This is a genomic window from Cupriavidus sp. 05N39, from assembly GCF_056397325.1.
Map to the genome: position 1 here is coordinate 1 of NZ_JBFTNE010000019.1, position 83,330 is coordinate 83,330.

An 83,330-nucleotide genomic window follows, 5' to 3' on the forward strand; every position below is an offset into this window, starting at 1 on the left:
GTATCGATACCAGTATCGATACCAGGCACAGCTTCTTGCCCGACAGCACCGGCGACTGCATGGGCGCGATCGGGGTCTTGATGGMGATSGTYTCCATCGCCAGGTCGCGSGTSGCYTCRTAGGTCAGCARCTGGCTGATCTCGCGCACCAGCCGGCGGAAGTTATCTGTGGTGGTTTCCTCGCTGCGCTCGAGCGTGACCTTGTGCTGCACGAGCGGATGGTCCACCACCAGCACGGACGGAGTGACGGGCGGTACGGCGGAGAGGTCGGTCATGATGCGCTCCTGGAGGGCGGTCGCGAAGAGGTCTTGCTGCGGCTCGGCGCGTGGCTGCGATATCGGTCAGAACACCGTGCCATCGCTATTGATGACGAACGGCGGCGGACCGCCGGGCCTGCGCTTGGCGGCAATGCGCCGTCCCGCGGCCCAGGTGCCGCCTTCCAGCACGCGGGCAAGCGGGAACGCCGCGGCCGACAGGCCAAGCGCCTCGCGCACCGACGCGGCCACAAGGTCCAGCCCCGTCACCGTAAGGGCACGCCACTCCACGATAACCGGCTCGTCGACGGTATGCGCCAAGGCTGCAAATCCGGGATCGCGCGGCACCATCAGTTCGAAATCGAACAGCAGGCCACCATTGCGGTATTCCGGCAAGCCCGTCAGCGCCTCCAGCCCGGTCACGGCCAGGCCGGCATCTTCGAGCGGCTCCAGCAGCGAGTACGTCAGCCACTGCGTCAGCTTGTGGAAAGGCACCAGCCCGTCGGTGCAGGCCGGATGTGGCCAGCAGTCCCCCAACGATATGCCACCGAGGCTGACGCGCCCCGGCCACACGGGCCCGAGCGCTACCAGCAGCGTGGTCAGCACGAAGCCGGCCTCGATCTGGCCGTCGACGGCATGTGCCTTGAGGTAGTCATACAGGTTGCCCAGACGCGCAGGCGTGCCGAACACGGCCGGCGTGGCCTGCGCCACTTCGCCCAACCGGCGCAGCAGGCCGGCACGGCCGTCCAGGCCAACCAGCCGATTGTGCTGTGCCACCTGGAAGGCGGTCGCGATGGAAGGCGCGTCGATCCGCATCAGCCGCTCGGCATCGGAGCGCAGCGGCTGGCCCGGCTGGGCGGAAAAACCACCGCGCGCGAACAAGTCGAAGCTGGCTACGCCAAGCCCCTCGGAACGGGTCAGCAGCAGGTCGCTGGCCGGATCGCGGTAGCGCCAGTCGGGGCCTGCGCCGGCGTCCAGCAATACGCTGGGAATCACCAGATCGATGCCGATGCGGGCGCGCTCCTCGCGGTCAGCCTCGCCGGAAAGCCCGCCGCGTTCGCACAGGATCTGCCAGCGGTCCAGCCTCTCGCCGGGACCGCCGCTTTCAAAGTGGCGCCAGCGGCTGTGGTACGGCACGTTCAGGTCCGGATAACGTTCCCGGATGGTGGTCGCCACATAATCGGCCACCGCCGGAATCCGTTCCGGGTGCCACGTGAACAGCTCTGACGCGCCTGCCGCCACATGGTCCGTCACGGCGGCGCATCGGGTGCGTACCGCCAGGCCGGTCAGCAGCGCCGCGGCCGGATGGCCCGCCGGCACGGGACTGGCCCATCCGCCGCGGCCATCCGCGTCAYTCGTGAACGCACTGGGGGAGCCCTGCGGGCCGCCCGCTTCGGGTATCTCGTTCATTCGTCCAGTCCTCTACCCTTGGCCAGCGCGAGTTCCTCGGCACCGGGCGGGGTATAGCTCGTGAAATAGCCAGCCGCCACCTTGGCGTCGATTTCCACTCGGGCATCGRCCGGGATCAGTGCATCGGGAATCGCTACCTGTTCGACCACCTCGATACCCTGAGCGGTCAGCGCCCCGTGCTTCATATTACTCATCGAAGCCCAGCGATCGATACGCTTGATGCCAAGCCAGTGAAATACATCGGGCATGAGTTCCTGGAAGCGCATGTCCTGCACGCCGGCCACGCACTCCGTACGCGCGAAATACGTCTCGGCCCGGTCGCCGCCGACCTGGCGCTTGCGGGCGTTGTAGACCAGGAACTTCGTCACTTCGCCCAGTGCCCGGCCCTCCTTGCGGTTGTAGACCACCAGGCCCACCCCGCCCTGCTGCGCCATCTCGATGCAAACCTCGATGCCATGCGCCAGGTAGGGCCGGCAGGTACAGATATCGGAGCCGAACACGTCCGAGCCGTTGCACTCGTCGTGCACGCGGCAGGCCACCTTGGTCTCGGGCTTGCCCAGCTTGGCCACATCGCCGAAAAAGTACAGGGTCATGCCACCGATCGGCGGCAGGAACACCTTCAGGTCGGGCCGCGTCACCAGTTCGGGGAACATGCCGCCGGTCTGCTCGAACAGGCTGCGGCGCAGCATGCTCTCCTTGATCTCGAAGCGGCGCGCGAGCGCCGGCAGGTACCAGACCGGGTCGATCGCTGCCTTGGTGACACGTACGTCGCCATTGGCGTGCAGGATCTGGCCGTCAGGCGTGAGGCGGCCGGCTGCAATGGCTCCCGTCAGTTCCGGCATATTGATGTGTGCCCGCGTAATGGCGATCGTCGGCCGGATATCGATACCCGCCGCGATGCGGTCTGCAAAGGCAGTCGAGACCAGATGGCCCCAAGGATCCAGGGAGACGATCTTGTCCGGGTCGCTCCATTGCGGATGGGGCCCGACGATTTCCGCCGGAGAGGTATCGGTGAGATCGGCGCGATGATCCCGCTGCAACTTGCCGGAGGCCACCGCCAGCGCCCGATACACCGCATAGGCGCCGGAGTGGGTGCCAATGACATTGCGTTGGGCCGGATTGGTCACGCTGGCGATCACGGGTCCGCGCTCCGCCGCCGTGGCGGCCCCCCAGTGGATGGGTTCGGCCGGCTTGTCGCGGCGCGCGTGCGAAGTCAGGACAATATGGTCGGACATGGCAGCCTCGGAACAGGAATCCTGACCAAACGGTCAGGTTTGCAATTCCATAGTAGGCAACCTTCGTGCCATATCCCAATGCTAGTTTCTACCCTGTGTTGCATGCCGCACGATGGCGTGCCGCACCATCCGCGTGCGCGCGCCGCCCCGCTGGCCAGTTCATGGTGCACAGGCACCATGCAAAAGAAAAGCGGCACCCAGCCGCTGGGGCGGGGTGCCGCTAGGCTGTGATCGCGAGGGGTCAGGTCGACCGATGCTGCCCGCCCTGCTGCCGCTGGGCCGGTTCCGCGCGCGCCGGCCACAAGGCCATGCGCAATGCGCGTAGCGGGTCGGTACTCTCCACGTAACGGTGGAACACGGTGCCGGCAACGTTGCTCAACAGCCATGCCAGTATCATGCCCAGCGCATTGAGCAGCGGCCGATTCGGTGCAACGTGGAATACCACCGCGTTCACGACCAGGCACACCGGGAAATGCACCAGGAAGACCGAGTAGGAAATGCGCCCGAAAAATGCCAGGCTCGGGGCCTGCGGCCAGCGATCCAGCCACCCTCCGCGCCGCGCAACGGCCAGCAGCAGGGCGATGGATAGCGCCACGGCAATGCGCAGGCGGAAGTCCACGATCAGTGCCGCCAGCACCACTGCGCCCAGCACCAGCAACGCAACCGGCGAACGCTCCGGTGCGGAGGCCCAGAACGCCAGCGTGCCCATGCCATAGGCGCCGAAGAAGTAAATCGCCCAGATATCCCAGGCCGCATCCCGGTTAAACCAGAACAGCGAAGCCACGACCAGCCCCGCCACCACCAGCGGCCCGAGCGGGCTGCCGCCGACATCGAACCATTGCGCGCAGCGGCGCGCCGCCCACAGCGCAACAATCAGCAAGACGAACAGTTGCAGATCGATGGCCACGTACCAGACGCCGGCCGACAACGCGTCGAAGTCGAGCACGTTGTGCAACAGCAGCACATGCGCCAGGAACTGATGCAGGCCGGGGGCCGACGGAATGGAATCGTGATGCATCCAGGTGCGCGCAATGGCGGCACCGGCAATCGCAATCAGGATGGCCACGCTATAGGGCACCACCAGCTTCTGGTAGCGGCGCCAGATCGCCTGCAAGGGATGCGGCACCACCAGATGCCCGCCCGGCGCCAGGCTACGCGCCGCCAGGAAGCCGCTGATGACGAGAAAAGCCTGAACGGCGATACGCGCGTACTGCGAAAACCAGTCAAGGAGGTCGGGAGCCAGCACGTGCGCCGCATCGGACATGGGGCCGTAGAAGGCAAGATGGTGCAGCACGATCAGTTGGGAACTGATCGCCTTGAGAGCGTCAATGCACGCCATGCGCGAAGGACGGGGGCTCATTTGTTATAAGAATGCTACAAAGTACACAAGGGCCGGATTTTACTCCCAAGAAACACGATCGGTACCGAAACGGGCCAGGATGGAGCGTGACGATTTGTTTCAATGAGGCACAATCACCACATCTTTTCAACAAATAGATATCTTAACGTCACATTAATATGGTTTCGGCTTAGAAACCGTGGCCGATGCCTGCCGTCGCTCGCTCCTGCCAGCCTGTCCCGGCCAGGGCGTTCGGTGGACACGCCGCCTTGGCGGAATTTACGCTGCAACGCGGAAGCGGCTTCGGCCTGATTCAATTCGCGCTGCGCCGGCTAGCGGCGCGCCACCCGGCACGACAGCCAGAAAAGCACCGCCGCCGCCGCTAGCGAAACCCAGTAATCCGTCGGCGCGCCGGCCCACCAGTGAATATGCCAGGGCACGAAATCCGGTGAGAAGCGCGCCAGCCCGAACGCCGGGTTCAGCACGAACCACAGGAAGTCCTCGGCGATCCAGAACAGCATGATGCAGGCGATCACGCGCGCTTCGGCTCGCCAGTTCCAGCGTCCACCGTAGACCAGCGGGAAATGGAAGAACAGTGCCACGCAAGGGAACACCCACGCGTGATAACCGGTCATCGGGCGGCCGCCCCAGAAGATCTCCAGCAGCCAGTGATGTTCGACGCGCCAGGTGGGCAGGTTTGCCGCCCAGCCCGCGGCGCCTTCGATCTGGATCTCCACATTGGCGAAGAAATACGCCAATAGCAGCGTCCAGGCAACGGTAAGCATCAGCACCAGTGGATGCCGCGACGGACAGGACTGCGCGCGCTGGTGCGAAGCCGAGAGATTTAGGGCGCGCATCTCAGCGTCCCGCCTGCGCCACACCCGCAGCCTGCCCGGTCAGTTGGCCGCACCGTTCCAGGTGCCCCAGCACGGTTCCCAGCACGCGGCGCGCCGCCGCCGGTTGCCCCAGCGCGCGGGCGCGCACGCGCATCTGATCGAGCCGCGCCGGCTCCGCCAGCAATAGCCGGACACGATATTCGAGCGACACGAGATCGACTGCCTTGAGCGCAGCGCCCTGCTCCAGCAGGTAATCGGCGTTGCGCTCCTCCTGGCCGGGGATGGGCGCATTGACCACCATCGGCACACCCATCGTCAGGCATTCGGATGTGGTCAGGCCACCGGGCTTGGTGATGACCAGGTCGGAGCACGCCATCAGGCGCTCCACTTCGTTGGTGAAGCCAAAGGGGAAGAGCCGGGAGGTATGCGCGCAAGCCAGTGTCTTGAGCCGCGCCAGCGCCGTCTCATTGCGCCCGGCGAGCACGATCAGCTGGAAATCGTGATCGAGCCGTATCAGTGCATCGGCCACTTCGTCAAGGCCTCCCAGCCCTGCCCCGCCCCCCATCAGCATGATCGTGCGCCGGGCCGCATCGAGCCCGAAGTGCCGCGCGCAAGCCTGGCGATCCTGCGGGTGGGAAAAAGCCGGCACCACCGGGATGCCGGTGGTATGGATGCGGCCGGCCTCGATGCGATTGGCCCGCATGCGAAAGGCGATTTCCTCGCTGGCGGCGAAATAGCCCGTCATATTGGGAATCACCCACATGCCGTGCAGATCGAAATCGGTCACCTGCACCCACACCGGCACCGCCAGCCGCAGCCGGCGTACCTCATGCATCAGGATCTCCGCGGGCAGGAAATGCGTGCAGACGATGGCATCCGGCGCAAATTCATCGATCGCGCGGCGAAGCGCGCGCGTGCTCAGTCGCTCGGCGGCGCGCCGCAGCTTCTGCATCGGCGCGGCCGGGTCGGCCTCGGAGGTTCTCTGGTACAGCATGCCCCACAAGGCCGGATAGCTATTGACCAGCTTGATGTAGAAATCGGTGTAGAGCTTGCGGAAGGTCGCCGGGACGTACTCCATGACATCGAGGTGCAACGTCTGCACGCCCGGAAATTCGGCTTCGGCGGTGAGGCGAAGCGCTTCGGCGGCGCGCATGTGGCCGGCGCCGGCGGAAACGCTGAGGAACAGGATCTTCTGCTGCGACATGGCGATTGGGGTTTCCAGGAAATATCCGGGCTGGCCGGGAATGCCAGGCTTGCGCCCGCAGTGGGATCACTTCATGACAAAGGACTTGATCAGGGTCAGTTCGCCGGCCTTGCGCATTGGCACGAGGAACACCTGCTGCTTTTCGTTGGGGGTGTTCTCATCGGTGATCAACGCGACTTGCGCCACGGTGATGGCCTCCGGGCCGGCGCCGCTGCCGTAGTAGTTGACGTAGACCAGATAGGTGCCGGGCGGCGGCGCGGCGATGGAATAGATCTCGGGCCCGTAACCTGTGGTGACATCGACGTCGAGCGCGCCGCCATTGGTGGCCACGCGATTTGCATAGAACGTGTGCTGGCCATCAGGCGCCACCACGTGCAGGTCCAGGTCGGTCTGATCGCTATCCCAGGACAGCACCACGCGCAGACGCGGGCGTGTCTTGCCCTGGTAGCCGTCGTAGAACTGCACGCGCTTGCTGGCGCCCTGCGCGCTGCGGATTTCCACGCTGTTGCTGCCACCGGAGAAGGCATACGGCCGCGAAAAGCGGCCATCTTCCTCGACCCGTTGCGGCATGGCCACGCCGTTGACCACCAGGGTAGCAACCGGCGCGCCGGTGCGGCGCTCGCGCCCGCCCGGCGACGGGCTCGTGGCCTCGCCCTCAGGCTTCGGCGCTGAACGGATACGCCCGGCGATCATCGCGCTGGCGGCCTGTCCCGCCCGCGTGGAAACCGCCACCGCGGGGTAGTGGACTTCCTGCGTATAGGCCGAGGCCGCGGTGTCTCCGGCGGAGTTGCGCCAGCCGTTGCGCGGCGTGGTGAACTCGATGGCATCGTCCGCGCGCGCGGCCCCCGCCAGCAGCAGCGCCGGCAGGGTCAGGCTGAAAATGGCTAACTTCGGCAAACGCTGCATATCCATGCTTCCTTACTGACGTTCTTTGCGGCTGTTTTTCCGCATTTACTGACCGCGTGCCCGCTACTGCTCAGAACCGCACCGATTTCATCAGCGCCAGCTCGCCCAGCTTGCGCAGCGGCACCACGAGCGTCTCACGCTTTTCGTTGAGCGTGTTCTCGTTGTAGATCAGCGTGAGCTTGGCGGTGATCAGGTCGCGCTCGTTCGCGCCTTTCTCGAAGTTGTAGCCGGCGGCGTTGAAATTGCCCCAGTAGTTCACATAGAACAACCACACGCCAGGACGCGGCGCCGCGCTCGAAAATATCTCCGGTCCCGCGCCGTCCACACTGTCCACGTCCAGCCCGCCCCCCTCCGGCAACAGCGGGCTGGCAAAGAATGCATGGCCGCCATCCGGCGAAATCACATGCAGGTCGACCTCGGCCTTGGGATCGTCCCAGGTCAGCACGGCGCGCAGCTTGGCCTGGGTCTTGGTGGCATCGGCCTCGTAGAACTGCAAGCGCTGGCGCGAAGCGCCGTCGGCGGACACGATTTCCACGCTGTTGGAGCCGCGGCCGAAGGCCCAGGGCCGCGCGAAGCGCCCCTGCTCGTCGGTATATAGCGGCATGGCGGTCCCGTTGACGACCAGGGTGGGCGGCTTGCGGTCGGCCTTGCCGACTTTGCGCAGGCGCCCCTCGATCAGGGTGCGGTACTTTTGCGCGCCCCGGTCCACCGGCGGCTTGGGATAGGCGGCGGTGTAGCGTTCGAGTTCGCTGGACAGGCCACCGTGGCGCCAGCCGCCGACCGGACCTTCGAGATCGGCGACCGGCTCGGCCGCCACGGCCAGCGGTGCTGCGGCACAGGCCAGGGCCAGCGCGCCACAGCGCCAGTTGCGGATGCGTTTGCGGGTGGGTTTCATCATGGATTCTGCGTACGTACCAACTTGCGCGCCAGGGCTTCGACAAAGCCTTCGTCCTGCCCGCGAGGGTGGCGGGCGAACGCAAGGTGGAGATATTCGTGGGCCAGCGCAACACGATCGTCCTCACTGGCAAGCCGGTGGACATAGAGACGGTTACGGCGGGCATCGGCATAAGGGCGCCCTTCGCGGACTTCGCACACGGCAGGCAGCGGCGGGGTTTCGTAGCCCGGCTCCGCCGCGAGCCGGCGCTCCCACTGGGGCGCGCGCTGGGCCAACCATTGCCGCGCATTGGCCACCGCCAGGCAATCTCCGGCCACCGGGCTCTGGAACGAGGTCAGCGTGGCCTGTGGCCACCAGCGTGCCAGGATGGCGTCGAATGCCTGGCCCTGCCCGGCAGCGCGCCGGGCCTCCAGCCAGGCCATGCGCCCCGGGCCGCCCGCATCATGGTGGTAGCGCACCGCGACGCCGGACAGCACCAGCGCATCGGTCAGGTCGGCGGCGGCGCGCGCCGCCGCGGTGGGCGCGCGCGGCAGCACGCGCTGGGTGCGGCTGCTGTCGGCGATATGGAAGCAGCCTTGCTCGCGCGTGGCCTGCTGGATCAGGTAGCTGCGCGCGGCCACCGCCAGCGCGCGGGCGGCCTCGGGCTCGGTGGTGTCGCCCTCGCGCTCGACCACCCGCGCCACATAGTCGTTGAGCCCGAAGCGGCCCAGCACGCGCGGTGCGGCACCAGGCGTGCGCATCAGCGTCAGCTCGCCCCGGCTTTCGACGCGCAGGCTGTTGCCGTTGGTGAATTCGGCGCGGAAGGTGCCGTTGAGCGGGCCATCCGGCGGGGCCTGCCGCTTTGCCCCGGCGCCAACGGCTTGCAGATCGCGCAGCGGATAACGCTCGAACATGTCGACCAGCACGCAAGCGCCGTCATCGGGCACCGGCACGGATGCCAGCAGCGGCTGCAGGCGAGGCGCGGCACGGCGCAGCACGTTGGCGCTGGCGCCGGAGCCGCCCAGCCAGACCGGGCTGCCATCGGCCAGCCAGCCAGCGGCACCGCCGATGGACGCGCCCGGCCGCGCGGGATCGGGCATGGTCCAGGTCTTGGCGCGCAGCAGGCTGCCATAGGTGGCCAGCGTGCCTTCCCCGCGTCCCACGGTCAGCACGGAGACCAGGGTGGCGGCGGCGGCCTGCTGCGCGGCCGGCGGGACCGCATGCAGCCCGGCCAGCAGATCGGCCACGGTCACCTTGCGCTCGGGCTGCATCGCCTGCATGTCCTGCAGCCATGCCGGCGCACCGGCCTCCTTCCAGAAACGGCGCCAGTCAGTACCGGACAAACCCAGCCGGCGTGGTTCGAAATAGCGTCCGCAGGACTGGATCAGCGCGCGTTCGCGATCGATGCTCTGCCCGGGCGTGCAGCAGTAAGCCTCCTCCGGATCGCCGCCGCGGCAGATGTAATCGTCCGAAGGCTTGTCGCGGCCCACCAGGTAGCTGTAAACGAACAGCTTCCACACGCTRCCCAGCGGCGCCTGCAAGCTCGCGGACAGCGGCGCGGGCGCTGCTGCGGCGTTGCCGTCGAGATGGAACAACTGGGCCTCGGCGCCGGCGAGGCGCGCGAAACGCAGGGGCTCGCCCGCGCCGGGGCGGGCGGATGCCAGCGCTGCGGCCAGCGCTGTCCCGGCGCACGCCGCGCCCAGCGCGACGAGTGCCGCCACGCGCCACCCCCGGCGGCACGCCGCATAAGCAGCCCGGGCCATCGCCTTGCGCACCGCCCCGCTCATGCCGGCCTCACTCCACCGTCAGGGGGAAGCCGGCCGTCTTGCCGTCGCCTTGCAGGGCCTTGGCATCCGGCTGGTACATGCGGAAATAGCGCACCGGCGGCAGGTTGAACTTGCCCGGCAGCGAGAAGCGCACCAACTGGCGCAGCACCACCGGGCGCTCGAGCGAGACCACCGGCTGGTGATAGGACAGCATGCCCATCTCGTAGGTGACCGCGCGCTGGAACGGCTGCAGGCCCGTGGCCTTGTTGTCCGGATCCGGCAGCCCCTCGATGCGCAGGCCCCAGGTCGTGCCTTCGACCTCGCCGCCCGGCGGCAGCGGCGCCTCTACCAGGCCGTAGCGGAACGTGCCCTGGCGCGGGCTCAGCACGATCTCATCGACATAGAGCGTATTGCTGTCGAGTTTGTAGCCCGGCTTGACCGGCTTGGCCGAGAACGCCAGGCCAGCCGTACCCGCGGCGGCTGCCTCGGCTTGCTTGCCCTCTTTCGCGGCGCCATCGCTGGTGGGTACCAGGCGATAGAGCTTGCGTTCGATGCCGACAGGCAAGCGCGAGGCCTCCTGGGCACGGCTGCGGTAGGACAGCACCGCATTCGTATTGAACGATTGCGACGCCGCTTCCATGTTCTGCGGCACGGTGAGGGCCAGCGTCTCGGGCAGTTGCGGCCCGTTCCAGCGCCATTCCGGCAGGCCTAGCTGGCTACGCGCGGCCTTCCAGTTGCCCTGCGGCACGCGCAGCGCGGGATCGCCTTCGCCGGCCAGGCCACGGCCCAGGCCGCCGCCAAGGGCCTTGTTGAGCCAGACCAGCGTCACCGCCCGGTCGATGGTGGGCGAGGCGGCGCCCGCGCGCGCCAGCAGCGCCTGCACGTCGGAGGTGGCTGCGCCCTTGCCGGCCATCAGAAGCAGGCTCTGCACCAGCGGCGACGGGTCGTTAGCCAGTGCCTGGCGCGCGGCGTCCGCGGCGCCGGCGAGGCCTTCCGGCATCGGCTGGCCGATCTGCCTGTAAAGCTGCGCCGCCAGCACCGCCGCCACACGGCGGCCTTGCAGCGAATCCGGCGCGGCGAACACCAGGCTTTCGCCCGCCGCGGCACCGGGCACATCGGCACCGGGACGCGCCAGCTCACCGGCCAAACCGCCGAGCTGCGTGGCGACCGGCAGGCCCATCTCGTTGATGAACCAGAGGGCTAGCGTGCGATGCAGCAGCGGCTCCTTCATGGCCTGCTTGTAGGCTTCCAGCGTGCGCTTCCAGTGATCGGGCGGCAGGCTGATGCCCACGGCACGCGTTGCCAGCCAGTCGGCGTAGTAGGCATAGGCCGTCAGCAGCCCGCTATTGCCCACCGTATCGCCCCACCAGCCAAACTGGCCATTGACGCCGGCCAGCAGCGCCAGGCGCTGGCGCTGGGTGCGCAGCAGCGCGTCGATGCCCTGCGTGCCGCCGCCGGTGTCGGCACCAGTGGCCGCAAGGCTGCGCTGCGCCAAAGCCAGCGGGATCAGCCGGCTGGCCGTCTGCTCGGTGCAGCCGTAGGGATAGGCCAGCAGATCGTCGGCCACGCGGGCGAACTGGCTGGCGGCGCCATCCACGAAGCGCAGGCGCACATCCTGCGCATCCGCCGGCAGCTTGAACGCGGCGTTGGCGCCGGCCAGCGGCAACGTCAGCTCTCGCTGCGAGAGCCAGCCAGTGGGCTCGACCGTGAGCGTCGTCTGCAAGCGATCCACCGTCTTGCCCTGCACCTTGATCTCGGCATTGACCACGCCGCTCTGCAAGGCGCTTTGCGAGACCGGCAGGCGCACGTAGTTGGCGCCACGCTTGAGCGCCACGCTCTGGTTGACGTTCAGGCCGGCGCCGATCACCACGAGATCCGCCGCCACTTCCTGCTCGCCCTGGTTGAAGGCCACCATGTCGATGCGCGGGGCGTCCTCGGCACGGTAGCGCTGCGGCCCGGTCCACTTCAGATACAGGCCCTTGTCGGAACGGATGCTGGCGGTGCGCTGCCCGACCATGCCATCGCCCGACATGGCACGCACCGTGACGCGCCAGCGGGTCAGCGAATCGGGCATGGTGAAGCTCATGCGCGTCCGCCCGTCGGCGCCGGTACGCAGGTTGGCCTCCCACGCAGCAGTGTCCTTCTCATCGCGGCGCGGGCGTTCCAGCACCTTCACGCCGCGCTCGTTGTAGCGGCCCCGCTCCGGCCCGCCAGCACCCGGCTGGGCCGAGACGGCAAGGTCGTAGCCGATGAAATTCAGGCTGGACGTGGTGCGCACGCTGTTGCGGCGTGGATGGTAGAAAAAGTCGACAATGCTCGGCGCGATCTCCGGCTGCAGCACATAGACCATCTCGTCGACCACGCTGACGGTGAGATTGGCCGGCACGGGCTTGCCGTTAAAGGCGCTCGTCAGGTCCAGCGTGACTGTGTCGCCAGGGGCATAGACAGGCTTTTCGCTCCTGACCGTCAGTTCGATGGTCGGCTGCACCACGGCAATGCCGGCGTTCTGGAACACATAATCGCCGTCCTTCACGTACAGCACCGAGAACGTCATGTTGGGGCTGAAATCGTTGCCCACCTTGATGCGTGCGCGCCACTGCCTGTCGGTGACCTTCTCCAGCGAGAGCCAGTCGCCGCCCATGGAAAGCAGGCCGCGCCGCTCCACCCGGTCGCGCTCCAGCGTCAGCAAGGCGTCATCCACGGCGAGCGGGAACGTCACCAGCGCCTCGGCGGTGTCGCCGATGCGGTAGCGGTCGCGATCGAACACGATCTCGATATTGCCCGGCACGGTCTGCAGGCCCTCGCCCGCCACCCAGTGGCTGGCGGCGGCCAGCAGATTGCCGGCGCCATCCTTGACGGAGAGCGTGTACGACCCCGGCTGCTCGAACTTGACCGGGAACGCCAGTGCACCGTTTGCGGCGGCGCCGAGCGCGCCTTCGCTGCGGGTGCGCGACTCGAGCCGCACCAGCTCCCATTTGGCGGGGGCCTGCGCCGGTGCCTGACCGGTAGCCGCGAGCGCCTGCAACTGGAAGGTCACGCTCTGGCCGGGGTTGGTGAAATTGGCGGGCGCGGTCAGCTTGTACGGCGTGGCGCCGCGCGCGATCAGCAGTTCGCGCGTGACCTTGACCCGATAGGCCGCACCGTCGTTGGCAAACACCGTGACCACATAACGGCTCGGATCCTTGGCCGCGGGCAGGGTCAGCGCGGCATTGCCGCTGCCGTCGGTGGTCAGTTCCTGTTGCTCCAGCTTGACCGGGAACAGGCCGGCATACTGCAGCTCGCCCTCCACCATCGTCACCTGCTGCGCGCGCAGGCTGACAGACAGCCTGGCATCCTTGACGGGCTTGCCGTCCGGATAGCGCAACTGGATCTTGCCCTTGACCGCCTCGCCAGTTGCGTAGTCGGCCTTGTCCAGTGCGAGATTGACGTCGAAATGCGGCTTGATGTATTCCGCCACGCGGAAAGCGCCGCCGTAGGTATTGCCGCCGTAGTCGAAGCGCAGCGTATAGCCGCCGGCTAGTGCATTGGCCGGCAGCGTGAAGCGCGCATCGGCGCCATTGTCGGCCGCCAGCGCGGTACCGACCGAAGCCAGTGGCGCGCCATTGGGGTCCAGGACCTCCAGCTTGATATCACCCGCCGCGGCCGGCCCCGATTCGGTGGCGTTGCGGAAATTGCGGCCGATGAACTTGACCCGGACCTCGTCGCCGGGGCGGTATAGCGGCCGGTCGGTGAAGGCGTACAGCTTGGTGTTGAAGATCTCGCTGTCGTAGTAGAAGTTTTCCGAGATAAAGGCACCGCCGGCCGGGTCCACGCCCAGCAGGTAGCTGCGTTCCGGGCTGGTATGGGCCAGTTCCGCCGCACCGTCGGCGCCGGTGGTCGCGCTCTGCAGCACGCCCAGGCCATCGGTCCAGGACAGGCTGGCGCCGGCAACGGGACGCCCGCTCTTGCGGTGCGCGGCCCAGACCAGCATGCCGTTGCCCGTGCTCTTGGTAATGGCCACGGTGTCGGAGACGAACAGCAGCGTATGGGCACGGTAAGTGCCGATAATGGCTTCGACGATATACAGGCCCGGTTTGAGTTTGCCCAGCGGCACCATGACATTGCCGACGTCGCGCGGCAGGAATTCGCTGCTGCTGCCTTCGAGCTTGACGTCCTTCGGCGGCTGGATCTCCCTGGCATCCCAGATCGGGTAGCGGAAACGCTCGACCACGTCATAGCCCTTGAGCGGCTCATACTGCGGATTGTTCTCGAAGCGGGTGGGCTGGGAGATCTGGTCGCCCATGCTGAACTGCGGGGATTCCTCCACCGCCTTGCTGCGGGTGGCGAACGACAGCACGCGCTGCCATGCGCGGCGCGCCTGCTTGTACCAGCTATCCCAGAGGTAGGACAGGGTATTGGCCAGCCCTTCTCCACGGTAATTCGCCTTGACGTCGATGCGGTGGAGGTTCTTTTGCGCCTTCAGGAAGGCAATCGGGTCCGCGACCCGGTACACCAGGACATCGGCGCCACCGTAGCGTTGCAGCTCACTCTTGTATTCGCGCCCCGGCGCTTCCAGCCGTACCTGCGCGGTCTGGTCACTGCCGAAACTGGCGTCCGACAGCAGGAAGAACGGCTGCCCCTGGAAGGCACTGTAGCCGCTGGACGGCACCGTATCGAGCGTGACGCCGGGCTGCCCGGCGGCGGCGGCCGCGTGGGCGCAGGCCAGCAGGGCAAGCGCCAGCAGCATGCGGGCAATCACGGAATTCAGGAACGCGCTCGCGCGCATCATGACGACAGGCATCGTCTTTACCTCGACAAAAAGGCGAAACGGAATACGCCGATGAAATTGGGATTGCCGTCCTGCGGCTGCCAGCGCGAATCGTTCCATTGCATCAGACGGGAAAGGGTGACGGCACGCAGGCCGTTATCGGTACTGGTCACGGTGCCGGTGTGGTAGGCCAGGTACTGGCCCATCCAGATCATCAGGTGCTGTTCGTCGCCCTGGTCGTAGAAAAGCAGGTCGCCGGGCTGGGCCAGGTTGACGTTCCGGGCAACGAAGCGGCTATTGCCCTGCACCAGCGCAAGGGCCGAGGCATAAGCCCCTGTACTGCCGTCGGCGCGGGTCCAGCGCTGGCCAAGCGTTCGCTGGCCCGGGCTCAGGCTCAGCTCAGGCGGCAGCTGGCGTGCCGAAGCACCGCCTTGCATGCCGTTGGCACGCAGCCAGCGTGCGTCATGCACCTTGAGCGCCTCGCCCACGGCAAAGCGCACCAGACCCGCGCAATCGCGCTGGTACCAGCGCGGGGTCGGGCCCTGGCGCAATTGCTCGCCGACGATGCGTACGAACCATGCGCGAAACGCCGCCGACTGCGTGACATCGAGCGAGTCCGCCCCGGGCGTGCCGGCATCCAGACCCGACAAGGCCCAGGCGCGGCCGCTGCCAGCCAGCGGCAAGCCAGCCACCAGCGCCGCCAGCATTGCGCGGCGGCCTCGGCTTACAGCCATCACTGCGCGGCCTCTTGCGCCGACGGGGTCGCCAACGGTGCCGCAGCCAGCACGCCGCGCGGCGGCAAGCCTGCCTGTTGCCAGTTCACCTGCACCCACCCACGTCCGGACGGCAGGCTGTCGGCCAGCACCAATGACACCGCCGGGTAGGTCGCCAGCGCCTTCAGCTTGGGGAACAGGTGCGCGCGCGCCGCGTTCAGGAACAAGGCCTCCTGGTCCGCGGGCAATGCCTTCGTGGCCTCGCGCCGCACCAGGGGCGCCAGCGCCGAAGGGGTGAAGCTCAGCACGGTGCGAGCCTGCTGGCCACGCTGCATGGTGTCGGCCGCCGCCGGAAAGCGCTTGCCCTGCACCGCCAGCGCATCGTCGACCAGCGCGCCATCAGGCGAGAACAGCACGATATTGCCAGCCAGCGCCAGCGTCACGGGGAAATAGGCGCCCGCCGACAACTGGGCCGCGAACGGCGCACCCTTGGCCTCGCGCGTGCCGTAGGGCGAGCTGACCGCGCGCGACCAGAGCACGGCCCCGCCAGCGCCCTCGCGGTTCTGCACCGGCAGCCGCGCGTACGCGCCCTTCTCGCCACCGGCATTGGGCTCGTAGGCGCCGATCACCTGCCCGAACAGACTCGCCAGTACCGGGCGCAACGTGGCGGCGGCGTCAGCCGACTTGATCCGCGCGACGAACAGAGGCGCCACCAGCGCCGACTTGCTGTACCAGCACACCGCGGCCGGGCCGTCGAAGGCCTGCCCCACCTGCGTTGCCAGTTCCTCCTTGCCGTCACTGACCTTTTGCAACATCTTGCCGGCGGCCTGCCAGTCGACCGGCAGCGTGGCGCAAGCGGCGGGGTCGGCCGGCAAGGCCTTCCAGAGTTCGGCCGTGTTCCACTGGCCGGGCAGGCGCGCGCCATCTACCAGCACCGCGCTGCGCCAGACGACATCGTCGGCTCCAGCCTTGGGGTCGGCGCCGGCAAGATCGAAGCGCAGCGCTTCGATGCCTGGAAAGAAGGCCTGGTAGCCAAACGAGAGGTAGTTCGCCCCCACCACCACACGGTGGCCCTTGGACGGACCCTTGGCGGCATCCAGTGCGAACGATTGCAGCGGGGCCTCGCGGGCGCCGGCGTCGTCGGACAGCCAGGCGGCCACTGCCTTGGCGCGGGCCGCAATCGGTTTGCTCTCGGCGTCGAGCAACATGCCTGCTTCGGACAGGATCACCAGCCGGTCGCCCTTGCCCGCCAGCAGCAGGCTGCGCGCCGGCCCGACCCGCAGCGCGTACAGCGGCGTGCCGTCGATTTCGCCGGCGCGGCTCAGTTGCGTGTCGGCCGGGGCGATGGTGCCCAGAGTCTGCAGCACCTTGGCCAGCCCGTTGCGCTCCATCGACAGCGCCCAATAGCGCAAGGTGCCATCGGCGCCGCGCCACGCCATGAGCCGGCCCGGTTCGTCGAACACGCGCTTGAGCAATGCGTCGCTCCAGTCCAGCTCGTGTTCGAAGGCTATGCGGCGCAAGGCGCCGGCAGCGGACAGACGGCCTTCATTGTCTTCGTAGTAATTGACGAAATCTTCGGTGAGCACGTCCCGCAACAGCGGCACGCGCAGCATGTCGCGCGGCAGGCTGGACAGGCTTTCGCTGTCGGCCAGCGCGTCCGGGCGGTTGAAATCAAGCTCAAGCTGGCGCGGCTGCCCCTTCCAGGCGCGGCCGAACGGGTGCCAGACCAGTTGCACCGCGACACCCGCGGCTACTGCCAGCGCAACAGCACCCAGCGCGATCTTCTTGCGCGAAATAGTCATGATTCCCTTCGCTATCGTGATCACTGCACGTCACAGACGCAGCGAACCCGGTAGCGTACCGCGCRCATCCAGTCCGCCGCAACCCGACGAACGTGAAATTTTGTGAAACCGCGCCGGGCGCTGCGCGCGCCGGGAAACCGCTCATCCGCGGCATCGCATTGCCTCTGGCTAATCCCCGGCGGATATTTGCTAATGACGAAGATGTACTTTGCCTAGCAAGGCCTCGGGCGTAGCCTTGCGGTTTTTGAAATATTCGACATATGTTTCCGTTTTCCACTTTGACCAGCGCCGGCGCATCGCGCGCCTCGCACCTGCTGGTCAAGCTAGTCTTCGCCGCGGCGGCCGCGCTGTCGTTCTCCGCCCCTCAGGCAGCCCAGGCGCAAAGCCCGGTACTGGACAAGATTCGCAATACCGGCACGATCGTGCTTGGCTACCGGGAATCGGCCCTGCCGTTCTCCTTCGCCGACGACAAGGGCGAGCCTGCGGGCTACGCGGTGGACTTGTGCCTGCGCGCCGCCGAAGCCGCGCGCGTGAAGCTTGGGCTGAAGACGATCAAGGTGCGATGGATGCCGCTCACGCCGCAGAACYGCATCCCGGCCGTGGTCAACGGGCTGGTGGATCTGGATTGCGCGCCCAATACAAATTCGCTGGAGCGCCAGAAGCAGGTAGCTTTCAGCGTCTCCCATTACATCTCCACGGTACGCATGCTGGTGCGCGCGGACTCCGGCATCCAGTCATTCGATGACCTGCGCGGCAAGAACGTGGTAACGAGCGCCGGCTCCACCGGCGACCGCCACGTGCGCCGCCTGAAGAGCCAGTATGGTTACCACGACATCTACGCCAAGGATCATGGCGAGTCCTTCCTGCTGCTGGAATCCGGCCGCGCCCAGGCGTTTGTGATGGACGACGTGTTGCTGTCGGGGCTGCGCGCCCGCGCCAAGGACCCGTCGCAGTTCGTAATCGTGGGTCCCGCCCTGTCGGTCGAGCAGAATGCGTTGATGATGTCCAGGGCGGACCCGGAATGGAAGCAACTCGTCGACCAGACCCTCGCGTCGGTATTCGCGGGCCCGCAGGTCGTCGCCTTGCAGAAGCAATGGTTCCAGCAGCCGATCGGCGCGCGCAATATCAATCTTGCACTGGCGCCGAGCACGCAGGTGCGGGATGCATGGAAACACCCTTCGGACGTCGCCACGGAATAAATCCTGACGACGCATCGGAAGCCTCCGCGGCCGCCAGGCTCCCGGGGGCTTTTTTTTCGCAAGCGTCAGCGTGCGCCGGGCGCCCAACGGAGCCGAACTCGCAGCACTGCGCGCCGACAGCCGCCAAAGTGCTCAACAATTCATATTCAGCATTAACCGTCAAGCAAGTCTTGCCGACAAAGGCAATAGCGGCTTTCCATAAGTCAGCACAAAGCTGTGCATTTCACAATACAGCACGTGTTGACAGCCGGGCGAAATGTTGGCGACACTGGGACCAGGCGGACAAACCCGGCATGGTGCCTGGCCCTTGGCAAGGCCACCTTCCCCCGTCAGTTTCCGCGTATTCGAACCGCCGGAAGGCGGCATTTTCCAGGAGAAAACATGAATAAGTTCGTCGCGACAGCCATCGCGCTGTGCATTGGCGCCGTCTCCGTGGCTGCCCAGGCGCAATCCACCGGCAAGAAACAATTCGACCCGTATAGCCAGGGCGCCAAGTCGGGCGAGAAGTTCGACCCGTACAGCCAGGGTGCCAAGTCCGGTGACAAGTTCGACCCGTATTCCCAGGGCGCGAACAAGAGCACCCGCACGGACCTGACCGACGCCTCGGCGCCGGAGGCCAAGAAGCCGGCCAAGAAGACCAAGAGCAATAGCAAGAGCAAGAAGCCCGCTGCATCGGCCGCAGCCGCCAGCTGACCGGCAAGGCGCGCCGGAACCCGGCGCTCGCCAGCAAAAAGCCCGCCGATCCTGGCGGGCTTTTTGTCTTGCGCGTCCGTGCGCTATCGCGTGGGGGGAACGTCAGGTGCTGTCGTGTCCAACTCCATCGCCGTGACGTCGATACGCTGTACCTTATCCTGCTGGCGGATCTCCGTACGCAGCACGAATGCCTCGGCAGGGCAATACCAGTCCGTTACGTGCATGACGGTGGGCTCGACCTGCACCACCTCCTCTCCCACCATCAGCGGCCCCRGCGAGGTCCGCTTTTCGTAGGTGATGGGCATGCACTCCTTGCGCCCCAGCACGGTATCGATCATCTGGCGCTTGCCCACATGGCGGGAGCTGACACTGATCGAGGCGTACAGCGCGCGCATGCTTCCCACGACCTCATCCGCGCCCAGCGGAAATATCTGCAGCGATACGCTGGACTCGAACGCCTCGCCCTCGATGGTGCTGCCCTCGTGGATATCCATGCCCGCATAGCTGAACACACCCTGGCCCCTGAAGGCGGCCTCGCCATACATGCGCGCATAGCGCCCCTGCGCGTTGATGACGGCATGCTCGCTCTCAATGCTGCTCCTGGCGGTAGCGGAACGGCGGTCGATATTGACCATGTGGACCTGGTTCATGATGACCGGCGGCCCCATCAGCGCGGACAATGCCGACTTGGAACGCACCTCGAGTTGCGCCCGGCATCCTGTCGGGCTCTTGGTGGTGCGCCGCAATGTCATGGTGACCGACATGGGCATGGCGCCATCGCCCTCCATCTGCACCCGTGAACCGGAACGGAACCAGGGCGCATCGCAAAGCACGGCAAGGGGTCGCAACGGCGCACTATCGGCCGGGGCCGCGGCGGCCACTGAGGTGGTCTGCGCCTGCGCAGGATTACCCGCTGCCAGCCACACAACTCCGGCAACCGCCGCAGCCTTTGCCCTTTGCGCCTTTGTCCTCACATGATTCCTGTCTAGAATGATTTCACGCCCCCGTCCGTTCCGCCGAAGGATCGCTGGCTAGAAATTAGCGCTTTTTTGCACGCCTGTCTTGCCGATCTTCGACGGTCTTCATCACTGCTGGCCCGGTGCCGGCAGCTTGCAAGGGAGTTCCTATGCTTCAGTATTACGCCAAGCTTTGGTGGGTCGTGGCACTACGCGGCATTTTCGCCATTGTTTTCGGGTTTTGTGCCTTTTTCGCCCCCATTGCCACGCTGGCCGCGCTCGTGCTGCTGTTCGGCGCCTTTGCCGCCGCCGACGGCATCACCGCGCTGCTGATGGCAATCTCAGGCAGCCAGCGGGAAGCCAGTGATCGCGGCATCCTCGCACTTCAGGGCCTGCTTGGGCTTGGCGTGGGCCTGCTGACCTGGTTCAGCCCCGTTGTGACCGCGTTTTCCCTGCTGTTATATATCGCCGCCTGGACGCTCGCCACGGGCGTCTTGCAGATCGTCGCCGCCATACGCCTGCGTAAGGACATTCCTAATGAATGGTGGCTGGTGCTGGCCGGACTGGTCAGCATCGTGTTCGCCTTTTTGCTGCTTTGGCAACCGCTTGCCGGCGCGCTGGCGCTCCTATGGCTGATCGGTGCCTGGGCGGTGGTGTGCGGCATCCTGCTTATCGGCGTCTCGCTGCGTTTACGGGGCGCCAGAAACACGCCCAATACATCACTTTTAACCTGAGAGGCGCAACCTGCCTGGATCGGCCTGGGAGCGCTGGCCCAGCGAGCGGCGGCGGGTCCCGGCGGTCGTGCTAACATTGCGCGCCTTTGTCACATAGTAACTACGGTTAGTCATGCGGCAAGGGCATGGAAGGCCAAGCGCTTGGAAGGCATAAAAGCAAAGGCGGCCGGCAGGATCGATTGCCCTTACTTTGTGTCTACCGAAGCTACGGTTGCCGCGTTGTGATGTTTTCTCCGGGCTCCCCGTACCGTCTAGGGTGTGGCGCCAGCCGGAGTGATTTCCGGGACCTCAGGGCGGCAGCGGCATGCTAAGCGTGCTGGGGGCGGTCGCGCCATGGCGAACCGGTGCGCTTGCCTGCAATGGCCGCAGGCGGGGCAAACCAACGGGCCTGAAGCCGCAGGTTGTGGCGACTGGCCTACCCGGCGGCGGCAGGCGCCACGACCGTTACATTCCGTCAGGCCCGAGAATCGGCCGTTCCGGGCGCAAGCCCAACGGCCACCCGATCAGTTTCCAGGAGACGTATGCGTAGTTCCGTGACCTCGCGAGATACCTCGCGAAGCACCGCACAAGGTGTTTCGCAATCCGCCGGCCTGCCGATTGGCGCGATTGCACTGGTTTGCCTGTTTATTCTCCTGGTCTGGTTCGGCACGCTCGACGCACGCCACCTGCTGCGCTCCGATGAAGGGCGCTATGCCGAGATCGCCCGCGAGATGTTTGCCAGCGGTGACTGGGTCACGATTCGCTACAACGCGCTCAAATACTTCGAAAAGCCGCCCTTCCATATGTGGGTGACGGCCCTGTCCTACACCCTGTTCGGCGTAGGTGACTGGCAGGCCCGCCTCTGCGTGGCGCTGTCGGGCATGATCGGCCTGCTGGCTTCCGTGCTGGCGGCACATCGCTGGTATGGCGCGCGCGTCGCCCTGCTGACCGGCCTGGTCCTGGTGGCCGCGCCCATGTGGAGCGTGGCCGCGCACTTCAACTCGCTGGACATGACCCTGTCCGGCGCCATGGCCTGCGTGCTGGCCTTCATGCTGCTGGCCCAGCATCCCTCCGCCACGCCGGCCGCGCGCCGCTACTGGATGTGGGCTTGCTGGGTGGCCATGGGCGTGGCGATCCTGACCAAGGGCCTGGTGGGCATCGCCCTGCCGGGGCTGGTACTGGTGATCTACACCCTGGTTTCGCGCGATTTTGGCCTGTGGCGCCGCCTGCACCTGATCACCGGCATCGCGCTGATGCTGATCGTCACGGTGCCCTGGTTCTGGCTGGTGTCGGAGCGCAATCCGGAGTTCCTCAATTTCTTCTTTATCCATGAGCACTGGCAGCGCTATACCTCGACGGTGCACTCCCGCAAGGGCCCGCTATGGTATTTCGTGCCGCTGCTGGTGGCCGGCTTCATCCCCTGGCTGGGCCTGATGCCGCGCATGTGGCAGGCGATGCGCGGCGGCGCCGCCGCGGCCCGCACGGCCACCGTCAAACCATTCCAGCCGGCGTTGCTGGCAGGGATCTGGGCCATTGCCATCTTTGTCTTCTTCAGCCTGTCCAGCTCCAAGCTGCCCGGCTACATCGTGCCGATCTTCCCGGCTCTGGCTATCCTGGCGGCGGTCGCGCTCAAGGAGATTGACGAGAAGGCCTGGAAGCGCCAGCTCAATGGCATGCTGGTAGTGGCTGCGCTCGGCTTGCTGGCCAGCCCCGTGGTGGCCACCCTGAACTCCGACAATACGCCCAATGAACTGTACCGCCTGTTCGCGGTGTGGGTTGGCGCGGCCTTCGTGCTGATGCTCGGCGGCATCTTCCTGGCGCGCAAGCTGCTGGCCAGCAAAGGCCTGATGGTCAGCATCACGTTCTATGCGCTGGGCATGTTCAGCAGCTTTACCGTAGCGCTGCTCGGCCATGAAGTGATGGGGCGGCCGACTTCGGGCGTGGACATGGTCCCGGCCATCAAGGCGGTCCTTACCGATGACATGCCGATCTACGGCGTGCGCATGCTGGACCACACCTTGCCTTATTACCTGCGCCGCACCACCATCATGGTGGAATGGCCCGACGAACTCGAGTTCGGCACCAAGCAGGAGCCCGGGAAATGGCTGCCCACGCTGGAAGCCTTTATTGCAAAATGGCAGGATGGCCAGCACGCCGTAGGTATCATGTCGGCCTCCACCTACAAGCTGCTTGAAGAGCGCAAGGTGCCGATGTACAAGATCGGGCAAGACAAGCGCCGCGTGGCGGTCACCAATTTCCCGCCCCCCGGCCAGGCGCCGGCAGCAACACCGCAAGAACCGAACCGCGCGCCATGACGCTTTCCACCTTCGCATTTATCTTTACTGGCGTGCTGCTTAATGCGTGCGCCCAGTTGCTGCTCAAGGCCGGCACCAATGCGGTGGGCGCCATCACGCTCGACCGCGCCACGCTGTTCACCACCGCCCTGCGCGTGTTGACGCAGTGGCCGGTGCTGGCCGGGCTGACCCTGTATGTGGTCAGTGTCGGCGTATGGATCGTCGGCTTGTCGCGCGTCGATGTGTCGATCGCCTACCCGATGCTTTCGCTCGGTTATGTAGTGAATGCCCTGGCTGCCTGGTACCTGTTCGGCGAAATGATCGGCCCGATGCGCGTGGCCGGCATGCTGCTGATCCTCGCAGGCGTGTTCCTTGTTGCCCGTTCCTGATTACCGTCACCCCGTACCAAGAGCCTGATCGCCATGACCGCTACCGCTGCGCAAGCCTTCCTGCCCTTCGTCAAGCCGAATATTGACGCCGATGCCATCGCCGAGGTCGGCAAGGTGCTGGCCTCGGGCTGGATCACCTCCGGCCCCAAGATGCACGCTTTCGAAGCCGCCCTGTCCGAGCTGTTCGGCGGCCGCCCCGTGCGCACCTTCGCCAATGGCTCGGCGACGATGGAAATCGCGCTGCGCGTGGCCAATATCGGCCCCGGCGACGAAGTCATCACCACCCCGATTACCTGGGTGGCCACGGCCAATGTCGTGATCACGGTGGGTGCCAGGCCCGTCTTCGTCGACATCGACCCGCGCACGCGCAATATCGATCTTGACGCGGTGGAAGCCGCCATCACGCCGCGCACGCGCGCCATCATGCCGGTCTACCTGTCGGGCCTGCCGGTGGACATGGACCGTCTCTACGCAATCGCCCGCAAGCATGATCTGCGCGTGATCGAAGACGCCGCGCAGGCCATCGACTCGCGCTGGCGCGGCCAGCGCATCGGCGCCTTCGGCGACCTCGTCAGCTTCAGCTTCCAGGCCAACAAAAACATCACCAGCGTCGAAGGCGGCTGCCTGGTGATGAACTCGCCCGAGGAAGCCCAGCGCGCCGAGCGCCTTCGCCTGCAAGGCGTGATCCGCACCGGCATGGACGGCATGGACGTGGAGGAGCCCGGCGGCAAATTCAACCTGACCGATGTCAACGCCGCCATCGGCCTGTCGCAGCTCGCCCACCTGGACGCCATCACCGCGCGCCGCGCCGAACTGGCGGAGACCTATTTCCGCTGTGCGGCCGACAGCGGCCTGGCCGAACTCGGCATCGAACTGCCACTGCCGCGCGACGGCGACCTGGCCACCACCAACTGGCATATGTTCCAGGTGGTGCTGCCAGCCGAACGTATCGAAGGCGGGCGCAACGCCGTGATGGAAGCCATGCGCGAGCGTGGCATCGGYACCGGCGTGCACTACCCCGCCCTGCACCTGTTTTCTTATTACCGCTCCCTGGGCTGGCGCGAAGGCATGCTGCCGCATGCCGAACGCATCGGTCGGGGCATCGTCACGCTGCCGATGTTCCCCGCCATGCAAGCCGCCGATGTGGAGCGGGTATGCGCAACTCTTAGCGAAACATGCAAACGCCTCTTCAAATGAGCCCAGTCGAAGTCTCGGTCGTCATCCCTGTCTACAACGAGGAAGACGGCCTGCAAGCCCTGTTCGACCGGCTCTACCCGGCAATGGACGGACTCGGCTGCAGCTACGAGGTCATCTTCGTCAACGACGGCAGTCGCGACCGTTCGGCGCAGATCCTGGCCAGCCAGTTCCATCAGCGCCCTGACGTCACGCGCGTGGTCCTGTTCAACGGCAACTTTGGCCAGCACATGGCCATCCTGGCCGGCTTCGAGCACACCCGCGGCAAGATCGTGATCACCCTTGACGCCGACTTGCAAAACCCGCCGGAAGAAATCCCGCGGCTGGTGGCAACCATGCGCGAAGGCCACGACTACGTCGGCACCATCCGCCGCGAGCGCAACGACACCGCCTTCCGCCGCATTGCCTCCCGCGCCATGAACCGGCTGCGCGAACGCATCACGCGCATCAAGATGACCGATCAGGGCTGCATGCTGCGCGCCTACGACCGCAACGTCATCGACACCATCAACGCCTGCCGCGAGGTGAACACCTTCATTCCCGCGCTGGCTTATACCTTCTCCTCCAACCCGGTCGAGATCGTGGTGGAGCACGAGGAGCGCCACGCCGGCGAATCCAAGTACTCGCTGTTCCAGCTGATCCGGCTGAACTTCGACCTGGTGACCGGCTTCTCGATCGTGCCGCTGCAGTGGTTCTCCGCCATCGGCACGTTGCTTTCGCTGGCATCCGCCGGCCTGGTGGCCGTGCTGCTGGTACGGCGCTTTGTTCTCGGCGCGGAAGTGCAGGGTGTGTTCACCCTGCTCGCCTTCAACTTCTTCCTGGTGGGCATCATGCTGTTCGGCATCGGCCTGCTGGGCGAATACATCGGGCGCATCTACCAGGAGGTGCGCAACCGTCCGCGCTACCGCATCCAGGCCGTGCTCGAAGGCAGCCCGGAGCAGCAAAAGAAACCGGAGCCCTCGTGCGCGCAGTAGTCTTTGCTTATCACAACGTCGGCGACCGCTGCCTGCGCACGCTACGCGCGCGCGGCGTGGAGGTGGCGCTGGTGATCACCCACCGCGACCGCCCCGATGAAAACATCTGGTTCCGCCGCGTTGCCGATACCGCCGCCGAACTCGGCCTGCCCGTCTTGTACGGCGAAGACCCGGCCGACCCGGCGCTGGCCGCCGCGGTGGCCGCCGCGCGCCCGGACGTGATCTTCTCCTTCTACTACCGCGCGATGATTCCTGCGGCAGTGCTGGCGCTGGCGCCGCAAGGCGCGTTCAATATGCACGGCTCTCTGCTGCCCAGGTATCGTGGCCGCGTGCCGGTGAACTGGGCGGTGCTGCACGGCGAGACCGAAACCGGCGCCACGCTGCACGCCATGGAAGCCAAGCCGGATGCCGGCTATATCGTCGACCAGACCTCCGTGCCGATCCTGCCCGACGACACCGCCGGCGAAGTCTTCGAGAAGGTGACCGTCGCCGCCGAGCAAACGTTGTGGCGCGCCCTGCCCGCCATAATGTCCGGCAACACGCCGCAACTGCCCAACCGGCTGGCCGAAGGCAGCTACTTCTCGGGCCGCAAGCCCGAGGACGGCCGCATCGACTGGCAGCAACCCGCCGCGCAGGTGTATAACCTCATCCGCGCGGTAGCGCCGCCCTATCCCGGCGCCTTCACCGAGATCGGCGGACGCCGCTTCGTGGTGGCCCAGGCTCGCCGCCCGCAGGCGGCCCTGTTCCAGTCCGCCAGCGCCGCCCGCCCGGGCTTGCACGTGATCGACGGGCAGATCGTCGGCGTGTGCGGCGACGGCGGCGTGATCCTTGTACGCGAACTGCTGGACGATGGCGGCACCGCCGCCCCGGTCCCGGCAGACGCGCTTTCCGTATTTCTTACCGCATTGTCCAAAGAGGAAAACCGATGAAAAAGGTCCTGATTCTTGGCGTCAACGGCTTCATCGGCCACCACCTGACGCGCCGCATTCTCGAAACCACGTCGTGGGAAGTCTACGGCATGGACATGTCCAGCGACCGCCTTGGCGACCTGATCGACCATCCGCGCATGCACTTCTTTGAAGGTGACATCACCATCAACAAGGAGTGGATCGAGTACAACATCCGCAAGTGCGACGTGGTGCTGCCGCTGGTGGCCATCGCCACCCCCGCCACCTACGTGCGCCAGCCGCTGCGCGTGTTCGAACTGGACTTCGAAGCCAACCTGCCGATCGTGCGCGCCGCCGTGAAGTACGGCAAGCACCTGGTGTTCCCGTCCACCTCCGAGGTGTACGGCATGTGCCACGACGACGAATTCGACCCGGAATCCTCCGAGCTGATCTGTGGCCCGATCAACAAGCCGCGCTGGATCTATGCCTGCTCCAAGCAGTTGATGGACCGCGTGATCCACGCCTACGGCATGGAGCAAGGCCTGAACTACACGCTGTTCCGTCCGTTCAACTGGATCGGCGCCGGCCTGGATTCGATCTTCGAATCGAAGGAAGGCTCCTCGCGCGTGGTGACCCAGTTCCTGGGCCACATCGTGCGCGGCGAGCCGATCAAGCTGGTGGATGGCGGCGCGCAGAAGCGTGCCTTTGCCGACGTCACCGACGGCATCAGCGCCCTGATGCGCATCATCGAGAATCCGGACGGCGTTGCCACCGGCAAGATCTACAACATCGGCAACCCCCGCAATATCCACTCCGTGCGCGAACTGGCCGAGATGATGCTGAWGATGGCCGGCGACTACCCCGAGTACGCGGAAGAAGCCAAGAAGACCCAGATCGTGGAAACGTCCTCCGGCGATTTCTACGGCAAGGGCTACCAGGACGTGCAGAACCGCGTGCCGAAGATCGACAACACCGTGGAAGAACTCGGCTGGAAGCCGGAGGTCAGCATGGAAGACGCGCTGCGCGCCATCTTCGAAGCCTACCGCGGCAAGGTCGTGGAAGCGCGCACCCTGGTCGATTCGGCCAACTGAGCGCAAGCACCCGATGGCCCGTATCGCCCTCAAGGTCGACGTCGACACGCTGCGCGGCACCCGCGAAGGCGTGCCGGCGCTGCTCTCCATGCTGGCCCGCGTGCGGGCCGAGGCTACGTTTCTCTATAGCCTTGGCCCCGACCACACCGGATGGGCGCTGCGGCGCGTGTTTCGTCCCGGTTTCCTGAAGAAAGTCTCGCGCACCTCGGTGGTGTCGAACTACGGACTGCGCACGCTGATGTACGGCGTGCTGCTGCCCGGCCCCGACATCGGCCGCAAAGGCGCGGCCGAGATGCGCGCGGCGCGTGCGGCGGGACACGAATGCGGCATCCACACCTGGGACCATGTCTACTGGCAGGACAACGTGCGCGAGCGCGATGCCGCCTGGACCCGGCGCCAGATGCAAAGCGCATTCGACCGCTACGTCGAGATTTTCGGCGAAGCGCCGCCCACGCATGGCGCCGCCGGCTGGCAGATGAACGATGATGCCTTCCGCCAGATCGACGACTGGGGCATGGCGTATGCCTCCGACGGCCGCGGCACCGCGCCGTACATCCCCACCGTCGATGGCGTCGCATGCCGCCATGTGCAGATGCCCACCACGCTGCCAACGCTGGACGAGCTCATCGGCGTGGACGACCTGACCGAGGATAACGTCCACAAGGCCGTGCTGCGCCTGAGCGAAGGCGAGCGCGACCATGTCTTCACGCTGCACACGGAACTGGAAGGCGGGAAACTTGCGCCGGTGTTCAACCGGCTGCTGGATGGCTGGCGCGCGCAAGGGCATGAACTGGTATCGATGGGCACGTTCTACCGCCATCTCGATCCAGCCAGCCTGCCAACGGCGCCTGTTACCTGGGGCGCTATCGAAGGCCGCAGCGGCGAATTGATCATCCAGCCCTGACACCACGGCAAAAGGATTCTCGCGCCCCCTTCCCAGGGGGYGCGTCCGTTTTCAGGCGCGCCCTGCCTTCGCCAGGCGCAAGCCGTTGAACACTACCAGCAAGCTCGCCCCCATGTCGGCGAACACCGCCATCCACATGGTGCCCACGCCCATTACCGTCAGCGCGAGGAACACCGCCTTGATGCCAAGCGCCAGGATGATGTTCTGCTTCAATATGGCCGACGTCTGACGTGACAACCGGATAAATGCCGGGATCTTGCGCAGGTCGTCATCCATCAGCGCCACATCGGCGGTCTCGATCGCCGTGTCGGTTCCGGCGGCGCCCATGGCAAAGCCGATATCGGCGCGGGCCAGCGCGGGCGCGTCGTTGACGCCGTCACCCACCATGCCCACGACCACGCGCTTGCCGCCGCCCGCGCCACCCTCGGCCCCCTTCACGCTCAGCGCCGCAATGGCATCCGCCTTGTCCTGCGGCAGCTGATTGCCGCGCGCCTCGTCGATCTGTACCTGGGCGGCGATGGCCTGGGCCGTATGCGGGTTGTCGCCGGAGAGCATCAGCGTCTTGACGCCCAGCGCATGCAACTCCGCCACCGCCTGGCGGCTGCTGTCCTTGACCGTGTCCGCCACGCCGAACAGCGCCTCGACGCCGTGGTCGGCGCCCAGCAGCACGACTGTCTTTCCTTGCCGCTCCAGCGCTTCCAGCGTGGCTTCCAGTTCCGGCGAGCACAGCCCGCGGTCGTGGATCAGACGATGATTGCCCAGGTAGTAGGCGCGGCCGCTCACGCTGCCGCTGACGCCGTAACCCGGCAGCGCCGCGAAATCCTGCACTTCCAGCACCGCAAGGCCCTCGGCGCGCGCGGCGTTCGCCACGGCCATGGAGACCGGATGGTCGGAGCGGGCCGCGAGGCTGGCCGCGATGACGCGCGCCCTCTCGCTGGCCGCCGCGCCGCCCGCCACGATCTCGCCCAGTGGCTGGAAATCGGTCTGGACCGGCTTGCCGTGCGTGATGGTGCCGGTCTTGTCCAGCGCCAGCCATTTGAGATCCTTGCCCTGCTCCAGATAGACGCCACCCTTGATCAGGATGCCGCGCCGCGCGGCCGCGGCCAGCCCGCTGACAATGGTCACCGGCGTGGAGATCACCAGCGCGCATGGGCAGGCAATCACCAGCAGCACCAGCGCCTTATAGATCCAGGCGCTCCAGTCGCCATCCAGTACCAGCGGCGGCACCACGGCCACCATCACGGCGCCGAGGAACACCAGCGGCGTGTAGATGCGGGCAAAGCGATCGACAAAGCGCTGCGTGGGCGCGCGGCTGCCTTGCGCCGCCTCCACCGCGTGGATGATGCGCGCCAGCGTGGACCCGCTGGCCGGCGCCGTGACTTCGTACTCCAGTTCGCCCGCCTGGTTGATGGTGCCGGCAAACAGCGCATCGCCCACTGCCTTGTCGACCGGCACGCTCTCGCCGGTGATCGGTGCCTGGTCCAGCGTGGACTGGCCGCGCAGCACGCGGCCGTCGAGCGCCACACGCTCGCCGGGACGCAGCCGCACCAGCGCGCCGATGGGCACCGCGCAGGCATCCACCGGCAGCCAGTTGCCGTCCAGCTGCCGCACCGTGGCCTGCTCCGGCGCCATCGCCATCAAGCCGCGCACGGCATTGCGGGCGCGGTCCAGCGATGCCGCCTCGATGCGCTCGGCCAGCGCAAACAGCACCATGACCATGGCGGCCTCCGGCCATTGCCGGATCAGCATGGCGCCGGTGACGGCGATACTCATCAGCGCATTGATATTCAGGTTACCGTTGGACAGTGCAATCCAACCCTTCTTGTAGACGCCAAGCCCGGCCATGGCCACGGCCGCCAGTGCCAACAGGGGGGCCAGCCAATCCTGGGCAGGCACTTGCAGCCATCCCACCACCTCCGCACCGAGCGCGGCCACGCCGGCCAGCGCCAGCGGCCACCACGGCTTGGCGGCCTGCAGTGGCAACGCCGCCGCCTGCTCCGACAGCGGTTCGGCCTTCATGCCGAGGCTCTCGATGGCGCGCACCACCGGATCCAGAGAATCCAGCGTATGGTGCACCGTCAGTACGCGCTGCATCAGGTTGAACTGGAGCGCCGCCACGCCGGCCATGCTGCCCAGCTTGTTCCGGATCAGGGTCTCTTCCGTGGGGCAGTCCATCGCGTCGATGCGATAGCTGGCCGCGGCGGCGCCTGCCGGGACCGAAACGGGAGCCGCGGGCGCCGCACTGGCGCAGCCGCAGCACGCCGGGCTGGCAGCTTGGGCGCGGTGATCGTGAACATGATCATGGCCATGCTTGTGGTCCTCGCCATGGTCATGCTGGTGCACATGCTCGTGCTTGTGCGCGTGGTCATGTGCGTGTGAATGCCCGTGATCGGCACCCTTCTGGTCACGAAGCGAGGCTTGGTCTGGCGTGGCGCTAGGCATGGCGGTTTTTCCTGCTTGTTATTGCTTACCGTCCATTTAAGACCCTGGAGCGACTACAGGGTCAAGCGCATTGTGAATCATTCTCAAAGTGCAACATCCGGCGCCTCCGCGGGGAACCTCGCTGGTGGCCCGCACTCGAACCCGGCTTGAATGCAAGCGGCTGACCCGATACGGCACCTGCCGCCGCCTTTTGCGCCAGTGTTAAGCCACAGTCGCACAAGGGTCATGCTTCCTGCCTATATAATCCGCCGCATGCGACGTTTCCTGATCCTGCTTTTCGCCATCATGCTGCCGCTCCAGTTCGCCTGGGCCGGTGCGGCGGCGTATTGCCATCACGAAAGCGCACCGCAGGACAACACGATCGCGGCGGCCAGCGACAACTGGCATTTCGGCCACCATAGCCACGCCCACCAGGGCAAGGTCAGCCAGCACGGCAGTACCGACAGCAAGGACGGCAAGGGCAATATCAAGCTGCCCGATCTCGACTGCGCCGTCTGCCACTTTGCCAGCGCCCAGCTGGTTCTGCCGGACCTCGGCGCGACCGCCTTGCATCACGGCGTGGCCATCAGCTACCGGGCGCTTGCCGCGTCCTACCTGTCGGCGCCCGGCGCCCCCCCCGACCGCCCGCAGTGGTCTCTCGCCGTCTGACCGGCGAGACGACTCCCTTTACCTCCAGACTCTCGTCTCGCCGAACTTCCCTGGCTTTTTTCCCCGGTGAAATTCGATGAGAACACTTGTGATGCCGCTCGGGCTGGCGGCAGCTTTGCTCAGCCCTGCCGCGTTCGCCCAGAACGCGGCGACCACGCCATTCCCCGCTGCACAGGCAGCCCGGCAAATCGCGGAGCCTGCCGGCAGGCTAACGCTGGAAGATGCGCTCGCCCTCGCGGCCGGACGCAATTTCACGCTTTCGGCAGCCGGCCATGAACTTGATGCTGCCGAGGGCGGCATCATGCAGGCGCGCACCATCCCCAACCCGGAAGTCGCGGTGCTGTTCGAGGACAACCGCCGCGACACCCGCACCACAACGGCCCAGGTCAACCTGCCGGTCGAACTTGGCGGCAAGCGCTCCGCGCGGATCGGCGCGGCGCAGAAAGCGCGCGAACTCGCGCAATCGCAACTGGGCGCGACCCGCACCGACTTGCGCGCCGCCGTTGTAGGCGGCTTCTTTGCGGTGGTTATCGCACAGGAGCGCGTCAGGCTTGCGCGGGGCTCGGCCGATATCGCCGCCAAGGGCGCGCTGGCCGCGGCCCGCCGCGTGGCCGCCGGCAAGATCGCGCCGCTCGAGGAAAGCAAGGCGCGCGTCGAACAGGCCAATGCCGAGCTCGAAGTCGCCGACGCCGAGGCCGCGCTAGCCGTAGCGCGGCAGGCCCTGGCTGGCCTGTGGGGCAGCAGCGAAGCCCGCTTCCTTGAGGCCGCGGGCAATCTGGACACCCTCCCCGCGCGCCCCGACGGCGCCACCCTGATGCAAGCACTGGACAGCGCGCCGGAACTGGCGAACAGCCGGTTGGAGATGGAGCGGCGGCAGGCCGTCATTGGCGTGGAACGCAGCCGCCAGTATCCAGACCTGACCGTCAGCCTGGGCAGCAAGCGCGACAACAGTTCCGATCGCGGCACCATGCCTGTGCTGGGCGTGTCGCTGCCGTTGCCGCTATTCGACCGCAACCAGGGCAATCTGTACGCCGCCATGCGCCAGGCCGACAAGGCCGCCGACGAGTACCGCGCGACGCAGGTGCGGCTCGCCAATGAACTGCAGCAAGCCGCGCGGCAACTGACCGTATCCCGGACTTCGGCCGAAGCCCTCAAAGGCACCGTGCTGCCTGCCGCCCAGCAAGCCTACGAGGCCGCCACGCGAGGCTTCGAAGCCGGCAAGTTCAACTTCCTCGACGTGCTCGATGCGCAGCGCACCTGGTTCCAGGCGCGCATCCGCTATCTCGGCGTGGTCGCCACCGCCTACCAGGCCGCCACCACCATCGACCGCATTCTTGGCCGTTGAGTCAAAGGAACCCATCATGGCAATCAGCAGCAAGCAAAAAACGAGCATCGCCATCATCCTGGCCGGCGGCGCACTGGCCGGCGCGGCATTGATCTTCACCGGCCGCGGCAACAGCGCGGCCGAAGGCGGACACGGCGCGCATACTGAGGCCGCCGCCCACAACGACGGCGAGCATCACGACGGCAAAGCCGGCGCCGCGCACGACGACGACGCCGCACATGGCGACGGCGAGCATCACGAAAGCAGCACAGGCCCCAATGGCGGACAGTTGTTCAGGCAAGGCGATGCCAGCGTGGAAGTGCTGGTGGCCGAAGCCGGCGCCAGTGAAGGCGGCCCGCGCATGCGGATCTGGGTCGCACAAGGCGGCAAGGCCGTGGCGCCGGCGGGCATCAAGGTGTCGGGGCAACTGCAGCGCCTCACCGGCGAGAAGGAACCGCTGGTTTTCCGGCCCGCCGGGTCCTACCTGCAAAGCGAAGCCACGATCGCGGAACCGCACGCGTTCGATGCCAGCCTGAATGTGACGCTGCCGGCCAGCAACGCGCCCATCGCAATCAAGCTCGGCAAGGAAGAAGGCCGCGTCGAGATGACGCCCGGGCAGATCCAGGGCGCCGGGCTCACGCTGCTCGCCGCCGGCCCTGCGCGTATCGAGGCAACAGTCTCCTTCCCCGGCGAGATCCGCTTCAACGAGGACCGCACCGCCCACGTGGTGCCGCGCGTAGCCGGCGTGGTGGAAAGCGTGTCGGCCAACCTTGGGCAGCAAGTGAAAAAAGGCGACTTGCTGGCGGTGCTGGCCAGCACCGCGCTGTCCGACCAGCGCAGCGAACTGCTGGCCGCGCAAAAACGCCTGGAACTGGCCGAATCGACCTTCCAGCGCGAGAAGAAGCTCTGGGAAGACAAGATTTCCGCCGAGCAGGACTACCTGGCTGCGCGCACCGCGCTACAGGAAGCGCGCATCGCCACGCAAAACGCCACGCAGAAGCTGACCGCCATTGGCGCCAGCGGCAATGCGGGCGGCAAGTCGCTCAACCGCTTCGAGCTGCGCGCCCCCTTCGACGGCACCGTGGTGGAGAAGCACCTGGCGCTAGGCGAAGCCGTGGCGGCCGACGCCAACGTGTTCATCATCTCGGACCTGAGCACGGTATGGGCCGAATTCGTGATCGCGCCCAAGGACCTGGACCGCGTGCGCGTCGGCGAGAAGGTGAAGATCGCCTCCACCGCCTTCGACGGCAAGGCCGAGGGAACTGTCTCGTATGTCGGATCCCTGCTGGGCCAGCAAACCCGCACGGCTACGGCCCGCGTTACCCTGCCCAACCCGAAGATGGCCTGGCGTCCCGGCTTGTTCGTTACCGTGGGTGTGACCGATTCCAGCGCCGAGGTGCCGGTGGCCATCGACGCCCAGGCGCTGCAAAGCATTGGCGAACAGCAGGTGGTGTTCGTTGCCGTGCCGGGCGGCTTCCTGGCGCAGCCGGTCAAGACCGGACGCAGCGACGGCAAGCGGGTCGAGATCACGCACGGGATGCAGGCCGGCTGGAAGTACGTGGCCGGCAACAGCTTCGTGATCAAGGCCGAGTTGGGCAAGGCCGGCGCCGAGCATAGCCACTAAGCGGAGACACCATCATGTTTGAACGAATGATCCGCTTTGCCATCGAGCAGCGGTGGCTGGTGCTGCTGGCCGTATTCGCCATGGCGGCGCTCGGCATCTACAACTACAGCCGGCTGCCCATCGACGCGGTGCCCGACATCACCAACGTGCAGGTGCAGGTCAACACGTCCGCGCCAGGCTACTCGCCGCTCGAAACCGAGCAGCGCGTCACCTATCCGATCGAAACCGCCATGTCCGGGCTGCCCGGGCTGGAGCAAACCCGTTCGCTGTCGCGCTACGGCCTGTCCCAGGTGACGGTGATCTTCAAGGACGGCACCGACATCTACTTCGCGCGCCAGCTTGTCAACCAGCGCATCCAGGAAGCCGCGCAGAACCTGCCCACGGGCGTGGCGCCGCAGATGGGCCCGATCTCGACCGGGCTCGGCGAGATCTACCTGTGGACGGTGGAAGCCGAGGACGGCGCAAGGAAGGCCGACGGCACGCCGTACACCCCGACCGATCTGCGCGAGATCCAGGACTGGGTCATCAAGCCACAGCTACGCACCGTGCCCGGCGTGACAGAGATCAACTCCATTGGCGGCTTCGCGAAGGAATACCTCGTGGAGCCAAGCCCGGAACGGCTGGCTTCCTACGGCCTGAGCCTGCAGGACGTGGTAGCGGCGCTGGAGAAGAACAACGCCAACGTGGGCGCCGGCTATATCGAACGGCGCGGAGAGCAATACCTGGTGCGCGCGCCGGGACAGGTCAAGTCCATCGACGATATCCGCGAGATCATCGTCGGCAGCGCGCAAGGCCAGCCCATCCGCATCCGCGACCTCGCCGACGTGGGAATCGGGCGTGAACTGCGTACCGGCGCCGCTACGGACAACGGGCGCGAAGTGGTGCTGGGCACCGTCTTCATGCTGATCGGCGAGAACAGCCGTGCCGTGTCGCAAGCGGTAGACCAGCGCATGGCTGCCATCAACCGTTCCCTGCCGGCGGGCATCAAGGCCGTCACGGTGTACGACCGCACGGTGCTGGTCGACCGCGCCATCGCCACCGTCAAGAAGAACCTGGTCGAGGGCGCGATCCTGGTGATCGTGATCCTGTTCCTGTTCCTCGGCAACCTGCGCGCCGCCATCATCACCGCGCTGGTGATCCCGCTATCCATGCTGTTTACGTTCACCGGCATGGTGACCTACAAGATCAGCGCCAACCTGATGAGCCTGGGCGCGCTGGACTTCGGCATCATCATCGATGGCGCGGTGGTGATCGTGGAGAACTGCGTGCGGCGGCTGGCGCATGCCCAGCAACAGCACGGCCGCCCGCTCACCCGCAGCGAACGCTTCCACGAAGTCTTTGCCGCCGCCAGGGAGGCACGCCGGCCGCTGATCTTCGGCCAGCTCATCATCATGATCGTCTACATCCCGATCTTTGCGCTGACCGGCGTGGAGGTCAAGATGTTCCACCCGATGGCGATGACGGTGGTGCTGGCGCTGATCGGGGCCATGATCCTGTCGGTGACCTTCGTGCCTGCGGCGGTAGCGCTGTTTATCGGCGACAAGGTGGCCGAGAAGGAAAATCGCCTGATGCTGTGGGCCAAGCGCGCCTATGCGCCGATGCTCGGCAAGACCATCGCCAACACACCGGTGGTGCTGACCCTTGCCGCCGTGGCGGTGCTGCTGAGCGGCCTGGTGGCGACGCGCCTGGGCAGCGAGTTCATCCCCAACCTGAACGAAGGCGATTTCGCCGTGCAGGCGCTGCGCATTCCCGGCACCAGCCTGACGCAGTCGCTCGCGATGCAGCAACAGATCGAGACGCGCCTCAACGAGAAATTCCCCGAGATCGAGCGCGTGTTCGCCCGCACCGGCACCGCCGAGATCGCCTCGGACCCGATGCCGCCCAACGCGTCCGACGGCTACATCATGCTCAAGCCGCGGGCAAAGTGGCCCGATCCGTCCAAGACGCGCGACCAGTTGCTGGCGGAGATGGAGGCCGAACTGGCGACCATCCCCGGCAATAAGTACGAATTCTCGCAGCCGATCCAGTTGCGGTTCAATGAACTGATCTCCGGGGTGCGCAGCGACGTGGCCGTGAAGATTTTCGGCGACGACAACGCCGTGCTTGAGGATACCGCGCAAAAGGTCGCCACCGTGCTGCAATCCATCCCCGGCGCGACCGAAGTCAAGGTCGAGCAGACCAGCGGCCTGCCGGTGCTCACGGTGGAGGTGGACCGTGCCCGCGCGGCCCGCTACGGCCTCAATATGACCGACGTGCAGGACACGGTGGCCATCGCCGTCGGCGGGCGCGATGCCGGCATCTTCTTCCAGGGTGACCGCCGCTTCAATATCGGCGTGCGCTTGCCGGAAGGCATCCGCGCCGATGTGGAAGCGCTGCGGCGCCTGCCGATTCCCCTGCCCAAGGGAACCACGGCAAGCGCCAGCTACATCCCGCTGGGCGAAGTGGCAACGCTCACCCTCGCCCCCGGCCCCAACCAGGTCTCACGCGAGAACGGCAAGCGCCGCATCGTGGTCAGCGCCAATGTACGCGGGCGTGACGTAGGCACCTTCGTGCCGGATGCCATGGCCACGCTCGATCGCCAGGTCAGGATCCCCGCCGGCTACTGGGTCACCTGGGGCGGCACCTTCGAGCAACTGCAATCCGCCACCACGCGGCTGCAGATCGTGGTGCCGGTGGCGTTGCTGATGGTGTTCGTGCTGCTGTTTGCCATGTTCGGCAATATGCGCGATGGCCTGCTGGTCTTTACCGGCATCCCCTTTGCGCTCACCGGCGGCATTCTGGCGCTGTGGCTACGGGACATTCCGCTGTCGATCTCGGCGGCGGTGGGATTTATCGCCCTGTCCGGCGTGGCGGTGCTAAACGGACTGGTCATGCTGTCTTTCATCCGCAGCCTGCGCGAAGAAGGCAAGCCGCTGGATGAAGCCATCCAAACTGGGGCGCTAACCCGGCTGCGCCCGGTATTGATGACGGCGCTGGTGGCATCGCTGGGCTTTATCCCGATGGCGATCGCCACCGGGACCGGAGCTGAAGTGCAGCGCCCGCTCGCCACGGTGGTGATCGGCGGCATCCTGTCATCCACCGCGCTGACCTTGCTGGTGCTGCCGGTGCTCTACCGGCTGGCCCATCGGCGGGATGAGGATGAGGCTGGCCAGGTGCGCGAAGCTGGCAACGAACGCCTGGCCGGTGCGGATCCGGCGCCAGCGTTGCCCAACGGCTAAGACCTGGGGAAGTTCACGCGGGCCTCTTCAAACGGGCCTGCGTGGACGAGGTCCGATGACCCCGCCTTGGGCGCGGCCTGGCCTGCCAGGGAAGAGCCGTCGACATGGCTCCGCACAATCGGCTCCCCTGCGCTTCGTCCCTTAACCTTCAAACCTTGGCCGGCCGCGCGCCGGTCGCCTGAGGCATCAGCGGAAACGTCAGCTCCGCCACCGTCTCGCCAGGCAAGCTGCGCAGGCTGACGCTGCCGCCATGCAGGCGCATGATGGTGTCGACGATGGCCAGCCCGAGCCCGGTGGAGGCCGCCGAATTGCTGCGCGCAGGATCTCCCCGGTAGAAGCGCCCGAATACATGCGGCAGCGCCTCCGGTGCGATCCCGCCACCGCCGTTGCCCACCCGGATCCTGGTGGCATGGGCGTCCGCCACCACCCGGATGTCCACGGCGCTGCCGGCGGGCGCATGGCGCAGGGCGTTGTCGACGAGGTTGGTCACCGCGCGGCGCAGCAAGGTCTGGTCGGCATGCACGCTGCCCTGCCCCGCCAGCTGCACCTTGATATCGCGGTCCGCGGCAACGGCCTCGTAATACTCTGCCACCTTGTCCAGCTCCGCCCTCGCGTCCAGCTCGCGCACCTTCATGGCCACCTGCGCATGGTCGGCACGCGCGAGAAACAGCATGTTCTCGATCATGCGGGCCAGGCGCTCGTATTCCTCCAGGTTGGACTCCAGCAGGTTTTCGTACTCCTGCACCGGCCGGCTCTGGCCGAGCGTGACCTGGGTCTGGCCGATCAGGTTGCTGATGGGGGTGCGGAAATCATGCGCGAGGTCGGCCGAGAATTCGGAGAGCCGGCGAAAGCCATCCTCCAGGCGCGCCAGCATGTCGTTAAGCGCAGCCACCAGCGCGCGCAGTTCGGTGGGCGCCTGCCCGGCATCGAGGCGCGTGGCAAGCCGGCTCATGGTGACGGCCGAGGCATCCTCGGCCATGCGCCTGAGCGGACGCAAGCCGCGCCTGGCCAACAGATAGCCCAACCCGGCCGCCACCGCCGCGCCGCACAGCGTGGCCCAGAGCATCTGGGTCTGGTATGCCTTCATCAGCGCGACGCGGTACCCTGCGTCGCGCAGCACCACGATCTCGACCGCGCGATCGGAATCTCCCAGTTGCCCAAGCGCGGAGATGCCGCGTGAAGCAACGCCGTTGCGCGGGTACCAGGTGTGCAGCCGCGATTTATCGGGGTGCGTCTCGGCAGGCAGCACGGGCAACACCGGCACCGGTTCATGGCGCGGATTGAGGCTCACCAGCGGCGCGCCCTCGCTGCCGCGTACCAGCAGGATCAGGCCTTCATGGCCCAGCGCGAGATCGGCAAAGCGATGTGTGTCGGCCCGGATCTCCTCCTCCGAACTGACTTCGCGCAGCAGGTGCCGCACCAGCAGGACTTCGCTGACCAGTTCGCTCTCGTCGCGATCCTGCAGCTGGGCGGCAAGCGCGCTCGCCAGGTAAGTGCCTACGGCCACCAGGATGGCCACGGTGGCGGCGCCATAGGCCAACGCAAGCCGTGCCGTGAGCGATGCCGGCAGACGCAGTACGGCGCGGATCAAGAGGCGGCCCCTGACATCGCCCGGCTCACAGGGCCTCCTCTTCCAGTACGTAGCCCATGCCCCTGCGGGTGTGGATCAGCTTGCGGGGGAAGGGATCGTCCACCTTGGCGCGCAGCCGGCGGATGGAAACATCGACCACATTGGTATTGCTGTCGAAATTCATGTCCCATACGTGCGAGGCGATCAGCGAACGCGACAGCACTTCGCCGCTGCGGCGCGCCAGCAGTTGCAGCAGCGCGAACTCCTTGGAGGTCAGCTCGAGCTTCTGCCCGTCGCGGGTGACACGCCGCTTGACTGTGTCGATCTGCAGGTCCGCCACTTCGATCAGCTCGCTTTCACGCAAGGGGCCGCGCCGCAGGATGGTACGGATGCGCATGACCAGTTCGGCAAAAGCGAAGGGCTTGACCATATAGTCGTCAGCGCCCAGCTCCAGGCCCTTGAGCCGGTCCGAGAGCTCGTCGCGCGCGGTCAGGAACAAGACCGGCGTATCGCGCTCGCGCCGCAGTTCCTGGAGCACCTGCCAGCCATCCATGCCCGGCAACATCACATCCAGCACGATCAGGTCGTACTCCTGGCCGCGCGCATGGGCAAGCCCGTCCACGCCGTCGCGTGCCAGGTCCACCACGAAACCGGATTCAGTCAGGCCCTTGCGCAGGTAGTCGCCTGCCTTGGGTTCGTCTTCAACAATCAATATGCGCATTTCCATTCACTCCGAGCCATCTGCCGGCCATCCGCCGGTTATTGCGCGGCCCGGCAAGACCGACACGCTATACGAGGAAAACCCCCCGCGGCAAAAGATGACAGGTTTGTCATGTTCGCGTCACGCTTCCGCACCTTTCAATGCAGGTACAATGACGGCTGCCATTCTCCTGCCCCGATGAAACGTTTCCTGAGCTCCTTCCTGCTATGTCTCGCCATGATCGCGCTGCCCGCACAGGGTGTCGCGGCGGCAGTCATGATGGTCTGCAGCGCGGCGCAGTCGGTGCAGGGATCCCACGGGCTGCCGACCGATTCGCCTGCCATGACATCGATGATGTTACGTCATGCGGCAATGAAATCGCAGGCGGAGGATGCGCTTGGCGGCCATGCCAGCGCGCACTGCCATGACGCCGCGGACCCGGCGCATGACCAGGCCGACGTGACAGACATCGCCGACCAATCCAGCCTGCAGGATCACCACGCCAGCCATGGCGCCGGTGGTGCCTGCAGCGCCTGTGCCGCCTGTGCGCTCGGGGCGGTCATGCCCACGATCCTGCCTGAACTCGCCCTGGCCAGCCACGGCCATGCCGCACCGGCAGCCGCCCTGGCCGCCTATACCGGTTTCCTTCCCTCGCCCTCGTACCGCCCGCCCGCCGCACGCTGCTGACACCCGAGGTGCGCCCAGCGCACGCTCATCCCCCGTTCGTTTTGCCCCGCGCCGCTAACCGCGCCACCCACGAACACTGAGGTTGTCATGCATTTCGTCCGCATTTTCGCGGCGGCTTGCCTGCTGCTCGGACCGGCCTTGTCGCCGGCCCAGTCCAGCGCACCTGCCGCCAATCCGCTCGACCCCGGCGCATCCGTGCCGCCCTTGCCGGCACTGAACGTGCTCGCCGGCTACGTGCCGTTCCAGGCCCAGCCGATCGCCCCATGGCGGGAGTCCAATGCCCAGGTCGCGCCCCCGGCAAGCAAGGACGCGCCGAGCGCCGGCGCGCCGATACCCGCTTGCAAGCCTGCCACGCCTGGGCAGGCGAGCGCCAGCCACGGCCACCACCACTAAGGGCGCCGCATGTCTCTCCGATTGCCATTCCGGCCCGGGCTGGCGGCAGCGGCTTGCGCCCTGCTGCTGGCCGGCTGCGCCGGATTTTCCCCTGATGGCGGCTTCGGCACCGCGGCCACCGCCGCGCGCGAACGCCTCGGCAAGGACGCCCTCTGGGTGCGCTCCGATGAGGATCGCGCCGCCGTCTTCGAGCGCACCCAGGCCTTGCTGGCGCAGCCGCTCGATGCCGACAGCGCGGTACAGATCGCGCTACTCAACAACGCCGGCTTGCAGGCGGCCTTTGCCGAACTCGGTATCTCCGAGGCCGAATACGTGCAGGCCACGCGCCTGCCCAACCCTGGTTTTTCCTTCAGCCGCAAGCGCCAGGGCGACGACCTGAAGATCGACCGCGCCATCTCGGTCGGCCTGATGAACCTGCTGGTGCTGCCGCTGGCGGCCCGCATCGAACAGGACCGCTTTGCCCAAACCCGGCTGGCCGTGGCCGACACCTTGCTGCGGCAAGCGCTGGAGACGCGCAAAGCCTTCGTCAATGCGGTCGCCGCGGAACAATCGGCACGCTATGCCGAGCAGGTGAAGAATGCCGCCGAGACGGGCGCGCTGTTCGCTCGCGACCTCGCGCGGGCGGGTAACGTCAGCGCGCTGGATCACGCGCGCGAGCAAGCCTTCTATGCCGACGCCGCCACCCAACTCGCGCGTGCGCGCCAGCAGGCCCTGGCAGCGCGCGAGCAGCTGACGCGCCGCCTCGGCCTGTGGGGTACCGGCGCGCAATACCGGCTTCCCGAGCRCTTGCCCGACCTGCCTAAAGCCAGGCCCGCGCTGGCCGACCTGGAGGGCTATGCCATTGCCAGCCGGCTTGACCTGCAAGCCGGCCGGTTGCAGCTGGACAGCCTGGCACGCTCGCTAGGCCTGACCAGGGCGACGCGCTTTATCAGCGTGCTCGATGTGAGCTACCTGAGCAACTCGGAGACCGCCAAGCCGCGCGAAACGGGTTACAGCATCGATATCGAGATCCCGCTGTTCGACTGGGGCGGCGCCCGCGTGGCCCGCGCCGAAGCGGTCTATATGCAAGCCGCCAGCCGGCTGGCGGAGAGCGCCATCAATGCCCGCTCGGAAGTCCGCGAGAGCTATGCCGGCTACCAGGCGCGCTACGACATCGCGCGGCACTACCGCGACGAAGTGGTGCCGCTGCGCAAGCGCATCTCCGACGAGGGCTTGCTGCGCTACAACGGCATGCTGGTCAGCGTATTCGAACTGCTGGCCGATGCACGCGAGCAGGTGGGCGCGGTGAATGGCTATCTCGACGCGCTGCGCGAGTACTGGGTGGCCGAAACCGAGCTCCAGGGCGCGCTCGGCGGACGGCTGCCGGAAGCCGGCGTCTCGCCGCCGCCCGCATCGCCCTCTTCCTCCAATGCGCCCCCGGCCCCCGCAAGCCCGGCATTTCCGGCCTCGCCCAAAGGACAATGACCATGGTTACCCGTAGACAATTCCTGCATGGCTCCGGCGCCACCATGCTCGGCGCGGCGCTGGTGACGCGCGCCGGCGCCGCGGTGCTGCCCGAAGCCGCGCTGCAAGCCAGCGCCGCCACCCAGCCGCCGCTGGCGCCGGCCACCGGCCGTCCGTACAACCCGGTGGCCACGCTCAATGGCTGGACCCTGCCGTGGCGGATGCGCCAAGGCTGGAAAGAGTTCCACCTGGTAGCGGAACCCGTCGAGCGCGAATTCGCGCCCGGCATGAAAGCCCACCTGTGGGGCTACAACGGCCAGAGCCCCGGCCCCACCATCGAGTGCGTCGAAGGCGACAAGGTGCGCATCTTCGTCACCAACAAGCTGCCTGAACACACGACCGTGCACTGGCACGGGATCATCCTGCCCGCCGGCATGGACGGCGTGGGCGGCTTGTCTCAGCCGCATATCCCACCCGGCAAGACCTTTGTCTACGAGTTCGAGATGAAGCACGCCGGCACCTTCATGTACCACCCGCATTCGGATGAAATGGTGCAGATGGCGATGGGCATGATGGGCTTCCTGGTGGTGCACCCGAAGGATCCCGCGCAGATGCGGGTCGACCGGGACTTCGTCTTCCTGATCTCGGCCTACGACATCGATCCCGGATCCTATACACCGCGCGTGGCCGAGATGACGGACTTCAATATGTGGACCTGGAACAGCCGCGTGTTCCCCGGCATCGACAGCCTGCCGGTGCGCCTGGGCGATCGCGTGCGCATCCGCTTTGGCAATCTCACCATGACCAACCACCCGATCCACCTGCACGGGCACCGCTTCGAGGTGAGCGGCACCGACGGCGGCTGGGTGCCGCCGTCCGCGCGCTGGCCGGAAGTCACCACCGACGTGGCGGTGGGGCAGATGCGCGCGATCGAGTTCGTCGCCGACAACCCGGGCGACTGGGCATTCCACTGCCACAAGTCGCACCACACCATGAACGCCATGGGCCACCAGATGCCGACCATGATCGGCGTCAAGCAGAAGGACCTGGCCAAGCGCATGAATGCGCTGGTGCCCGACTACATGGCGATGGGCGAGGCCGGCATGGCGGATATGGGCGGCATGGAAATGCCGCTGCCCGACAACACGCTGCCGATGATGACCGGGCAGGGACCATTCGGGCCGATCGAGATGGGCGGCATGTTCAGCGTGCTCAAGGTGCGCGCCGGCCTTGGCCGCAACGACTACCGGGACCCCGGCTGGTACCGCCACCCGAAAGGCACGGTTGCCTTCGAGTACGCCGGCACGCCCGGCGCAAGCCATTCATCGCACCAATGAGCATGTCAACACGATCAAGGAAAGAAAAGATGCGCAAAATGCAATCCCGTGCCGCGGCCGCCGCCAGCGCCCTGTCCCTCGCGCTTGTGTGCGCCAGCGCCCTCGCCGCGGGCAACCACGGCAGCCATCATGGCGATGGCCCCAGCGCCATCGGCGAGCCTGGCGATCCGGCCAGCGTGAGCCGCACCATCAAGGTCGACATGACCGACAACATGCGCTTCAGCCCGTCGGACATCACCGTGCAGGCCGGCGAAACCATCCGCTTCGTCGTCCGCAACGCCGGCAAGCTACGGCACGAGATGGTGCTCGGCAGCGAGGCCGACCTGCAAGCCCACTATGCCGACATGCTGAAAATGCCCGGGATGGAACACGCCGACCCCAATGCCGTCACGCTGGAAGCCGGACAGAGCGGAGAAATGCTGTGGCGTTTCACGCGCGGCGGCCACGTCGCCTTTGGCTGCCTGCTGCCCGGCCACTATGACGCCGGCATGCGGGGACAGGTCAGCGTGCGCTAAACATCCATGTATCGAATACCAAGCAATGAGGAAGGCATCCCCATGAAAATCCGCAAGATCCTGCTTGCGCTGCTGCCCCTGCTGGCGGCGGCCACCATCCTGCCGGCCCGCGCCGCCGCCGACACTGGCAATAGCGTCAATCCCGCGGACACCGGGAATGCCGCCGGGGCGCCCGGCGCGGTCCAGGCGGAGGCAGCGCCCATGACCGATGGCGAAATCCGCAAGGTGGATGCCGCTGCCGGCAAGCTCACCATCCGGCATGGCCCTATCGCCAACCTGGATATGGGCGCCATGACCATGATCTTCCGTGTGCAAGACCCCGCCCTGCTGGAGCAGGTCAAGGAAGGCGACCGGGTGAAGTTCATCGTGGTCCGCGCCAACGGCGTGCTGACGATAACGACGCTTGCGGTGCAGCCTCCGGCGCAGTGAGGCGCACCCGGCGGGCTTGGCGCCCGGGGGATGCCCGGAAGTGTTATCCGACGCGGAAAAAGTCGATCGTCTGTCCGGCATTGACCGCGCGCTGCAGCCATTCCGGGCGCTCGCCGGTTCCGTCCCAGCTCTGCCCCATGGCATTGCGGTACAGCGGCCGCGCGGGTTTTTCCGCCTCTGCTGCCGGCGCGGGAGCCGGTGCGGGAACGGCAAGTGTCGCCGCCGGCATCACCGGGGCAGGCGCCGGGGGTGCAGCAAAACAGCCCGCTTCAAGTAAATCGTCGAGCGTGAGGCCGTGGAGGTCCATCTGCTCACGGACCCACGTCGCCGCGGCTATTTTGGCTTCATCAGACTCTGACATGACTTTCGTAATTGACTTTCCCGGCGGCGGATGGCCAGCAAAGCGGAGGAAGGGGGATCGCCAGGCGGATCGAGCCGCCTGTATAGGGCACGATTTTACAGGGTCTTGCGCCCATGCTGGCACAGACATTTCCCAAGCGGTATCCCCATCGCCGCCATGCGCCTATGCCAGGCAGGCGGCATTGACGATGCCCGCGGAAAGCGACACTACGCCCATCAGCGCGCCCATGCCGCGGTTGTCCGCAGTAATTTGTTCGCTGACGCCGTGCAGCGCCCGCGCCACAAGCACATAGGCCAGCACCTGCACCACGAAGGCACCGAACCCCCAAAGCACAAACATCGAGAAGGCGGCATTGTGCTGGATGCTGGCCGACAACGTCAGAGAAAACCCCAATACCGCGCCGCCCAGCGATAAGGCGGCCGCCACATTCCCCTGGCGGATCAACTCGAACTCACGGTGCGGCGTAATGCGCGTATACACCAACAGGAATAATCCCAGCATGGCGAAACTGGCGAGAATATAAATCAGGTAGGCGTAAACCGGCTGCAGCGGGAATGTCATTTGGACTCCTGGTTATTTCGTACCGGCCGCCTGGATCGGATACAGCATGCCGGATAGGTCAAATCGTGTGCCAAGCAAGAAATGGAATCGCGCGGTGCGCCGCCTCAACCGCCACCTGAGCGGCCGGACCCGCCAAAGCGGCTGGTAAAGCCGCCGCGCGAGGATACCGGCGCCCGGCTGACCGCGGCCGATCGCATCGAGATACCGCCGGTCACACCGCGCCCGAGGCTGCTCCGGCGCAGCGTGGCCTCCTCCACCATGGTCGCATGCGGCGTGCCAGGCGCCTCGGCGATACGGGAGAGGCTGCCGTTACTGTCGTACACGCCCATCGGACGCGCGGCGCCGCCCGACATATCGCGCCGGGTCTGCGTGCCGTCGGGATGGTAGACCGTACCCGACTGGGTGTAGTACGGCCCGTACCAGCGGGCCACGGTGCCGCCGTAATACCCACCATGATAGCCACCGCCATGGCCGCCGCCGCTGCTCCCGCTGCCATTGCCACTGCCGGCATTGCTGCCGGCTGTATCCGCGAGGCTGGAGGCGTAGATATCGTCAACCGGCACGCTCTCGCAATCCTCGGGTGCATTCCAGTCGGCTTCGCAGTCGGCCTGCGATGCGTAGCTGGCGCGCCGCACGGTCACGGCTTCATCGTCCCCGTCGTCGCTGCATGAGCCGATGGCCGCGACGCCGGCAGCCAGCGCGCAGGCGCCGATCAGCCACAGGGCCGGCGAGCGGGATTTGCGCTGGCCGCGCGGGACGGACGCAGCCTGGCCGGGCCATGCCGACCGGCTGGAGCCGCTTGCCCGCGGCTGGTACGGGCTGCCGTATTTTGACGGCTGGCCGCCCTTCTTGCCTTTCTTCCTGGCCATTGCTCTGTCTTTCTCCGGGCTTACGATTGCTGAAAATAATGCGGGACGAAGAAGCTGGTGTTCTTCGCGATCGGACCCAGTTCCTCACGCACGCACAGGCCGGCGGGCACGTCATCCACAAGCCATACGCCGAGCGTGGTGAACCGTTCGTCAAAGCGCTGCGCGGGCGCGTAGGCCTGGTAGATGAAGCCTTCCTCGCCGTACTCGCCGGGATTCTCGAAGCGGCCCTGCGGCGTCACCAGCGACACGCTTTCGCCCTCACGCGACAGGAAGGGCTTCCTCGCGTATGAGCGCCCCGCAAAGGTGCCCTCGCTGAACGAAGCCTCCAGCAAATTGGGATGGCCGGGGAACAAGTCCCACAGGATCGGCAGGATGGCCTTGTTGGACAGCACGGCCTYCCATGGCGGCTCGACCCAGCGCACCGCGCTGCCCGCCAGTTCGGCACGGTAATCGGAAGTGGCCATCCATTCCCACGGATAAAGCTTGAACACCAGTTCCATCGGCCGGTCGTCGCCGTCGAAGAACCCGCCGCGTCCATCGGAGCCAACCTCCGCCAGTTCGGTCATCTTGACCGACCAGCCCGCCTGCAGCGCCGTATCCATCAGGTACTCCACATTGCAGACATCTTCCTGGCTGTCATACATGCAGGCGAAGTGCAATACCGTGGCGTCGCGGTAATGGCGGCGCAGCCATTGCCAGCGCGACACGAGCGCTTCGTGCAGGCTGTTGAACTGGTCGGCATCCGGCCGCACGGCCTCCTTCCAGAACCACTGCGCCAGGCTCGACTCGATCAGCGAGGTGGGCGTATCGGCGTTGAACTCGTACATCTTGGGCACGCCAAGCGCATCCATGGTCATGTCGAAGCGGCCAAACAGCGTCGGCTCGTCGCGATCCCAGGAGGTGCGGATCAGCTCCGCGAAATCCGGGGCAATGGCGAGCCGCGCAAACAGGTCGTGGTCGATCACGTGCTGCACGGCCTCCAGGCAGCGCTGGTTCAGGTCCAGCGCCGCGGCATACAGCGCCTCGATCTCCTGTGCCTCAAACTCATAGGCAACATCCTCGCGCCAGTAGAAGAAGGTATTGCGGTCTACCTGGCGCGGCAGGTTCTGTTCGTCGAGCGAGTGGAAATGAAAGCCGATGCGCTCAAGCTGCTGCGGCCAGTCGGCGCGCGGGGTCTGTGGAACACGTTTCATGGCAGGGCAATTTCCGCGGCCAGGGGCGCGGGAGCGGCAAGGAGGAATTCGTCGAAGGCCAGCGTGCGGCGGCCCGGCATGGGCGTCCAGTCGGTAAAGCGGGTAACCAGCGGCGCCCACCACCCGGCGGCGTGCTCAAGCACCGCCTGGTGATCCATGGCATCGGACTCGGTGACACCACGCGCCGGATTGGCCTGCGCCCAGCGCATCGCGGCGACGATGCTGGAAGCCACCTGCAGGCTGGTGGCGGAGTTGTGCGGCGCCAGTGCGCGAGCCCGCTGTATGTCGAGTTGCGAACCGTGCCACACCGCGCCGTAACGTCCGCTCATCAGCAGCACGCCGAGTTCGTCCACGCCATCCGTGATCTCTGCCTTGAGGATACGGTGGCTGGCAATACGGCCTGCGTCGCGCTCGCCCAGCCACTGCATCGAAGCCAGCGTGGCCCGGGTGGGCCGATAGGCGTAGTAGGCGGTGGGCCGGTACGGCGGCTGCCCATGCGCGGTACAACTGAGGTACTCGGCAATCGAGATCGACTCGTTGTGCGTGATCAGGTAGGCATCGAACGGCCCATGCAGCGCGGACCAGGAACGCACGCGCGTGCGATGGCCGGGCCGGTCCAGCACGATGGCCGCGCCGCTGCCGTAGCTGTGGCGCCTGCCCTCCGGGGGCAGCGCCGGCTCATGGCTGCCCCACCCGAGTTCGGCGTCCTGCAGGCATTCGGTGATGAAGCCGTCGGCCGACCAGGTGTTGGCGAACTCGCCGTGCGCGGGATAGCCCGGCGCGGACTGGCTGTCGTACTCGGCCACCTGGATCACGCGCACATCGAGCCGGCGCGCGAGCGCGGCCCAGCCGGCCCGATCCGCTGGCTGCGCGTCGGGCAAGCCGGGGATGCCCGCGTGCCGCGCCAGTTTCAGCAAGGCGGCCTTGACCAGCAGGGAAACCAGGCCGGGGTTGGCGCCGTGCGCGACCAGCGCGGTGGACATCCGCTCGCGGCCGTGGGCAAACGCCAGCATTTCGCTGCGCAAGGCGTAATTGCCGAGCGGGGAAGCGTCCGCAGCGTCCTCGTAGTCCCAGGGCTCGATGCCGCTATCGAGGTAAAGCGACTGGTGCGCCTGCGCGAGCGCGATCAGGTCGCGGCTGCATACTGCAGGCGCCAGGTTGAGCAGGAAGGTTTGCGGCCCGAGCAACGGGCCCAGCAGCCGGGTGTGGCTCCCGGGTGTGACGGTGGCATGCACTGGCGCCGCGCGGTATTGCGACGCGAGTGACAGCCGGTGCGCGTCCATCGCCCGGTCCACCACCGTGACGGCGGCCTCCGGGTAGGCATGGGCCAGCAATGGCAGGATGGCCTGGCCGATGCAGCCGAACCCGACAATAACGATTTGCTCGATGCGCTTGCTTGACATGGTGATATGGCTGCCGGCCGGGCACCTCGGGTGCCGTACCGGTAAAGAGTCCGTACGCCTTCAAGACGACTCAAGGTGACAGACTGAATGGCGAAGTGAATGGATGAGACCAATGGGCGAGAACGGGGCGGCGCGCGGACGCTCCGCTCAGGGCACCCACCAGTAACGGGTGATGTGGAAGAASAYCGGCGCGGCGAACACTACGGAATCCAGCCGGTCSAGCATGCCRCCRTGGCCCTSGATCATGTGGCCCCAGTCCTTGATGTTGCGGTCGCGCTTGATCGCCGACATCACCAGACCGCCAAGGAAACCCATCAAGGCAATCACCAGCGCGATCAGGCCCGCTTTCCAGGGAGAGCCGTAGGGCGTGATCCACCACAGCGAGGCACCCAGCGCGGTGGCGCTGGCCACGCCGCCGATAAAGCCTTCCACCGTCTTCGACGGCGACAGCAGCGGCGCGATCTTGGTCTTGCCGAGCAGCTTGCCCCACACGTACTGCAACACGTCGCTGCCCTGCACCACGATCACCAGGAAGGCGATCAGCAACAGGTTGCGATCCTCGAAGCCGGGAATCGGCAAGGTCAGCAACGCAGGCACGTGCGAGATGCAGAACACGCAGATCATCACTGCCCACTGCACTCCCGCGCAGCGTTCGAGGAAGCGCGTGGTCTCCGCCGACAGCGCCGAGAGGATGGGCAGGATCAGGAAGGCGTAGACCGGGATAAAAATCGAAAACAGCCCATACCAGCCGATATGCACCAGCACATACTGCAGCGGCAGGAAGACGAAGAAGGCGGCGACGATGGCGCGGTGATCGCCGCGCCGGGTGGTGGTGATGGTGATGAACTCGCGCAAGGCGAAGAACGACAACAGATAAAACAGCACGACAATGGCGGTCCGCCCCGCGGCGAACGCCACCCCGAGCACGCCGATCATCCACCACCACGCCGATACCCGCGCGGCCAGATTATCGATCACCGCATGCGGGCCGCCCCGGGCAATGCGCCAGCGCAGCAGCGCGGTCACGATGGAGGCCAGCACAAGCACGCCCAGCACCCCGCCGAACAGCAGCCAGGTCTCGTGCATCATGGTCAGGTGAGGAAGGTTCATAGGTTCTCAGTCCAGCGCAGGCGCCAGCGACAACAGGCCTGCGCGGCAGCGCGCCAGGAAATCGTCCTTGGCTTCTTCCGCGCCAAGGGTCAGCGGCTTGCCGAAGGTAACGGTGCACAGCAGCGGCACCGGCACGAACTCGCCCTTGGGCATCACGCGGTTGAGGTTATCGATCCACACGGGGACGAACTCCACGTCCCGGCAAACGCACGCCAGGTGGTAGATGCCGCTCTTGAAGGGCAGGAGCCGCTCGTCGGTGGTATTGCGCGTGCCTTCGGGAAACAGGATCAGCGAGTCGCCGCGGCGCACGGCATGCTCCATCAGTGCCACCGGGTCGCTGCCCGGGTCGCTGCGTGTGCGGTCGATCAGCAGCGCGTTGAACACATCCTTGCCGATGAAACGGCGCAAGCCCGATTTGTTCCAGTAGTCCGCGCCCGCCACCGGCCGCGTCAGCGGCCGCAGGTCCGGCGGCAGGCAGCCCCAGATCAGCACGAAATCGCCGTGGCTGCTGTGGTTGGCAAAGTAGATGCGCTGCACCGCGGCGGGCAGGCAGCCGTTCCAGCGGGCCTGCATGCCGGTCAGCAGGCCCGCGAACAGGATGATGGCGCGTGCCACCAGTTTGGAAAGCCACATCTTCCGTTATCTCAGCAGCAGTAGCAGCAAGGCCACCAGTAATTGGAGGGCAGCCAGCGCCCCCGCCCAGTGAAGGAAGCGCAATGCGCCGCGAGCGCGTTGCGCCAGGGAGCGCCCGCCGGACCCGGGCCTGGCCCAGCCCAGCCGCACGAGCGCCTGGTCCAGCGAGCCCAGCATCTCGTCCGTGCCGGCGCTTTGCGAAATATCGGCAAGCGCCGCGAACAGCCGGTGATCGATTGCCACCCGCGCCAGCAGCCACAACTGCACGGCGCCGGACAGGGCCGCCACGATGCCCAGCACCAGGTAGACCTGGCCCGCCGGCGACAAGGTGCCGGCCAGCAGCAGGTTGATCAGCGCCAGCACCAGCCCGGCCCAGAGCAGCCGTGCCGCGCCGTCGAGGCCACCCACCGCGGCGTGCGCCACCCAGCGCTGCGCGGCAACGCCGAGGGGCTCGTCATCATGCATCGGGACCGACATAGCCTGCTCCCCCTGAAGACTGTGCAGCCGCCTGCCGGCGGCCGACGAATTGCGATAGCGCGTCCACGCTGTCCGGGCCCAGCACCACGGCCGGCCGGCCCTTGCGCAGCAGCGCCAGCGCCTGTCCGGCATCGTGCGCGCCGGCACGGCCTGCCAGCCAGGCGGCTGCCACCAGCGCGCTGCGCGAGTAGCCAAGCGCGCAGCATACAAGCACTTTGCGGCCGTCGCGATGCCATGTGTCGAGCACGGCCACCGCTTCATCCAGTTGCGCCTGCGTCGGCACGGTCAGGTCCAGCACCGGCACGCAACGATACAGCGTAGCGCTTGCCAGCCGCGGCAGCTCGGCGGTCAGGTCCAGCACGGCATCCGCCCCGAGCCGGCGCAGTTCGCCGCCGCCGGGAAAACGGCCGACCCAAAGCCCGGGCACGATCTCGCTGGCGCCGGACTGGCTGCGGGTCCACCAGCGCGAATTGGCGAGCGCCCCTAGCAGATAAGGCGCCAGCACCCAGTGCGCGGCCATCGGCATCGTGCCGTCGTGTCCCTTCTGGAACAGGCCAGGCACGCCTTGCCGGTATATCGCCGCGACACAAGCCAGGGACAGGGCCAGCCAGCCCAGCAGCAGCGCCGCGAGCGCCGACACCGGCAACAGCGCCAAGGCAACCGCGCCTACGGCCACGGCACCGGCGGYGTAGCGCCCGGCAAGCTGCCGCGTGCGGGCGCGGGCAGCGGGCCCGCCAATCCACCGCCCCTGCCCGAAGGGAAACAGGAAGACGCAGAACCAGCCCACCAGCCAGCCGGTAGGCACGTCGATGGCATGGTGCTGGTATGTGGTCAGCACCGACACGCCAATCAGGACGAACCAGCCGTGCAGCAGCCAGCGCCATCCGCCTCGCGCGTGGATGGCGTAAGCCACCCACAGGATCACCAGCAAGCTGATATGCAGCGAGGGCGCCTGGTTGAACGGCTTGTCGAAGCCACCCAGCAACGTGAACAGGTGACCGGGCAAGCCGTCAGCCTGCGGGCGGTCGAAGGCAAAGCGCAAGGGGAAGGCGATGAAACACGCCACCGAGATCACTTGCGCCGCCAGCAGGCGCCTGGCGTGCACGAGCAGTTCGGCACGCGTGCGCCACAGGAAGAACGACAAGCCGTAGAGCAGGTCGATCGACCAGTACGGCACGATGCTCCAGGGCACGAAGGGTATGCGCCGCTCCCATTCAAAGTAAAAGAACGGGACTTCGGCGCGCTGGCTCGCCAGCCAGTTGGCCAGACCATACGAGGAAAAGAACAAGGCCCCCATGCCGGCCAGCAGGACCAGCGCCAGGCCCCATGGACGAGCCTCGGCGGGCGCCACGGCAGCTCCCCTTCCCGCCCTGTCCTCGCCCTGCTCGCGCAGCATCATGCCGTCCTGCGCGCCAGGCTGACCGTGAAGATGCCCCACGGATCGATACGCTGCGCAACCTTCTCGAAACCAGCCTGCCGGACCAGTTCGTCCATCTCCGCCTGCGAGCGGCGCCGCATCACCCACGCCGAGCCGGCACGGTGGCTGGTGAGCGCGCGCGCGATGAATTCCAGCTGCGGGTGCCAGGGCTGGCCGGTATAGACCAGATAGCCGCCGGGGGGCACCGCGCGCGACAGTCCGCCCAGCGAACGCGCCACCATGGCGTTGTCGCCGAACAGTTCATAGAGGCCGGAGACAATGGCCAGCGTGGGAGCCGGGTCGAGCGCCGCGAGATCGTCGCCGTCGAAGGCGTCGCCCTTCTCGAAGCGGGCGATATCGGAAAGCCCCTTGCTGCGGATCAGCGCGCGCCCCTGCATGACGTTGATATCGCTGTAGTCGCGCAGCAGAATGCTTTGCACCTGTTGCGCGGCAGTGCCATTGAAGCCCTTGGCGGCCAGCGCCTCCAGGACGTAGCGGCCGTGGCCCGCGGCGATATCGACGATGCGCACCGGCGCGCCGGCAGCGCGCAGGCTGCCGATGGCCATGCCCAGCAGTTCCTCGATATTCACCTTGCGCTGGCGAATCCCCCGCCAGCCGATSGCGTCCAGGTAGTTGCGGTCGACCACCGGACCGACGCCAAACCGCCCTTGCGCCTGATTACAGTAAACGTAATCCAACGTGGAGCCCGAATCGAATCCGGTCTGGTGCCCGAGCCGCACGCCGTCGGACAGCAGGCCGCCGAATTTCAGGCCAGCCCGCGTCAAGGCCCAGTAGATGCCGGCCGGGCTGGCCGCGGACAGCGGACGCGCCAGCCGGTCTGACTCTTCCTTGAAAGCGCCGCTGCGGTCGGCGTCGAGCAGCGTGACAGGCGGCGATGGCGATTCGAACTCGCGCACGATAAAGCGCCGCGCCGCCGCCACAGCCTGCGCCCGATCGCGCTCGCCGAGGGTGTCGTGGTAGAAGCCGTCCAGCACGATGCGCTCCTTGACGCTGGAACCCAGGCGCTCGTAAAACGCGTCCTGCGGCGCGCGGTGCACCACCCAGTCGGCGCCAGAGATCAGCAATTGCGTGGGCACAGTGATGGCGGCCGCATCGGCCACGATACGATCGGCCGTCTCGTAGAGATCCAGCAGGATATTGACCGCGATCGGACGCGTAATCAGCGGATCTTGCTGATAACTGGCAATGCGTTCCAGGTCGTGCGTCAGGAACTTCGCCTTGACGTAGCTGTCGACGAAGAACTTGCCACGCAGCTTGTGCATGAGCTTCAGGCCTGGCCGCGCGAACGGCACGTAAAGCTTGACCTTGAACGCTGGCGAGGCAAGCACCAGGCAGCGAATCCGCGGTGCATAGTCATGCACCCAGGTGGAAGCCAGTACCGCGCCCACGCTCTGGGCTACCACCGCGATGCGTTCCACCGGGATGCCATGGACCGCCGCGATATGGTCGACAAAGGTCTGGATATCGCGCACGGACGTGGCCAGGCTGGGGCTATAGCCGCGCTCGCCGGGCGAACGTCCATGGCCGCGCGCGTCCCAGGCGAAGAATGCGTGGCCGGGCAAGCCCAGTTCGTCCACCAGGTGGGCGATACGGCCCGAGTGCTCATGCCCGCGGTGGAACAGCACGACGGCGCCCTGCGGTGCGTTGTCCGCGGTTGGCCAATGCCGGTAGAACAGCGACTGGCCATCGTGGGTTTCGAACTGCGCCTCGACGGGGGTACGGCTGGTTTGACTATCCACGTAGTATCACTCCACGGGTTGGGAAGAGGATCAGGCGCGCGGTGCCGCCTGTGCACGTGCCTGGCGTAGCTGTTCCGCCTCGGCCACGCCGCGGCGCACCCGGTTGGCGATGGTAAGCAGCGACAGCAGCGACAACAGTACCCACAACCAGTGCGCGGCATATGCGAGGCTCAGGCCGAGCCCGACCCACAAGCCCAGCGCGCCCAGCACCAGGGCCCGGTCGCTCTTGCCAAGCGGGCCGTCATAGCGCCGGCTGGCGCCGGCCAGCGGCCCGATCAGGCCGGCGCACTCGACGATCACGGCCAGGACGGCGAAGACCATGACCTCCCCCGCGCCGAAAGGCGAAACCAGGGCAAATGGCAGGATCAGCGCAAGATCGGAGACGATGTCGCCCAGTTCGTTGAGATAGGCGCCCAGCACGCTTTGCTGGCCATGTTCGCGCGCCAGCATGCCGTCGACGGCGTTAAGGGCCATGCGCATGAACAGCCAGACTGGCATCAGCAGGAAGACTGCGGGCAGCCAGGCCAGCGCGGCCACCAGGGCGCCAATGACCAATGAGCCCGCGGCGGCGGCGAGCGTCACCTGGTTGGCGGTCACGCCGCGCGCGGCGAGGTGCTTCACCAACGGTCGCAGAAGTGCCTGGAATTTCGGTTTGATCTGGTAAAGCGTCATGTTCCATGGCCGTTGAGGCCTTATGTTATTGGCGGCCATGGTGCCTGTACGCACGGCAACCGGCCATGTCAGTTCCCTGCCCCGGCCTCCCGGCCGCCTCCTTGGCGCCCGTCCGGTGTGCTGCGTTCCCGACAATCGGCAAGCATAGCCGGATATTGCACGCTTACGTCATTTTTTAAGAATTTATGAGATTTTCGACACATTCAAGACACGTTTGACAGGCTGCGGCAGCGCGCTGCGTTGCTTTACATGATTGGAGATGCGGCGCGATTTCGCAATATTTTGGATGTCCTGACGGGCATTGCGCGAAATTGCAAGAATTTGGAGAAATCGAAAGGCCGGGCCAGCAACCGCACGGCATAGCGCGGGCAGTGGTTGAGTACCTGGCTGCCCGGCCTGGCGGTCGGGGACATGCATGACAGCATTGTCATGTGCCAGTCATGTTGCCGTGGGCGCGTGCTTTTTAGACTGTCAGCACGGTCGATCCATGCCGGTCGCCGCCCCCTTGAATCCTCGGAGAAAAAGAATGCGTACTCTCAAGCAAGCCCTGCTGGCCACTGCCATTGCCACCACGCTGGCCGGTGCCGCCGGCCTCGCCAGCGCCGCCTCGCGCAGTGTCGACCCGTACCTTGACGGTGCCGCCACCGGCCAGGCCCGGGATATCTATACGCAGGGCGCCAGCAAGCTCGGTGCGCGCGACCCGTTCACCGATGGCGCGCACAACGGCGCGCGCGACCCCTTCACCGACGGCGCCCGCAACGGCACGCGCGACAAGTTCAGCGACGGCGCATGAGCCTCCTCGCTGATCGCCGGGATTCAGCGGATCTCGCTGTAGATATGCCTGGCCTGCTCGGCCGTGGCTAGCGGGCGGCCCAGCGTCCGCGCTCCCTCCGCCGCCTGCCCGACAAGCGCCGCGTTGCCTGGCGCGGTGCTGCCATCGCGCAGCTTCAGGTTGTTCTCGAAGCCCACCCGCACATGCCCGCCAAAGGCGGCGGCCGTGGTCACGCAGGCATTCTCCTCGCGCCCGAAGGCGCAGATCGCCCACGGCAGCGTGCCGTCGAAGGCCTGCAGGAACGGCAGCAGGTCGCGTGGTGACGAAACCTGCCCCGCCGAATACCGGCCCAGCACAAACAGCACCGACCATGCCCCCGGCGGCACCAGGCCGCGCGCGCGCAGCGCTTGCCAGCGCGCTACATCGGCCGCGTCGTACAGGATCATCTGCGCCATCACCCGCTCCCGCGCCAGCCAGCCCAGGAAATCGCCCAGTTCCGCCTCGGGGATATCCGGCACCGCGATTTCGCGCAAGCCGATGGAAACCGCCTCGGGACGGAGTTCGCGCACCATCGCGATCTGTTCCGCGGCGCGGTAGATGCCGGCGGCTTCGCTGGTCACCTGCACCAGCAGTTGATCGCCGACCTCCCGCTTCACGGCGGCAAGCGCTTCGCGATAGATCTGCGCATCCAGGGAGTGGCGCCCGTCGGGCTGGCGCACGTGCATGTGCATCATGGCCGCGCCGGCTTCGAGGCAAGCCCGCGCCTCGGCCGCCAGCGCCGCCGCGGTCGTCGGCACGGCCTGGTGGTCGGCGGCGGTCTTGTAGGCGCCATTGGGCGCCACGGTAATGATCAGCGGCGAATCCGCCAGCAAGATTTGTTCACTCATATTGCACTCGGTGTCGGTGTGGCCGGGGTCGCCCGGCAGGCCTCAGTCGGATACTGAAAGGTTCAGGGTTGGATCTTGGGCAGCTCCGGCGCGATCAGGTCTAGCCCCGCGCGCAGCAAGCGATCGTAACGCTCACGTTCGGCCGCGATGGTCTCGGGCGTCCACTGGTAAAACCCTTCGCCGCTCTTCATGCCGTGGCGGCCGTCCGCCGCGCGCTCGGTCAGGCACCGGGCCGGCACCGCCGAGTTGTTGAAGGTGGGATACATGGTAGCGCCGGCCGCCGCGTGCACGTCGATGCCGGCATGGTCGCGCTGCATGACCGGCCCTGCGGCCAGGAAGCGGAAGCCAAAGCCGAAGCGCACCGCCGCGTCCACATCCTCGGGCGAAGCGATGCCGCGGTCGATCAGATCGAAAGCTTCGCGCGACAAGGCGTGCTGCAGGCGATTGGCGAGGAAACCGGGCAAGTCTTTCTTCACCTTGACCGGCACCATGCCGCAACGGCGCATGAAGGCGATCAGGGCGTCCGCGCCAGCCTCGGCACTGCCCTCTCCCAACACCACCTCCACCAGCGGAACCAGGTGCGCAGGCATGAAGAAATGCAAGCCGAACATGCGCTCGCGGGTGGGCAGGCCTTCGCCGATGGCGCTGATCGGAAAGCTGGAACTATTGCTGGCAAGCATGGCGTCGGGGCGCGCGCGCTGCACCAGGTCGGCGAACAGGGCGCGCTTGATGTCGAGCCGCTCGGGAATGCATTCGATCACCAGGTCCACGGTGCTCCAGTCGACGGCTTCGAGCGATGGGGCCACGGTCAGCCCGGCCAGGCCGGCTTCGGCTGCCGGCCCGATCGCCGCAAGATTGGCGGCGACCTTTGCCGCCACCGCGGCGGCGCGCTGCGCCTCGGTCTCCACCACCGTGGTGCGGCAGTGCGCGCGGGCGAGCACCACGGCCACGTCGGCGCCCATGGTGCCGCCGCCCACCACCACGGCATGGGTGGCGCCGGGAGCGGCTAGAGAAAAGGTTACGGGGGCTTCGGCCATGGTGTTCCTTTGTACTGTCTGTCGGGCGTTGTCGTTGGGGCAGCGTGACCACGCTTGCCATGCAAATATGGCTAACGCAGCGCTTTGCCATTGGTCATGGCGCCCCGGTCTGGCGGGATCGAGCGCCAGTGTAGACAAGCCGCTTTGATTGATGAATCAGATTTTTTGGATAAAATGATCGGCAGATGAGATCAATCCCATGAAAATCAACCTGTCGATGCGCGATGTCGAGACCACGTTGGTGCTTGGCCGGACCCTTAACTTCCGCCAGGCCGCGGGGCAGTTGCACTTGTCGCAGTCGGCGCTTTCGACCCAGATCCTGCGCATTGAGGATTCCCTGGGCGTGCGGCTGTTCGACCGCACCACGCGCACGGTGCGGCTGACCGCGGCGGGCGAGGTCTTCATGCAGCAGGCGGCGATCCTGCAGGCGGCCTTCCGCGATGCCATCGATGCGGTCAGCGGCATTGCCAGCGCCGAACGCGGCCAGGTTGCCGTGGCCGCCCTGCCGTCGCTGGCCGCCCGTTTGCTGCCGCGCGTGCTGATGGCCTATCGCCGGGACCACCCCAAGGTTGCGCTGAAGGTCTACGACACGCTCTCCGGCCCCGCTTTCGACCTGGTGCGCGCCGGCGAGGTGGATTTCGCGCTGACAGCAGCCGATCCGCAGCAGGCCGACCTGCACTATGACCCCATGATGTCGGACCGCTTCGTGCTGCTGATTCCCGGCGAGCACCCGCTGGCGCAGGGCAAGGGGCCGCTGCGGTGGGCCGACACCGTCAGCGCCGAACACGTTTCGATGACGCACCCCAGCAGCGTGCGCCAGTATGCCGAATGGGCTTTCCTGCAGAACCGGATCCGCTTCCAGCCGGTGTTCGAGGCCGAGCACCTTGCCACCATCGCGGCGATGGTGGAATGCGGCTTCGGCGTTGCCGCGCTGCCGGAGATCGCGGCCGGCACCGTGCGCCAGTCCGGCATCGTCGAGCGCCTGCTCACCGCGCCGGTGACGGAGCGCTCCATCGGGCTGGTGACAGCGCGCAACCGCAGCCTGTCGCCGGCGGCGGCGGCTCTGGTCGGCGTGTTGCGCGCCCACTTGGCCCAGGCCGGCGGCGGCGTGCCCGCAGCCGTATGAGAGGCGTGACGGCCACCTCGCCCGGCGCGCCGGCCTGGTGGCACGCGAATCAATACTATGCCGGCCCGCCGGCGCGTTCACGCTCCGCCGCAAGGTAAGCATCGCGCGAAGGCAGCAGGTGATTGCGGCACAGCGCAATCAATGCCTCGCGCCGCCCTTCGCGCAATGCTTCGATCATGGCCCAGTGCTCCTGCCTGGCGCGTTCGCGATAGCCCGCCGCCGCCAGCGAGCCAAAGCGGATCGGATGGGCGCGCCGCGCGTATTCCTCGATGGCTTGCCGCAGCACCGCGTTATCGACCAGCGCGAACAGCTCGCGATGAAAGCGCTGGTTGATGCGGAACACGGCGCGCGCATCGCCGGCGGCTACGGCGACGTCGTGTTCCTGCTGCACCGACACCAGCGCCTGCAGGCGCACCGGCGGCACCGGCAGCGCGATCAGGCTGGCGGCGTGCGCTTCCAGCACCTCCCGCAAGGCATACAGCTCCATCACCTCGCGCGCCGGAAAGGCCCGCACCACGGCACCGACATTGCGCTTGCGCTCGACCACGCCCATGCCTTCCAGCGTGACAAGCAACTGGCGCACCACATGGCGCTTCAGGCCAAAGCGCGCCATCAGGTCGTCCTCGACCAGCCGCTCGCGCGGACTCAGCAAGCCGAAGACGATGTCTTCCTCGAGGATGGCGGCGGCGGCCAGCAGCGCATCCGCACCGCTGCCGGGCGCATCGTCCTGGTTGCCCTGCACCGCCTGCGCATGCGTACCTGCACGGGTTGGTCGATCCATGACAAGGCCCTCAGGACTGGCGCGGCACGGTTTCGTTGGTCTGCGCGGCGCGGAGGAAATCGAAGTCCACGCCCTGGTCGGCCTGCGTCACCGTGGCCAGGAACAGCTTGCGATAGCCGCGCTCGGCGGTGGGCCGCACCACCTCATGCTCGGCCGCACGGCGCGCCAGTTCGGCGTCGTCGACCAGCAGGGATATCTCGCGCCGGGCTACCGACAAGCGGATGCGGTCACCGCTGCGCACGTGGGCAAGCGGGCCGCCGATGGCGGCTTCCGGCGTAACGTGCAGCACGATGGTGCCGGCCGCGGTTCCGCTCATGCGGCCGTCCGAGATGCGCACCATGTCCTTGACGCCGGCGCGTGCAAGCTTCCTGGGAATCGGCATATAGCCGGCCTCGGGCATGCCGGGGGCGCCGGTTGGCCCGATGCGCTTGAGCACCAGGATGTCGTTGGCCCTCACGTCGAGAGTCTCGTCGTCGATGCGCAGGGCCATGTCCTCGGCATTCTCGAACACCACCGCGCGCCCTTCATGCTCCATCAGCACCGGATCGGCGGCGGACTGCTTGATGATGGCGCCACCCGGAGCGAGGTTGCCGCGCAGCACGGCAAGGCCCCCCACCGGGTAGATCGGCGCATCGAAGGGACGGATCACATCCTGCGCGAACGGCGCGGGCGCGGCGTCCAGTTCCTCGCCCAGCGTGCGGCCGGATACGGTGAGCGTGTCGAGATGCAGCAGCGGGCGCAGCTCGCGCAGCAGCGCCGGCATGCCGCCCGCCGCGTGGAAGTCTTCCATGTAGTGCTGGCCGGAGGGTTTCAGGTCAACCAGTACCGGCGTCTCGCGGCTCATGCGGTCCAGCCCCGCCAGGTCGATGTCGATGCCCAGCCGGCCGGCGATGGCGGTCAGGTGCACGATGCCGTTGGTGGACCCGCCGATGGCCAGCAGCACGCGGATGGCGTTCTCGATGGCCTTGCCGGTAAGGATACGGTCCGGCGTCAGGCCGGAGCGGGCCATGGCCACGGCGGTGGTGCCGGTGCGCTCGGCCACCCGCACGCGGTCGGCTGTGACCGCTGGCGCCGAGGCGCCGCCCGCCACCATCATGCCGAGCGCCTCGGTCAGGCAGGCCATGGTGCTGGCCGTGCCCATCACCGAGCAGGTGCCCACGCTGGCAACGAGCTGGTTGTTCACGTCGGCAATCTCGGCCGCGTCGATCTCCTCGGCGCGGTAGCGGCCCCAATAGCGGCGGCAGTCCGTGCAGGCACCCACGCGCTCGCCGCGATGCGAGCCGGTCAGCATCGAACCCGTGACCAGCTGGATCGCCGGCACGCCGGCCGAGGCCGCGCCCATCAGTTGCGCGGGCACCGTCTTGTCGCAACCGCCGATCAGTACCACCGCATCCATCGGCTGGGCGCGGATCATTTCCTCGGTGTCCATCGACATGAGGTTGCGCAGGTACATGCTGGTCGGCGCGGAGAAGCTCTCATGCACCGAGATGGTGGGAAAGTCCACCGGCAGCCCGCCCGCCAGCATGACGCCGCGCTTCACGGCTTCCACCAACTGCGGTGCGTTGCCATGGCAAGGGTTGTAGCTGCTGTTGGTGTTGACGATGCCGATCACCGGGCGCGAAAGCGCGTCGTCGGTATAGCCCGCGCCCTTGATGAAGGCCTTGCGCAGAAACAGCGAAAAGCCCTTGTCACCGTAGTTGGTCAGCCCCTTGCCCAGCCCGCTCTCGGCGTCATGCGCGGGCTCGAAGGGGTCCTGCGCCGCAGTAGAGGGGTTCTTGGGGGAGTCCTGGGAGCCGGCCATTCTTATCTCCAATAATATTATTGATAATCCAGGAGGGCATGATAGCTGGCACGGCAATACCGACGCAATGGGAAATTGGATCCGCTGGCTTTAATTGAAAATTCAGATCAGTCGATAGAAAACTTCTGATTCTTCAATCAAGAGACGCCCCCTACACTCTGCCGTAGCGACGAGCCGGGCGTCCCGCGCTGCACTGCAGCGCAAGTTTTCCCATTCATACCAACCCGGCGCAGGAGATCCTCATGACCGGCATTCGACGCCCCGCTCGCCACAGCGTTTCCGCGCCCCGGCGCCAACTGTTGCTTTCCGTCCTGGCCACTGCCGGCGCGTTGCTGGCAGGCGCCATCGCCTTCCCCGGCCTGGCCGCCGCGGCCGACTATCCTTCCAAGCCGATCCGGCTGGTTGTGCCCTATCCCCCTGGTGGCGCCACCGACGTCATTGGCCGCACGCTGGCCCAGCACCTGTCCAGCGCGCTAGGCCAACAGGTCGTGGTCGACAACCGTGCCGGCGCCGCCGGCAATATCGGCGCGGAACTGGTGGCCAAGGCTCCGGCCGACGGCTACACCTTGCTGATGGGCGCGCTGACCAGCCATGCGATCAACGCTGCGCTGTACAAGAGCCGCGTTTCCTATGACATCGAGAAAAGCTTTGCCCCGGTGGCAATCGTCGGCACCGTGCCGCTGGTGTTCGTGGTCAATCCCAGCGTCAAGGCCAGCAGCCTGCCGCAACTGATCGCGCTGGCCAAATCCACCCCCGGCACGATTACCTTCGCCTCCGCCGGCAACGGTTCGCCGCAGCACCTGGCCGGCGAGATGTTCAAGCGCATGGCGGGCGTGGACATGCTGCACGTGCCGTACAAAGGCAGCGGCCCCGCCATGACCGATCTGATCGGCGGCCAGGTGCTCAGCATGGTCGAGACCGTGCCGGCGGCGCAGGCCTACGTCAAAGGCGGCAAGATCCGCGCGCTGGCCGTCACCACCAGCGAGCGCGTGACGGCGCTGCCTGATGTCCCGACCGCCAGCGAAGCGGGCCTGAAGGACTTCGAGGTCAACTCCATGTTCGGCATCGTGGCGCCGGCCGGCACCCCGGCCCCAGTGGTGGACCGGCTCAACGCGGAACTGAAGAAGATCCTCGCCGAACCCGACGTGAAGGCCTCGCTGCTCAAGCAAGGTGCCATCGCCACCTGGACCACGCCGGCGCAAACGCAGGCCCGCATCAAGTCCGAGCTGGCGAAATGGACGGCGGTGATCCGGGAAGCCGGTGTCAAGCCTGAGTAAACGCGGCGGAACTAAGCGCGGCGGAACGCCCGAGGGCTGGCCATGCGAGCCCTCGCATCCGGCATGGCGTTGCCCGCCCCGTCGCGCAAGTGACGCGGCGGGCGCAGTTCGCTCCGGCTCTTGACACCCCGATGATTGCGCCTATCATGACAAGCGCAATGCTGCGCCGCAGCAAGCAATGATTGCCACCGGCGAAATCCCTTCGCACGCGTTGCATCGTCCATCGGAGACGCTTATGGCCACCCCCTCTCACTCCGAAGTCATCGAAGTGCCCGCGCCCTATCCGGGCATGGCTTTTGGCCTGGTTGGCGCGTGGGCGCAAGTGGCCCAGAAGATCGGCGCGCTGAACCTGGAAACCGCCAGGGCCGCGGTCGCCGAGAGCAGCGAGTACTTTCGCGAAGCGGTAACGCAGCCGCTGGGCTTCGCCTTGTTCCGGCCGGAACTGGCCGACGTGATTACCGAGCACTTTGCCGCGTATGCCAACAGCCTGCAAGAAATCCTGTTCGGCGCGAACGGCGAATTTACCGGCGAACTGCAACGCCAGCTCGCCGCGATGACCGGTCAGGATCCGTTTCAGTGGTGCCTGATGGGACGGGATTTCCTGCCGGACTATGGCAGCACCCTGCCCAACATGAGCGTGGCGATGACGGGGTGGGTCGCGGCCTGCCTGCCGGGCGCCAAGCCGCTGCCTGTAGCAACAGCCGAACCCGCGCAGCGCAAAACGCCGCTGCTGGCAGCACCGGCCGACGCCAGGCCGGGCGCGGCAGCGGAATAAGCCGGAGCGCGGTTGCCCAGGTCAACTAGACCTCGACCACCAGCATGGAGGCCGCCGCATTGCCCGTCACCCGGCTCAGATGGCCCTTGCCGGTAACGTCTTCCAGCAGCAATGCGCTTCCCGCGCCGAGGGACCGGCGCTGCCCGTCCGAAGCTTCGAACTCCATCTCACTACTGAGCAGGACAATCCACATGCGGATTGGGGAAGGATGGAGTTCGCCGCGCCACCCGCAAGGCAGCAGCAGGAAACCGTAGCGGGATGCCTGCCCGAACGCCGAAACGTTGAACGCCGGCGCGGGCGGAGCGAACTGGCGGGGGACGGTCTCGATCGCAACCGGCCCGAAGTGGGATTCTCCGGCTGCGTCGGCATGGATTCGCTCATAGGCTAGTACCGGCGTCAGCGATGCCATCTCAACCCTCCCGTACACACGAAAAGCGCTGATCAGGAAAGTCCGTATCAGCGCTCGCCAGGCCGCCCCGCTTTCCGGCATGGGCCGTCACTGGCAGGCGGTACCGGGCACAGGCTTGCCCGAGTGGGTCACGCCCTGGCACGCGTCGCCGACATTGGTATCGGCATCGAAGGCCGCGCTGTTGTACGGCTTGAGCCGGCCGGCTACCGTGCAGCAAAAACGCGGCTCCGACGGGGCCTGCGCAGCCGGAGCAGCCGACGTGGGCGGCGGCGGCGGCGGGGGCGGCGCGTTCTTCACCATGCGGGCGGAGGTGGGCGCTTGCGCCGGGCTTGCGGTGGGCGCCGGAGCGGGGGCGGGGGCAGGAGCGGGAGCAGCGCGAGAAGCTGGCTGCCTGGAGGCCTGGGCGGCGGCATCCTGCTCATCGTCATCGGGGGAAACGCACTGGCCCTTCTGGCAGATTCGCTCCCCTTTGCACTGCATGTCATATTGGCAACCCGCTGCATTCGCATGCAGCGGTAGCGCTATCGCCATCGACGTGGCGAACAGCAAGCCCAGCGTTCTCATATGCCCTCCTACGCGACCGCCATCGATAAACGCTCACGCAGCGTCCCCACTCAGCGCTAGCGCCATCTTCAGCCTCCGGCATCTGCGGCCCGGCGGCCCTGGCCTCCTGGCTGAACACCGGGTTGGCCGGAGCGTTCAACCACCATCTTTAGAATAGCCAGCGATAGGGCACATCGGAGCACCGCGCGGAAAATTTTGTGAGCGCCGCCCCACCAACGATCGCGGTGGCTTGCAAAGCGGCATCCGGTTTCCAGCGCGGTCCCGACCAACCATGCCGTGACAGCGCGGGCGCCGAAACTTGCCGCGACGCGCCCTTGCACAAAGCGAACTTCCTGTTCAGCGCACCAGGAGCACTCGCAGCGTCAACGGCGCAGCCCGTCCACGTGCGCGCGTGCCTGGTCCCGCCGCGCGGCCTCGGCGACTTCGTTTGTCACCACCGTCTGGCCGATCGGCGCCAGCGCGATGCCGGCCAGCTTGAGATGCTGGATGGCAAAAGGAATGCCGATGATGGTGACAAAACAGGCAATGGCGGATGCCACATGGCCAAGCGCGAGCCAGACGCCGGCGAAGACGAACCAGATCACGTTACCGGCCAGGCCAAGGGCACCGGTGCCGATGTCATCCCGCTGGTGCAGTTCGCGGCGGCTGATAGCCTGCTTGCCGAACGGGAAGAAGGTGAATTTACCGATCACGAAGCAGGCCTTGCCCCATGGGATCCCGACGATGGAAACGAAGGCGAGCAGCCCGGCCAGCCACCAGGCCAGGCCCATGAATACACCGCCGAGGATGAACCAGAGAAAATTTAAGATGGCACGCATGAATCTCCCTCAGACAATTGAAGTCACGGCAGATGATACGCGAAGGTAACTTGCTTGCCCGCGGGCACAAGGCATGGCGTGCGCCAGACAGGATCGAGACCTTGTAAGATCATCGTCGAACGCCATCCCGGAACGCTTCCCCGCACACGAAAAGGCAGGGTGATCGACGACTTCAAGAAGGTCAACGACCGCTATGGCCACGATATCGGCGACGACGTGCTCAAGCGCGTTGCCGCGGAGATCAGGGAGGTGATGGCCGGTTGCCAGTTCGCGCGCCTGGGCGGCGAGGAGTTCGGCATCTACCTGAGCGAGATGTCGCGCGCCGAGGCGGAGGTACGTATCGACCTGCTGTGCCGCAGCGTCCGGGATCTGCCTTCGGCCCATCCGGTAACCATCAGCATTGGCGTCGCCCACCTGGACGGTGACACGCTCACCAAAGCCCTCATCAAAGCCGACGAGGCGCTCTATGATTCAAAGAGGACCGGCAAGGATAAATACACGTTCCACCGGGAAGCCAGTGCGCCGGGCGCCAAAGCCGGCCTGACCGGCCAGAACGCTGTTGGCTAGGGCGTTACTGGCGGGCCCGCTGGCCGGGCATCTCCCGGAACATCCGGCGCCACCCGGCGCAAGAGGATCGCCATGACCCGCTTCAGCACGCTACGCGCCACCTGGCTGGCATCCGCCTGCCTGACCGGCGCGGCACTGGCCCAGCAAAGCACCGTTGTCATCAACCAAAGCGGCGTCTCGGCCTCGGGAGCCTCCGGCAGCAGTGTCGTCGTCATCAATGGCCAGGTGCAGTCTTCCGTCGACGCCACCAAGGGAACGGGTCCCGAAAGGACCGAACGGCGCACGGTCGGGGCGTTTTCAAGCGTGCGGCTCAATGCCCCTGTCGAAGCGGTATTTTCGGCGTCGCCCACCGCGTCCGTTTCCATCACTGGCCCCGCGGACATCCTGCCGCTGATCGTGACCACCGTTGCAGACGGCAAGCTGTCGATCGGTCTCACGGCGCCGGTCGTGCTGGCCGCGCCGCTCAGGGTAGCCATTACCGGGCCATCGCTCCAGGCGGTCAGCATTCCCGGCGCCGGCACCTTGCGGGCGTCCGGGCTGCATGAGGCTTCCATCGACCTGCGCTTGTCCGGTTCCGGTTCGATCGTGGCCGAGGGGCAGGTCGGCAGCGTGCGCGCCGCCATCTCCGGCTCGGGCGAGGTGGACGCCAGCGCGCTGCGCGCGCAAAGGCTGGATGCGCAACTGAGCGGCTCGGGACGTATCCTCGGATACGCTTCGGATGCCGCCAGCGTGGCACTGACGGGATCGGGCGATATCGTGGTCGCCGGCAGGCCGCCCCAGCGCGCGGTCAGCCGGACCGGCTCGGGCCAGGTGTATTTCGAGTAGCCGCGCGCCGGATTGCTACCATGCGGCCAGCCCGTCCACGGCCTGTTGGGTGATGGCGACGCCATGCCGCACCGTGGCATCGCGCCAAGGCTGGGCCACCGGGATGAAGGCATCGAGCATGTCCGCCCGCAACTGCGCATAACGCCCGGTGCCGCGCTCCGCCCTGAAGCGCAGCCATTGGTCCAGACGCAGTGCATGCCCCATATTGCTGCCCCGCGTACCAAACTCGACCACCGCGCCCACCAGCGGCCGCTCCCCGAGGAAACGTTCGACGCCATGGAATACCAGCCCGCTATAGGCCGGCCGTGCCAGGCCGTGCGGGCGGACACCGAGCACGCGCTGCTCACCCCACCAGCTGGCGGCACGCGCCTGCTGGCCGCTGCCATCCGGGTTGAAGCACAGGAAGAAGGGTTCGCCGTACTCGCCGATGCCGGTATGCCAGTCGATCAGGCCGACCCGCCCGGCATGCGCCAGGTGCTCCCGCACGATGGTCTCCAGCGTCAGGTTTGACCACTCCCGGTGGTGGCCGCCGAACACCAGACCATCGGGGTGGCTGTACTGGCCGCGGGCGCGCGTGTCGAACAGGGCGTCGGCGCCATGCCTGGCCCCGTAGGCTTGCGCCGCGGCTTCCGCGTCGGCAACGCTGTCCCAGCTCCACTCCGCCGGAATCAGGCTGGCATGCAGTTCCGCATAGCCGGGATTGGCGGGAACCGGCTGCGCCGCGTCGAAGAGATGCGCGGCGAAGTTGCGATTCAGGTCGACATTGTTTTCGGTGGTGCGGGTGCCGTGCGCGAAGCCATAGGGATTGAGGCCGTGCACCAGCAGCACGCCCAGCCCCGCGGGCAATTGCCGGGCCGGCGCGCTGCGCAGCCATGCGACCTGCGCGGCCGAGCCGGCGTAGCCTTCCTGGCCATGGGTGCCACTGATCAGGACCAGCTGGCGCGGCGCGCGCGCGTCGCCGAGATGCGCCACGTCGATGGCCAGCGGCTCGCCGGCCGGCCCGCTGGCGTGCGGATGCGGGTAGACGCTGAGCGCCGCGCCGGCCGCATCGGCAGCCGCGCGGAACTTGTTGCGGGCGCCGGTGTAGTCCGGCGCGTAGAAGTCCGTGAAATCCATCGGGATATCGTCCGCGCTTATTCGGTGAAGGCGACGGTGACACCCGCCGCTTCGGCCGGCGGCACCACCAACAGGCCGTCGATTTCCGCGATACCGCGCACCTCGCCCGCCGCCAGTGCGGCACGCGCCGTTTCCAGCGCCGTCGTGCGCAGTACCAGCGCGACCATGCGGTCGCGCCCGTCGATCAGCGGCGGCACGCTGGCGCCAAAGCGGCGCACTGCCGCTTCCGGGCTTAGCACCACCACGGAGGCGCCCCCGGCGCGCAGCCGTTGCCCGTGCTGCCCCTGGCTCACGTGCTCGCTGCCAAACAGCCGCGCCAGCAGGCCAATGGTGCGCGCCGGGTCGGCTGCCGCGATCACGTATTCCGCGACGCCGGTCACGCCATTGGGATGCGCCTGCCAGTGGCCGCGCCAGACCAGCTCGGGCGTGAAGTGGTGGCAGAAGTAGATGCGGCCGTTGGGCACCTGGTGGGCCGCCAGCCGCACCGTGCGAAAGCGCGCGTCGGCGGTGGCGCCGGGCAGCTCAACCGGGCGCGTGAACTCGCGCGGGGGCCCTTCCACCTCCAGCCCGCGCGCCAGTATCTCGCGGTGCAGCCCGGTCGAGTCGGCGCTCTTGAAGACCAGCCCGGTCAGGCCCGGGGGCTCGGCCAGCAGGTCGCCGCGGCCCGTGGTGGCCTTGCCGGCTTCGAAGCCCAGCAACTCCAGGTAGTCCGTGTCGAAGATCGCCAGGTGGTTGCTCGACCCGAGGGAATGGTGGCCGCGCGGCGTGAGCTGGAAGCCAAGCCTGCGATAGCGGCTGGCCGCGTCATCCAGGCGTTCGTGGACATTGACGACCACGTGGTCGAGCAGCGGGATCAGGTTCGGCATTTCAGGGTTCCGTTTGAACGGGCGCGGGCTGGGATGGGATGGGATGGGAAGGCTATGTCCGCGGCCGGAGCGCATGGAGATTACGTGAGCCTGGCCCGTTACCCAACTGCGCGTTTCGTCTTTGCTTATGCGTGCCGATGCCATGCCGGGGCGGCAGCGCAGCGAGCGCCGCCACCAGCCAACTACCGTCTTTGCTTAGACGAAAAGCGCGTTTCCCTCGCGCGGCGGCGCCCCCTACACTCGCTGGCTGTCCAGCCTTAGTGCTTTTCTCGATCCTTGTGGAACCCCAGCCATGTCCCTGACCCGACGCGACTTCCTGATCCAATCCGGCGCCCTTGCCGCTGGCGCCGCCCTGCCGGGCACGCTGCTGGCACAGTCCGCCGAAGCGCCGCGCAAGGGCGGCGTGCTGACGGTCCTGCTGGGCGGCGAGCAGCGCATCCTCAACCCTGCGCTGCGCGCATCCACCGGCGTCTACGTGGTCTCCAGCAAGATCATCGAATCGCTGGTGGACCTGGACGCCAGCGGCAGGCCGGCACCCGTGCTAGCCACCAGCTGGAGCAGCTCGCCGGACGGCAAGACCATTACCTTCAAGCTGCGCGAGGGTGTCACCTGGCATGACGGCAAGCCCTTCACCTCGGCCGACGTGCAGTACAACGCGCTGGAACTGTGGAAGAAGCACCTGAACTACGGCACCGCGCTGCACCTGTACCTGGAAGCCGTCGACACGCCCAATGCGCAGACCGCGGTGTTCCGCTATTCCCGCCCGATGCCGATCGAGCTGCTGCTGCGCGCGCTGTGCGACCTGGGCTACGTGGTGCCACGCCATAAGTTCGAAGGCACCAGCGTATTGGAAAATCCGGCCAATACCGCGCCCATCGGCACGGGTCCCTTCCGCTTCGTCCAGTATGAGCGCGGTCAGTTCGTGATCGCCGAGCGCAATGCCGCTTACTGGCGCAAGAACACGCCTTACCTGGACCGCGTGGTGTGGCGCATCGTCACCGACAAATCAGCCGCTGCCGCCGCGATCGAAACCGGCGAGGCACAGCTGACCACCTATTCGCACGTGGGGCTGGCCGACCTCGAGCGCTTCAAGAAAGACGGTCGCTTCAAGGTGTCCACCAAGGGCCTGGAGGCAAATTCGTACAACAACACGCTGGAGTTCAACGTGCGCCGCAAGGAGCTGTCGGACGTGCGGGTGCGCCGCGCCATCGCGCACGCCATTGACGTGGAGTTCTTCATCAAGAATTTCCTGTACGGCACCGCCAAGCCGGCCACCGGCCCGATCCCCTCGACGTCGTCCTTCTATCCGGGTGGCAAGCAGCCCTACCCGTTCGACCGCAAGCGCGCCGAGGCCCTGCTCGACGAAGCCGGCTTCAAGCGCGGCGCCGACGGCAACCGCTTCACGCTCAAGCTGGTGCCGATCCAGAACGGCGAGGACGTGCCGCTGTTCGCCACCTTCGTGCAGCAGTCGCTGGCCCAGGTGGGCATCAAGGTCACGGTGCAGCAGCTCGACATCGCCGGCGCGCTGTCGACCGTCTACCGCGACTGGAATTTCGACCTGGCCACGGGCTGGCACCAGTACCGCGGCGATCCGGCGGTCTCGACCACCGTCTGGTACCGCTCCGGCAGCCCCAAGGGCGCGCCCTGGACCAACCAGTACGGCTGGCAATCGGCCAAGGTCGACAAGCTGATCGACGATGCCGCTTCGGAAATCAACCCGGCCAGGCGCAAGGCGCTCTATGCCGAATGGGTCAAGGAGGTCAACGACGAGCTGCCGGTCTGGATGGTGACGGAGCGCGAGTTCTACTCGATCACCAGCAAGCGCGTGCACAACGACCACAACACGCCGCGCTGGCCCTCCAGCAGCTGGTATGACACCTGGCTTTCGGCCTGAGCCGGCCATGCGTGTGTTGTTGCTCGCGCTGCGCAGGCTGGCCGCCAGCCTGCCATCCCTGCTGCTGATCCTGTGCGGCCTGTTCCTGCTGCTGCAATTCGCCCCCGGCGACACCGTCGACGCGCTGGTGGCGGAGATGGGTGGCGCCGATGCGGCGGTCATTGGCCAGTTGCGGCAGTTCTACGGACTGGACGCCTCCACCACGGTGCAGCTCGGCCGCTACCTGTGGCGTCTCGTGCATCTGGACCTGGGCTACTCCGCCATCTATGGCAAGCCGGTGGCAGCGGTGATCCTGGAGCGCCTGCCAGTCACGCTGCTGCTGATGGGCTGTGCCCAGGTGCTGGCCGCCGTGTGCGGCGTCGCGCTTGGCGTCRCCGCGGCGCGCCGGGCCGGCCGCTGGCCGGATACGCTGGTGTCCATGCTCGGCCTGGTGTTCTATGCCACGCCGTCGTTCTGGTTCGGCCTGATGGGCATCGTGGTGTTCGCCATCCACCTCGGGTGGCTGCCGCCGGGCGGCTACATGGATGTGGCCGCAGGATACAAGGGGCTGGAGCGCATCGCCGACATCGCGTGGCACCTGGTACTGCCCACCGTGACGCTGGCGCTGATCTACCTGGCCATCTACCTGCGCATCATGCGCGCGTCGATGCTCGAAGTGCTGAGCCTGGATTTCGTGCGCAGCGCACGTGCCAAGGGGCTGGCGGAATACGCGGTGCTGGTGCGGCATGTCTTGCGCAACGCGCTGCTGCCGCTGCTGACGCTGGCGGGGCTGCAGTTCGGCACCATGCTGGGCGGCTCGGTGGTGATCGAGAGCGTGTTCGCACTGCCCGGCCTGGGCCGGCTTGCCTATGACTCGGTGGTGCAGCGCGACCTGAACACCCTGCTGGGCATTGTCTTTATCAGCGCGCTGCTGGTGATCGCGATCAATTTCATTGTCGACATGCTGTATGCGCTGCTCGACCCCCGCATCCTTCACGAACGCAAGGCATGAAGCTGCTCCAACGCTATCTGCGCAACCCGGCCGCCTTCGTCGGCCTGCTGGTGTTGCTGGCGGTCATCGCCATGGCGGCCTCCGCCCCGCTCTTGTTCCCGGCCGACCCGCTTTCGCTGGCCGGGCGCCCGTTGCAATGGCCGCTGGAGGACCCGCGCTTCTGGCTCGGCACCGACCAGACCGGCCGCGACATTGCCGCCCAGATTTTCCATGGCGCGCGCGTATCGCTGCTGATCGGCTTCGTGGCCACGCTAATCGCCGTCTGCATCGGCATCCTGATCGGGGCGTTCGCCGGTTATTACGGCGGCTGGGCCGACAACCTGCTGATGCGGCTGACCGAAGGCTTCCAGACGTTGCCCAGCTTCCTGTTGCTGCTGGTGCTGGTTTCGGTATTCGGCTCCGGCATCGCCACCGTGACGCTGGCGATCGGGGCCGTATCCTGGCCCGCCACGGCACGGCTGACCCGTGCCGAGTTCCTGACGTTGCGCAACCGCGACTTCGTCCACTCGTGCCGCGCGCTGGGCATGCGCGACCTGCAGATCATCTTCCGCGAGATCCTGCCGAATGCGCTGCCGCCGGTGGTGGTGTACGCCAGCGTGGTGATGGCGCTGGCCATCCTGCTGGAAAGCGCGCTGGCCTTCCTCAACCTGTCCGACCCGAACGTGGCCTCCTGGGGCAACCTGATCGGCGGCGGGCGCGGCGTGCTGCGTTCGCAATGGTATGTGTCGGCCATCCCCGGCATCGCCATCCTGCTGACCGTGCTGGCGGTGTCGCTGGTCGGACAAGGCCTGAACGATGCACTCAACCCCAGGCTGAAGCGCCCATGAGCGGACCCTTGCCCTTTCTTCTCAGTATCGACGCGCTGAGCGTCGCCTTGCCTGCCGGCGCCGATCGCGGGCTGGCGTTGAACAACGTCTCGCTGGCGCTGGCGCCTGGCGAAGTCCTGTGCGTGGTCGGCGAGAGCGGCTCCGGCAAGTCGATGACCGCCGGCGCCGTGCTTGGCTTGCTGCCCGACGGGGTGCGGCGCAGCGCCGGCCACATCCTGTTCGAAGGCCGCGAGCTCACGGCCCTGTCCGAAGCCGGGTTGCGGCGCATACGCGGCGCCCGCATCGGCATGATCTTCCAGGAGCCGATGACGGCGCTCAACCCGCTGCGCACCATCGGTGACCAGATTGGCGAGGTGTTCCGCACCCACACCCGGCTGGGCAAGGCGGAAATCGCGCGCAAGGTGCTGAGTCTGCTGGAAGACGTACAGATCCCGCAGCCACATGCTGCCGCCGGCGCCTACCCGCACGAGTTGTCGGGCGGGCAGCGCCAGCGCGCCATGATCGCCATGGCGCTGGCGCTCGAACCCAGCCTGCTGATTGCCGACGAGCCCACCACCGCGCTCGACGTCACTACCCAGGCCCAGATCCTGCGGCTGATCCGCGAACTGCAGAAGCGCAAAGGCACGGCGGTGCTATTCATCACGCATGACTTCGGCGTGGTGGCGGAGATCGCCGACCGCATCGCGGTCATGCGCCAGGGGGAAGTGGTGGAAACCGGGCCCGCCGCCGAGATCCTGGCGCGGCCCCGGCACCCCTATACCCAGGCGCTGCTGGCCGCCGTGCCCGCGCTGGAGCCGCCGGCGCCACGCGTGGTGGCGGGTGACACGCTGCTCGCCATCGACGGTATCGGCAAGACTTATCGCAGCGGCAGCTGGCTCGACCGGGGCCAGCGCCAGGTCCATGCACTCGACCAGGTCTGCCTGACGCTGCCGCGCGGCGGCGCGCTGGGCATCGTGGGCGAGAGCGGCTCCGGCAAGAGCACACTGGCACGTTGTCTGGTGGGACTGCTAGACCCGGACCGCGGCAGCCTGCGGCTCGATGGCGAAGATCTTCTCGCCGGCGGCGCGGCGCGGCGCCGGCAACGCGCCCGCCGTATCCAGATGGTGTTCCAGGACCCGTTCGGTTCGCTCAACCCGCGCCGGCGCGTGGGGGAACTCGTTGCGCAGGGACCGCTGATTCACGGGGAGCACCCGCTGCGGGCACGCCAGCGAGCGGCTGAGCTGTTCGAGCTGGTGGGACTGGACCCCAGCGCGCTCGACCGCTATCCGCATGAATTCTCCGGCGGCCAGCGCCAGCGTATCGGCCTGGCCAGGGCGCTGGCGCTCGAGCCTGACGTGCTGGTGGCCGACGAGCCAGTCTCGGCGCTGGACGTCTCCGTGCAAGCCCAGGTCCTGGCGCTGCTCGACGACCTGCGCTCGCGCACCGGCTTGTCGCTGATCCTGATCACGCACGACCTGCGCGTGGCCGCCCAGGTCTGCGACCGCGTCGCCGTCATGAAGGACGGGCGCGTGGTGGAGCAAGCGGCTACCGCAGCGCTGTTTGGCTCGCCCCGCCATCCGTACACGCAGGCCTTGCTGGCAGCGGTGCCGGGCAGGCAGGCGGTGGCGGGCCGGGCAAGGGCCGCTGGGGTCTCGCCTGCCTGCGCCGAACCCGATGCGGTGCAGGCAGGCCTCTGGTGATCCCCTGGCTGAACGCCACAAAGCCCGTCGTCCTGGCCCGTTCCGGTACCCACTTGCATTTGCCAGGCATTCGCCTATGATCTTGTAAACCGATTTACTAAATCGTTTTACTAAAGTGTTGATTAAGACGGCGAGGACGCGGAATGTATCGAAGCCATGCAAGACGGCTGTCATGCGCACGATCTGCCTGACGCACGGGCCCAGCGCGCGTGCGCTGTACTTCAGCGGCCGCGCGCTCGCCAGGCTCGGTGCGGTGGCCACTCTCAGGCTTAATGACAGCGAGGCCGGGCTCGCGCCGGACGAACTGGCAAGCGCCGCGGCCGGCTGCGACATCATTGTCGCCTCGCGCGAGTTGGCGGTGCCCGCCGCGGTGTTCCAGGCACTGCCGGACCTGGTGGCGGTGTGCCGGGTTGCCGTGGACATACGGGAGATCGACGTCCAGGCGGCGAGCCGTCACGGCGTCCTGGTAACGCGAGCCTCGCCCGGCTTCGCCGCCTCGGTGTCCGAATGGGTGGTGGGAGTGATGATCGACCTGGGCCGCGGCATCAGCCGGGCCAGCGCCAGCTATCACAACTGGGGCCACGCGACGCCCGCGATGGGCTGCGAGCTGCGGGGCGCCAGCCTCGGCATCGTGGGCTACGGCACCATCGGCCGCTATCTCGCCTCGCTCGGCCGCGCACTCGGCATGAAGGTGCTGGTCAGCGATCCCTATGCGGACGTCGATGACCTCGCGCTGGAGCGCCTGGACTTGCCCACCCTGCTGTCGCGCGCCGACTTCGTGGTCTGCCTTGCGGCGGTCATGCCGGGCACCCTCAATCTGTTCGATCGCGGCGCCTTCAGCGCCATGAAGCGCGGCGCCTGCTTCATCAACGCCTCACGTGGTGATCTGGTGGATGAGCCGGCACTGCTGCACGCGCTGAACCGGGGGCATCTCGGCGGGTGCGCGCTGGATGTCGGGCGGGGGCACGATCAGACACCCTCCCTCGCCCTGGCCCGCCACCCGCTCGTCATCGCTACGCCGCATATCGGCGGGCTGACGCCGCAGTCCGCCGAACACCAGGCCATGGATGCCGTGCGCCAGGTGGAAGACCTGCTGCGCGGACGCATACCCGATGGCGCCGTCAACGCCGAACATGCCAGCAGGTTGCCGCGCCTGCGCGGTGTGCCCGCTGGCGGACATGCGCAGGATGCCGGCAAATAGCCCGGCGCCTGCAAGGAAGTCATGGCCCGTGGCAATGACCGCGGACCAGGAAGCGGGAGTCATGGCATCGGGACGGCCCGGTGCGCGGGGATTCTCGCCAGAAAAGCGCGGAGGAACGACATGGTGACTGACAAAGCGGAACGGCGGCTCGCGGGGTCCGCCTGGACCTGCACGGAGGGAGAATATGCGATTGACGTGGATATCTTGCCGGTGGAGGACGGCCGCTGGGGCGCACTCGTCCGCTTATGCAAGCCGGGCAACGGCATGGAGCTCTCCTCACAATTCATGCTCAACCGGACTTTCGACAATCGGATCATGGCGCTGGCCTACACGCTGGCGCTGACGCGCGAGTGCGTGCAACAATTTGCTCCCGCCACAGCCGCGTCGATCGCCCGCATGCTGACAACCGGGAGCACCGGCAAGGCTTGTTGACGCTGCATTGCAAGAATGGCAGCATTCCCGGCTTCGGGGGGGCTGCCCACTTTGTCACATTCGCCCGCGCTCACCGCGGGTCCTGGAGTTTCCTAGTCATGCGTGTTGCATTTATCGGCCTGGGTGTCATGGGCTATCACATGGCGGCCCATCTCGCCGCCAAGGGCCATCAGGTCACCGTGTACAACCGCACGGCAAGCAAGGCCGAGCAGTGGGTCGCGGCCTTCGGCGGCAAATCGGCGGCCACCCCGGCGCTGGYCGCCCGGGACGCCGAAGTGGTCTGCTCCTGCGTGGGCAATGACGATGACTTGCGCGCGGTGCTCACCGGCGCCAATGGTGCTTTCGGCACGGCGCCGGCAGGCTGTGTGTTCGTGGATCACACCACCGCCAGCGCCAATGTCGCGCGCGAGTTGTACGCCGCCGCCGGCGAGCGCGGGCTGCACTTTGTCGATGCGCCGGTGTCGGGCGGCGAAGTCGGCGCGCAAAAGGGCATCCTGACCATCATGTGCGGCGCCGACGAGGCCGTGTTCACCCAGATCGAGCCGGTGCTGGGCGCCTATGCGCGCGCGGTCACCCGGATCGGCGGCGCGGGCGCCGGCCAGCTGGCCAAGATGGTCAACCAGATCTGCATTGCCGGCCTGCTGCAGGGCCTGTCGGAAGCCATCGCCTTCGGCGAGCGCGCCGGGCTGGACATGAAGGTCGTGCTCGACGTGATCAGCAAGGGCGCCGCGGGCTCGTGGCAACTGGAAAACCGCGGCCCCACCATGATCGAAGGCAAGTTCGACTTCGGCTTCGCGGTGGACTGGATGCGCAAGGATCTCGGCCTCTGCCTGGACGAAGCACGCCGCAACGGCGCCAGCCTGCCCGTCACGGCTGTGGTCGACCAGTTCTACGCGGACCTGCAGCAAGACGGCTGCGGCCGCGCCGACACCTCCGCGCTGATCAAGCGCTTGCGCTAACAGTTGGCGGGCAGCCTTTGCCCGCTGACTTCCCCTTCCGCCTGGACCGCCTCCCTCCCTGACGCCGCGCTCGCGGCGTCGTCCAATTCCTACATCCTTATCAGAGGCAGCCCCGCTGGTGCCGCCAACCTGCCCGGCTATCTTGTAGGCATGGCTGGTGTACCTGTCACGCAACCGGCACCACGCATCAAGGAGACCAACATGCTGAGACTGGCAAGCGCGCTCATCGCGGGCGCGGTACTTCTGATCGGGCTGAACGGCTGTACCGCTACCGGCGCCGTGGCCGGCGGTGTTGCAGGCCATGAACTGTCGCACGGCAATACGGCGGCAACCATCGGCGGCGCGGTGGCTGGCGGCGTCATCGGCCACGAACTGGGCAAGTAACGCTGGCCCCGGTCCGCACCGCATTGCATAGCCCGCACAGAACAACCATAAGCACCCCATAGGCATCCCATAAGCACCTCACGCTTATCCATTCGTCAAGGAGCCCGTCATGGCCATCGGTACGATCTTGCTTATCCTCCTCGTCCTGCTGCTCGTCGGCGCATTGCCAACCTGGCCGTACAGCACCGGGTGGGGCTACTACCCAAGCGGCGGCCTCGGACTGGTCCTGCTGATCATTGTGGTCCTGGTCGTGATGGGTCGGCTATAGAGACAGAGACCTGTGGAAATCCGTATTCGCTCAGGGAAACAAGGGCGCCCCGCTGGCATCGGCGGGGCGCCCTTTATTATTTTCATCGCTGAAAGAATGCGGGTTCCCCGCGCGGGATTGTCCCGCCGCCTCGTCAATAGGACTTCGGCAAACCCAGCACGCGCTCGGCGATATGGCACATGATCAGTTGCGCGCTGACCGGTGCGATGCGCGGGATATACGATTCGCGCAGGTAGCGCTCCACCTGGTACTCGCGCGCATAGCCCATGCCGCCCAGCGTCAGGACCGCGGTCTGGCAAGCCTGGTGGGCGGCTTCCGCCGCCAGGTACTTGGCGGTATTGGCTTCTGCGCCGCAGGGCTTGCCCTGGTCATACAGCCACGCCGCTTTCCAGACCATCATGTCGGCCGCTTCCAGCGCCATCCAGGCCTGCGCCAGCGGATGCTGGATGCCCTGGTTCTGGCCGATCGGGCGGCCGAACACGGTGCGCTCCCTGGCATAGCGCGTCGCCGCTTCCAGCGCGACGCGGCCGAGGCCGACGGCTTCGGCCGCAATCAGGATGCGCTCAGGGTTCAGGCCATGCAGGATGTATTCGAAACCGCGCCCCTCTTCTCCGATGCGGTCTTCCACCGGCACCGTCAGGCCGTCGATAAAGAGCATGTTCGAGTCCACGGCGGCACGTCCCATCTTGTGGATCTCGCGCACCTCGATGTGCTTGCGGTCCAGCGCGGTGTAGAACAGGCTCAGGCCCTGGGTCGGCTTGGCCACCTGCTCCAGCGGCGTGGTGCGCGCCAGCAGCAGCATGCGGTCGGCCACCTGGGCGGTGGAGATCCAGATCTTGCGGCCGTCCACGCGATAGCTGCCACCATCGGCCGACAGCACGGCCTGGGTCTTGAGATGAGTGGTGTCGAGCCCGGCATCGGGTTCGGTCACGGCGAAGCAGGCTTTCTCCTGCCCGGCGATCAGCGGCGGCAGCGCCGCCTCCTTCTGGCGCTCGTTGCCGAACACCACCACCGGGTTGAGGCCGAACACATTCATATGGATGGCCGACGCGCCGGAAAAACCGGCGCCGGACGCCGACACCGTCTGCATGATCAGCGCCGCCTCGGTAATCCCGAGCCCGGCGCCGCCATAGGCCTCCGGCATCGCGATGCCGAGCCAGCCCGCCTTCGCCATGGCCTGGTGGAATGCATGGGGGAACTTGCCTTCGTCGTCGAGCCCCGACCAGTAGTCGGCGCCAAAGTCGCTGCAAATCTGCGTCACCGCCTCGACGATGGCGCGCTGTTCGGGGGTTCTTTCAAAGTTCATGCTTGCCTCATTCCGGCTGGATGCCGGCGTCCTTGACCAGCTTGGTCCACTTGACCAGTTCGCCGGCGACGAAGCCGGCAAACTGCTTGGGCGTTTGCCCGAATGCTTCAAACCCCAGCGCCTCGAAACGCGGCGCCACTTCCTTGCTGGCGGCGATGCGGGACAGCTCGCGGTTGAGCCGCTCGACCACGTCCGCCGGCGTCTTCGCTGGCGCGAACACGCCGTTCCAGGAGGTAATGTCGAACCCCTTCAGCTCAGACGTGTCTCCCAGCGGCGGCAGGTCCGGCAGCAGGCGGCTGCGCTGCGCCGTGGTCACCGCCAGCGCGCGCAGCTTGCCTGCCTTGACGTTGGCAATGCCGGCCGCCACGTCGACGAACATCATCGGCACCTGCCCGGCAATCACATCCGTCATGGCCGGCGGCGTGCTCTTGTACGGCACGTGCAGCAGGTCCAGCCCGGCCATGCGGCCCAGGGTGGCGCCCGACACGATGCCGGTGCTGTTGCCGCTGGCGTACGACATGCCGGGATGAGCGCGCGCGTAGGCGATCAGTTCCGGCACCGTCTTGACGGGCAACTTGGGATTGACCACCAGGATGAAGGGCAGGTTGCCCATGCGCGCCACCGGCGTGAAATCGCGGATCGGGTCATACGGCAGCTTCTTCATCAGCGAAGGGTTGGCCGAATGCGTGGTGTTGGTGGTCATGAACAGCGTGTAGCCGTCAGGCGCGGCCTGCGCGACGATTTCAGCGGCGATGGCGCCGTTGGCCCCGGGACGGTTGTCCACCACCACGTTGGCCTTGAGCGCATCGCCCAGTTCCTTGGCCGTGATGCGGGCTACCGCGTCGGTGCCGCTGCCGGCGGCGAAGGGCACCACCATGCGGATCGGCTTGCTGGGATAGGCATCGGCCGCCGCCGCGTACGGCGCCGCGGCGAGTGTCAGCAATGGCAGCGCCGCGCGCAGCAGCGTGGTAAATCTTGGCATCGTGTTGTCTCCTGCTTCTTTCTGGTTAGCGATCCCTCTGCGATGGATCCGCTTTGTGGTGGTGGCTTGGAACCGACGGCCGGACTAACACCCGGACCGGCAGCCCCGCCGCTTCATGGCGCGGTCTTTTCTTTATAGTTCGTGTCCTTCACCAGCTTGGCCCAGCGCGCGGCGTCGTCGGCAATGATGGTGGCGAACTGCTCGGGCGTACTGCCGACGGCTTCATAGTCGATGGCGGCGAGGCGCGCCTTGATCTCCGGCATGGCCACGATCCGGACGATTTCCTGGTTCAGCCGCGTAACGATTTCCTTTGGCGTGCCCGCCGGCGCCAGCAAGCCAGCCCAGGAATTGAAGTTCATGCCCTGGATGCCGGCTTCCTGCATGGTCGGGACATCCGGCAGCGCCGGCGAGCGCCTGGACGACAGCACTGCCAGCGGGCGCAGCCGGCCCGCGCGGATCATTGCCATCCCGTTAAAGGGGTCGATGGTCATGTCGACCTCGCCCGCCACCACCGCCTGCATCTGCGGGCCGGTACCCCGATAGGAGACGCTGACGACATCCGGCGTGCCGGCGGTTGTCTTGAAGGTTTCCCCGATCAGCTCGATCATGCTGCTGCCGGCCGACAAGCTCAGCGGACGGCTCTTGGAACGCGCCAGCCCGACAAACTCCTGCACGGTCTTGGCCGGTACCGACGGGTGGACCACCATGACGAAGCCGATGCTGCTGATCAGGCTGATTGGCGCGAAGCTTTTGAGCGGCTCGTAGCCGGCCTTGTAGAGGACAGGGCTCAGCGTCTGCGCGCCGGCGGTGTTCAGCAGCAAGGTGTAGCCATCCGGCGCGGCACGCGCGACCTGGTCGGTGCCGATGATGCCGTTGGCGCCCGGCCGGTTCTCCACCACCACCGGCTGCTTCAGGGCCTCAGACAGCTTCTGCGAGACCAGCCGGGCCACCACATCGGAGGCTCCGCCCGGCGCGTAAGGCACCACCATGCGGATCGGCTTGCTGGGATAGGCGCTGCTCCAGGCCAGGGCCGGCGCAGCACTCCAGATCGCGGCGCACAGCATCAGGCGGCGTCGGGAAGACAGTTTCATCGGGATCTCCTCCAGGCTTCAACTACGAACGTCCGTTCGGCTGCGGGCAACCGCCCGGGACGGGGCAATGCTCAGGCGGGACGGATCACGCGATCCGGGGATTCCTCATAAGGCGGGGCGTAGATCACCAGCAGCTTGACGGGCTCGTCGCTGATGACGGTGAACACGTGCATGGATCCGGCGGGGAAGAAGCAGCAGTCGCCGGGCCCAAGCTCGCGCGACTGGCCGTTCACCTCGGCGAGCGCCCTGCCCTCCAGCACGTAGCAAACCTGCTCGATACCGGGATGGGCGTGCGGCAAGGCGCCCTTGCCGCGCTCGATGGTGCCGTGGATCACCTCAAGCTGGGTGGCACCGACATTCTCGCGGCCAATGATGCGGCGGTTCAGCGTACCCACATGGTTGGCCGGGTGGTAGCCGGGCACGTCTTCGGCACGGACGAAGCAGGTCGGCGAGGACGAGGGGGATGTCATTGCAGTCTCCTTGCCAGTTTCGCCCCACCCAGGGAGGGCGACAGGCAAACCGATCATTTTTTCATGTTTGTGAATTTTATTTTATACCCATGAAAACAAACACGTCCAGCAAAGGTACGCCCAGCAAGCGCCTGATGGAAGTGGATGGCAGTTCTACCGCCAAAATTACCGTCCACAGATAGAAATATCCGGTTTAGCATTCTGTAGATGTAACAAAATTTGGCGGATATGGGTTCCGCCAGGGAGGGCGCGGAGCGCTGTTGGCATGAAGCCACGCAGGAACGGCACCGAATTGGGGGGACGCGCGAAGTGTGACGGGCGCCCGTCCTGGCCACGATGCCTGATTTGGCCGATTCCCRCCGCGGCGGGGGCGGCAAGGTGAATCGCGTAGGGCTGCTACAATCGCACCAAGTTTTTTTACTGGCTGGACACGATGGGCTTCGAACAACTGGCGGCACTGAAGGAACAACTGGCAAGGCAAGCGAAGGCCGCGCCACAGGCTAAGACGCGGCGCGCGCGTCCGGTGGCTCCGGTCAGCCCGGCGAAGCCCGTGGATCCGGTGCTGCAGGCCATCGCGAAGCTGCAAAAGCGCTTCCCGCAAACTTTTCCGAAGAATCCTGCGCCGAAGGTAGCGCTCAAGATCGGCATCTTCGAAGATCTCGTCCAGCACGCGCAGGAACTTGGCCTGACGGAGTCGGTGCTGCGCGACGCGATCCGGACCTGGTGCCGCGGCACCCGCTACTGGACCTGCCTGGTGGAAGGTGCCCCGCGTGTCGATCTGGCGGGTCAGGAAGCGGGACACGTCGCACAGGCCGATGCGAACCGGGCGCTGCAACTCCATGCCCACCGCGCGGCGCGTGCGTCATCTCGAACCGCGACTGCGCCCAAGCCTAGCTGATCAGCGACATAGACACCCTCCGGACTCGAATCGGCCCGGTGGTGTTCCTCGATCCGCGGATTTCGGCGAGCGCCTAGATTTGAAAATCCGCGGCGATGTCTTCATCCGTGCGCGCCTCCAGCCGGCCAGAGCGGCAGGCACCGACAAACACGTCGTAGTCGCGCTCGACCTGATCCGCATACGCGTTCGAATACCCCAACAGCGCATCGGCCATCGCATCGCTATTGCCAAGGTAGCCGCTGATCTCCAGCGCCATCCCGCTGGCCTTGGCATGGGCCCGCGCCAGCACCCAGCCGCACAGCGCCGCGAACCTGGCCAGCAATTCATGATCCATCAGCTCGATCGCGGGCGACAGCTTCATGTCGCGCAGTTGCCGCATGTAGAAATGCCGGCCGGACGGCCCGTTGTTCCAGCCAAGGAACACGTCGCTGGCCGCCTGCATCAGCCGCTGGCCCTCCACCACACGCCGGCCTTCATGCATCACCGGCGGCGACTTGAAATAGCACGCCACTACTGACTGTGTGGCCTGCTTGCTTTGCAGGAACAGCGGCTTGCCGTGCTTGTCGATCATCAGGATGATCAGGCAGCGCGTGCCGACGCTGCCCACCCCCACCACCTTGAAGGCGGCATCGTGGCGCGTGAAATGGCTGAGCAACTGGCGCCGGTCGGGCGACAGGGTGCCCAGGTACGCCTCGAAAGACTTGTCGAGCGCCTTTCCGGCGTCGTCGATCTTCATCCAGTCGTCGTCGGGGGAGAACAGCGTGTTCTGGCCGTGTAGATGGAAGATGGCCGGCGGTGCGTCGCGGATAACCCAGCGCTCGCCAACCCGCTCCGACAGCTTCGGCAACAGCGCCTCGCTGGCGCGCTTGGTCGCGCGCGCTATCCCGCGCTCCAGGCGCTGGCGGATCTGCGGTGAAGGCGTCTCGGCCATCAGGCGCTCGAAGGTAATGCAGTCGTACCAGGTGTCGAGGATGCCCATCCCGGCATAGGTGGCCATCCGCTCCTGATAGCTACGCACGACCCGATAGACCAGGTCGTCGATCACRCCCCGCTTGTGGCGCAGATGCCGGCCCGCCACCACGAAGCTGGCGGTAAGCCGCTTCAGGTCCCATTCCCAGGGCCCGAGGCTGGTCTCGTCGAAATCGTTGAGGTCGAACAGCAG

Annotated in this window: 78 protein-coding genes; 36 read left to right on the forward strand and 42 right to left on the reverse strand. The window is 66.7% G+C overall.

Features of this window, described 5'->3' with window-relative positions:
* The 12 genes from AC1DN0_RS11685 to AC1DN0_RS11740 form a co-directional block, all read right to left on the reverse strand.
* On the reverse strand, positions 1 to 274 hold a 274-nt coding region (locus AC1DN0_RS11685; protein WP_477145729.1), incomplete at its 3' end, for a uracil phosphoribosyltransferase.
* 66 nt (positions 275 to 340) lie between these two features.
* The gene (locus tag AC1DN0_RS11690) at positions 341 to 1,663 is read right to left on the reverse strand and encodes a URC4/urg3 family protein (RefSeq protein ID WP_477145730.1); all 1,323 of its coding nucleotides are present in this window, start codon (positions 1,661 to 1,663) and stop codon (positions 341 to 343) included.
* Entirely contained in the window at positions 1,660 to 2,898 is a 1,239-nt protein-coding gene (locus AC1DN0_RS11695) for a GTP cyclohydrolase II (protein WP_477145731.1), read from the reverse strand. The genes AC1DN0_RS11690 and AC1DN0_RS11695 overlap by 4 nt, the downstream gene beginning before the upstream one ends.
* 241 nt (positions 2,899 to 3,139) lie before the next feature.
* The gene (locus AC1DN0_RS11700) at positions 3,140 to 4,258 is read right to left on the reverse strand and encodes an acyltransferase family protein (RefSeq protein ID WP_441634589.1); all 1,119 of its coding nucleotides are present in this window, start codon (positions 4,256 to 4,258) and stop codon (positions 3,140 to 3,142) included.
* 311 nt (positions 4,259 to 4,569) lie between these two features.
* A complete protein-coding gene (locus tag AC1DN0_RS11705) occupies positions 4,570 to 5,094 on the reverse strand; it encodes a hypothetical protein (protein ID WP_441634587.1) in 525 nt (174 codons plus the stop codon).
* A 1-nt stretch (position 5,095) separates the two neighbouring features.
* Positions 5,096 to 6,277: an MGDG synthase family glycosyltransferase gene (locus tag AC1DN0_RS11710; RefSeq protein WP_477145732.1), complete on the reverse strand. Its 1,182-nt coding sequence runs from the start codon at positions 6,275 to 6,277 to the stop codon at positions 5,096 to 5,098.
* A gap of 66 nt (positions 6,278 to 6,343) precedes the next feature.
* Positions 6,344 to 7,183, reverse strand: a complete 840-nt coding sequence (locus AC1DN0_RS11715) for a YfaP family protein (protein WP_441634583.1) — start codon at positions 7,181 to 7,183, stop codon at positions 6,344 to 6,346.
* Between the two features lie 70 nt (positions 7,184 to 7,253).
* Entirely contained in the window at positions 7,254 to 8,081 is an 828-nt protein-coding gene (locus AC1DN0_RS11720) for a YfaP family protein (protein ID WP_430869796.1), read from the reverse strand.
* Positions 8,078 to 9,844, reverse strand: a complete 1,767-nt coding sequence (locus tag AC1DN0_RS11725; RefSeq protein WP_477111532.1) for a DUF2300 domain-containing protein — start codon at positions 9,842 to 9,844, stop codon at positions 8,078 to 8,080. The genes AC1DN0_RS11720 and AC1DN0_RS11725 overlap by 4 nt, the downstream gene beginning before the upstream one ends.
* A gap of 7 nt (positions 9,845 to 9,851) precedes the next feature.
* Positions 9,852 to 14,591 carry an alpha-2-macroglobulin family protein gene (locus AC1DN0_RS11730; RefSeq protein ID WP_441628561.1) on the reverse strand — a complete coding sequence of 1,580 codons (4,740 nt, stop codon included), beginning with the start codon at positions 14,589 to 14,591 and terminating at the stop codon, positions 9,852 to 9,854.
* Positions 14,592 to 14,608: 17 nt separating this feature from the next.
* Entirely contained in the window at positions 14,609 to 15,304 is a 696-nt protein-coding gene (locus tag AC1DN0_RS11735) for a DUF1175 domain-containing protein (protein ID WP_441628432.1), read from the reverse strand.
* Positions 15,304 to 17,085, reverse strand: a complete 1,782-nt coding sequence (locus AC1DN0_RS11740; protein ID WP_441628434.1) for a DUF2138 family protein — start codon at positions 17,083 to 17,085, stop codon at positions 15,304 to 15,306. The genes AC1DN0_RS11735 and AC1DN0_RS11740 overlap by 1 nt, the downstream gene beginning before the upstream one ends.
* A 260-nt stretch (positions 17,086 to 17,345) precedes the next feature.
* On the opposite strand from AC1DN0_RS11740, the gene AC1DN0_RS11745 reads away from it, so the two are divergent.
* Positions 17,346 to 18,284 carry an amino acid ABC transporter substrate-binding protein gene (locus tag AC1DN0_RS11745; RefSeq protein WP_477145733.1) on the forward strand — a complete coding sequence of 313 codons (939 nt, stop codon included), beginning with the start codon at positions 17,346 to 17,348 and terminating at the stop codon, positions 18,282 to 18,284.
* Positions 18,285 to 18,665: 381 nt separating this feature from the next.
* Positions 18,666 to 18,977, forward strand: a complete 312-nt coding sequence (locus tag AC1DN0_RS11750; protein ID WP_441628436.1) for an amino acid ABC transporter permease — start codon at positions 18,666 to 18,668, stop codon at positions 18,975 to 18,977.
* Positions 18,978 to 19,060: 83 nt separating this feature from the next.
* On the opposite strand, the gene AC1DN0_RS11755 is transcribed toward AC1DN0_RS11750, so the two are convergent.
* On the reverse strand, positions 19,061 to 19,903 hold the full coding sequence (locus AC1DN0_RS11755; protein WP_477145734.1) for a hypothetical protein: 843 nt from the start codon (positions 19,901 to 19,903) through the stop codon (positions 19,061 to 19,063).
* Positions 19,904 to 20,103: 200 nt separating this feature from the next.
* Between AC1DN0_RS11755 and AC1DN0_RS11760 the strand changes: the two genes are divergently transcribed.
* The 8 genes from AC1DN0_RS11760 (at position 20,104) to AC1DN0_RS11795 (ending at position 28,379) form a co-directional block, all read left to right on the forward strand.
* Complete coding sequence (locus tag AC1DN0_RS11760) at positions 20,104 to 20,667, forward strand: HdeD family acid-resistance protein (protein ID WP_441628440.1); 564 nt, start codon at positions 20,104 to 20,106, stop codon at positions 20,665 to 20,667.
* Positions 20,668 to 21,188: 521 nt separating this feature from the next.
* Positions 21,189 to 22,961, forward strand: coding sequence for a glycosyltransferase family 39 protein (locus AC1DN0_RS11765; protein ID WP_441628442.1), 1,773 nt, complete (start codon positions 21,189 to 21,191; stop codon positions 22,959 to 22,961).
* On the forward strand, positions 22,958 to 23,329 hold the full coding sequence (locus tag AC1DN0_RS11770; protein WP_035862867.1) for a DMT family transporter: 372 nt from the start codon (positions 22,958 to 22,960) through the stop codon (positions 23,327 to 23,329). Before AC1DN0_RS11765 ends, AC1DN0_RS11770 begins: the two co-directional genes overlap by 4 nt.
* 33 nt (positions 23,330 to 23,362) lie before the next feature.
* Entirely contained in the window at positions 23,363 to 24,526 is a 1,164-nt protein-coding gene (locus AC1DN0_RS11775; protein WP_441628444.1) for a DegT/DnrJ/EryC1/StrS family aminotransferase, read from the forward strand.
* Positions 24,505 to 25,497, forward strand: coding sequence for a glycosyltransferase (locus tag AC1DN0_RS11780; RefSeq protein WP_035862864.1), 993 nt, complete (start codon positions 24,505 to 24,507; stop codon positions 25,495 to 25,497). The genes AC1DN0_RS11775 and AC1DN0_RS11780 overlap by 22 nt, the downstream gene beginning before the upstream one ends.
* Positions 25,485 to 26,426, forward strand: coding sequence for a formyltransferase (locus tag AC1DN0_RS11785; RefSeq protein ID WP_441628447.1), 942 nt, complete (start codon positions 25,485 to 25,487; stop codon positions 26,424 to 26,426). The genes AC1DN0_RS11780 and AC1DN0_RS11785 overlap by 13 nt, the downstream gene beginning before the upstream one ends.
* Positions 26,423 to 27,475, forward strand: coding sequence for a bifunctional UDP-4-keto-pentose/UDP-xylose synthase (locus tag AC1DN0_RS11790; protein WP_477145735.1), 1,053 nt, complete (start codon positions 26,423 to 26,425; stop codon positions 27,473 to 27,475). The genes AC1DN0_RS11785 and AC1DN0_RS11790 overlap by 4 nt, the downstream gene beginning before the upstream one ends.
* A gap of 13 nt (positions 27,476 to 27,488) precedes the next feature.
* Positions 27,489 to 28,379: a polysaccharide deacetylase family protein gene (locus AC1DN0_RS11795; RefSeq protein ID WP_441628451.1), complete on the forward strand. Its 891-nt coding sequence runs from the start codon at positions 27,489 to 27,491 to the stop codon at positions 28,377 to 28,379.
* A gap of 51 nt (positions 28,380 to 28,430) precedes the next feature.
* Here AC1DN0_RS11795 and AC1DN0_RS11800 read toward each other — a convergent pair whose 3' ends face one another.
* Entirely contained in the window at positions 28,431 to 30,821 is a 2,391-nt protein-coding gene (locus AC1DN0_RS11800; protein ID WP_477111531.1) for a heavy metal translocating P-type ATPase, read from the reverse strand.
* Positions 30,822 to 31,073: 252 nt separating this feature from the next.
* Here AC1DN0_RS11800 and czcI point away from each other — a divergent pair, with 252 nt between their 5' ends.
* From czcI to AC1DN0_RS11820, 4 genes are all read left to right on the forward strand, one after another.
* A complete protein-coding gene (czcI, locus tag AC1DN0_RS11805; RefSeq protein WP_441628455.1) occupies positions 31,074 to 31,469 on the forward strand; it encodes a cation efflux protein, CzcI family in 396 nt (131 codons plus the stop codon).
* A gap of 76 nt (positions 31,470 to 31,545) precedes the next feature.
* On the forward strand, positions 31,546 to 32,814 hold the full coding sequence (locus AC1DN0_RS11810) for a TolC family protein (RefSeq protein WP_477111530.1): 1,269 nt from the start codon (positions 31,546 to 31,548) through the stop codon (positions 32,812 to 32,814).
* A 16-nt stretch (positions 32,815 to 32,830) separates the two neighbouring features.
* Positions 32,831 to 34,417: an efflux RND transporter periplasmic adaptor subunit gene (locus AC1DN0_RS11815; RefSeq protein WP_441628459.1), complete on the forward strand. Its 1,587-nt coding sequence runs from the start codon at positions 32,831 to 32,833 to the stop codon at positions 34,415 to 34,417.
* Between the two features lie 14 nt (positions 34,418 to 34,431).
* Positions 34,432 to 37,635, forward strand: coding sequence for a CusA/CzcA family heavy metal efflux RND transporter (locus AC1DN0_RS11820; protein WP_441628461.1), 3,204 nt, complete (start codon positions 34,432 to 34,434; stop codon positions 37,633 to 37,635).
* A 148-nt stretch (positions 37,636 to 37,783) separates the two neighbouring features.
* Here the strand turns inward: AC1DN0_RS11820 and AC1DN0_RS11825 are convergent, their stop codons facing one another.
* On the reverse strand, positions 37,784 to 39,226 hold the full coding sequence (locus AC1DN0_RS11825; protein ID WP_441628463.1) for a heavy metal sensor histidine kinase: 1,443 nt from the start codon (positions 39,224 to 39,226) through the stop codon (positions 37,784 to 37,786).
* Between the two features lie 25 nt (positions 39,227 to 39,251).
* Positions 39,252 to 39,926 carry a heavy metal response regulator transcription factor gene (locus tag AC1DN0_RS11830; RefSeq protein ID WP_035862957.1) on the reverse strand — a complete coding sequence of 225 codons (675 nt, stop codon included), beginning with the start codon at positions 39,924 to 39,926 and terminating at the stop codon, positions 39,252 to 39,254.
* Between the two features lie 177 nt (positions 39,927 to 40,103).
* Here AC1DN0_RS11830 and AC1DN0_RS11835 point away from each other — a divergent pair, with 177 nt between their 5' ends.
* From AC1DN0_RS11835 to AC1DN0_RS11860, 6 genes are all read left to right on the forward strand, one after another.
* Positions 40,104 to 40,592, forward strand: coding sequence for a hypothetical protein (locus tag AC1DN0_RS11835; RefSeq protein ID WP_477102538.1), 489 nt, complete (start codon positions 40,104 to 40,106; stop codon positions 40,590 to 40,592).
* 87 nt (positions 40,593 to 40,679) lie between these two features.
* A complete protein-coding gene (locus tag AC1DN0_RS11840) occupies positions 40,680 to 40,985 on the forward strand; it encodes a hypothetical protein (RefSeq protein ID WP_441628469.1) in 306 nt (101 codons plus the stop codon).
* Between the two features lie 9 nt (positions 40,986 to 40,994).
* Positions 40,995 to 42,449, forward strand: coding sequence for a TolC family protein (locus AC1DN0_RS11845; RefSeq protein ID WP_477145736.1), 1,455 nt, complete (start codon positions 40,995 to 40,997; stop codon positions 42,447 to 42,449).
* Positions 42,450 to 42,451: 2 nt separating this feature from the next.
* Positions 42,452 to 43,765 (forward strand): multicopper oxidase family protein, encoded by a 1,314-nt coding sequence (locus AC1DN0_RS11850; RefSeq protein ID WP_441628473.1) that lies wholly within the window; start codon positions 42,452 to 42,454, stop codon positions 43,763 to 43,765.
* Positions 43,766 to 43,794: 29 nt separating this feature from the next.
* Entirely contained in the window at positions 43,795 to 44,280 is a 486-nt protein-coding gene (locus AC1DN0_RS11855) for a cupredoxin domain-containing protein (RefSeq protein ID WP_441628475.1), read from the forward strand.
* Between the two features lie 42 nt (positions 44,281 to 44,322).
* Positions 44,323 to 44,709 (forward strand): copper-binding protein, encoded by a 387-nt coding sequence (locus tag AC1DN0_RS11860; RefSeq protein WP_441628477.1) that lies wholly within the window; start codon positions 44,323 to 44,325, stop codon positions 44,707 to 44,709.
* Positions 44,710 to 44,752: 43 nt separating this feature from the next.
* Here AC1DN0_RS11860 and AC1DN0_RS11865 read toward each other — a convergent pair whose 3' ends face one another.
* From AC1DN0_RS11865 to AC1DN0_RS11920, 12 genes are all read right to left on the reverse strand, one after another.
* Positions 44,753 to 45,070, reverse strand: a complete 318-nt coding sequence (locus AC1DN0_RS11865; RefSeq protein WP_441628479.1) for an H-NS family nucleoid-associated regulatory protein — start codon at positions 45,068 to 45,070, stop codon at positions 44,753 to 44,755.
* Between the two features lie 162 nt (positions 45,071 to 45,232).
* Positions 45,233 to 45,631: a DUF350 domain-containing protein gene (locus AC1DN0_RS11870; RefSeq protein WP_045241058.1), complete on the reverse strand. Its 399-nt coding sequence runs from the start codon at positions 45,629 to 45,631 to the stop codon at positions 45,233 to 45,235.
* 104 nt (positions 45,632 to 45,735) lie between these two features.
* On the reverse strand, positions 45,736 to 46,500 hold the full coding sequence (locus tag AC1DN0_RS11875) for a hypothetical protein (RefSeq protein ID WP_441628481.1): 765 nt from the start codon (positions 46,498 to 46,500) through the stop codon (positions 45,736 to 45,738).
* A 20-nt stretch (positions 46,501 to 46,520) separates the two neighbouring features.
* Entirely contained in the window at positions 46,521 to 47,693 is a 1,173-nt protein-coding gene (locus AC1DN0_RS11880; protein WP_477145737.1) for a glutathionylspermidine synthase family protein, read from the reverse strand.
* On the reverse strand, positions 47,690 to 49,096 hold the full coding sequence (locus AC1DN0_RS11885; RefSeq protein ID WP_441628485.1) for a saccharopine dehydrogenase C-terminal domain-containing protein: 1,407 nt from the start codon (positions 49,094 to 49,096) through the stop codon (positions 47,690 to 47,692). The genes AC1DN0_RS11880 and AC1DN0_RS11885 overlap by 4 nt, the downstream gene beginning before the upstream one ends.
* 147 nt (positions 49,097 to 49,243) lie before the next feature.
* Positions 49,244 to 50,206, reverse strand: a complete 963-nt coding sequence (locus AC1DN0_RS11890) for a phosphatidate cytidylyltransferase (RefSeq protein WP_477145738.1) — start codon at positions 50,204 to 50,206, stop codon at positions 49,244 to 49,246.
* A gap of 6 nt (positions 50,207 to 50,212) precedes the next feature.
* Complete coding sequence (locus AC1DN0_RS11895; protein ID WP_441628489.1) at positions 50,213 to 50,839, reverse strand: lysophospholipid acyltransferase family protein; 627 nt, start codon at positions 50,837 to 50,839, stop codon at positions 50,213 to 50,215.
* 6 nt (positions 50,840 to 50,845) lie between these two features.
* Positions 50,846 to 51,316 carry a hypothetical protein gene (locus tag AC1DN0_RS11900; protein ID WP_441628491.1) on the reverse strand — a complete coding sequence of 157 codons (471 nt, stop codon included), beginning with the start codon at positions 51,314 to 51,316 and terminating at the stop codon, positions 50,846 to 50,848.
* Positions 51,297 to 52,712, reverse strand: coding sequence for a phosphatase PAP2/dual specificity phosphatase family protein (locus AC1DN0_RS11905; RefSeq protein ID WP_477145743.1), 1,416 nt, complete (start codon positions 52,710 to 52,712; stop codon positions 51,297 to 51,299). Before AC1DN0_RS11905 ends, AC1DN0_RS11900 begins: the two co-directional genes overlap by 20 nt.
* Entirely contained in the window at positions 52,712 to 54,493 is a 1,782-nt protein-coding gene (locus AC1DN0_RS11910) for a bifunctional alpha/beta hydrolase/class I SAM-dependent methyltransferase (protein ID WP_441628493.1), read from the reverse strand. Before AC1DN0_RS11910 ends, AC1DN0_RS11905 begins: the two co-directional genes overlap by 1 nt.
* Positions 54,494 to 54,523: 30 nt before the next feature.
* Positions 54,524 to 55,165, reverse strand: a complete 642-nt coding sequence (locus tag AC1DN0_RS11915; RefSeq protein WP_441628495.1) for a CDP-alcohol phosphatidyltransferase family protein — start codon at positions 55,163 to 55,165, stop codon at positions 54,524 to 54,526.
* A 183-nt stretch (positions 55,166 to 55,348) separates the two neighbouring features.
* Complete coding sequence (locus AC1DN0_RS11920; RefSeq protein ID WP_441628497.1) at positions 55,349 to 55,582, reverse strand: hypothetical protein; 234 nt, start codon at positions 55,580 to 55,582, stop codon at positions 55,349 to 55,351.
* A gap of 109 nt (positions 55,583 to 55,691) precedes the next feature.
* Here AC1DN0_RS11920 and AC1DN0_RS11925 point away from each other — a divergent pair, with 109 nt between their 5' ends.
* Positions 55,692 to 55,958, forward strand: a complete 267-nt coding sequence (locus AC1DN0_RS11925) for a hypothetical protein (RefSeq protein WP_035862830.1) — start codon at positions 55,692 to 55,694, stop codon at positions 55,956 to 55,958.
* Positions 55,959 to 55,981: 23 nt separating this feature from the next.
* On the opposite strand, the gene AC1DN0_RS11930 is transcribed toward AC1DN0_RS11925, so the two are convergent.
* A complete protein-coding gene (locus AC1DN0_RS11930; RefSeq protein WP_441628499.1) occupies positions 55,982 to 56,824 on the reverse strand; it encodes a beta-keto acid cleavage family enzyme in 843 nt (280 codons plus the stop codon).
* Between the two features lie 62 nt (positions 56,825 to 56,886).
* Complete coding sequence (locus AC1DN0_RS11935; protein ID WP_441628501.1) at positions 56,887 to 57,861, reverse strand: 3-hydroxyacyl-CoA dehydrogenase family protein; 975 nt, start codon at positions 57,859 to 57,861, stop codon at positions 56,887 to 56,889.
* Between the two features lie 199 nt (positions 57,862 to 58,060).
* Between AC1DN0_RS11935 and AC1DN0_RS11940 the strand changes: the two genes are divergently transcribed.
* Positions 58,061 to 58,987, forward strand: a complete 927-nt coding sequence (locus AC1DN0_RS11940; RefSeq protein WP_441628503.1) for a LysR family transcriptional regulator — start codon at positions 58,061 to 58,063, stop codon at positions 58,985 to 58,987.
* A gap of 55 nt (positions 58,988 to 59,042) precedes the next feature.
* Here AC1DN0_RS11940 and AC1DN0_RS11945 read toward each other — a convergent pair whose 3' ends face one another.
* Positions 59,043 to 59,768, reverse strand: a complete 726-nt coding sequence (locus AC1DN0_RS11945; RefSeq protein ID WP_441628505.1) for a GntR family transcriptional regulator — start codon at positions 59,766 to 59,768, stop codon at positions 59,043 to 59,045.
* A gap of 10 nt (positions 59,769 to 59,778) precedes the next feature.
* Positions 59,779 to 61,569 carry an IlvD/Edd family dehydratase gene (locus tag AC1DN0_RS11950; RefSeq protein ID WP_477102542.1) on the reverse strand — a complete coding sequence of 597 codons (1,791 nt, stop codon included), beginning with the start codon at positions 61,567 to 61,569 and terminating at the stop codon, positions 59,779 to 59,781.
* Between the two features lie 242 nt (positions 61,570 to 61,811).
* Between AC1DN0_RS11950 and AC1DN0_RS11955 the strand changes: the two genes are divergently transcribed.
* Together AC1DN0_RS11955 and AC1DN0_RS11960 are read left to right on the forward strand one after the other, a co-directional pair.
* Positions 61,812 to 62,846 (forward strand): Bug family tripartite tricarboxylate transporter substrate binding protein, encoded by a 1,035-nt coding sequence (locus AC1DN0_RS11955; protein ID WP_441628509.1) that lies wholly within the window; start codon positions 61,812 to 61,814, stop codon positions 62,844 to 62,846.
* A gap of 235 nt (positions 62,847 to 63,081) precedes the next feature.
* The gene (locus tag AC1DN0_RS11960) at positions 63,082 to 63,621 is read left to right on the forward strand and encodes a hypothetical protein (protein ID WP_441628511.1); all 540 of its coding nucleotides are present in this window, start codon (positions 63,082 to 63,084) and stop codon (positions 63,619 to 63,621) included.
* 25 nt (positions 63,622 to 63,646) lie between these two features.
* On the opposite strand, the gene AC1DN0_RS11965 is transcribed toward AC1DN0_RS11960, so the two are convergent.
* From AC1DN0_RS11965 to AC1DN0_RS11975, 3 genes are all read right to left on the reverse strand, one after another.
* A complete protein-coding gene (locus AC1DN0_RS11965; RefSeq protein WP_035862823.1) occupies positions 63,647 to 64,030 on the reverse strand; it encodes a cupin domain-containing protein in 384 nt (127 codons plus the stop codon).
* 87 nt (positions 64,031 to 64,117) lie between these two features.
* Complete coding sequence (locus AC1DN0_RS11970) at positions 64,118 to 64,594, reverse strand: hypothetical protein (protein WP_441628513.1); 477 nt, start codon at positions 64,592 to 64,594, stop codon at positions 64,118 to 64,120.
* A gap of 362 nt (positions 64,595 to 64,956) precedes the next feature.
* Entirely contained in the window at positions 64,957 to 65,412 is a 456-nt protein-coding gene (locus AC1DN0_RS11975; protein ID WP_045241077.1) for a YccF domain-containing protein, read from the reverse strand.
* Between the two features lie 159 nt (positions 65,413 to 65,571).
* Between AC1DN0_RS11975 and AC1DN0_RS11980 the strand changes: the two genes are divergently transcribed.
* Together AC1DN0_RS11980 and AC1DN0_RS11985 are read left to right on the forward strand one after the other, a co-directional pair.
* Complete coding sequence (locus AC1DN0_RS11980; RefSeq protein ID WP_441628515.1) at positions 65,572 to 65,979, forward strand: GGDEF domain-containing protein; 408 nt, start codon at positions 65,572 to 65,574, stop codon at positions 65,977 to 65,979.
* A 72-nt stretch (positions 65,980 to 66,051) separates the two neighbouring features.
* A complete protein-coding gene (locus AC1DN0_RS11985) occupies positions 66,052 to 66,804 on the forward strand; it encodes a head GIN domain-containing protein (RefSeq protein WP_441628517.1) in 753 nt (250 codons plus the stop codon).
* Positions 66,805 to 66,819: 15 nt separating this feature from the next.
* Here the strand turns inward: AC1DN0_RS11985 and AC1DN0_RS11990 are convergent, their stop codons facing one another.
* Together AC1DN0_RS11990 and AC1DN0_RS11995 are read right to left on the reverse strand one after the other, a co-directional pair.
* On the reverse strand, positions 66,820 to 67,941 hold the full coding sequence (locus AC1DN0_RS11990; RefSeq protein ID WP_477102583.1) for a M14 family metallopeptidase: 1,122 nt from the start codon (positions 67,939 to 67,941) through the stop codon (positions 66,820 to 66,822).
* Positions 67,938 to 68,786: a VOC family protein gene (locus AC1DN0_RS11995; RefSeq protein WP_441628519.1), complete on the reverse strand. Its 849-nt coding sequence runs from the start codon at positions 68,784 to 68,786 to the stop codon at positions 67,938 to 67,940. The genes AC1DN0_RS11990 and AC1DN0_RS11995 overlap by 4 nt, the downstream gene beginning before the upstream one ends.
* 292 nt (positions 68,787 to 69,078) lie before the next feature.
* Between AC1DN0_RS11995 and AC1DN0_RS12000 the strand changes: the two genes are divergently transcribed.
* The 9 genes from AC1DN0_RS12000 to AC1DN0_RS12040 all read left to right on the forward strand — a co-directional run bounded on the left by AC1DN0_RS12000 (position 69,079) and on the right by AC1DN0_RS12040 (position 77,421).
* Positions 69,079 to 70,680, forward strand: coding sequence for an ABC transporter substrate-binding protein (locus AC1DN0_RS12000; protein ID WP_441628521.1), 1,602 nt, complete (start codon positions 69,079 to 69,081; stop codon positions 70,678 to 70,680).
* A 7-nt stretch (positions 70,681 to 70,687) separates the two neighbouring features.
* Positions 70,688 to 71,671, forward strand: coding sequence for an ABC transporter permease (locus AC1DN0_RS12005; protein ID WP_477145739.1), 984 nt, complete (start codon positions 70,688 to 70,690; stop codon positions 71,669 to 71,671).
* Complete coding sequence (locus AC1DN0_RS12010; protein WP_441628525.1) at positions 71,668 to 72,498, forward strand: ABC transporter permease; 831 nt, start codon at positions 71,668 to 71,670, stop codon at positions 72,496 to 72,498. Before AC1DN0_RS12005 ends, AC1DN0_RS12010 begins: the two co-directional genes overlap by 4 nt.
* Positions 72,495 to 74,177, forward strand: coding sequence for an ABC transporter ATP-binding protein (locus AC1DN0_RS12015; protein ID WP_441628527.1), 1,683 nt, complete (start codon positions 72,495 to 72,497; stop codon positions 74,175 to 74,177). Before AC1DN0_RS12010 ends, AC1DN0_RS12015 begins: the two co-directional genes overlap by 4 nt.
* 172 nt (positions 74,178 to 74,349) lie before the next feature.
* Positions 74,350 to 75,378, forward strand: coding sequence for an NAD(P)-dependent oxidoreductase (locus tag AC1DN0_RS12020; RefSeq protein ID WP_441628529.1), 1,029 nt, complete (start codon positions 74,350 to 74,352; stop codon positions 75,376 to 75,378).
* Positions 75,379 to 75,498: 120 nt separating this feature from the next.
* The gene (locus AC1DN0_RS12025) at positions 75,499 to 75,810 is read left to right on the forward strand and encodes a hypothetical protein (protein WP_477145740.1); all 312 of its coding nucleotides are present in this window, start codon (positions 75,499 to 75,501) and stop codon (positions 75,808 to 75,810) included.
* Between the two features lie 98 nt (positions 75,811 to 75,908).
* Positions 75,909 to 76,769: an NAD(P)-dependent oxidoreductase gene (locus tag AC1DN0_RS12030; RefSeq protein WP_477145741.1), complete on the forward strand. Its 861-nt coding sequence runs from the start codon at positions 75,909 to 75,911 to the stop codon at positions 76,767 to 76,769.
* 201 nt (positions 76,770 to 76,970) lie between these two features.
* Entirely contained in the window at positions 76,971 to 77,153 is a 183-nt protein-coding gene (locus tag AC1DN0_RS12035; RefSeq protein ID WP_441628532.1) for a glycine zipper 2TM domain-containing protein, read from the forward strand.
* 109 nt (positions 77,154 to 77,262) lie between these two features.
* Entirely contained in the window at positions 77,263 to 77,421 is a 159-nt protein-coding gene (locus AC1DN0_RS12040) for a DUF3309 family protein (RefSeq protein WP_441628533.1), read from the forward strand.
* A gap of 133 nt (positions 77,422 to 77,554) precedes the next feature.
* On the opposite strand, the gene AC1DN0_RS12045 is transcribed toward AC1DN0_RS12040, so the two are convergent.
* From AC1DN0_RS12045 to AC1DN0_RS12060, 4 genes are all read right to left on the reverse strand, one after another.
* Positions 77,555 to 78,727 (reverse strand): acyl-CoA dehydrogenase family protein, encoded by a 1,173-nt coding sequence (locus AC1DN0_RS12045; protein ID WP_441628535.1) that lies wholly within the window; start codon positions 78,725 to 78,727, stop codon positions 77,555 to 77,557.
* A gap of 7 nt (positions 78,728 to 78,734) precedes the next feature.
* A complete protein-coding gene (locus AC1DN0_RS12050) occupies positions 78,735 to 79,709 on the reverse strand; it encodes a Bug family tripartite tricarboxylate transporter substrate binding protein (RefSeq protein ID WP_441628537.1) in 975 nt (324 codons plus the stop codon).
* Between the two features lie 113 nt (positions 79,710 to 79,822).
* Positions 79,823 to 80,800, reverse strand: coding sequence for a Bug family tripartite tricarboxylate transporter substrate binding protein (locus AC1DN0_RS12055; protein ID WP_035862792.1), 978 nt, complete (start codon positions 80,798 to 80,800; stop codon positions 79,823 to 79,825).
* Positions 80,801 to 80,871: 71 nt separating this feature from the next.
* The gene (locus AC1DN0_RS12060; protein WP_441628538.1) at positions 80,872 to 81,270 is read right to left on the reverse strand and encodes a cupin domain-containing protein; all 399 of its coding nucleotides are present in this window, start codon (positions 81,268 to 81,270) and stop codon (positions 80,872 to 80,874) included.
* A gap of 550 nt (positions 81,271 to 81,820) precedes the next feature.
* Between AC1DN0_RS12060 and AC1DN0_RS12065 the strand changes: the two genes are divergently transcribed.
* Positions 81,821 to 82,168 (forward strand): ProQ/FinO family protein, encoded by a 348-nt coding sequence (locus AC1DN0_RS12065; RefSeq protein ID WP_441628540.1) that lies wholly within the window; start codon positions 81,821 to 81,823, stop codon positions 82,166 to 82,168.
* A 73-nt stretch (positions 82,169 to 82,241) separates the two neighbouring features.
* Here AC1DN0_RS12065 and AC1DN0_RS12070 read toward each other — a convergent pair.
* Positions 82,242 to 83,330: DUF2252 domain-containing protein (locus AC1DN0_RS12070; protein WP_477145742.1), on the reverse strand; the 1,089-nt coding region annotated here is incomplete at its 5' end.

Excerpts from the sequence above, each read along its gene's own strand:
- AC1DN0_RS11700 (WP_441634589.1), bottom strand. The coding sequence starts at position 4,258 with ATGAGCCCCCGTCCTTCGCGCATGGCGTGCATTGACGCTCTCAAGGCG.
- AC1DN0_RS11705 (WP_441634587.1), bottom strand. The coding sequence starts at position 5,094 with ATGCGCGCCCTAAATCTCTCGGCTTCGCACCAGCGCGCGCAGTCCTGT.
- AC1DN0_RS11710 (WP_477145732.1), bottom strand. The coding sequence starts at position 6,277 with ATGTCGCAGCAGAAGATCCTGTTCCTCAGCGTTTCCGCCGGCGCCGGC.
- AC1DN0_RS11715 (WP_441634583.1), bottom strand. The coding sequence starts at position 7,183 with ATGCAGCGTTTGCCGAAGTTAGCCATTTTCAGCCTGACCCTGCCGGCG.
- AC1DN0_RS11720 (WP_430869796.1), bottom strand. The coding sequence starts at position 8,081 with ATGATGAAACCCACCCGCAAACGCATCCGCAACTGGCGCTGTGGCGCG.
- AC1DN0_RS11730 (WP_441628561.1), bottom strand. The coding sequence starts at position 14,591 with ATGATGCGCGCGAGCGCGTTCCTGAATTCCGTGATTGCCCGCATGCTG.
- AC1DN0_RS11735 (WP_441628432.1), bottom strand. The coding sequence starts at position 15,304 with ATGGCTGTAAGCCGAGGCCGCCGCGCAATGCTGGCGGCGCTGGTGGCT.
- AC1DN0_RS11740 (WP_441628434.1), bottom strand. The coding sequence starts at position 17,085 with ATGACTATTTCGCGCAAGAAGATCGCGCTGGGTGCTGTTGCGCTGGCA.
- AC1DN0_RS11750 (WP_441628436.1), top strand. The coding sequence starts at position 18,666 with ATGAATAAGTTCGTCGCGACAGCCATCGCGCTGTGCATTGGCGCCGTC.
- AC1DN0_RS11760 (WP_441628440.1), top strand. The coding sequence starts at position 20,104 with ATGCTTCAGTATTACGCCAAGCTTTGGTGGGTCGTGGCACTACGCGGC.
- AC1DN0_RS11765 (WP_441628442.1), top strand. The coding sequence starts at position 21,189 with ATGCGTAGTTCCGTGACCTCGCGAGATACCTCGCGAAGCACCGCACAA.
- AC1DN0_RS11770 (WP_035862867.1), top strand. The coding sequence starts at position 22,958 with ATGACGCTTTCCACCTTCGCATTTATCTTTACTGGCGTGCTGCTTAAT.
- AC1DN0_RS11780 (WP_035862864.1), top strand. The coding sequence starts at position 24,505 with ATGCAAACGCCTCTTCAAATGAGCCCAGTCGAAGTCTCGGTCGTCATC.
- AC1DN0_RS11795 (WP_441628451.1), top strand. The coding sequence starts at position 27,489 with ATGGCCCGTATCGCCCTCAAGGTCGACGTCGACACGCTGCGCGGCACC.
- AC1DN0_RS11800 (WP_477111531.1), bottom strand. The coding sequence starts at position 30,821 with ATGCCTAGCGCCACGCCAGACCAAGCCTCGCTTCGTGACCAGAAGGGT.
- czcI (WP_441628455.1), top strand. The coding sequence starts at position 31,074 with ATGCGACGTTTCCTGATCCTGCTTTTCGCCATCATGCTGCCGCTCCAG.
- AC1DN0_RS11810 (WP_477111530.1), top strand. The coding sequence starts at position 31,546 with ATGAGAACACTTGTGATGCCGCTCGGGCTGGCGGCAGCTTTGCTCAGC.
- AC1DN0_RS11815 (WP_441628459.1), top strand. The coding sequence starts at position 32,831 with ATGGCAATCAGCAGCAAGCAAAAAACGAGCATCGCCATCATCCTGGCC.
- AC1DN0_RS11820 (WP_441628461.1), top strand. The coding sequence starts at position 34,432 with ATGTTTGAACGAATGATCCGCTTTGCCATCGAGCAGCGGTGGCTGGTG.
- AC1DN0_RS11830 (WP_035862957.1), bottom strand. The coding sequence starts at position 39,926 with ATGCGCATATTGATTGTTGAAGACGAACCCAAGGCAGGCGACTACCTG.
- AC1DN0_RS11835 (WP_477102538.1), top strand. The coding sequence starts at position 40,104 with ATGAAACGTTTCCTGAGCTCCTTCCTGCTATGTCTCGCCATGATCGCG.
- AC1DN0_RS11840 (WP_441628469.1), top strand. The coding sequence starts at position 40,680 with ATGCATTTCGTCCGCATTTTCGCGGCGGCTTGCCTGCTGCTCGGACCG.
- AC1DN0_RS11850 (WP_441628473.1), top strand. The coding sequence starts at position 42,452 with ATGGTTACCCGTAGACAATTCCTGCATGGCTCCGGCGCCACCATGCTC.
- AC1DN0_RS11855 (WP_441628475.1), top strand. The coding sequence starts at position 43,795 with ATGCGCAAAATGCAATCCCGTGCCGCGGCCGCCGCCAGCGCCCTGTCC.
- AC1DN0_RS11860 (WP_441628477.1), top strand. The coding sequence starts at position 44,323 with ATGAAAATCCGCAAGATCCTGCTTGCGCTGCTGCCCCTGCTGGCGGCG.
- AC1DN0_RS11865 (WP_441628479.1), bottom strand. The coding sequence starts at position 45,070 with ATGTCAGAGTCTGATGAAGCCAAAATAGCCGCGGCGACGTGGGTCCGT.
- AC1DN0_RS11870 (WP_045241058.1), bottom strand. The coding sequence starts at position 45,631 with ATGACATTCCCGCTGCAGCCGGTTTACGCCTACCTGATTTATATTCTC.
- AC1DN0_RS11875 (WP_441628481.1), bottom strand. The coding sequence starts at position 46,500 with ATGGCCAGGAAGAAAGGCAAGAAGGGCGGCCAGCCGTCAAAATACGGC.
- AC1DN0_RS11885 (WP_441628485.1), bottom strand. The coding sequence starts at position 49,096 with ATGTCAAGCAAGCGCATCGAGCAAATCGTTATTGTCGGGTTCGGCTGC.
- AC1DN0_RS11895 (WP_441628489.1), bottom strand. The coding sequence starts at position 50,839 with ATGTGGCTTTCCAAACTGGTGGCACGCGCCATCATCCTGTTCGCGGGC.
- AC1DN0_RS11900 (WP_441628491.1), bottom strand. The coding sequence starts at position 51,316 with ATGTCGGTCCCGATGCATGATGACGAGCCCCTCGGCGTTGCCGCGCAG.
- AC1DN0_RS11915 (WP_441628495.1), bottom strand. The coding sequence starts at position 55,165 with ATGACGCTTTACCAGATCAAACCGAAATTCCAGGCACTTCTGCGACCG.
- AC1DN0_RS11920 (WP_441628497.1), bottom strand. The coding sequence starts at position 55,582 with ATGCATGTCCCCGACCGCCAGGCCGGGCAGCCAGGTACTCAACCACTG.
- AC1DN0_RS11925 (WP_035862830.1), top strand. The coding sequence starts at position 55,692 with ATGCGTACTCTCAAGCAAGCCCTGCTGGCCACTGCCATTGCCACCACG.
- AC1DN0_RS11930 (WP_441628499.1), bottom strand. The coding sequence starts at position 56,824 with ATGAGTGAACAAATCTTGCTGGCGGATTCGCCGCTGATCATTACCGTG.
- AC1DN0_RS11935 (WP_441628501.1), bottom strand. The coding sequence starts at position 57,861 with ATGGCCGAAGCCCCCGTAACCTTTTCTCTAGCCGCTCCCGGCGCCACC.
- AC1DN0_RS11940 (WP_441628503.1), top strand. The coding sequence starts at position 58,061 with ATGAAAATCAACCTGTCGATGCGCGATGTCGAGACCACGTTGGTGCTT.
- AC1DN0_RS11945 (WP_441628505.1), bottom strand. The coding sequence starts at position 59,768 with ATGGATCGACCAACCCGTGCAGGTACGCATGCGCAGGCGGTGCAGGGC.
- AC1DN0_RS11950 (WP_477102542.1), bottom strand. The coding sequence starts at position 61,569 with ATGGCCGGCTCCCAGGACTCCCCCAAGAACCCCTCTACTGCGGCGCAG.
- AC1DN0_RS11955 (WP_441628509.1), top strand. The coding sequence starts at position 61,812 with ATGACCGGCATTCGACGCCCCGCTCGCCACAGCGTTTCCGCGCCCCGG.
- AC1DN0_RS11960 (WP_441628511.1), top strand. The coding sequence starts at position 63,082 with ATGGCCACCCCCTCTCACTCCGAAGTCATCGAAGTGCCCGCGCCCTAT.
- AC1DN0_RS11965 (WP_035862823.1), bottom strand. The coding sequence starts at position 64,030 with ATGGCATCGCTGACGCCGGTACTAGCCTATGAGCGAATCCATGCCGAC.
- AC1DN0_RS11970 (WP_441628513.1), bottom strand. The coding sequence starts at position 64,594 with ATGAGAACGCTGGGCTTGCTGTTCGCCACGTCGATGGCGATAGCGCTA.
- AC1DN0_RS11975 (WP_045241077.1), bottom strand. The coding sequence starts at position 65,412 with ATGCGTGCCATCTTAAATTTTCTCTGGTTCATCCTCGGCGGTGTATTC.
- AC1DN0_RS11985 (WP_441628517.1), top strand. The coding sequence starts at position 66,052 with ATGACCCGCTTCAGCACGCTACGCGCCACCTGGCTGGCATCCGCCTGC.
- AC1DN0_RS11995 (WP_441628519.1), bottom strand. The coding sequence starts at position 68,786 with ATGCCGAACCTGATCCCGCTGCTCGACCACGTGGTCGTCAATGTCCAC.
- AC1DN0_RS12000 (WP_441628521.1), top strand. The coding sequence starts at position 69,079 with ATGTCCCTGACCCGACGCGACTTCCTGATCCAATCCGGCGCCCTTGCC.
- AC1DN0_RS12010 (WP_441628525.1), top strand. The coding sequence starts at position 71,668 with ATGAAGCTGCTCCAACGCTATCTGCGCAACCCGGCCGCCTTCGTCGGC.
- AC1DN0_RS12015 (WP_441628527.1), top strand. The coding sequence starts at position 72,495 with ATGAGCGGACCCTTGCCCTTTCTTCTCAGTATCGACGCGCTGAGCGTC.
- AC1DN0_RS12020 (WP_441628529.1), top strand. The coding sequence starts at position 74,350 with ATGCGCACGATCTGCCTGACGCACGGGCCCAGCGCGCGTGCGCTGTAC.
- AC1DN0_RS12025 (WP_477145740.1), top strand. The coding sequence starts at position 75,499 with ATGGTGACTGACAAAGCGGAACGGCGGCTCGCGGGGTCCGCCTGGACC.
- AC1DN0_RS12035 (WP_441628532.1), top strand. The coding sequence starts at position 76,971 with ATGCTGAGACTGGCAAGCGCGCTCATCGCGGGCGCGGTACTTCTGATC.
- AC1DN0_RS12040 (WP_441628533.1), top strand. The coding sequence starts at position 77,263 with ATGGCCATCGGTACGATCTTGCTTATCCTCCTCGTCCTGCTGCTCGTC.
- AC1DN0_RS12045 (WP_441628535.1), bottom strand. The coding sequence starts at position 78,727 with ATGAACTTTGAAAGAACCCCCGAACAGCGCGCCATCGTCGAGGCGGTG.
- AC1DN0_RS12050 (WP_441628537.1), bottom strand. The coding sequence starts at position 79,709 with ATGCCAAGATTTACCACGCTGCTGCGCGCGGCGCTGCCATTGCTGACA.
- AC1DN0_RS12055 (WP_035862792.1), bottom strand. The coding sequence starts at position 80,800 with ATGAAACTGTCTTCCCGACGCCGCCTGATGCTGTGCGCCGCGATCTGG.
- AC1DN0_RS12060 (WP_441628538.1), bottom strand. The coding sequence starts at position 81,270 with ATGACATCCCCCTCGTCCTCGCCGACCTGCTTCGTCCGTGCCGAAGAC.